Source organism: Modicisalibacter xianhensis (genome assembly GCF_900113605.1).
In the GTDB taxonomy this organism is placed as follows: domain Bacteria; phylum Pseudomonadota; class Gammaproteobacteria; order Pseudomonadales; family Halomonadaceae; genus Modicisalibacter; species Modicisalibacter xianhensis.
On sequence record NZ_FOPY01000001.1, the window covers coordinates 179,622 to 292,918 of the forward strand.

Sequence of the window (113,297 nt, forward strand, 5' to 3'; positions counted from 1 at the left end):
CCTTGCAAGCGGAGGTCTATCCCGACCTGCGCCAGCGCTATCCCGGCCTGGCAATCGGCGCCGGCGGCCGCCAGGAGGAAACCGCGGATAATCTCGCCGCATTGAAAACCGCCATGTGGCTGACCCTGGCAGCGCTGTATGCGCTGCTGGCTATCCCCTTCCGCAGCTATCTTCAACCACTGCTGGTGATGTCGGCGATCCCGTTCGGCATCATCGGGGCGGTGGTCGGCCACATGCTGATGGGCTTCGGGCTGTCGGTCATCAGCCTGCTGGGCATGCTGGCGCTGTCTGGCGTGGTCATCAACGATGCGCTGGTGCTGATCGACTATGCCAACCGTCGACGTCGCGAGGGCATGGGACCCCGGGAAGCCATCGTCGCCGCCGCGACCCGCCGCCTGCGGCCGATCATGATGACGACCCTGACCACGTTCCTGGGGCTGGCGCCGATGATCTTCGAAACCTCGCGCCAGGCGCGCTTCATCATTCCCATGGCGATCTCGCTTGGCTTCGGTATCCTGTTCGCCACGGTGATTCTGCTGATTCTGGTGCCTTGCCTGTACCTGATGCTCGAGAACCTGAGGGCTCGCCTCGGGCTGTCGTCCGCTACCGTCACGGAGGCCTCATGAGGCGCTTTCCCAAACTGGCCGTGTCGCGCCTTGGCCTCAAGCTGTTCGCGACGATCCTGATTGTCAACGTCCTGACCAGCGCGCTTATCTTCCTGTTCGTGTCGCGCAGTCTGGACCAAGGCTTCATCGACTACCTGGAGCGCGTCCAGACCCAGCGCGCCGAAACCTTGGCCACCGCGCTGGGAGAAGAATGGACGGTACGTGGCGATTGGCAGTGGCTGCAGGACAATGAACGCGCCTGGTTCCGACTGGTCCACCGGCAACTCTGGCCAGACCGCGAGCGTCCACCCCCGGGGATCCAGGGACAGCTGAGCGACCCGCGAGAATTTCAAGTCCGTGATGCCCAAGGCAACGTGGTCATTGGTCCACCGCCGCCTCGCGACGGCGACGACGAGCGACGCAAGCACAGGCGCCATGAAGCTCCCCGGGTTCTGCCGATTGTCAGCCAGGGTCAACGAGTCGGCGAGCTGGTCTATCGTCCTCCGCGCGAACTCATGGCACGCATGGACCGTATCTTCATCGACCGCCAGCAACGCAATCTATTGATTATCGTCGGCTCACTGGCGTTGGCGTCACTACTTCTGGCCGGGGTATTGAGCTGGTGGCTGGGACGCCGCACGCGAGGCATGGCGCTGGCGACACGCCGCCTGACCGAAGGCGACTACAGCGTGCGCCTTGCTGAGCGCGGACACGACGAACTGTCGCGCCTGGCCCAAGACTTCAACGTGCTGGCGGAAACACTGGAAGCCAATCGCCGGGCACGCCAGCGTTGGGTCGCCGATATTGCCCATGAGCTTCGCACGCCGCTTGCCGTGCTGCATGGCGAGATCGAGGCGATGCAGGATGGGATACGCCCGTTGGACGCCGACAGCCTGGGTTCGCTGTCTCAGGAAGTCGCTCAACTCGAGCGACTGGTTCAGGACCTGCGCCTGCTCGCGCAGAGCGATGCCGGCGCACTGGACGTGCATCTGGAAACCCTGGATATTGCCAAGGCGCTCAATGAACGACTCGAGGATGCACGCGGCTGGCTGGAAAGCGTCGGCATCACACTCGACCTGGCCATTCATGGCCCAGCCCCGATTCGTGGCGACCTGCAGCGTCTGCACCAGTTGTGGAACAATCTGCTCAGCAACACGCGCGCCTATACCGATGCACCGGGTCAGCTACGCGTCAGCCTGGACGTGTTGGACAATCAGGTGCGTATTCGCTGGGAGGATAGTGCACCGGGCGTCAGTGACGAGGAACTTCCCCGCCTGACCGAGCGTCTTTACCGGGTCGAGGCCTCACGCAATCGCCGCCTGGGGGGAAGCGGACTGGGTCTGTCCATCGCGATGGCCCTGGCCCAGGCACATGGAGGCGACATGCAGGTATCGCATTCGACGCTGGGCGGCCTATGCTGGACGCTGAGATTCCCCTTGGCGGGGGAATAGGAGAACCGAAGTGAGTGAGCATATCCTGATCGTCGAGGATGAGCCCAAGATCGCTCGACTGATCGCCGACTACCTGTCAGGCAGTGGTTATACACCACATCATCTTTCCCATGGCGACGATGTCCTGCCATGGCTGCTGGACCGGCCCGAGAGCGGCCAGCCGGTACTGGTCCTGCTGGACTTGATGCTGCCTGGGACCGATGGGTTGACCCTATGTCGGCAAATTCGTCAGCAATGGCCCGGTCTGCCAGTGATCATGTTGACCGCCCGCGTCGAGGAGGTCGATCGCTTGCTCGGCCTGGAACTGGGCGCCGACGACTACATCTGCAAGCCATTCAGCCCGCGCGAGGTGGTCGCCAGGGTCAAAGCCGTGTTGCGCCGGACCCGAGGCCCCGAGCCGGAAGATCCGCCAAGTCTTTCCCACAATCAGTTGGTCCTCGACCACGATGGCTGGCGTGCACTGGCCGACGGACGCGACATCGAACTGACTGCCGTCGAATTCCAGTTGCTCAAGGTGATGATGGCCTCACCGGGACGCATCTTTTCCCGCGACCAACTGATGGATCACATGTATCGCGACCATCGGATCGTCTCCGAGCGAACCGTGGACAGCCATATCAAGAAATTGCGGCGCAAGATTGCTGATGTCTGGCCCGACCGGGAAGTGATTCGTTCGGTCTATGGCGTGGGCTACAAGTACCAACCTGAAGAGTAGCGCCACCAGCGTGCACGGAATGTGCACGCTGATACGCAAAGTCTGTCGATTCGCTTCACCTTTCCTGCACGAGCTCCGCTGACACTGGCAGTGTCCACTTCAAGGAGACACCGTCATGAAACGATCGACTTCTTCTGCCCTGCTGCTGGCTGCCCTGCTCTCCGTCGGTGGCATCAATCTGGCCAGTGCTGCGCCTGGCGAAGCCCCGCCTGCCCCAGAGGTAGAACCCCATATGGCCCAGCCCTTCGGGCCGCATGACCGTGTGGAAGCACTGTTCGATAGCTGGAATCTGGATGACAACCAGAGAGCCGCTTTCGAACAGGCTCAGCAGGCGTATCGCGATCAGCGCCAGGCGCTGCGCGAACAGCATGAGCAACGCCTGGCCGACATTTTCGAGGAGGATCAGTTGAAGGCCCTGCGTGCCGTGCAGCGTCCCGGTCCCGGCTTCGATCACGGCCCAGGCTTTGGCCATGGCAAGCCAAAGCATCACAACCACGGTCCCGTAAAGCAACACAAGCGCATCGGCAATCTCATCGACGCGCTATATACGAGCTGGAGCCTGAGCGACGAACAGCGCGCCGAGCTGAACGACGCCCGCGAGCAATTCATGAGCGAGGCCAAGGCGCTGCGTGATCAATCCTTCGACAGCCGAGAGGCCAAGCGCGATGCCTTCCAGGCCCTGCGCAAGAAACATCATCAGGCCATGAGTGATGTCTTGAACGACGAGCAGATGGCGGTTCTCGAACAATTGAAGCCGGCCCCCCGCCACCAGAATGGGCCAGGCGACGCCTAATGACTTGCCCAGACATGCCGACACCCTTTTGCCCATCTCTGGATGGGCTTTTTTTCGTCCACAGGATAGGGGAATGCCCTTCCTTGCAGCTCGCCGGGTCCGTTGGGAAAGTCCGCCAGTTGAATCTGCACCCTGGATGGCGTATTTTTATTAAACGTTCAATCAAAAATAAATTGACGTTTCGCTCAGCCGTTACCGCCAGGCTCCACACCGAGTGCAGGATGCCGCTCGGCTCTCACTCAGCCAGTTTTTTCTCATGACCGTCCTACGATTCCCAATGGGGCGGTCGTCAGCAAAAGCTGCTAGAGGGTGAGGAGTTGACAGGACGTCACACCGTAACGCTGATGACACCGCCGTGTTCACCAACAAACGGGGACTTCTATGAACTCACAACCCAATGAGGAGGCCCATAACGATCGCCTCAATCCCACCGTGTTCTACGGATCCGTGATCGGGATTGTGGTCTTCGCCTTATGGACCATGTTCTTTACCGAGTCGGCCAGCAACGTAATCTATACCGTGCTCGGCTGGATCTCGAATACTTTCGGCTGGTACTACTTCGTGGCTGTCCTTGCCTATCTGATTTTCGTGATCGGCATCGGGCTGTCACGTTTCGGCAAGATCAAGCTGGGGCCGGAGCACTCCAAGCCTGACTTCAATATGATTTCCTGGGCCGCGATGCTGTTCTCCGCCGGTATCGGAATCGACCTGCTGTTCTTCTGTATCGCCGAGCCGGTGGCCCAGTTCCTGGCGCCACCCGACGGCGATCCGAACACGGTGGCAGCGGCCCGCCATGCCATGGAGCTGACTTTTCTGCACTGGGGCCTGTCGGGCTGGGGAATCTACACCCTGATCGGCATGTCGCTGGCTTTCTTCAGCTATCGGCACAACCTGCCGTTGACCATCCGCTCGGCGCTCTACCCGATCTTCGGCAAGCGTATCGAGGGACCCATCGGGCATACCGTGGATATCGCCGCCGTACTGGGCACCGTGTTCGGTATTGCCACCAGCTTGGGGATTGGGGTCATCCAGCTGAACTTTGGCCTCAACTACATGTTCGATGTTCCCGAGAACACCATGATCCAGGCGGTACTGGTCATCATGATCGTGTTCTTCGCCACCGTCTCGGCGGTGACCGGTGTCGAGAAAGGCATCCGTCGTCTTTCGGAATTCAACATGCTGCTGGCCCTGGTGCTGCTGCTGTTCGTGCTGTTCACCGGCAAGACGCTGTTCCTGCTCAATGCGCTGGTAATGAATATCGGCGACTATTTCTCGAACTTCATCGACCTGTCGATGAATACCTACGCCTTCGATCCGCCTACCGACTGGCTCAACGCCTGGACGATCTTCTTCTGGGCCTGGTGGGTTGCCTGGGGTCCGTTCGTCGGCCTGTTCCTGGCGCGCATCTCGCGCGGCCGCACCATCCGTGAATTCGTCGCCGGCACGCTGATGCTGCCGCTGGCCTTCATGATGGCCTGGATGTCGATCATGGGTAACAGTGCCATCGACATGGTGATGCAGGGGGCCACCGAATTCGGCAACATGGCCATGAATACGCCCGAATCCTCCATCTATCTGTTCCTGGAGAACCTGCCGTGGACCGGCGTGACCACACTGGTGGTGACCATACTGGCGATCGTGTTCTTCGTGACCTCGGGTGACTCAGGCGCGCTGGTCCTGTCGAACTTCACCTCGATCCTCAAGGACGTCAATCGCGACGCCCCGATCTGGATGCGTATCCTGTGGGCTAGCGTTATCGGCGTGCTGACCCTGGCCCTGCTGATGGCGGGAGGGCTGTCTGCCCTGCAGAGTGCCGTAGTCATTACCGGCCTGCCCTTCTCCATTGTGCTGTTCTTCGTCATGGCAGGTTTGATCAAGGCGCTGAAAGTCGAGGGCATCAAGGAAGACAGCCACCGTGCCAGCCTGGCTGCCAGCCTGTCGAGCCGCTCCACCAATGTCGAGCGTGGCCACAGAAGCTGGACCCAGCGCCTGTCGCGGGCGATGAGCTTCCCCAGTCATCGCCAGACGCGCCGGTTCATGAACGAGGTGGCCAAGCCAGCCATGGAGGAAGTTTGCCAGGCCCTCTCGCAGCAAGGCGTGGAGGCCAGTATCCATGAAGGCGAAGGCGACAACGAGCACCTGTCACTCAGCGTGCCACTCGCCGACGAGCAGGACTTTACCTACCAGCTCTGGCCGCGCCGGTTCTCGACACCCTCGTTCGCAATCCGCGCACAACAGTCGAACGCCGATTACTACCGCTTGGAGGTTTACCTGCAGGAAGGTAGCCAGGGTTACGATCTGATGGGTTATAGCAAGGAGCAGGTGATCGAGGACATCCTCGACCAGTACGAGCGTCACCTGAACTTCCTGCACATGAACCGGGAGTCGCCGGGCAATACACAGATGCCGGACGATACCTACCAACCCCCGGCCTGACGCCAATGCCCACCATATACGGTGGGCATTCACGTACACCTCTGACCGGCCGCCCAGAGCCGTCGGCTGGTCAGTCTTTAGCCTGGAACTCCGAGCGCAACAGACCGTACACGGCAGGCGAGTGAAGTCTCTGCCCGACCCGCTCTACGCTGCGCAGCGTGCCCTCAAACTGAAAACCAAGCCGCTCAGGGATGGCCCGGCTTCGCCGGTTTTCCGTAGCACACCGGATTTCCACACGTTGAAGCTGGAGTTCCTGAAACCCCAAGTGGAGCAGATCCGCTACGGCTGCCGTCATCAGGCCACGACGGGTATATGCTTCCCCCAGCCAATAACCTACCCGACCGATACCATTCGTCTTGTCGATCGTGTTGAAGCCAAGCACACCCACGATTTCACCCTGATAAAGCAGTACCTCATGCAACGCAGTGCCTTTAGCGAAGTTATCCAGCGTCAAATCGATGAATCGCCTTGTGGCATCCACCGTCGTCACCGCGCCGAGCCAAGGCAGCCATTCCTTCAGATAAGCTCGGTTCTCATCAGTCAAGGCGAACAGCGCTTCGGCATGTTGTGGCAAGGTCAGGGCAACCTGCAGATCATCACCAATGCGTCGATAGAACATGTCATTTTCCGCTAGCAATTGGCTACTGGGCCCGCTCCCGTTGGGTTTGGTATCCCCGAAGGTGAGAAAGCGAATGGTCTAGTCCACGGCAATACGCCCATACCAAAGTAAGCCTACAGCCTCGCTTCCATAAAAAGTAACGCCCCCTCCTGCTTGACAGTTTGGAAACCTTTGCGAAGATAGAGTTGCACCGCCTCGCTATCGGCAAACACTTTCAGTCGAAGCGCCACACAATTCGCCTCTCTTGCCTTGTATCGTACTTCATCCAATACCTTTGATCCGACACCTTGGCCTCGCCAAGACTCCATGACCTGCAAGTCGATCAGATAAAAAAGTTCTGCCTGGATTTTCACCCTCACCAAGCCTATGGTCTGTTTGCCATTCTTGAGGGCATAGTTAGTGGTTTCTAACCAGCTCTTCGCAAACTGGTTTGAATCCCATTTCATGTCATGGCGCATGTAGTCCGCTTGCATATTGCCAAGTATCAATCGTTCGGCAAACCGGACATCGTCCATTTTCTGAAGGGCGAGTCGCTCCATTCTCTTTCCCTGCTACTCATACACAGTACTGTGATTAGGACGCGTCCAGCCCAGCAATCAGCTTGCCCAGCAGGCGGTCCAGCGTCTCCTGCTCCTCCCGGGAGAGCCCCGCCAGCGCCTGTGTCTCGTTCTCGACATGCAAGGGGACGATCCGGTCGATGGTGTCGAGCCCTTCCTCGGTCAGCGAAACGTGCGTGCCGCGCCTGTCCTCGGGATTGGGAGCACGTTTGATCAGCCCGGCCTTTTCTAGCCGGTCGAGTCGATGGTCATTCCTCCAGAAGTGATCATGAGGGCCTCGTACATGCCGGAGGTGAATTGGCCTAAACAACTCCCCCTGCTTACCGCTTGGCATACGCGAACGAGCCAAAATGAAATATTTCAGTAGACCCAGTTAAAAAATTAAAGAAGCGTGTCATATCGGTAAGCACATGATCATGGCACTATCAAACAAAGCGCAACCAAGATAAATATCATGAACGATTACAAATATTTCTTGCTGGATATTTTCACGGATCGTGCCTTTGCCGGCAATCCGCTCGCGGTATTTCCTCAGGCCGAAGGGATGGATGCCGACACAATGCAGGCCATCGCCAACGAGCTGAACCTCTCAGAGACCGTGTTTGTCGGTCAGACTAGCGATGCCGAGCGTTATCCGATCCGGATCTTTACGCCAACCATGGAACTGCCTTTCGCTGGCCACCCAACAGTAGGCACAGCACATTTGTTGGCGAAGCTGGGCATGGCCAGGCGAGACCATCCCCTCGTACTGGAAGCCGATGTTGGACCACTGGTAGTGAACTTCGAGAAGGATCGTGCCCGCTTCACCGCCGCGCAGCCGGTCGACTTCCGAGCCAGTACCCTGAATCCGCACACCGCCGCTCGGTTATTGGGCCTGGATGATCATCAGATCATCAGCCAACCGGTACTGGCCTCCTGTGGGCTACCTTACCATCTGATCGAGCTTGATTCTCTGGAAGCGCTCGGACGAGCCCGCCCCTCACCGAGTGTCTGGGCAGACTGGGTTACACCCAGTGGCTATGAGCAGATCTACCTCCATGCGGCCGACAAGGCTGCCGGCCCCGAGCGTACGTTGCGCAGCCGAATGTTCTCGACGGAAGGTGGGATACGTGAAGATCCAGCGACCGGCAGTGCAGCTGCGGCGCTAGCAGGTCATCTCGCGACGGAAATGCCAAACCCCGGCCAGTCGCACTGGTTGATTCATCAGGGCGTCGAGATGGGCCGGCCCAGTCAAATTTTTGCCGAGGCGGAACACGACGGTCATGGCATAACGATCCGAATAGCCGGACAGGCTGTGGTCATCGGTAGCGGCATGATCAGTCTGCCCGGATAGTATCTGGGTTCTAACGGGCAATGATCGAGCCGAGCGCTTCTACAAGAAGGCTGGCTTCAGACCGGAGCCTGGCTCTTCGAAGCCGCAGGCTCGGCAGGGACAGCATGGCTATGAAACTCGTTTTACCCTTTATCTATCGTCGGGTGGGCCGTGATGCCCCGTTTCAGAACCGGACGGAGAAGAACGGTGGATTCACTTGAGGCCTCGAAGGCCGAACTGGAGCAGTTCGGTACTTCCATCGATCTGCTCTTTCTCGACTCGGAACGCTCTGAATACCCAGCCTGGTGGAACCAGATACGCCGGGTGCTTCGTCCAGGCGGGCTACTCATCGTGGATAACGTCATTTCCCATCAAGAAGAGGTGGCACCCTTCTCTGCTCTAATCGATTCGGAAAAGGGTTATACCCTCAGCCTCGTTCCGGTCGGCAAAGGCGAGCTTCTCGCCGTAAAGGCTCAAATATAGTGGTAAAGGCCCTACGCAATGGCTATGCCTGTTGCAGGCCAGACCTGCATAGGTAATTGATGTATTCATGGTTTCCCGGGGTCGCAGCAGCGTCCCGTCCTTCAAAGACTGATCCAGAATATTCTCCCACTCAAGCGCACGAAACGTTTAAAATCTGGCGAGAAGGTCAATCGGTAGATAAGTGAGTTGTCAATTCTTTGCAAAGCCGATGAGTTGCTTTTATTACTTTAGCCAGAAAACAGGCTCCGCCGTATTACAAACCCAAAACAAGGGAGTAGAGATATCGCACCACTGGGCTTCGTCCTTTTCATGCTTGGAACATCAATCGCGCTGGGGTCAGCTCTTTTGCTCACGGTGTACTCGGCCTTTCGCCATGGCCGCCTTCTCTGGCAGTGGGCAATCTGCCACGCGGGGCCAACAGTTCATCCGGCACTTTGGCGGTTCATGCATGGCGCCTTCCCGCTTGCCCTGCTGGCCTTGGGAATCGGTATCTGGCTTGGCCTAGCCGCCACGCCAGGCATGGCCAAGCTGGCACCGGGCCCCGTCGAGGATGTGAATCGCCTGGCAGAGTGGCTCACCTTGATCGGTGTGACCGGTTGTGTCATGCGAGCACTCAATTTCGCGGCTTGTCGAACGCTCGAGCATGAGGCGACGGCTCCCCAGCCGAGAAAAACCTCCACACCCAAAAAGAAAACGAACGTGAAAAAGCCGGCCCACACTGCTACCAAGGCCACAGCGCCCTCCAGGGCGAGCCGCAAGACCACGGCAAAAAGCACGCAACGACGCAGGTCGACTTCGCGTGAATCGGGACGAGCCGTAAAAGCGCGCCGAACCTCGCAAGCCTGAAACGCAGCGATATTTGCTTCGTTATGCTAGTTTGGCTGTTCGCTTTGCAGCTGTAATGCACTTTCATTGCAGCGCAAGCTCACCACCACGCTGCGGAACCATAGCAAGAACGAAAAGGAGCTTCGCTTGGATAGCTTGACCTGGCTGGCCTACGTTGGCGTTATCTTTACGCTGATCATCTTCCCGGGGCCGGTAGCCCTGCTCTGTACCAGTCACGGACTCAAGTATGGCCGTTACCGGGCAACCGCGACGGTGCTTGGCGGTGTGCTGGCATCCTTGGTGCTGATGACCGTATCCTCGCTGGGGCTCGGCGCCATTCTTGCCGCCTCGGAATCGGCATTTTATGTCCTGAAAATGCTGGGTGGCGCTTATCTTATTTATCTTGGCGTGAAAGCCTGGAAGGAAGCGTCCGTGGTTTCCCCCCTGGCCAACGAACATGCGAGCCAGGGCGACATGCCGATTGCCAAGCTCTTTCGGCGCGGTTTTACCGTCGGCATCAGCAACCCCAAGGACCTGCTGTTCTTCGCTGCGCTCTTTCCCAATTTCATTGATGTCAATGCGCCGCAGCTGGTCCAGTTCGTCATTCTGGCGCTGACCTGGTTGGTGATCGATGTCGCCCTCATGTCGACCTACGCCCGGATCGGGTCGGGCATCAGTCGTTGGTTCCGAAGCCCACAGAGAGCCAGGCTGTTTCATCGCACGACAGGCGGATTGTTCATGGCTGCCGGTGGCTCCCTGATGGCCTCGCAGCGCTAGCGCCGCAGAAGCAGGTCGGCAAGTTGTCGTTCGGCAATGACCTCGATGCCGTGCCGTCTCAGCAGCGCCGCGGTGACGCCACTGCCAGCTAGCGTCTTGCCACTGAAACAGCCATCGTAGATCTAGGTGCTGCCGCACGATGGGCTGTGTTCCTTGAGTACGACTGCGGTCGCGTTCATGGCCCGCGCCTTTTCCAAGGTGCGGTATGCGCCCTCGATAAATGACGCTGTTACGTCCACGCCGGAGACCGTCACGACCCTGGCCGCCCCATCGAGCACGTCATCACCATTGCCACCGAGGATCTCGGCAGGCTCTCGCGGCGTCGCCAGCCCACCCAGCATTTCCGGGCACACCGTGGCTGCCTGGCCCTCCTCCACCAGCGTGCGGATCGTCTCGTCAAGCTTGTGCGATGCATCATACCTGACACGCAACCCGGCAAGACAGGCGCTGACCAGTAGCATGACTCCCCCTGAATCAGTGTGGTTACAGCAGCATAGCCAGTGCGAATAACGACAGCAGCCCCAACGAAACCAGCGTCCCGCTGGCAATGGTCTGTGCTGACTGGCCAGTCCCGCGATAGTAGGTTTCAAGGACCACGGTATTCGCCGCCGGAGGCAACAGCGGCAAGATGAACAGTACCGCCGCATTGGCGGCAACCAGCTCGATCTCCAGCACCTGACAGAGCCAGACGAACAGGCCGACGATCCCGCCTCCCAATCCCGCCCTCATTAGCGAGATCGGTACGGCAGCTCGCAAACTGGCCGATGTCATCTTCGAGCAATACAACCAGATGCCGAGTGTGCACATTCCGGCAATCGTCATGAGTTGCTTGGCCAATTCATAGACCATTGCCAGCAGGCTGGACTCGGCTAGACCAAATGGCAGCACATGCAGCGACAGGCCTGCGAAGACGGCAAGCACCGGCGGCGAGAACAGGGTGTTGCGAACCATGTCTCGCCCGCTGGCCTTGTCCTGCATGGCCAGTACACAGACGATATTGCCGAAAACCGAGCCGCCGATATAGGCCGCAATGATGATCCGGCTGGCGGCGTCACCGAAGATGGCGATAGCCAGCGGCAACCCCAGCCAGCCAATATTGAGATAGCTGAACGTCAGTGAACGCAGCTTGTCACGCCAGAAGAGCTGTGCGGAGAGAAACAGCACGGCGCAGAACACGAAACAGAAGATGGCAAGCAACGCCGTTCCCGCCTGATACGTCAGCAGGTTGTAGGCAATGACAAAAGGAATGAGCCCCCGGGTGAGGATGGCCGAGAGTCCTTTCCTGGCGCTGGGCAGGTAGCGGCCGACAACTAGACCGCCCAGCATATATAGCAAGGGATAGATAACCGTCATGGCATGTTCTTCTTTAATTCTGTACCAGCTATACCACGTGGGTTACGTCTTGTGTCGGTTGTCAGCGCCAAAACCACCATCGCCCCGCATGAGCGAGGCGATGACGATCAAGCAAGGAAATGGTCGACCAGAAAACTTCAACCACCCACACCGGCGCGCAACACCACGCAGTCCATGCCTTGGCGCGCCAGTTGCTGGCAAGAACGACGTGCCTGACTCTCCCCCAGGTCGATCAGGCGGGCCCGGTACATCTGACGCTCACCGCCGGCCGGCACGACAGATACCCTAGTGTGCCTGAACTCACCCGACAGTGCCGTGGCTGCCTGATGGGCGCGGGCCTGGGCCCCATCACGGTTGCTGAAGGCACCGACCTGAACCATCCAGCCGGCGGTACCCGCTCCCTGATCCATATCGGTCAACAGCAGGCGAATAGGATCTTCCTGAGCGTCGCCTTGGGCAATGACCTCCGCTCTAGCAGGTGCTGATGTCTCCGATGCCTGGGCCGCGGCCACTGTCATGCTTGCCGTGGCTGTCTTTTGCGTCGAGGCCAAGGTCATCGACTCGGCAGTACCGAAGATGTCTGTCTTGGCTATCCAATCACCGCGGGTCAGCAAGGATGCCCTGACAAAGCCGCGGTCGAGAAGATCTGCCATATGGGCATCACGCGATTGAGCGGTAAAGCCTCCCATAACGACCGAGACGATGCGACGCCCATCCTTGATTGCCGAGGTCGCCACGTTGAAGCCTGACGCACGAATATAACCGGTCTTCAAGCCATCGGCACCGGCATAGCTGTTCAACAACCGGTTGTGTCCCTTGTAGGTCTTGCCCAGATAGACAAATTGGGTGCTTGAGAAAAAACCGTAGTATTTCGGAAAGTCATGCATCAGTCGCATGGATAGCGTGGCCATATCACGTGCCGTGGTCACCTGTGCATCATCAGGCAATCCCGAGGCATTGCGAAAGGCGGTCGAGTTCATGCCAAGCGCACGGGCCTTGGCAGTCATGCGTGTGGCAAATGCCGTCTCGGAGCCGGCAAGCCCCTCGGCAACCACCGCAGCGACATCATTCGCCGACTTGACGATCAAGGCCAGGATCGCTTCCTCGACGGCGATCGTCTGCCCGGGACGCACCCACAGCTTGGAGGGCGGCTGCGCAGCGGCATGTGCCGATACCGGCAGACGTGACTCCATCGTCAGACGCCCTTCCTCGATGGCCTCGAACAGCAGATACAGCGTCATCATCTTGGTCAACGACGCTGGATAACGTGCCGCATCGGCATGGTCGGACGACAGCACCTCGCCACTCTGGGCATCGATGACGATGGAGGCATAGCGAGGATTGGCCTGGGCTTGTGTAGCAAAAAGCGATAGACCTGCAACACACATGCAGAAGAGAAACACCACGTGGATACGCGACGTGGCGATAGATTGAGTAGGCGCCATGATCGTTCCCTGCGAATGTCTATTGTATTGGTGATGGAGCAAATTGACCCGGATAAGCCTATCCCAGACCTCCCCCGGTCAAAGGGCCGTTTAAGGCCTCTTTTAGGGTCATTATCGGTAGGCAAGGCACCTACTGTACAGGGTTATCGTCATCAACGCTCTGTTCCACGGCACCCCGCTGCTGCAACCAGCGTGCAACGACCCAGCACAGCGAAGCCCATGCCGCGCCGGCGGTCCATCCGGCAAGCACATCGGTCGGCCAGTGAACGCCCAGATAGACACGACTGATCCCCACCAGCACCGTGATCAAGATGGCCACCAACAGGAGATAGGCCTTCAGCCGCCTCTTGGGCTGCATACGGATCAAGAGCGCCGCCAGGGTCAGGTAGGTGACGGCCGCCATCATCGAGTGCCCACTGGGAAAGCTGGCGGTATAGACGATCGAACCGTGCGAGACCAGGTCGGGTCGTGGACGATCGAAGCCCATCTTCAACAGGGTACTTATCAGCCATCCTCCGCTGATCGACACCAGCATGAACAGTGCAGCATGGTAGTAACGCGAGATCAGCAGGTACCCCAGGGTAAACGTGGAAATGATGACCAGGACGGCCACGCCACCAAGCGCGGTGAAATCACGCCCCATTTCCTCGACCCACCCAGGACCAATGGGATCCGACAGGTCGGCGGCGGCACGAAACGCCAGCAGTAGCTTCTCATCCAGATTCTGCGTCTCGCCCTCCATGACGGTATCGGCCAGTTCGACGAATCCCCATACCCCGCCGGAAATGATCAGAACACAAAGCAATACCGGCAATTCATGCCGGCCCAGCCATGTCAAGAAGTCAAATGGCTTTTGTATGAATTTTCGCTGCCTTTCCCTAGCGTTACCCATGCATGATTTTCCTTACTGCCTGATGCAAGACCGATTAGATAAGAGTTACTGAAGCATAACGTGTTACGAGACTCACTGCTTTAGCGCCTCGACCATGACCGCTAAAACTTTAATAGAGTTTTTCTATGCCCAAGCCGGCCCGAAATAATTATACAAAACTTTATAATGATTTTAAATTGTACAAGTTTTGATTATTCGCCTGGCAATCCGATACATAACGACTAAACGCAAGGGACACACAATGCACTGGAAACCTGCACAGCGAATCAGCTTGAGAGCGCGCCTCATGAGTGGCTTCCTGATCATCATTGCCTTGATGATCCTGTTGACAGCTATCGGCATCGTCAAGGTCAACGACATTGATGACAGCCTGACAATCATCAATGATGTGAACAGCGTCAAGCAGCGCCATGCCATTGATTTTCGTGGCAGCGTTCATGACCGGGCCATAGCCCTGCGCGATGTGACCCTGGTTCGGGATGACACTAAGCTTGAGGCGCTTTTGGCTGACATCGACCGGCTTGCCGCCAATTACCGCTCGGCTGCTACAGACATGCAGACCATTTTTCGGGATCGTGAGGACATTACCGACCAGGAGCGTCGTGCCCTGGAAGAAATCGAGAGCATCGAAAGTCGTACCCTTCCCCTGATCGAAGAAGTGAGTGCGCGTCGTCAGGCTGGAGATTTCGAGGCCGCCCAAGGGGTGCTGCTGACCGAAGCCGCCCCTGCCTTCACGGAGTGGCTTAATGACATCAACGCTTTTATCGATCTTCAAGAGCGCATGAACGAGGCTGAAACAGCCACGGCACGCAACGTGGCAGGTAGCTTCGAAATATTCATGATTACGCTGTGCGGCACTGCAGTCATCATTGGTCTCGCCGTTGCCACTCTACTGACCCGCTGGCTACGCCGCGAGTTGGGTGCCGAGCCGCACGAGGTCAAGGCATTCGCCGAAGCGATCGGCAGCGGCAAACTGACACAACGCGCCAGGCTGCGCAATGGCGATGGCCACAGCATCATGGCAAGCCTTTCTGCTATGGCCCGGCAATTGCAAACGACCGTGTGGCAAGTACGCACCTCAGCGGAGACCGTTGCAGGAAACAGCGAGCAGATTGCCGAAGGCAATAACGAGCTGGCGTCTCGGACGGAACAGCAAGCCAGTGCCCTTACCGAAACAGCATCTTCCATGGAAGAGCTAGGCAGTACCGTCACGCAGAATGCCGACAACGCTCGTCAGGCCAATACAGAAGCGGCCAACGCCTCGCATATTGCCGTCAAGGGTGGTGAGGCCGTCAATCAGGTCGTCGACACCATGCAGGAGCTAAACAAACGATCAGCAGAGATCGCCGAGATCATCTCGATGATCGACGGGATCGCCTTCCAGACCAATATCCTGGCGCTCAATGCGTCCGTGGAGGCGGCACGTGCCGGCGAACATGGTCGAGGCTTTGCGGTGGTGGCAAGCGAGGTACGTCAGTTGGCTCAACGCAGTGCTGATGCCGCTAGCCAGATCAATACATTGATTACCGGCAACCTGAAGCGTGTCGAACAAGGGACACTTTTGGCTACCGACGCGGGTAGAACCATGGAGGAAGTCGTTGCAGCAATTCAGCGCGTTACCGACATCATGGCCGAAATCAGCACCGCAAGCGTGGAACAGAGCGAAGGAGTACAGCAAATCGGTGTCGCCGTGCTGCAGATGGATCAGGTAACCCAGCGTAACGCAGCCCTCGTCGAGGAAAATGCAACCGCTGCCAACAATCTGCGACTTGGCGCTCAGCAATTATTGAAGGTCATGGGCGCTTTCCAGCTTGACCTGACTGAGCCCACCGGCCACGGGCCTAACATTCAAGCAGATCAGCCAGGCTCGACCAGGGGTCACGCCACCCGCACTTCCACACCCCTTCTCGAATGGCGGACTGCCTGACCCTAGGCTGCCAGCATGGCATAGCGCGCAGCAGCGGTTGCTAGTGCGCTATGCCGCTTCTTGTTATTCCGCGCACACCATTACATTTATCAGGACAGCGCTTGCATGACTATGCTCTGCTAGGTTGTTAAATGCCTAAGCGAAACTTCGCGCAGGAGGTCTCATGGATGATGACGCCTTGCTCGACTGCTTGATTGTCGGTGCCGGCCCGGCCGGTTTGACGGCGGGTATCAATTTGAGCCGTTTCTACCGGACGATCCGTATCGTCGATGCGGGAAGCAGCCGCGCTTCGCTCATCCCCTGTACGCACAATTATCCCAGCTACCCGGAAGGCATCGGTGGCAACGAACTGCTCGATCAGTTGCGAAGACAGCTCCACGTCAATGGCGGCAGTGTGGAATCAGGAACGATACAACGACTGAAGCGCACCGAGGATGGCCTGTTTCTCGCACATACCGGGAATGAGGTCATCCGGGCGCGGACCGTATTGCTCGCCACGGGCGTGGTTGATATCGACCCCGAACTGGAAGGTTTTCAAGGGGTCAAGGCGCAGGGGCTGATTCGCTATTGCCCCATTTGCGACGGTTTCGAGTTCAGCAACGAATGCATCGGCATTCTGGCCCGCGACGAACATGGTGTGCATGAGTCCGTATTCATCAAGCGCTTCAGTGCCAACCTGACGATGATCGACATTGCCAATGGCGACTTTCTCGATCAGCGAGCGACGGATCAGCTGGCACGAGAAAATATTACGCTGACGCAGGGCCTCGTCCAGCGTCTCTCGACCGACGACCAGCATCGCATTCATGTGAAAATGGTCGACGGGCGCGAGTATACCTTCGACGTGTTGTATTGCGCACTCGGCACTCGGGTGCGCAGCGATCTCAGCCGCGCTCTTGGTGCTCGTCGTAATGCGGATGATTACCTGATCATCGACGAGCACATGCAAACCGGTATCGAAGGGCTTTATGCTGCTGGCGACATGACCAACCGGCTGAGCCAGATCACGGTCGCCACCGGGCAGGCCGCCATCGCCGCCACGGCGATCCATAACCGCCTTCAGCACCGATAGGCCCCAAGATACCGGACATGGACAAGGGCACACGCCATGGCGTGTGCCCTTGTGTCGTCGAGCCGGCAAATTGCCCGGCAGACTGGCCTTTCACACGTTGGGCAATCAGAAGAACCCGAGCGGATTGGTGTCGTAGCTCACCAGCAGGTTCTTGGTCTGCTGATAATGCTCCAGCGCCATCTTGTGGGTTTCACGACCGACGCCGGACTTCTTGTAGCCGCCGAAGGCAGCATGTGCCGGATACTGGTGGTAGCAGTTGGTCCACACGCGACCCGCCTGGATACCCCGTCCCATACGGAAGGCCAGATTGATGTCGCGGGTCCATACGCCAGCGCCCAGGCCGAATTCGGTGTCGTTGGCAATCGCCAGAGCTTCCGCCTCGTCCTTGAAGGTCGTCACGGCAACCACCGGCCCGAAGATCTCTTCCTGGAAAACGCGCATCTGGTTGTTGCCCTTGAGCAACGTCGGCTGGATATAGAACCCCTTGTCGTAGGCGGGATCGAAGCTCTCCTTGCCCCCCCCGGTGAGGAACTCGGCGCCTTCTTCGCGCGCCACGTCCATGTAGGACATGATCTTGTCGAACTGCTCCTGGGATGCCTGGGCGCCGACCTGTACGTCGGTATCCAGCGGGTTGCCGCGCTTGATCAGCTTGGTACGCTCAAGAACTCGCGACATGAAGGCGTCGTACATGCTCTCCTGAATCAGCGCCCGTGACGGGCAGGTGCAGACTTCACCCTGATTGAAGAAGGCCAGCACCATGCCTTCGGCGGCCTTGTCGATGAATTCCGGCTCGGCATCGAGAATGTCGGCGAAGTAGATGTTGGGTGACTTGCCACCCAGTTCGACAGTCGAGGGAATGATGTTTTCGGCCGCGCACTTGAGGATGTGCGATCCGACCGGCGTGGAGCCGGTAAAGGCGATCTTGGCGATACGCTTGCTGGTGGCCAGTGCCTGTCCGGCCTCGGCGCCATAGCCGTTGACGATGTTGAGTACGCCAGGTGGCAGCAGGTCGCCGATCAGCTCGACCACCTTGAGGATCGACGCGGGGGTCTGTTCGGCGGGCTTGAGTACGACGCAGTTGCCTGCAGCCAGTGCCGGGCCTAGCTTCCAGCATGCCATCAGAATCGGAAAGTTCCAGGGAATGATCTGGCCAACCACACCGAGCGGTTCATGGAAATGGTAGGCCACGGTATTGGCATCGATATCGGCAGCGGTCCCTTCCTGGGCACGGATACAACCGGCGAAATAACGAAAATGATCGACGGCCAGCGGAATGTCGGCATTGAGTGTTTCGCGTACCGCCTTGCCGTTGTCCCAGGTCTCGGCAACAGCGAGCATTTCCAGGTTCTGTTCGATGCGGTCGGCGATCTTGAGCAGGATATTGCTGCGCTCCTGTGCCGAGGTACGTCCCCAGGCCGGGGCGGCCTTGTGCGCGGCATCCAGGGCCAGATCGATATCCTCTGCGGTGGAACGGGGAATCTCGCAGATCACCTCGCCGTTGACCGGGCTGATGTTCTCGAAGTACTGGCCCTTGACCGGCGCGACGAATTCGCCGCCGATATAATTGCCGTAGCGTTTCTCGAAACTGACGACGGCGTCGGCACTGCCGGGGTTGGCATAGATCATGGCATGCTCCTATTGCGGATGTTGTCGTTATGAGTGACTCTGATTCAGTCTTGGCCACGCAGCCGGCGTGAGACATACTTCCGAGGCAGGAGACCGCCTCCTCCGTTGGTAGGAGGCCAAAGGAGCGCAGCCCCATGCACACCCTGCTGATCGCCGACGATCATCCAATGTTCCGCGAAGCAATGGTCGATGCCATCGCCGACGCCCTGCCCGACAGTACCATCCTGCAGACCGACACCCTGGCCGGAGCGCTGCGAAACGCTACGGCGAACGATGACCTCGACCTGCTGCTGCTCGACCTGGGCCTGCCCGACAGCGCCGGCCTTGATGGTCTGGCACGGCTGCGCAATCAGTTACCGTGGCTGCCGATTGCCATCATTTCTGCCGACCAGGCCCGCGAGACGGTGCTGGAGGCGCTCAACCTCGGCGCTGTCGGCTACATTCCCAAATCCACGCCGCGCCGGGAACTACTGGCCGCCCTGCAACAGGTGCTGGAAGGGCGGGTCTACCTGCCGGCCGATCTGTTGCGCCGCCCAGCCCCTGCCGTTACTCACGAACGACCGGAGCCGCTCGACACGGCGTCCTTGACCGCCAAGCAGCGGGAAGTCCTGACGCGTATGGTGCAAGGCAAGTCCAACAAGCTGATCGCCCGCGAACTGGCCATTGCCGAAACCACGGTCAAGACCCATGTCTCGGCCATCCTGCGCAAGCTCGGCGTCAGCAGTCGGGTCCAGGCGATTCTGGTGGCCCGCGAACAGCATCTGGCTCCCAAGCCGGACACAACGGCTCGGCTCACGTCCTCTCGAGCAGGTTGAGTAGCTGCATCTTCAGGCGCAGCGGCTTGACCGGCTTGAGTAGCCAGGCAAATCCCAGCATGCGCGCCCGGCGTTTGAGCGTGGCATCGTGATTGGCCGTGATGATCAATATCGGCAGCGCCGGCCAGCGTTCGTGCAGCCGGCTCGCTACCGCCAGGCCATCGGGCACGCCTTCTTCCAGGTGATAGTCGACGATCAGCACATCCGGCCGCGAGTCGGCGTCCCGCGCCAAAATGTCAGGCCTGGCTGCCGTGATTACCCGACAGCCCCACCCCCCCAGCAATGCCTGCATGCCTTGACGTATGGCCAGGTCGTCGTCGATCACCCAGACCGTACGCCCAGCCAGCGGTTCGCTGCCGGGAATGGTCTCGGCCTTTTCCTGGGCATGTTGCCCGGCGGGTAGATGACCGTAAGGCACCAGCACCGAGAACATCGAGCCTTTGCCGGGGCGAGATGCCAGGTGCACAGGGTAGCCAAGCATCGAGGTGATACGGTCGACGATGGCCAGGCCAAGCCCCAGGCCGCGATCGTTATCGTACCTGCGGCGGTCGGCGCGACGAAACTCCAGAAAGATCGCCTGACGCTGATCATCGGGAATCCCCGGTCCGGTATCACCAACACAGATTTCCAGGCCTTCCTCGCGGCGACGGCAACCCAGCAGGACATGGCCTCGCTCGGTGTAACGGATAGCATTGGTGAGGAAGTTGCGTACGACCCGTGCCAGCAGTTGCAGGTCGGAGTCGATGACCGCTCCGCTGCGCACATAGCGAAGTGTCAGCCCCTGCGAGGCAGCAATCTGGTGATATTCCTGGGCCAGCGTGTCGAGCAGGCTGGCAGCACTGAACGGCGCCACATCGGCCTTCAGCACGCCGGCATCCAGGCGAGAGATGTCCACCAGCGTGCCCAGCAAGGTCTCGACATCTTTGAGCGAACGGCCGATATGCTCGACCAGGCGCCGCGAATCATCGGGAACCTCATGCTCGCCCAAGGCACTGGTAAACAGGCGAGCAGCATTCAGTGGCTGCAACAGATCATGACTGACGGCGGCAAGAAACTTGGTCTTGGACAGGTTGGCCGCCTCGGCCTCCTGCTTGGCCTCTATCAGTCGCTGTTCCGCGGCGGCTCGGCTACGAATCTCCTCGCGCAACTGGGCATTGACCTGACCCAGTTCGTCGAGGGTGCGGTGCAGCGTCTCGGTACGCTCACGCACCTGCTCGGCAAGCAGCACGGCATGCTCGAAGGCGGCATAGGGAGCGCCTTCGGCCACGCCACTCGACTCGACCCGCTCGATCAGCGCCGCGCATACCTTGCGCAGGCGCTGGTTCTCGTCGAGAAGCGTTTGCTCACGCGTCGTGGCCGGCTCGTCCTGCAGCGTCGGGTCGGGCATGTCCAATAGCGACCCCGGTGAAGGTCTGGTTGATGTGCATGCCATGATGCTGCTCCCCATAGGTGTTGAAGCCGATCGTGCGCCAGCGGCGCAGCAGTTCGGAGGCTGCAGGCGCTTCGCCGAGGGTTTCGATGGCCAGGCGACGCAGGAAACAATCGCAGCCGATGATCAGCGACGGCGCCCCCAGCCGGGCTTCGAGCCCGCCCAGTACCTGCTCGAGATCGGCAAGGATCGGCGCCGGGTACATGGCGGTCAGCACGATGCCGTTCTCTACCGCGCAATAGAAGGTCAGGCTACCATCGGGGTTGATGCGCTGGATCGAGCGCACGTAGTAGCTGTCGCCGATACGCACCGCCAACGGGTGACGGGCGAAGTCGGCTTCTCCCAGCCCCGCCACCTCACGTCCGATCAGGCGGGCATATTCCTCGGCGGCCGGCGCGGCATTGAGTTCAAAGACGGTACGCTGGCGCCGGTCCGCCGACGTTACGACCAGCTTCTCGTCACGCGGACGCAAGTGGTGCGTACTGAAGACCTCGAAGGGTAACGCCGTGGTGATCATCACCACGACCGCTGCCTGGCTGTAGAAGTGTCCTTGATGATAGACGTAGGTATGCGCGAGGCGGTTATCGTCGCCAGCCGAGCCGCCGAAACTCGGTATGCTGCCAAGGGCAGCATCCAGGGTCGCCAGCACCTGCTCCTCGCTGCTCGACAGCCCATCGAGCAAGGTCAGCGCAAAGCTATGATCGGAGACGGGCAACGACGACCACCGCCGACACTCGCCGAGCAGCGTATCCACCAGCGCTTGGGCACGTAGCAGATCGAACGAATCCAGGTCGTCGACCAGGGCCGGGACCACGGTGAAGTCGCGTCGATCGAAACCAATGGCAACCACGCAACCGCGCCCGTACCCGCTCGGTGCAATTTCACCCGCTGTAGTACAGCCACTCACCGGAACTCCCGGAAAGGCCTCATCCAATGCCACTCCCAGCGTCTCCAGCGAATATTCGGCGCTGCAGAAGAACAGCACGGCTCCCAGGTGGGCGTGGCGTAGCTCGGCAGCCAGCTCTTGGGCAGCCAGTCGCGGGTTGCGGAACAGGGAACAGGCAGTACGTACCGGACTTGCCGCACCGGACCGCGAACGTGGCATGGTGACGTCTGGAGGGGTATCGAGCATGGCGGCGATCGTGTGGTTGTCGTTTTCTGGCAGTGTATGCCTGGGTCGAGCCCACCACAATGATGCCGCCTTTCAGGTCACGCCGAGGCGTTATGCCCTGCGCTGGTGCATGGTTCGGCGAGGGCGATCCGCCGGAGCATTCAGCCAGGATGACAACAGCCGCGTCGACAGGGGAATGAACAGGAATACCATGACCGGCGTCAGCATCAGCGTGCTGGCCAGCACGCGGGGCACCAGGGACAAGCCGGCCAGTGCGTCGCCAAGCAGCCACTGAAAGCCCAGCGATACCGGGAAGAAGGCCAGCCAGATCGCGATGGCCTGCTTCCAGCGCGGCGGCGTGCGTCCGGGGCCATCGTGGAACCAGCTTCCCAGGCCGATGGCCCGGTGCTCATGCGGCGCCTCGAACAGTCCATGGCCACGCTCCAGCCAGGCCCGGCGCGACGCGGAGTGCTCCCAGGCGGCAAGTGCCGCTTCATCGGCGAAACGAAAGACAATCTGGTACTCGTCATCACCGGGGGGTGGCGCCAGCACGCCGGAGCCAAGGTAACCGCCGAAGTCGGCCGCCAGTTCACGGCCTTCGTCGAGCCAGGTCATGAAATCGCGGTAACGCCCGCGAGCGACGCGGCGCGCCACCATCAGGGTGACGGGTTGGATAGACATCGTGTATCTCCTTGTTCGTTTCGACTACCCGGGTAGGGCCTGCCGAAAGGACACGGGCCCGGGTAAGGGCCCTGCCGTGAAGGATGCAAAAACTACTCCAACTCCGCCGGCAATGCCAGCCTGCGCCACGCCCGGTCCGACGAACCGACAAAGAAAAACGCCACCGGCAAGGCCGGTGGCGTTGAAGGTGCAGGCCAGAATCGATCACGCCTGACTTGCGGCACCCACCGAGACTTCTTCACTGTGTCGTTTGATGGCGGCATAGCCCAGGCCAGTAATCAGCGCGCCGACGACAATCGCCAGCAGGTAAAGCAGCGCTGGCGTGATGGCGTTGGGAATCAGTAGCACGAAGATACCGCCGTGCGGTGCCATCAGCTTGGCGCCGAACAGCATCGACAGTGCTCCGGTCACCGCCCCACCGACCATGCTGACGGGAATCACCCGCAGCGGATCCTTGGCCGCGAACGGGATGGCGCCTTCGCTGATGAAGCACAGCCCCAGCACGAACGACGCCTTGCCCGCCTCGCGCTCCGGCTCGGAAAACTTGCGACGTGCCACGAAGCTGGCGATGCCCATGCCTAGCGCTGGCACCATGCCAGCGGCCATGATGGCTGCCATGGGCGCGTAGGTTTCGGAGGCCAGCAGGCCGACGCCGAAGGTATAAGCCGCCTTGTTGACCGGCCCGCCGAGGTCGAAGCACATCATCGCGCCGAGCAGGATGCCCAGCAGCACGGCGTTGGTCGAGCCCATGTTCTCGAGGAAGGTGGTCAGTGCCGCCAGGATGCCGGCCACCGGCTCGCCGACGATGTAGATCATTACCAGCCCGGTGACCAGACTGGCGATCAGCGGAATGATCAGGATCGGCTTGAGCGACTCGACGCTGGCCGGCAGCTTGAAATACTTGGTCACCGCCCAAGCGGTATAGCCGGCCAGGAAACCCGCAAGAATGCCACCGATAAAACCCGAACCGATATCTGCGGCCAGCCAGCCCCCGATCATCCCCGGAGCGATACCCGGTCGGTCGGCAATCGAATAGGCAATGTAGCCGGCCAGCACCGGTATCATCAGCTTGAAGGCACTGCCACCGCCGATCTGCATCAAGGCAGCGGCCAGCGTGCCCTCCTCCTGGAACGCCTCGATACCGAACACGAACGACAACGCGATCAGCAGGCCACCGGCGACGACCATCGGCAGCATGAACGACACGCCGGTGAGCAAGTGCTTGTAGACACCCTTCTCCTTGACGCTCTTCTTGCGCTCGCCTCCACCGGAGGCTGTGGCGCCCTGGCTCTCGACCTCGGCCTCGGCCAGCGCCGTCTCGATGGTCGGCTTGGGCTTCTTCAGCGCACTGCCGGTGGAGGTTCGCCAGATACGCTTGCCGGCAAAGCGTGTCGGGTCAACTTCGATATCGCAGGCCAGGATGACCACGTCGGCATCGTGAATTTCTTCCTCGGTCAGCTCGTCCTGGGCACCGACGGAGCCCTGGGTCTCGACCCGGATCTTGTGGCCCAGCGAACGTCCGGCCTCTGACAGCGCTTCTGCTGCCATGAAAGTATGCGCCACGCCGGTGGGACACGCCGTGACGGCAACGATACTCTTCTGGCCACTTGAGACAGCCGCGTCGGACAGCCCACCGGTAGGCTCAGTCGCGGGGCTGAACTCGCTCGCTTCGCGGCTGGCCCGGTCGAGGAACCCGGCCGGATCCGGCAATGCCTGGGCAATCGACGCCTGGAACAGGCGCTTGCCGGCAAAGCGCTGCGGCTCGGGGACATGGTCGGCCGCCACGACGATCAGCTCGGCGGCATCGATGTCCGCCTGGCTGACCGGCCTGGGCGGCTCGAGTTCGCCGTGCATCTCCACACTGGGCTGCCAGCCTCGGCGGCGGGCGGCCTGTTCGAGACGGCGGGCGGCGAGAAAGGTCGTGGCCATGCCACTCGGGCAGGCGGTAATCAGGATCACGTTCATGGGTGCTCCCCTGCGGTGTCGTCAAGACGACGCACGCGCGTTCGTTGTTGGAGGTCATGGAAGTCGGCGGCGGTGGGGTCTCCCACGCCGACATGGCGCACGGATTCGGCTGACAGCGCCGTGGCCAGTTGCAGCGTGCGTTCGGGCGCCAAGCCCGCCAGCACGCCGTGCAGCATGCCGGCTACCAAGGTATCGCCGGCGCCGACGGTACTCGTCACCGTCATCTCGGGTGGCGTGGCAAGCCAGGCTCCACGGCGGCTGACCCACAGCACACCCTCGCCCCCGGCAGAAATCACGGCCTCGTCGATGCCCTCGGCATGCAAGCGGCGCGCGGCGCGCAGCCGAGCCGGCTCGCTGTCCAGCGCTTCGCCCGCCCACTGGGCAAGCTCCTGCTCGTTGGGCTTGACGGCCGTGGGCCGGGACGCGATGGCCCGCTGCAAGGCCGGGCCACTGGTGTCGACCCACACCGGCAAGCCATGGCCTTGCAGACACTCGATCAACCCGGCCAGGTCATCCGCGCTGACGCCCGGCGGAAGACTGCCGGCGATGACCACGGCATCGGGACGGTGCTCGGGTTCGCTGGCACGTGTCTCGAGGCTATCGAGCAGTTGCCGGATTTCCTTGGCGCCTACCTGCAGTCCGGGGCCGTTGATATCGGTAACCCGGCCATCATGTTCGGCGACCTTGGCGTTGATGCGGGTCTCGCCGGGGACGCGCAGGAAGGCATCCTCGACATTCATGTCGGCAAAGGCCCGCACGAAAGGGCCATCGTTGGCAGCCCCAAGAAAACCCGACACCGCCACCTCGTGACCCAGTGCGACCAGTACGCGCGCCACGTTGACGCCCTTGCCCGCCGCATCCAGTCGCGTCGACTCGGTGCGATTGACCGTGCCCAGCGTCAATTGCGGCAGACGGATTCCCAGATCCAGTGCCGGATTGAGACTGATGGTGAGGATGCGGGCCATTACAGTGCCTCCAGGGCTTCGCGTACGGCTTCCGCCGTGGCCTGACCCAGCGCCAATTCGGCCTGATGACGCGCCTCTACCAGGTCGATCTCGCGCAGACGCGCCTTGACCATGGGAACCTGGCGCAGCGACACCGACAGCTCGTCGACGCCCAGCCCGACCAGCACCGGCACCGCTTGGGCGTCGCTGGCCAGTTCGCCGCACACGCCGACCCACTTGCCCTTGGCATGAGCGGCATCGACGGTCATCTGGATCAGGCGCAGCACCGCCGGATGCAGGCCGTCGGATTGCGCGGAAAGCTCGGGGTGGCCGCGGTCGATGGCCAGGGTGTACTGGGTCAGATCGTTGGTGCCGATGGAGAAGAAGTCGACCTCCTCGGCCAGGCTCGGGGCGAGCAGCGCACAGGACGGGACTTCGATCATCACGCCGAGTTGCACGTCCGGCGCCTGGATTTCCTGTTGCAGGCGATCGACGATGATCTTGGCGGCGCGGAACTCGGCGACGTCCTTGACCATCGGCAGCATGATACGCAGCGGCTTGTCACCGGCCGCGGTCAGCAGCGCGCGCAGCTGGGTCTCGAGAATCTCGGGACGGGTCAGCGCCAGGCGAATGCCGCGCAGACCGAGGAACGGGTTGTCCTCCTGGGGCAGCGGCCAGTACGGCAGCGGCTTGTCACCGCCGACGTCGAGGGTGCGCGCCACCAGCGGCCGACCGTCGAGCGCGTCGATGGCCTCGCGGTACTCGGCAATCTGAGTGTCCAGATTGGGCGCGTCGGCATGCGCCATGAACACGAACTCGGTACGCAGCAGGCCGACACCCTCGGCGCCATACTCCACGGCATCGGCCGCATGCGCGGTATTGCCCAGGTTGGCGGCGACCTCGACACGGTGGCCGTCGCGCGTGCGCCCTTCGTCGAAACGTGCGGCGTAAGCGGCCTTCTGGCGCGCCTCGTGCTCCTTGAGACGCAGCTCGGCACGCTCGCGGCGCTCGCGGGACGGAGCGGGAATCACCCGACCGCGCTCGCCATCGAGGATCAGCTCGGTGCCGTTGTCCAGCGTCATGATCCGCTCGCCGGCACCCACCACCGCGGGAATGCCCAGCGCACGGGCCAGGATGGCGCTGTGCGAGGTCGCGCCGCCACGTGCGGTGAGCAGGCCGCGAACCTTGGCGGTATCCAGGCGCGCCACGTCGGACGGTCCGATATCGTCCATCACCAGGATGTAAGGAGACTCGGGCGGGGTCGGCAGTTCCACGCCGCACAGGATGCCCAGTACACGCCGGCCCACGTCGCGCAGGTCGGCGGCACGCTCGGCCAGCAACCGGTCGGCAAGCATTTCCTGGGCCCGGGCGGCGGTATCCACGCCGCGCCACCAGGCCGCTTCGGCAGACAGCCCTTCATCGATGCCCTCGTGGGCAGACTCGCGAAGCTCGGGATCGTCCAGCATCTCTTCATGCATGGAGAGGATCTCCGCCACCTCGCCCCCCTGGGCACGCCGGATCAGGGCCTCGAGCTGTTCGGCCGCTGCCTGAAGCGCATGAGAAAGCCGCGTCTTCTGAACCGGAGCATCGCCGCCGCGCGATCCGTCGAGGTCGCGGGCACGCTCGGGATACTCGAAGCGTGGCGTACGCATGACGAAGACCGAGCCGATGGCCAGGCCCGGGGCCGCCGGCACGGCAGGGTGCGCCGTATCCGCGGCGAGCGGCTCGAGCTCACGCGGCGCCGGTCGGTATTCCTCGGCCTCGCTGCGCTCATCCAGCGGTGAGACTTTCTCGCCCAGCCCACCGCGCACGGCCTCGACCAGGGCTTGCACGGCCGCTGCAGCGCCCTCGCCCTCGGCGGAGAACACCAGCGTTTGGCCGCGCCGTGCACCGAGCCCGATGACCTTGGTCAGGCTAGCGGCTGAGACTGTCTCGGCGCTGCCCTCGAGCAGGCGCACCTTGACCGGCATGCCCTGATTGCGCGCCACCTGGACCAGTTGCTTGGCCGGGCGGGCATGCAGCCCATGCGCGTTGAGCACCCGGACGCGTGCGGTTTCGGCACTGGCGCTCTCCCCGGCCAGGCGCGCCAGCACGGTGGCGGCATCGGCATCCGCCAGCGTCTCGCCATCACCGCTGTCGAGCAGTTCGGCGATACGCTCGAGCAGGCCAAGATGGGCCTCGCCCTGCGCAGCCAGGCAGAACACACCATTGACCTGCCCCTTGGGGCCGGCGAAGGCCGCTTCGGGCGTGGCCAGTGACAGTGCCGGCGTCGCCACGCCCTGGGCGCTGCTGGCCAACCACAGCCCCTGCCCCAGGGCGACCGGCTCCTGTTCGACGATGGCGGCGACGAATTCGGCATTGACGCAACCGGCCTGACGCAGGCGCGCGGCCCCGGCCAGCGCCAGCTCGAAGCGATCCTTGGCGGGGAAGTTGAGACATAGAGTGTCGATGTCGACCTTGGCGACGACCGGCGCCTTGGACAACTCGGCGATGACCTCGGCACGGGTCCCGGCGTTCGCCAGACGCTGTGCCACGCCCTCGCGGTCGAGCACGTGAGTCAGTGCGCGCAGGATATCCAGATGCTCGTCGCTCTGGGCGGCGATGGTTACCAGCACGTGAACGCGGTTACCGTCGTGCCACTCCACCCCGTCGGGAAATTGCAGCACGCGCACGCCCGTCTCGAGCACCTGGTCACGGCTGGCCGGTGTGCCATGCGGAATGGCAATGGCATTGCCCAGGTAGGTCGAGGACTGCGCCTCGCGGTCGTGCAGGCCCTGGCGGTACGCCGGGGTCGCGCGACCGGCCTCGGCCAGCGATGCTGCGGCCTGGTCCAGGGCATCTCGCCAATCGGATGCGTGGCAAGCGAGCAGGACATCGTCCTGATGAAGCGTGAGCATGGAGCCTCCTTTCAGCCTCCCGCGATGATTGAAACGGAACGCTGAATCGTGTCACCTTAGTTAGCTGCAATGCTGAAACGAGACAATCAATTAATCAAGCCTTACAGCCTAAGACCTTAGCAGGGGATGCCGCTCCCCCACGCTGCCGTAGAATTGACTCGATTCATCCAGACCGCTCTACTGCTGACAAGGACATGCCATGACGCTTGCCGAAATCGCCCGCCTCGCCGGGGTCTCGCGCACCACTGCCAGTTACGTGATCAATGGCAAGGCCGAGGAACGCCGCATCAGCCGCGAGACGGTGGAGCGTGTCATGGCAGTCGTCGAACGCCACCACTATCGTGTCGACGCCCAGGCCGCCGCATTGCGCCGTGGCCAGAGCCGTACCCTGGGGCTGATCATTCCCGACCTGGAAAATGCCAGTTATGCCCGCCTGGCCAAACGCCTGGAGCGTGGGGCGCGGGAAAAGGGCTATCAGCTACTGATCGCCGGCTCGGACGACGATCCCGATACCGAGCGCGAGTTGGCCAGGGCCTTGCGTGCGCAGCGCTGCCAGGCATTGATCGTCGCCAGCAGTCTGGCGCCCGACGACCCGTTCTATCTCGACCTGATGGAAGGCGGACTGCCTGTCATTGCCATCGACCGCAAGCTGGATCCCACGCGCTTCGTGTGCATCCTCAGCCAGAATGCGGCCGCTGCCGAGGCGTTGACCCGCTCTGTGCTGACGCCGCAGGTCCGTCAGATTGCCTGGTTCGATGCCGTCGATGAGCTGTCCATCACCCGCGAACGGCGCGAGGGTTTTCATCGGGCATTGGCAGGCACGAACACGACACCGCTCATCCTGACCGCCAGGCGCTACGACCGCAGTGAAGGCGCGGCCTTGATGCGCCAGTTGATCGAGACGCACGGCCTGCCCGATGCCTTGGTCACGGCCTCCTATACCCTGCTCGACGGTGCGTTCGATGTGCTGCTGGAAAACGGGGGCTTGCCTGCAAACCTGCGCCTGGCGACCTTTGGTGACGACCGTCTGCTCGATTTTCTGCCCCAGCCGGTCAACTCGTTGCCGCAGGATCATGCACACATTGCTGATCTGACCCTGGCTCGCGCCCTGGCAGCGGCGCAAGGCGAATATACCCCCGGCAGCGATATCGTCGAGCGTTCCTTGCGCTATCGCCACATGTCAGCGTGATGCCCCTTCGCGGCCGGGTTGGAAAAAAGCCCGCGGCCTGACCACGCTATGGCAATAGCGCATGGTTGACGGCCGGCATGCGTTGCCGTGCCTTCAAGGAGGTTCACGATGTCGGAAGTTCCCTTCGCCAACCGCAAAGTAGCCGGCCAGGCGCTTGCCGAGCGCCTGAGGGCGCGTGCCGGCAAGAACAACGTGCTGGTGCTGGCCCTGCCCCGGGGCGGCGTCCCGGTGGCGGCGGAAGTCGCTCGCGCCCTGAGTGCGCCGCTTGACGTCATGGTGGTACGCAAGCTGGGCATGCCGGGCCATGAGGAATTCGCAATGGGCGCCATCGCCAGTGGTGGCGTCACGGTACTCGATCCGTCACTGCTGCAACGCCTGCGACTCAATGAAAACACCGTACAGGCCGTCGTCGACAAGGAAACTCGTGAGCTTGCGCGTCGTGAGCGGGCCTACCGTGGCGATCGCCCTTATCCTGACTTTCAGGGCAAGGAGGTCATTCTTGTCGATGACGGCATTGCCACGGGCTCCAGCATGCGTGCGGCCATCCAGGCCGTGCGCCAGCTAGGCGCCGAGCATTGCATCCTGGCTGTTCCCGTGGCCCCGAGCGAGACACTGGAAGAGCTGGCCAGCGAAGTCGACGAAATCGTCTGCGTGGCGACGCCGGAGCCCTTCCGCGCCGTCGGTCAGTGGTACGTGGAGTTTGGCCAGACCAGCGATGACGAGGTCAGCGCCTGCCTGAGCGATCCTGCCCTGCGTTCCGGCGGAACTAGCGCTTGAGGTAGCGCTGAGGCCAAGGCAAGCACAGCCGTTTTCCAGGCGGACCGGATGATGCGTCAGGCCCCTTGGTCAACCTTTGCGAGGCGGGTTATGCTGCCTATCCTATGCAAATCGCCTCGCTCAGCGCCAACAATGGCATGGCTTCCTCCGACTCCCTGCCCGACGTTCTTGCCGGCCCGATACTGCGTCGCACCGAACCCGGCCGCCTGGTGTTCTGGCTGGCTGCCAGTCGCCCACTCTCGTTGTGTCTGGCGCTGTATCCCGAAGGCGAACCTGTGCGTCACCTTGCCCTCGACGAGCATCGCGATTGCCTGCCTCTCGGAACGCATGCCTACATTCACCTGATCGATGTCAGGCTGGAAGCGCCGCTGCCGACCGATGTGCTGATCGGCTATGACCTGTTCATTGGCGACCTGCAAGCGGGGCAAGCCGGCATAGCCAACTGGGCGGCGCATGTGCTGTACGAGGACGAGACGCATCCCTCCTTCGTGATCAAGTCACGAATCGATAGCGTGCTGCATGGTTCTTGCCGCAAGCCACATCATGCCTCGAGAGACGGACTGGCACGGGCCGACGCCTGGCTGGACGAGCGTCGTACCCAGGCCGTCACGCGCCCTGCCCTGTTGCTGATGACCGGCGACCAGATCTATGCCGACGATGTTGCCGGCCCCATGCTGACCGCCATCCATGCCTTGATCCGGCGTCTTGGCCTGGTGGGCGAGCACCTGGAAGGTGCCGTGGTGGAGGACAGCGAGGCGCTGTACGTCGCCGAGGCGACCTATTACCGGCGCGAGCAACTGCTCCCGGCGTTCGAGTCCAACGAGGCGCTGCGCGAGCGGTTCTTCGGTGGCGTTGAAAAGCCGATCTTCACCTCGGCCAATGCCGCCAACCACCTGATCACCTTTGCCGAAGTGGCAGCCATGTATCTGCTTGTCTGGTCACCGCTACCCTGGCGCCTGATCGACGGCGATGCTCCACCGCTGGATGCAGCATGTAGCGCGCGCTTTGCCGCCGAGCACGCCATTCTCGAAGACTTCATCGCCGAGCTACCCGCAGCGGCCCGCCTGATGGCTCAGGTGCCGACATTGATGATCTTCGATGACCACGATGTCACCGATGACTGGAACCTGACCGCCGCCTGGGAGGAAACCGCCTATGGTCATCCTTTCTCACGCCGGATCATCGGCAACGCCTTGCTCGCCTATTTGCTGTTCCAGGGCTGGGGCAACGATCCCGATACGCTGGCATCGCCTCTTGCCCGGCTACATGGACTGCTGGACCAGGCGGCCGCTGGCTACCTGCCTGCCACGCATCAGGACAAGCTCATCAGCGAATTGCTGCGTTTCGAAGGCTGGGGGTACGTCCTGCCAACCTCACCCCGACTGATCGTGCTGGACACCCGGACCCGGCGATGGCGCAGCGAGCGCAACCGGCATCGTCCCTCGGGGCTCATGGACTGGGAGGCACTGAGCGAACTGCAGCAGGACCTGCTCGACGAGCGCGCGGTGATCATCGTTTCGCCGGCGCCGATGTTCGGGGTCAAGTTGATCGAGGGGATCCAGCGTCTCTTCAGTTGGGCGGGAAAGCCCCTGCTGGTAGATGCCGAGAACTGGATGGCGCACCGCGGCGCTGCCAGCGTCATGCTCAACATCTTCCGGCACACCCGAACACCGCAGCACTACGTGATCCTCTCGGGCGACGTGCATTACTCCTTCGTCTACGACGTGCGAATTCGTCATCGGGAACGCGGCCCGAAGATCTGGCAGATTACCAGTAGCGGAATCAAGAACGAGTTTCCGGACACGTTGCTGGACTGGTTCGACCGGCTCAACCGCTGGCTCTACGCCCCCTGGTCGCCCCTCAACTGGTTCACGAAGCGACGGCGCATGCTGGTGCAGCCCAGGGTGCCGGACCATGCCAAGGCGGGAGAGCGACTATGGAACGGTGCCGGTATCGGTCTTGTCACGTTCGACAAGGCAGGCCGTCCGCTCGATATCCAGCAGTTGGACGCCGAGGGAGAGACCATCGGCTTTCAGCCCGACCCGACCCAACATCCGGCCACGAGGCTTTCGAAAAGAACCAGCGCGGAATCGGACACGCCACGCGGGTAATCACCCGGGTAACACCGACGAACCACTTTCCAGTTCCACCAGGCTACGCTCGATGAATTCCTTGAGGGTGGCAACATGCCGTTCGCGCTCCGATCGTGACAGGCGCGGGCCCCGCAACTCGAGTTCTTCGGCTAGATCGGCGACTGCCTTGAGCCCCAGGCCGCTTGACTCGCCCTTGAGCAGATGGGCCTGGCGCACCAGCTCATTGCTATCGAACCCGGTCAAGGCCTCGTCGAGAGCAGCCAGACGCTCGGGCATCTGGTCACGATAGAGCGTCAGCAAGTCACGCAACATGGCCAGCCCCAGGGAATACTCGAGTTCGCGCAGCAGGGCATAGTCGATCGTGCCGGTGTCGCTGGTGCGACGTATGGGCGCCCCATCCGGCATCGGCTGCCCCAGGTAGCGAGCCAATACTGCACCCAGGCTGTCCGGCATGATGGGCTTGGTCAGGTAGTCGTTCATGCCAGCGGCCTGTGCCTTGGCCTGCTCGCCGCCGAAGGCGCTGGCGGTCATGGCGATGATGGGGACCTGGGCCAGGCGTTCGTCGGAGGCGCGTATCTGCCGCGTGGCCTCGAAGCCGTCCGTGCCGGGCATCTGCATGTCCATGAAGATCATGGCGTAAGCGTGCTTGCGCGCCATATCGACTGCCTCGGCCCCATTGGCGGCGAGATCGACTCGATGCCCGAAGCGCTCGAGCATGGCAACGGCCACCTGCTGGTTGACCGGGTTGTCTTCAGCGACCAGCAAGCGTTCGCATCTGCGCGTGTCGTCATCCCCCAGTGTGAGAAAGGTGCGCGGCTGGCTAGGCACGGACTCGGGGGGAGCATTCTCCAGCGGCAATTCGAACCAGAACCGGCTGCCTTCGCCTTCATGGCTGACGAAGCCGATCTGGCCTCCCATGGCCTCGACCAGTCGCTTGCAGATCGCCAGCCCTAGCCCCGAACCGCCAAACCGCCGCGCTGTCGAGGCATCGCCCTGACGGAACGGCTCGAACAGGCCATCGCGTTGTTCGAAGGGAATGCCGCAACCGGTGTCGCTGACCTCGAAATGCACACCTCCGTTCGCAGCGCGCCGGATGTCGAGTTCGACCTTGCCTTCCATGGTGAACTTGAAGGCATTCGAAAGCAGGTTGAGCAGCACTTGGCGTAGCCGGCTCGCATCCCCGATCAGGCAGGGTGGCAGCTGCGGGTCGACATGATGGGCCAGCCTCAGCGTACCGCCTTCGAGGCGCGGTGCGAACAGCGCCAGCACGCCATCGACGGTATCGCTCAGGTGAAAGACCGAGCGCTCGATTTCCAGGCGCCCGGCCTCGATCTTGGAAAAGTCGAGGATGTCATTGATCAGGCTGAGCAGGATTTCCGCGCTCTCATGGATGGTACGCGCATAGCGGCGTGATTGCGGATCGTTCTGACGATCCATGAGCAACGCGCTCATCCCGATCACGCCATTCAATGGCGTGCGCACCTCATGACTGACCGTGGCCAGAAAGTCGGATTTTGCCCGGCTGGCCGACTCGGCCTTGCGCGCCGTGATCTCCAATTCACGGCTCAGCGTTTCCATGGCTTGCCGTGACGCCTCGTTGTCACGCGCCTCCTGAAACAGGAACCGGATGATGACCAGAGCCGTCAGGCTCTTGAAAATGATCAGTGCGAGCAACAGGCCATAAAGCTTGAGCAGCGTCTCGCGCTCACGGGTCTTGGATTCGGCAAGATACTCGTTGATGGCAATGACCAGACGCTGCGAGCTATCGCCCAGGGTGGCCAAGCTGGACTGCAGAAGGTCGATATCGGACGCATCCAGTGGTCCCGCACTGTTCAGCCGCCTGTCGATGGATTCGACCTGAGAGAATATCCGGGGCAACACATCGCTGACACTGTCAATGGTCCGGAACAGCTCGGCGATCTGCCCTGTACGCAGCAGGTTAGTACGGCTGTAGAGCAGCTCGAAGCCCAACTGGACATTGGCCAGATCCTCATCCGAGCCAGGCTCGCTACGCAGCAACAGGCTGCGCAACTCGACCGCCTCTCGATCGAGCTTGTAGGCCGCCCAGGCAGCATCGCCGCCGACACTCTGGGCCAGGCTGTTCTGGCGCCAGGCAATGAGGCTGACGACACCGATCGCCGCCGCAAAAAAGAATACGGCAGCGATGACACCCAATTTCAAGCGAAGTGGATAGTGCACACATCAGTTCTCTGTCGAGGCCACCTTCTGGTCGGGCTATTCCACACGGATACTTTTCACCTGCCAGACAGAACGAAACCGATAGGTTTCATTGAGCAGCTTGGGGTTCTGATCGAAAGGATACAGCACGAAGATCGGCCCAAAATCGCGGACGGGCATGCGCTCCCCATCCTTTTCGACAGCCAAGATAACATCATGGTTGCGCAGGTCCTCGACCGGCACATCGGCCACGAACTCGTTGAGAGCCTTGACCTTGAGCAGATTGCCCTGGGCACCCACGGCATCGAGCAGGTCTCGTCCCAGCGGGCCGGTAAAACGTGACTCCCCCTCCGTCCAGGGCGTATGCGTCTCGACATCATGCATGCCTAACGCCGCCAGCATCGTGTAATCGAAATGCGCTTCGTCAGCGACATTGGTATGTGAGATGGCCCCACTCACCTTGAGAATGACTTGCCCTTCGGGCATGGGTAGCGTATCGGCCCACAGCGTACGCAACGGCAGCAGCAGGAAGAGAAGAAACAGCGACAAACGGGAAGTGAACATGCAGACGTCTCGGAGATGATGGGCCGGTGGCCAACGTACGATACCTGCCGGCTCCCTGAACTCTCCTGGGACTTCCTGTGCAACCTGTTTCATACCGGCAGGCGCAAGGGTACCCCAACCGAGACGAAAGTTCAGTGCATCAGCATTCTACGATATAAAAACGGTCGTTCGCCCCGCGCTGCTCTTTGTGCTGGGTCGACGACGTTCCCTCGACATGAATGGACATGACCTGCCAGACCGAACGGAAACGGATCTCTTCTGTAAGCAATTCAGGCTTCTGGTCGAAGGGGTAGACGATGATGATCGGGCCGCGATCGTTCGCCGTTCTTGCTGAGCGCAAGGATCACCTCATGCCGATAGAAGTCGCTGGCAGGCACCTCGGCAATATACCCATCGAGCCCCTTTATCATGAGGCGGCTACCCTGGGCCCCCACCGCGTCGAGAAGATCTTGTGCCAACGGCCCTTCGAAACGGATCAATCCTTCCGTCCACGGCGTATGTGTCGCAATCTCATGCATGCCAAGCGACTCGAGCATGGCATAGTCGAAATGTGCTTCGTCACCGTGGTTGGTCTGCGAGATTTTTCCGGATACCTCGAGAATCACCGGCCCTTGGGGAATCGGTAACTCGGCCTCTGCCCATGCGCCCATGGAGGTCATCGGCAATAAAAACAACGAAAGCAACCCACGCAACGCCAGCATTCATATCACTCTATCGAACAGGACATACCTACCACTATAGTCGTTGCGACCCGGGCAGAAAGAGAATCCTAATCATACTGAGCGAATGAAGCGACTGAATTAGATAGCCAGTTCCGTATTCGGCGTCGCAGCGAACTCCAGTACTTCCACGGTAGCACCCAGATCGAGCCGACCTTCGTTGAGAGCGACCAGATTCTGACCGAAATAGACCTTACCCTTCGCGCCTCGCCGATAGCTCGCCAATGTGCGTAGCGGCTCGCCGCGTGCCTGGAACTGCCCCGTAGTCGGATCGACGGTAATCATGGCACAGCGGGAACACGGCGCATCGACGAGAAACTCCACCTCACCGATGCGTATGCGCTTCCAGCCATCTTCGGCGTAGGGCTGTGTTCCGGTCACGACGAGGTTGGGCCGAAACTGCGCCATGCGCTGTGGGGGATTCATCCGCCGGTTGAGGTCGTCCAGCGAGGCCTGGGAAATCAACAGCAATGGGTAGCCATCGGCAAAGCTGACATGGCGTTCGATTGCTGGACGGTAGCGGGAAGAGCGCTGCCCCAACCACAGCAACCGTACCGGCTCACCCGCAGCCCGGCTGAACCAGTCGTCCAGCGCATCGGTGGTGGTCAGGGCCTCGAAAGCGTCATCCCAGACCCGCGTGGCAAAGCGCCCGGCATCGAATTCCGTTTCGCGCACCTTGATGCTCCCTAGTTCCGGGTGGCTGACATCGAGGCCTCCCGGCACCGGAACGGCGGCCACGCGCTGCAACTGGGGATGGGTGCGCGCCGTCAGGAACGTGCCATCCGGCTTGGCAAGCATGTAACGGCGATCGCCCTCAGGCCCTTCCTCCGTTACCAGCATGCCGTCCAGCGCCTGGCCGGCGATGGACTTGACGGGGTAGCGATAGAGTCCTGACAGAACAGGCGAGGAAGGCATGGTTCGATTCCCGACGATGAGGTGTCTATGGCGCTCGCCGTTACCTGCAGCGCCACGGTAGATAATGGCTTACTGAGACGAAGCGCCGTCCCCTTCGGGCTGGATCTGTATCTCCTGGCTACGCTTCACATCCTGTTCTTCGGCGGCCTTGAACTGCTCTTCGAGTTCTTTTTCCGCCTCCTTGAAGCGCCGCTCGGTCTCTTTCAGCGCTTCGCTGACATCGTCTTCCGTCTCTTCCCAGGACTCATCGGCCAATCGCTCGCCTACACTGGGCGCCACTTCTTCATCAGTGGCCATCCCGGCGCCAGCTTCCTCGCTCTGTTGGCCAGATGCCTCTGCCTCATCCGGATTCGCGCCGGTAGTCGAAGACTCTGAAGCCGCTACCTCGCCAGCAGTTTCCGCCGTGCCGGCATTCTGGGCCGTATCATCGGTTGAGGAATCATCTGCCTGCGGCATCTCGGTATCGGACTGCGCCGGGGTGTTGCGCGCGTCGCGCTCCACGCCATTTGACGTCTCATTGGTGGCCTGGCTCGCCTCGTTGGCCGTTTGCTCGGGCGGGGTCTCCTCCCCTCCATCGCAGGCCGCCAGGCTCAAGGCCAATGTCAGGACGGCTATCGACGTCATCCAGGGCGCTCTGGCCATCGTTCTCTCTCCTTGTTGAAAGACCTGCCTCGTAGGGTGGCGCTATTCCAGCAAACCCCGTCCTCTGGCGCAAGCAAGCGCCACGGTCAGGCAGGCTGTTCCCCGATATCCTCGTTCCAGACGTCGGGATGCCGGGCAATGAAAGTCTCCATCAGTTCCCGGCACTCGGGGCTGTCCAGCACCTCAAGCGTGACGCCATGCTGGCGCAGGTTTTCCTCGTCGCCCATGAAGGTGCGGTTTTCGCCAATCACTACACGCGGTATTCCATAAAGCAGGATGGCTCCACTGCACATGGGACAAGGGGACAAGGTCGTATAGAGCACCGAGTCGCGATAGACGGAGGCCCGCTGACGCCCGGCATTCTCCAGCGCATCCATCTCGCCATGCAACACGACGCTGCCACGCTGTTGTCGCTGGTTATGCCCCCGGCCGATGATCTGCCCACGATGGACCAGTACCGACCCGATCGGGACACCGCCTTCCTCGAGCCCCTGCCGGGCCTCGTCGATTGCGGCCTGCATGAATTCGTCCATGCGCGTCTCCTTACTGTCGGGCATTCGATGAGAGCAACGGGCAATCGGATTGCACCAGCAACTTGAGCGCCCGCGGCTCCAGCTTGACCTCGAACGTCTTCAGTTGCCTGGGCTCGCCATCCAGGTTGAGTGGAAAGGCGCTATCGCCCTCGAAGGACAACTGCGACGTGCGCACCGTGCGCACGAACTCGCCATCTTCCGGAATCCTTTCCAGTTCCGTGAGAAGCTGGCGCATCTCGGCAAGCGACGAAAAATGACGTACGAGCAATACATTCAGCAGACCATCATCGAGCTTGGCGTCGGGCGCCAGCTTCTGGCCGCCGCCCGCCTGGACACCATTGCCGATGGCCAGCAGGAACAGGGGGCCCTCGAACTCGCCCTCGGGCCAGCTCAAATGCCCGCTGTAGGGCTGGTAATGCCAGAGCTTGAGCATTCCCATCAGGGAGTAAGCGCCACCACCCAGCAAGCGCTTGAGTGAAACCGGCGTTGAGGTGGTGATTTCCGCCCCGAAACCACCGGAGGCCATGTTGATGAAATAGTCGGCCCCAAGATGCGCTATATCCACGGCCCGGGAAGACACGGTCAGCGCCGTATGAAGGGCCTGGTGCGGATCCATGGGCAGGCAGACTCCATGGGCGAAGTCGTTGGCGCTTCCCAGCGGCAGGATGCCCAACGCCGGCCGATGCGCTTCGTCCAGGTGCATCAGGCCATTGACGATCTCGTTGACGCTGCCGTCTCCTCCCCCGGCAATGAGACGAGAGACCCCTTCCTGCGCCGCCTCTTCGACAAGACGCAAGGCGTCCCCCTCTTCCCAGGTGATGCGCACCTGTAAATCGCAACCCGCTTCGCGCATGGCGGACACCGCCTCGCGTATTTCGGGCTCCTGCGCGACCTTGCCGTTGAGAATCAGGCGAGCGTTCCTTGCCATCGCATCGGCCATGCATCGTTTCCTTGTCCATCCTGACGTGGTCTGGCTATACCATCGCCTGTTGCCCTGCAATTCGCAAGGTACCGATCAGTCGGTACAGGCCTGAAACCAGGTCACGTTATGGCCAGGCGAAACTCGAGAATCGTCTTCGAGGCACGCAAATGTGCCGCGAGTTTCACCAGGTTGTCCTTGTCATGAGTCTGCAGCACCATGTGATAACGGTATATCGTACCGCGTTCGGCCAACCGGTAGCTCATCGACTTGATAGCGCAGCCATGCGTGGCAATCATCGCCCTGACCTTGCTTTCATCATCGACGGATTCGATAGGGTAGCTGATGACATGGTCGGCATAGAACTCGCTGGGAAGATGGCTCTCGACCCAGCGAAAGAGCGACAGCGTGACCAGGGTAACGACCGTCACGATCACTGCCGGGTAGAGAAAACCGATCCCGAACAGGATACCCAGGGCAGAGGTGACCCAGATCGATGCCGCCGTAGTCAGGCCATGCACGGTCAACCCTTCCTTGAAGATCACGCCGGCCCCCAGAAAACCGATACCGGTCATGATGCCCTGGGCCATGCGGGTAGGGTCCGTGCGGATCGCAGAATCGGGCAGCAGCCCACCTACCCACTCTGCCTGATGAGTGGATACCAGCATCAATAATGCCGATGCGACACACACAAGAGCATGGGTACGGAACCCGGCCGGCCGGCCATGATAGCTGCGTTCCAGACCGATCAGGCTACCCGCCAGCCAGGCGGTGCCCAGGTTGATCAGAATAGTGGTGGCTTCGTCCGGCATGGCGCCCCTCCATGGACTCAACAAAACGAACAGTCATGGCCCTGCCGGCTTGCGCCTCATGGCAGACTTGACCACTTTTAGGCAATGCTTTCTCGAAACTCATGATCTGACGGGAGTTTACCATGCAACTTGACGGTAGCTGTCATTGCGGCGCGGTTCGTTTCAGCGTGGAAGCCGAGGCCCCCTACCCCTTCAACCTCTGCTATTGCAGCATTTGCCGCAAGACCGCCGGCACCGGCGGCTTCGCCATCAACCTCGGGGCCAATGCCGATACGTTGAAGGTCGAGGGGGAAGAACATATCAATACCTACCGTGCGCGCATGGAGGATGGCTCGACCAGCAGCGCCGAACGCCGCTTCTGCCGGGAGTGCGGCACTGCACTGTGGCTATGGTCTCCCGAGTGGCCGGAACTCGTTCACCCCCATGCCGGCGCCATCGATACGCCACTGCCGGTCCCGCCCGAGCATACCCACATGATGCTCGGCTCCAAACCCGATTGGGTCATGTCCCGCCCGGATTCACAGGACCGCTGCTTTCAGGAATACCCTGACGAGTCGCTGGCCCAGTGGCACGAGCGTGTGTCCAGCTCGTGACATCGACAGGCGCCGCTGGCTGGCCTGACTTAAAACAGGAACGGCCGCCCACTGGCAGCCGTTTCCATCCGCAATGGCAAGACCGGCAAGTCAGGCCTGAAGCATCTCCTTGGTCACGGCACCGGTCAGGGTTTGCCCCGCTCCGGCACGGTTGAGTGCCGAAAGCAACGCCTTGAGCGAGGCACTGACGGTATCACCATCCTCAGCCATGCCACTGATGCGAGTGCCGTCCACGTTGAGTTGAACGAAGGCAATCGCCACGGCGTCGCTCCCCTCCCCCAAGGCATGTTCGCCATAGTCGACCACATTGACGCGTTGGCCAGTGTATTGCTGCCAGGCATCCATGAACGCAGAGATCGCACCGTTGCCCTGCCCTTGCAGTGTTACGCTCTCCTGACCATGACGCAGCGTGACCGACAGGCATTCGGCATCGTCCCGATCCAGCCGGTAGCCTTTCAGTGTCACCGGCGCGGCGCACATGAAGGTCTCGAGCAGGATGTCGCGAATGGCCTGGCTGGAAAGCTCGCCCGATACCTGTTCGCTGGCCTTCTGCACATGCGGCGCCAGTTCCAGGGTCATCCAGCGCGGCAGACTGATGCCGAAATCCCGCTCGAGCAGGAATGCCATGCCGCCCTTGCCCGACTGGCTGTTGACGCGAATCACGGCCTGATAGTCGCGGCCGAGATCCTTGGGATCAATGGGCAGATAGGCTACCTGCCAGGCTTCGTCGTCTCGCTGCTTCTGCAGGCACTTGCGGATCGCATCCTGATGGCTCCCCGAGAATGCGGTATAGACCAGTTCGCCGATCCAGGGATGGCGAGGGTGGACCGGCAGGCCAGTGCACTCAGTGCAGACCTGAACGATCTCGTCGGGATTCGACAGGTCGAGTTGCGGATCGATGCCCTGGCTGTAGAGGTTCATCGCCAGGGTCACGATGTCCATGTTGCCGGTGCGCTCGCCGTTGCCCAGCAGCGTCCCTTCGACACGATCTGCCCCGGCCAGCAGGCCCAGCTCGGCGGCGGCGGCCGCACCACCCCGGTCATTGTGGGTATGCAGCGAGATGATCGCGCTGTCACGGTTCTTAAGGTGCGTGATGAAATATTCGATCTGGTCGGCAAAATGATTGACCGGCCCGACCTCGACGGTGGCCGGCAGGTTGAGAATGCAGGGCTTGTCAGGCGTCGGCTGCCAGACCGCCATGACCGCCTCGCAGATCGCCACCGAGAAATCCAGCTCGGTGCTGGTGAAGCTCTCGGGAGAATATTGAAAGGTCCACTGCGTGTCGGGATAGCGCGCTGCATATTCCTGTACCCAGCGGGCACCCTGCTCGGCAATCGCGATGATGCCTTCGCGGTCCTGCTCGAAGACCCGCTCGCGCTGCACCGTGGAAGTGGAGTTGTAGACGTGCACGATGGCACGCTTCACCCCTTCCAGTGCGGCAAACGTCCTTTCGATGAGATGTTCGCGCGCCTGCACGAGCACCTGGATATGCACATCCTCCGGGATCTGGTCTTGCTCGATCAGCCAGCGCACGAAATCGTAGTCATGCTGGCTGGCTGCGGGAAAACCGACTTCGATTTCCTTGAGCCCGACCTTGACCAGCAAGGCCCACAGCCGCTTCTTCTGCTCGACGGACATCGGCTCGAGTAGCGCCTGGTTGCCATCGCGCAGATCCACGCTGGTCCAGATCGGTGCGTGGGTCAGCGTCCGCGTAGGCCATTGACGCTGGGTCAGCGGCACCGGCTCGACCGGGACGTACTTGCGATGATCGAAGGCGCGGAAGGTTGAAGCCATGGTTGACGGTCCTTGCAATAGCCGGCGCCGGAGGATGCGCCGTAAGTGACGAATGTGTCAGGTCGCCTCGTGAGCGACGCCGGGGAACGCCTCTTGTGGAGCCGCTCCCCGGCAACGTGTCGATCGCTGGTGGCGATGATTGTTAGCTTACGCCCCACCCTCGGGTCGAGGATTGCGAATTCGCTGCTTATGGGCGCATACTTTGGCAATTACTTCCAATGACTTCCCAAAAGAAGAAGAAATATTGCGCGACATGACAACTTTGCACATCAGCCCTGCGTTGGACCGCTACGATCGTCATATCCTCGACATCCTGCAGCGCGATGGCAGAATCAGTAATCAGGAACTGGCCGAAAGGATCGGCCTCTCTCCGTCGCCGTGCCTGAGGCGCGTCCGCGCTCTGGAAGAAAGTGGCTTGATCATGGGCTACCGCGCCGTGGTCGACAGCAAGCGCCTGGGTTACAGCCTGATGGCGCTATTGCATATCTCCATGGATCGGCACACTCCGGAGCGCTTCGCCAACTTCGAGAAAAACGTCGCAGCCCTGCCACAAGTGCTGGAGTGCCTGCTGATTACCGGGCAGGAAGCCGATTATCAGCTCAAGGTGGTGGTCCGGGACATGGACGACTATCAGGACCTGCTGCTCAACCGCATCACGCGCATCGAAGGCGTCAGCGGCGCACATTCCAGCTTCGTGCTACGGCGAGTGATCGACAACCCGGCCGTGCCGGTGGGGTGAGACTGATCAGCGAGGAAGCGGCATTGCCCCGAGAGAGCAATGCCACAGGTCCAGGCACTCAGGCGTAAGTGTTGATGCGCGTACCGACAGAGCCGCTCGAGGCCAGCGAATCCTTTGGAGCGGCCGATTCCATGATTTCCGAGACCTGATTGGCCTGGGTCTCCAGTGACTCCTTGAGCAGGCTCATCTGGGCCTGCTGACCGGCATTGTACTGCTGCAGGGTCAGGGCCATGCTCACGGTTGCATTGACTGACGAATCCACTTGGCATACCTCGCTCATGTTGGAAAGCCTTGAACCTACCATTCGCCCCTCATCGCGACGAGTTTGTGGCATCAACGCGTACCGTGACGAAACAAAATCAGCTTATTCGTGAAACCATACATCACGGTCAGCACTATCATGCCGCTTGTTATGTGGCGCTGAGTCAGTCGTTCAATGCCTTGTTCAATGCCGCCTCGACGTGCAGCATCGAGGTATCGTAGAGCGCTATGCGGGTATCGGTGGGCTGAACCAGCATGCCGATCTCCGTGCAGCCAAGAATCACGCCCTGGGCCCCGCGCCGAGCAAGGTGGTCGATGATCGAGAGGAAGCGGTTTCGGGAATCGTCACTGACCGTGCCATGCACGAGTTCATCGAAGATGACATTATGTATGAACTCTTGCTCTTCCTGCTCCGGCGTCACTACCTCGATATCGAAGCGGGACTCGATGCGCTCGCGGTAGAACGCCTGCTGCATGGTGAATCGTGTGCCCAGCAGGCCGACGCGACTCACCCCGTCACGCTGCAGCGCCTGCCCTGCCGCATCGGCGATATGCAGCAAGGGAATGTCGATTGCCGCCTCCACGTCATCCGCCACGCGGTGCATGGTATTGGTGGCAATCAGCAAAAAATCGGCGCCGGCCGCCTGGACCTGGCGCGCCGCAATCGCCAGGTAACGGCCTGCGGCTTCCCAATCGCCGGCACGCTGCAGCGCCTCGATCTCGGCGAAATCGACGCTGACCAGGCAGACCGGAGCCGAATGATAGCCACCAAGCCGGTTGCGAACGCCTTCGTTCAGGCCTCGATAGTAGGTCTGCGTTGACTCCCAACTCATGCCGCCCAGGATTCCGATCGTCTTCATTCGTCCTGCCTCCCTTGTCATTCTCTGACCATCCTCGTGCATTAGCTGCCAACGAAAAACGTCAAATGCTGCGTGCCCTTTAGACGGTCGCGCTTGGATTGCCGACGCACTACTATAGCTTCCCTCAACTCTGCGATGGACACACGGCATGAAATACATCGGCGCCCATGTCAGCGCAGCGGGCGGTGCGGCACAGGCTGTGGCCAGGGCTCACGAGATTGGAGCCAACGCCTTCGCGCTGTTCACCAAGAACCAGCGCCAGTGGCACGCCAAGCCGCTGAGCGACGAGGCCATTACCTCGTTCAAGGCGGCCTGCCAGCGCTACGGGTTCGCCCCCGGGCAGATCCTTCCCCACGACAGCTACCTGATCAACCTGGGGCACCCTGACGATACGGCGCTGGAAAAATCCCGGGCCGCGTTTCTCGATGAATTCCAGCGCTGCGAACAGCTTGGCCTGACACTATTGAACTTTCATCCCGGCAGCCATCTGCGCAAGATCTCCGAGCGCGAGTGCCTTGCGCGGATTGCCGAGTCGATCAACCACGTGTTGTCCCGGACACACCGCGTCACTGACGTCATCGAGAATACTGCCGGACAGGGCACCAACCTGGGCTATCGTTTCGAGCACCTTGCCGAGATCATCGAACAGGTCGACGACAAGTCGCGTGTCGGTGTATGCATCGACACCTGCCATGCCTTTGCGGCAGGCTACGACCTACGCACACCTGAGGCGACGCTGGCCACGCTTGACGAGTTCGGTGCTGTGGTCGGTTTCGAGTACTTGCGCGGCATGCACCTTAACGATGCCAAGAGCGCCTTTGCCAGCCGAGTCGACCGTCATCACTGTCTTGGTGAAGGCAATATCGGCCTCGAGGCGTTTGCCACGCTCATGGGTGATTCACGTCTCGATGGAATTCCCCTGATCCTTGAAACCATCGAGCCGGATCGCTGGTCGGAGGAAATCAGTTGGTTGCGTGCCCAGCAGCGCCAACCGGTCAATCTCGCTCCCAGCCACTAGGGTTCATTCATGCTTGCCAACGGCTTCTTCACCTGGCTCGGCGAAAGCCTCGGCGAGGCCATTCGTTTCATCGTCGATGTACTGGGTGGCTTCTTCGCCGGCATCGGCGTTGCCGCTCACGATTTCATCGAAGGGCTGACCGGCTCATTGGGCATGGACACGTCATTGTTCGGCCTGATCGCACTGATCCTTGGCCTGGGGCTACTCTACAAGGGGATACGCGCCCTGCTGCAGCGTTCGTTTCTGACCGGTGCTCTTTGGATGCTGTTCGGCCTGCTGGTGCTGAGCTGGTTGATTGCATAGCTCGGCTCCAGGGCAACCAGACGTTACACATTGTCATGAGCCGGCCGGACTGGTTTCATGACCCTGACCACACGACATCAAGACGACAGGAGATGGATATCATGTTGAAGCGCACCAAACTGCCGCGCCGGGCCCTGGCCTGCCTTGCCGCGTTGGCGATGGCCCCTGCCGCCTTGGCGCAACAACCCACGAACGAGGCCGACGTCACCACCGAGCAGTTCCAGGAATGGGAAGTGCGCTGCCCTCAAGGTGCCGCAGCGCAAGGCGCCTGCACCATGACCCAACTGGTCAACAACCCCGACGGCAGCCGCCCCCTGATGCGGGTGGTCATGGCCTATCCGCCGGAAATCGACACCGCGGCCATGGCCTTCTTCCTGCCGCTGGGCACGCGCCTGGCTCCCGGGCTTCAGCTCAGTGTCGACGGGGGCGAGCCGGTCTCCTTCCCCTTCCAGGTATGCATGGAACAGGGCTGCCGCGCCGACCTGCCCCTGCGCCCCGAACTGATGCAGCAACTGCGCAGCGGCACCTCGGCCACGCTCAGCCTGATCGGTCCACGCGGCAACCGCATGGATCTCGACATCTCGCTGATGGGCTTTACCAACGCCAGCGAACGCATCCAGCGCTAAGCGTTCCTTCACCCCTTGACGTAAAACGGGCCGCTCGAGAGCGGCCCGTTTTACGAAGCTACGATCTCAGTGCTTTTTCAATTGGCTAGCGCCTTCTCGACCACCTCATAGACATTGGGCGATAGCTCTTCGGCACGGATACGCTCGAGCTCCGCCTTCATCAGCGCCTGACGCTGCTCGTCGAAGCGCTGCCAACGCGTCAGCGGTGTGATGATACGCGCTGCAATCTCCGGGTTGAGCCGGTTGAGCTCGATGACCACATCGGCCAGCAGCCGGTACCCCTCGCCATCCAGACGGTGGAAATTGACCCGGTTCTGACCGGCGAATGCCCCGATCAGCGCACGCACCCGATTAGGATTCTTGAGCGAGAACGCGGGATGATCCATCAGGTACTTGACGCGTTCCAGAGCATCCGACTGCGGCCGGGTGACCTGCACGCTGAACCACTGATCCATCACCAGCGGATCGTGCGCCCATTTCTCGCCGAAGGCCCGCAGTGCAGGATCGGCGATGTCGCCGCGCGAACTGTGCACCAGCAGCGTCAGTGCCGCCCGTACATCGGTCATGTTGTGCTGCGCCTCGAACTGCTGACGGGCCAGTTCGACGCCCTCCTCGTCCTCGATACTCATCAGGTAGGACAGCGCCACGTTCTTGAGGCTGCGTTGCGCGATCTGCTCGGCATCCGGCGCATAGGGCGCATCGGACCGGTTGGCCTGGTAGAGCGCCAGGAACTCGTCACGCAAGGCAACAGCTAGCGACTGCTTGACGAAGTTGCGCGCGGCGTGGATGGCATCGACATCGACCATCGGCTGCTGTTCGGCAATGTACGCTTCGGACGGCAGCGTCAGCATCTCTGCCAGCACCGCCTTGTCGTCATTCGGCTCGATCAGCAGGCTGCGGAAGGCCTCGGTGACGCGAGGATCCATGACTTTCTCGACGCCGTTGCGGTGCGCAGCGATCAGGTCGTCCAGCGCCAGCATGGCGAGACGCTGACCGGCATCCCAGCGATTGAAGTCGTCGGAGTCGTTCTGCAGCAGGAAGGCCAGGTCCTCGCGGCCATAGGGGAAGCGCAGCTTGACCGGCGCCGAGAAACCACGCAGCAGCGAAGGTACCGGGGCCTCGGCGACGTCGGTGAAGACGAAGGTCTGCTCCTCTTCGCGCAGGTGCAATACGCCATCTTTGCCCAAGTCTTCCTTTCCGTCAGGCGTGTCGAGGGTCAGGGTCAGGTCCTCACCGGACTTGGTACCCACCAGGCCAACGCGCACGGGAATGTGCAGCGGCAGCTTGTCAGGCTGGCCGGGTGTGGCCGGAGTACGCTGACGCAGCGTCAGGCGGTACTCGGCGCTGGCGTAGTCATACTCGCCGTAGGCGTCGATTTCCGGGGTGCCGGCCTGCGAATACCAGCGCATGAACTGATCGAGATCGAGGCCGGACACTTCGGCCATGCAGCCGACGAAATCCTCGATGGTCACCGCCTGGCCATCGAAGCGCTCGAAGTACAAGTCCGAGCCTTGGCGGAAAGCCTCCCAGCCAAGCAGGTTGCGCAGCATGCGCACGATCTCCGAGCCCTTCTCGTAAATGGTCAGGGTATAGAAGTTGGAAATCTCGATGTAATGGTCCGGACGCACCGGGTGGGCGGTGGGGCCGGCATCCTCGGCAAACTGTGCGGTACGCAGGAAGGACACGTCCTCGATGCGCTTGACTGGGGCCGAGTTCATGTCGGCCGAGAAATTCTGGTCACGGAAGACGGTGAAGCCCTCCTTGAGCGACAGCTGGAACCAGTCGCGGCAGGTCACGCGGTTGCCCGACCAGTTATGGAAGTACTCGTGGGCGACCACCCCCTCGACACGCTGGAAGGCGGCATCGGTCGCCGTCTGCGGATGGGTCAGCACCGCTGCCGAGTTGAAGATGTTGAGCCCCTTGTTTTCCATCGCGCCCATGTTGAAGTCATTGACAGCGACGATCATGAACAGATCGAGGTCATACTCGCGCCCGTATGTCTGCTCGTCCCAGGCCATCGACGCCTTGAGCGATCGCATGGCGTGCTCTGTCTTGTCGAGGTTCTCCGGCTCGACCCAGAGCTGCAGGGTCACGTCTCGGCCACTCATGGTGGTGAAGCGATCCTCGACCTTCTCGAGCTGACCGGCGACCAAGGCAAACAGATAGCTCGGCTTGGGATGCGGGTCCTCCCAGGTCACGAAGTGCTTGCCATCCGGCAGCTCGCCGCGTTCCACCGGGTTGCCGTTGGACAGCAGCACCGGCAACTGCTTCTGGTCACCAATGACCGTGGTGGAAAAGGTCGCCATCACGTCGGGGCGATCCAGGTAATAGGTGATGCGTCGGAACCCTTCGGCCTCGCACTGGGTGCAGAACATGCCGTTGGAAAGATACAGGCCTTCCAGCGCGGTATTGGCCTGGGGATCGATCACGACCTCGGTTTCAAGACGCAGGCGGTCCGGCGCATCGGTGATGGTCAGCGTCTCGTCATCGACCTGATATTCTCCAGGCTGCAGTTCCTGGCCATCAATGGCGATGCGCTCAAGGCTGAGTTTCTCACCGTGCAGCGTCAGGGGAAGACCGGGCTCGCTATCGGGATGGCGCTCCAGATGCAGGGCGGCATGCACATGGGTATCGGTTGGCGACAGGTCGAACTTCAGCTCGGTATGCGTGACGCGGTAGGCCGGGGGGCGGTAGTTCTTGAGATAGACCGGTTGCGGCTGGGCATCGACCGGCTTGATTTCGGCTTCTTCGGAAACGCGCGTATCGGACATGAATCGAGAACTCCTGTACAAGATGACCGACATTGTACGGTGCCCGGGGCAGGAGTCTCAAAACCGCAGGCATGCCACGGCCGAACCCATGTTCGAACCTCTAGCGCCCCAGACGTTGTGCAGACAGTCGTTCCTTGGGTATCGGACGGGATGACATCTCGCCGCACGACACCCCCCGCGCCGGCTCGGGCCTTGTGGCGATCCACAATCCCAGCGACAGCAGGCCAGCAATCAGCCCGCCCCGCAGCAGCATGGAATCGAGCACCATCGCCAGGACCGCGCATGAGGCCAGCAGCATCGTCACGGCCAGGATCTTGGCATGCCGGGGAATGGCATGCTCATGCTCCCAGGCCTCGATCGGTGGGCCAAAGCGTGGGTGTTGGCGAATCCATCGGGCGAAACGGGGGGAACCACGCGAGGCTAGCCAGACAGCTAGCAACATGAAACAGGTCGTGGGCAATAACGGCACGAACAAACCCACTAGCCCTACGGAAAAGCTGAGGCCAGCGAGACAGGCGAAGACGAGCTGTCTTGTCTTTGACATTCGTGTATCTCCTGTCGCGCTTGCGATGTCGGAACGAGGGCCGTCGAACCCATTCTTGGGACGCGCCTGGCTGGGCATGGGCCCGACGACCGCTGTCATTACACAGCATGGCTATCGGTCGACGGAAATCGTTTAACCCTATGACTAGACTAGGCAAGCTTAATCGTCACGTCATCCATGCTTATCCGAGAATACCACCGGTCATCACTGTTCATGAACGGTAAACGGTCTATTGCCCGAATGGTGGCTGGCGTTTCGCTGTGTAACCGCTAGGCTGTGGTCACGATTGGAGACCATCATGCGAAACGTACTGTTCCTGTCACACGGCTCTCCGAGCCTGGTCATCACCGAACACCCCGCCCGGGACTTCTTCGTTGCCCTGGGCAAGCGCCTGCCACGACCGCAGGGCGCGCTAGTCATCTCGGCCCACTACGAAACCTCGACACTGGCGCTGGGCGGCGCGGCGCGGCCCACCACGCTTCACGACTTCTATGGCTTCCCCGACGTCATGTACCAGCAGCGTTACCCTGCCGAGGGCCTGCCTGACATGGCCCGCCAGTTGGCGGCGGAACTCGACGCCAGCGGTTTCGGCGTCGACGTGGAGTCGCGTCGTCCGCTGGATCATGGCGTATGGTCCCCCCTGTCGCTGGTCTGGCCGCAGGCGGATATTCCCCTGCTGCCGGTCAGTGTGCCGATGGCGTTGCCGGACAATGAACGCCTGGCCCTGTCAGCCCACCTCGGCCAATTCGCCGAGCGCCATGGACTGTGGCTGATCGGCTCGGGCGCAGCTACCCACAACCTGGGCGATCGCAAGCCGGCCGATGCCGGGCCGGATCGCTGGGCCCAGGAGTTTCACGACTGGGCACGCAATGTTGCCGAGCAGGGCGATCTGGAGGCTCTCGCGGACTGGCGCCGTCAAGCGCCGCACGCCACCTACGCCCACCCCACCCCGGAGCATTTCCTGCCGCTGCTGATGACAGTCGGCGCCCTCGAAGGTCAGCCGATGAGGGCCCTGCACGAAAGCTTCATGTTCGGCAATCTGAGCATGCTGTGCCTGGCCGATCTCGATACGGCAAGCCGGGTCGCACACGACACCGGCGCTGTAGCCTGAGTCCGGCCACGCACCGGCTCAGTCGCGGAAATTGTCGAACTGCAGCGGCATATCGATGGACTCGTCGCTTTTCAGCAGGGCGATGGCCTGCTGCAGGTCGTCGCGTTTCTTGCCGGTCACACGCACCTTGTCGCCCTGAATCTGGGCCTGAACCTTGAGCTTGGCATCCTTCAGCGTCTTGACGATCTTCTTGGCCAGGGGTTGATCGATGCCTTGGCGCAGTACGACTTCCTGACGGGCACGGACACCGCCCGTGTCGGCATCCTTCTCCTCCAGGCAGCCCACATCAATGCCCCGGGCGATCATGCGGCCCTTGAGGATATCGAGCATCTGACGCAGTTGGAAATCGGCATCGGCCTCCATATGGACGCTGTCGCCTTCCTCACGGAAGCTGGCCGTCACACCGCGAAAATCGAAACGTGTTCCCAGCTCGCGATTGGCCTGGTCCACGGCATTGGTGACTTCATGCTTGTCGAGTTCGGAAACGATATCGAAGGAGGGCATGTCTTGGCTCCGCAATGGCTATCGAGACCGGGCATGCTAGCCCAGGCTAGGCACGGGCGCATCCGCTATTTGGTCAGTCGTCTCGACGACCAGCGGCTTGTCCATCTGCCAGGCGGCGCAGCCGTCGATGTAGTAATCATCCAGCCAGCGCCGCGGCAGAAAGCCCATGCGCCGATACAGCCCCATGGCGACCCGGTTGTCGGCACGCACTTCCAGGCTCAGCTTGAGCATGTCGCGCTCGATGGCCTGCTGTTCGAGCTTTTCCAGTAGCCGCCGGCCCACGCCTCCGCCACGCGCCTCGGGATGCACGCAGAACGAATAGAGCCGAGCCGTACGACTGTTGCGTCGAAACAGCAGCGTGCCGTAGCCACGCAATACCCCCTCCTCGCCCTCGGCCAGCCAGGTGACGGCATTGGCACGGCTGAGCAGGTGTGCCAGTTGGCGACGGCTGAAGCGATCTCCCTCGAAGCAGTCGAGTTCAAGCTGGCACAGGGCGGCGAGATCGCCAGGTGTCGCGGGGCGCAGGGCAAGATGAGACGTCGCTTTCATGACTCGGCTTCCTGGGTGAACGACGGCATTCTGATTCGGTAAATTGCGCGTGTCATTGGCATTGAGCATGAATTTATTTCACGCTGTCTAGTTGTTGAAGCGGGTTTGGGTCAAGGGCATCCTAGGCCCTTGTATCGTCTCCCTCCGGTCTTTTTTCATTTATGGCAGGAAGCTTGCTCATGTCGCCATTGCGCATCGTTGTCGACCGTGTTTCCGACTGGCGCCCCTATTACCCCACCGACGACCTGATCACTGCGGCCGACTACCTGGCCCAGGGTACCAATGGCGAGCAGGACGCCACCACGCATGTCATCAACCTGTGCAGCGGCCTCGACTACCTTGAAACCGGCTATTACGTGTCGCTGCTGGCACAGGCGCGTGGGCAGCGCGTGTTACCCAGCGTCGAGACCCTCAACCAGCTATCACGCAAGGCATTGGTCGACCTGCAGCTCGAATCGTTGGCACCGCTGATGGATGAACTGGCACGCCGAGGCGCCCTGGAGGGCGACGCCTTCACGCTGCGCGTGATGTTCGGCGAATGCCTGGAGGATGGGCTGGGCAAGCTGGCGCGGCGGCTTTTCGAGCGCTTGCCCTGCCCCCTGCTCGAGGCACGCTTCCAGCGTCGCCAGGGCCTGTGGCGCCTGGCACGCCTCAAGCCGCTGGCGTTGACCTCGCTGAACACCGAGGAACAGGACCTGTTCGCGGCGTCATTGAACCGGCATTCACGCAAGGTCTGGCGTACGCCCAAGGCGCGCCGCCGCTACCGTTACGACCTGGCGATGCTGGTCGACCCCAAGGAAGCCCTGCCGCCCAGCAACAAGAGCGCCATCAAGCAGTTCATTCGCGCTGGTCGGCGTCTGGGTATCGATGTCTCGTTAATCACCAAGCGCGATGAAGGCCGCCTGGCCGAATTCGATGCACTATTCATCCGCGAGACCACGAGTCTGGATCATCACACCTATCGCATGGCCAAGCGTGCCGAGCATGAAGGCCTGGTGGTCATCGACGATCCGCGCTCGATATTGTGCTGCACCAACAAGGTCTACCTGCACGAGCTGCTCAACACCAAGGGGGTGCCGGCCCCGGGTGGCCTGCTGCTCTATCGCGACGACCTCAAGCGCCTGCCCCAAAAAGCCGAAGGCCTGCAGTTCCCGATGGTACTCAAGGTGCCGGACGGCGCCTTCTCGCGTGGTGTAGTCAAGATCCAATCTGTGGATCAGCTGGTCCAGGAAGCCGAGCGCCTGTTCCAGTCCTCGGCACTGTTACTGCTGCAGGAGTGGCTGCCCACCGAGTTCGACTGGCGTATCGGCGTGCTCGATGGCGAGGTGCTGTTCGCCAGCCGCTACTACATGGCCCGAGGTCACTGGCAGATCTACGATCACTCGCGCGGCAAGACGCGCAGTGGCGGCTTCACGACCCATGATCCCAAGGACGTGCCCAGGCCGGTCGTCAAGGCAGCACTCAAGGCCACCCGCCTGATCGGCGACGGCCTGTACGGAGTGGACCTCAAGCAGATCGGCGAACGCGTAGTGGTCATCGAGGTCAACGACAACCCCAACCTGGATGCTGGCGTGGAAGATGTGGTGCTGGGGCCGCGACTCTATTCGAAGGTGATGGAAGTGTTCCTGGCACGCATGGAAGAGCATCGTCGTCACACGGGGTGAAGGCGACGCGCCACACCTGGCGCGTCGACTCACGACGAGGCGTCGTGGTTACTGGGCGTTTTCTTCGCCGGTGGCCAGCCATTCCTCGACCAGCGCACGATTCTCGTCGATCCACTGGCGCGCCCCCTCGGCCGGGTCGCCAGTCTCTTCGATCATCGCCATCAGGCTGCCTAGCGCGTCGTCGTCCATGTACCAGGCATTGAGTACCGCCGTCAGCCAGGGATCGTCCTCGGCGAAATCCTTGCGCGAGAACCAGTGAATAGCTTCCTCGTCGCCATAGACGTTCCTGGGGTCGTCGAGGTACTTGAGATCGTATTCGGCAAAGGCCCAATGCGGGCTCCAGAGCGTCACGACCATGGGTTCCTGGCGCCGATAGGCATCGTCCAGCGCTGCCATCATGGCCACCTCGGAGCTACTGAGCTGGCGCATGGGCAAGCCATAACTCTCGATGGCCTCTTCGGTGAGCGAGGAAATCGACGAGCCCGGGTCGATACCGACGATGGTGGGTTCCCCCTGATAGTCGAACGTTTCGCCCTGCTCGGCCAGGTCGGCAATGCTCTCGGCCTCCACGTAGCTCGGAACGACCAAGCCCATCCCGGCACCTTCGTACCAGACATCGTGAATGACGAGTTGGTCCTTATGCGGCTCGATATAGCTGGCATCCGTGGCAGGCAACCAGGTTTCCAGGGAAATATCCATGTCGCCGCTGGCAACGCCACTGAACGCCACGCTCTTGCCCACATTGGAAAGCTCGACCTCGTAGTTGTACGGCGCTTCTTCGAGCAGCAGCTTCCACATGTTGGCCACGGCGATGTTTTCGGCCCAGTTCAGGGTACCGATGGTCAGCGCCTTGTCGTCCTGCGCCTGCGCATTTAGGCTCGCCGCGACCAGACCGGCGGCCAGGATGGCTTGCATTGTCCTTGGCATGATGTCTCCTCGTGTTGTGGTGCTTTCAACATACCACGTACTGCAGAGGCATCACTCCACGGTGACTTCGTAACCGGTGTACTTGCGCAGGTTGATCACCCCGGTGTCGAACATCAGGTATTGGCCCTTGAGCCCCATCAGGGTCCCCCCGACAGCGGGCGTCTTGTCGAGGTTATGCGAGACGACCTTGGTCGGCGATTCAAGGACGGGGTAATCGAGCGTCACCGGCTCGACGTCGAGCACGCGCAGGCTGTCCGCCCCGAAGCGTTCGCGCAAGCCACGCAGGCCATTGTCCAGGGATGCCAGGAGGCGGTCTCGCTCGGCGCACAGGTCGACAGGCTCAACCTCACCCTTGAGCATGGCTCGCCAGTTGGTACGGTCGGCGACCTGTTCCTTGAATAGCATCTCGACAAAACCCGATTGCTGTCGGGTATCGACCTCGAGGATCGGCAGGGCCTGGATCGCCCCCTGATCCAACCAGCGTGTCGGCAACTGGGTCCGGCGCGTAATGCCGACCTTGAGGCCCGATGAGTTGGCCAGATAGACCACGTGCGGCTGAAAACAGTGGCTCTCGCCCCACTCTGGCTCGCGACAGGTCCCCTGGTCGAAGTGACAAGTCTCGGGCTTGACGATGCAGGTGTCGCACTGCGCCAGCCGCTTGAAACAGGGGTAGCAATAACCCTGGCCAAAGCTCTTGCGGGTTGCGCGACCGCAGTGGGTACAGGCAATTGCTCCGGTATGCGTCAGCCGCAGCGTCTTGCCGAGCCGGGCATTGAGGTCGAGACGGTGGTCACCGGCACGCAGCGTATAGCGCACCGGTGCATTCCTCCCTGCAGGCTCGATATGCATCTTGGTCAGGCAACCGCGCAGCGGCGTGATCAATTCACCCACTTGATACTATCCTCCCCGTCCGTCGTGTCCTGGGTGCCGCAGCTCTGGCGCTGCAGATAGCCCACACGCTGATCCTCGGGCACGTTGTGCTCGATCTCGTAGCGCATCACGGCTTCCAGACACAGTTCGGTCTGCTCGGACGTCAGTTGGCGGCCGTCGGGCCACTTGCGCAGTGCCACAGCCTGCTTGAGGCTCTGGTAGATATCCGGCGTCATCTGCTGGATCATGCGGTCGAAGGTCATCTCGCTCATCGTCTTCTCTCCGGGTAGGCTCCCGTCATAATGTCTTGGGTCACGCCTGGTCTGTCACAAGCGATGCCGGTCAGGCACGCCGGGCCCGGCCACTGGCGAGCCATCCCCATACCAGCCCCACCAGCAGGCCACCCAGGTGGGCTTCGTTGGCCACATTGCCGAAACCGATCGGCTCGGCGAAATCGGTCATGGTGAACACCATCCAGCCCAGCATGAACACCACCAGCATCTGCGGCACGAAGAAGCCACTGCGCGGAGCGCGTCGCGACATCAGCCAGACATAGCCGAGCAATGCGTAATCGACGCCGGACATGCCACCGAACAGGACCGTCCCCGTCGCGTACTGGGCCAGATTGGATATCAGGGCACTGACCATCACAATACCCAACAGGCGCCATGCCCCCTGAAGCGCCTCGATCTGGCGACCGAAGTACCACAACCACAGCATGTTGAAGATAAGGTGCATCCAGCCGAAGTGCAGGAAGGCCGGCGATACCAGCCGCCAGATCTGACCGGAGGCCAGCGTATCGCCCAAAGTACCGACGCTCAGGGTATTGCCCACCACGCCGAGCGGCGTAATGGTCATGGCGGCAATCACCAGATCGCCGAGGATGGCCATGATCGCGAACACCGCCAGGCACAGGCCAATCAGCATGACGGCCACGGGGGCCTCGGCCAGCGGGCTCTGCTGCCAGTTACGCCGGGCCCTACGCTGTCCAGTCGGACGCTGAAGCGTCTCGCCGCGCTCCCAGCGCGTGAGCAATTGAAGCAGTTCCTGATGCTGTCGCGGGTCGGCAAGCCACAGGACCTGAACATTGCCTTCCTCGGTGAAGCGATGCCCAATGCGCTCGGCCCAGAGCGCCTTGCGCAGCGCTCGCGTATCGGTATCACGCGGCAGTTCCAGCACCTTATACATGATGACTCCTCATCCCGGCGGAAAGCCGCGCCATGGAAAACGCACGCAAAGAAAAGTCCGGCGGAGGGGGCCGCCGGACAATGAGCAAGGGATCATTCAAGGGAACACCTACTCTGATAGCCAAAACCCGCTCAAGTTTCACGCCGATGGAAAAAATTGCGTAATAAATTGTAAAACTACCAGTTTCTTGCGAGAACCACCCGATACACCAGCAATGGTCTGGCGGTGCTGATTGCAGGTGATTCAATCCAGATCGATTTCCCACGGGCGCGGCCTGGCCTGCTCCTCCCTGGGAACGCGAATCCAGACGAACTTGTCGGCATCGAGTTCACGTTCTCCATCCCAGCGATAGGCCACCAAACGGCCGAACTTCACGGCACTATAGTCCAGGCAGGCAATGTTGGGCGCCGGCAGGGCCGGAATCCCCTCGCACCAGTAATGCCCCACGAACAACGGTGGCTCATCAGGACCATAGTAGGAGAGCCTCGCCAACTCCCGGTCGGATAACTGGCGATCCTCGAGATCGCCGGGCAGGTTATCCGGCTGAAAGATCACATCGCCATAAGTGCGCGGCGCGGCGGCCCAGAAATGTGCACGAAAGGTTCGCCGCGTGAACCCGTCTCCGGATTGGATCTCCACGCCTTTGGGCAGCGGGATGTGCGTGCCCCGGGTCAAGCGCTCAAGCGCCTTGAAGGCGAAACTGTCAGGACGTACCGACTCATGCAGAAAGTCCTCGTCGATTCGTGCCCCGGGATAGCGGGCCAGAAAGCGCTCGATCAGCGGCGCATCCCAGCAGGCATGCACGACCCGCAGCCCGTCGCGCTCGAGCAACAGCGGAATCTCCATGAACCAGGCAAGAGTATCTTCCCATTCCGCTGGATGGTCGCGGTACTGCTCGAAGGTTTCCTGGATGATGCGATTGTGGCGCGGCGTGTGCTCACGCAGCCATTCACAGCCCGAGCCATCGCGACAGCGGCGCGTGTACGTCAGTGCGTTGGCTTCATGATTGCCCATGACGATGAAGGCCTCGCCCGACTCCACCATGCGCCGGGCTATGGTGACCGCCAATCGGATGCGGGGCCCGCGGTCGATCAGGTCGCCAAGGAAAATGACCTTGCGGCGAGGATGCCGATAGATGCCGCCACGCTGGTGATAGCCGAGCTTTTCCAGCAAAGATGCCAAGGTCGCACCACAGCCATGCACGTCGCCGATCAGGTCGTAGCCGTCGATACCGTCGGTCATGCTCATGTCATTCCCCCAGCCGGTTACTCCAGCCCAGTTTGCTGCGGCAAATTTCGAAATAATTGTGTCCGCGCGGATGGATCAGCTTCAATCGCTGGGGTTTGCGGCGCACGTGCAGGATATCGCCCGGCTTGGAGACCACCTGGGTCTGGCCGTCACAACTGACGTGCGGGTAAGCTTCGTTGGTCTCGCCGATATGTACCATGATCTCGCTGGAGGCATCGACGACGATGGGCCGGCTCGACAGGGTATGCGGGAACATCGGCACCAGGGTGATGGCCTCGAGCTTGGGATGCACGATCGGCCCTCCACCGGACAGGGCATAGGCCGTGGAACCGGTAGGCGTGGCAATGATCAGGCCATCCGAGCGCTGGCTATAGACGAACTGGCCGTTGACGAACAGTTCGAACTCGATCATGCGCGCCGCCTTGCCAGGATGGATCACCACATCATTGAGTCCATCGGCAGTGCCCACGAGGCTGCCGTGGCGAAATACCTCGGCATCGAGCAGGAAGCGCTCCTCGACATCGTATTCCCCGGCCAGCACCTCTCCGACCCGGGCCTCGACCTCATCGGGCGAAATGTCCGTCAAAAAGCCCAGCCGCCCGCGATTGATACCCAGCACGGGTGTCCCGGTACGGCACAGTGCGCGGCCAGCACCCAGCATGCTGCCGTCGCCTCCGACCACGATGACCAGATCGCAGATATCACCGAGCAGACGCCGGCTCGCTTCCTGCTGACCGTGATCGAGCAGCACCGTCGCGGTTCGATCCTCGAGTATGACATGGTAGTCATGGGCGTTGAGAAAACGAATCAAGCGCTTGAGTGTGTCGACGACCTTGGCGCTACCGAGACGGCCGATCAATCCGATATTCTTGAAAGATGCCATGGGCGCTCCACTCCCCGTCCAAGCCGGTCATTATGCGGGCTGAGCCGGGCACGGGCAAACCGACTCTGACAGGGCCACCCAGCGACTGGCCATGACAAGCCCGCTCTTCGAGGGAATCGCATGTCCGAACATGACAATGCCGACAGCAGCCGTGAACTGGCTTGGCTGCGACATCCCCAGGTGCGTGATTTGGCCTGGTTGCTGCAGGCGCCGGATCTACTGAGCACGCCGTTTCCCGGCCGCCCCTCCCTGGTGGCGCTGGGACTTGCCGATCCTGACGAGCGTCGTGCCTGGCTGAATGATATGGAATGCCGCCCTCAGGCCCTCGAGGCCATGACCGGCCCGCGACTGACGGGACGCCTGGGACACTACCATGAGGTACTGTGGCATTTTCTGCTGGATAGCGCGCCCGGCACGCGCCTGCTGGCGCATAACCTGCCGGTCCGGGACGACAAGCGCACGTTGGGCGAGATTGACGTGCTCTACAGTGCGCGGAACGACCCGCAACCGATCCATCTCGAGTTGGCAATAAAGTATTACCTGGGCCTGCCCCAAGGGCCTGGAGCGGCCGACAGCCAGGCCCGTTGGATCGGACCAGGATGCGCCGACTCGCTAGCCATCAAGCGCCAACGCACGATCGTCAGCCAACTACCACTCAGTCACACCCATGAGGCCCGCGCCGTACTGAGGCCATACACCGACCAGACTCCTCTTCAGCACCTCGCCATGCCGGGCACCCTGTTTCATCCATGGTCAGCAGACGAGACTGCCGGCTTGCCGCTTCCCAGGGAAGCGACACCAGAGGCATTGATGGGTGATTGGCTGCCCATCGCCGACTGGCCTGCCTATTTGAACGGACGACAGCACTGGCGCGGCGCTTTCTTGAACAAGCCCTACTGGCTGGCCCCGCCACGCGAGGAAACGCTGGAGGACCTGACGACATTGACTCAGGCTCTACGAGCCCACTTCGCGCAATGGCGGGCGCCGCGCCAACTGGCATTGCGAGACCCTGCCGGCCGGTGGCGACGCGTATTCGTGGTCGACGACACCTGGCCGGCTGTGACGACTCTTCCTGTCTAGCAGTCAAGCGACCAGCGTGCTATCCCACTCACGCCATCACGGGGCGACGACGCTTGACGAACCACTCGTTGACCAGAAGCGAGGCGACGATGATCGCACCGCCAATGGCCAGGCGCGACAGGTCGGCATCGCGGTTCCAGATCAGCAGGTTGACCAGCAGCCCGGCCGGAATCAGCGCGTTGTTCATGATGGCCAATGCACCGGCATCGACGAGGGTCGCTCCCTTGTTCCACAGGAAATAGCCGATTCCCGAGGCCGCCAGGCCCAGCCAGGCCAATACGCCCCATTGGACAGCGGTGGTTGGCAGCTTCGCGGTCGAGCCGAAGATCGCGAAGGCAATGATCACCAACGCCAGCGCTCCCAGGTAGAACCAACCGAACACACTGCGCTGCGGCAGGTGACGAGGCAGCCCGTTGGCCAGGTGTCGATAGGCTACCTGCCCGACAGCGAAGCACAGGTTGGCGCCCTGCACGACAAGGAAGCCCAGCCAGAAGTCGCTGCTGATACCTTCGTAGCGGATCACCGCTGCCCCGACCACCGCCAGCGCCGCCGTAAGCAGGTAGAATGGTGAGAAGCGCTTGGCCATGGCATCGTCGATCAGCGTGACATACAGCGGCGTGAAGATGGTGAACAGCAATACCTCCGGCACCGACAGCAGCAGGAACGACTGATAGAAGAAGATGTACATCAGACCGAGCTGGATTGCCCCGATTCCCATCAGCGCCAGCTTCAGACCGTTACTGAGGGCGGAAGGTCGCAGGAACGGCAGGAACAGCAGGCTGGCCAGCGCAATGCGCACCAGCACCGCAAAATAGCTATCGACCTGGCCGGCCAGGTAAGCGCCGATAAGCGAGAAGGAAAAGGCCCACAGGGCCGTGACACCAATCAGGTAGGACATGACAGATCAACCGAGTATTGCTGGAGCGGAGGCGCGCATTTTACATCTCCGCCGCCACTTGTCATCCCTTGTCAGCGTTAGCTTTCGCTCACGCTCGGGAACACGCTCCCAGTGCCATTGGTCCGGCCATGGCCAAGGTCAGGTCGACGTGGAGCACCCCGGGGACGGCAGCCTGCGTATTCACGAGAGCGGCCACTTCCAGCTGGACGCGCCGGCTCCCTCATCAGGTAGCGTTCAGCGGGCATCGACTCCCCGCCCGATTCCCTTTCGCAACGTCTTTCGCTGGCGTTTCTTCGACGATCGTGTCTCGCTCGCCCACGAGCGGCGCGGTGCCGAGGCTGCCGTCTGGCTGTTCGACCTGGGTGTCACGCAGAACGCCAACTCGGTTGACCTGATATCCCTGCAGCCGCATCAGTGCATTGACGACCGCTACCAGGCTCGACTGACTTTTACCCATGACGGCTTCGATCTCGCCTGGACGATTACCGGCCCGCGCAAGGACGAGCATATCCATTACCGATACCGTACTTCATAATAAAACAGCGGCGCTTGAGGCGCCGCTGTCGTCATCATTGCTTGAGGAACGGGGTTAATCGTATTTCAGGATGACCCAGATCGCATGAATGATGCCCGGAATATACCCGAGGATCGTCAAGAGTATATTGAGCCAGAAGTGCATACCGAACCCCACCTGCAGGAAAACACCCACCGGCGGTAGAAGTATGGCGAGAATGATGCGAATGACGTCCATCCAAACCTCCTTGTCGTCACGCTAGAAGTAGCAATGGGACCAACGTTTCACTGCGACTCGTCACCGTCATGACGATGGGCGCGTCGGTCGATTTTCTGGGCTATCCGGCCTGAATCCTCTGCCAGCCGGTCGTGATAACGCTCCCAGTCTTCCCAATCATAGGGCGTGCCACTGCGAGGACGATGGCTTCCCGCCTCCCTCGCTCGAGACCAGGCCAGCTCCTCCAGAGTCTGGGGTCTGTCCTCTTCCTTGTCCAGTTCGATCCCTTGCTTGGCCAGGTAATCCCGCGCGTTCATTCGTCACCTCCGTTCAAGCGAAGCGGCTCACTACAAGAACCTGTATCTTGGATTCACGTCATGCCATGAGGTTCCTGCCAGTTGGCATACCGGGCTGCGCTATGCTGAATGGAAGAAACGCTCTGGCGGCAGCGGTTGCCACCCTGTCGCCGAGCATGGCGATTCTCGAGCAATGCAAGGATGCAGCACGGCAGAATTGAGCCAAGAGCAGCAACCTGGGACGGAGCCATCTTGGCAGAAGGAGCGCGACCATGAACAAGGCACCGGTAACTGTCAGCGAGATCATGTCCAAGGATTGCTACAGGATCACGGGAGACACCTCGGTGGCCTCTCTGGTGGCAGGCCTGGCCCTGCACCGATTGCCCGGCGCACCGGTAGTGGATAAACATGACCATTTGGTGGGCTTCATTTCGGAGCAGGACGTACTTGGCAAGCTTCTAGATAGCAGCTATCACGGGGGCGAGCCGGCACTGGTTCGCGAATTGATGCGCCACGAGGTGCTGACCGTTGCTCCAGACAAGAGCATCGTCGACCTGGCCCAGGAAATGCTGGGCCAGAAACCCAAGATCTATCCCGTGGTCGATCATGAGCGCCTGGTGGGCATCGTCACGCGCCATGACATCTTGGGAGTGCTCTGCTCGATGCGCGGTAGCTGAGCGACGCCTCACCTTACCGAGCACATAAAAAACCGCCGCATCGAGCGATGCGGCGGTAAAGGATCGAATGCAGTAAGCAAGAAACACATTTCAGCGACTGCTGAAAAACTGTGCTTGCAACCTTATGACCGCCCCAAATCCAAAATTCTCCCTGAATCGGAATTTTTTTGTTCAAGGGCCTGGCCATCGTCGCCATGGCTTGCCAGGAGGCCCGGCGATTCATTATGATCGCGCTACCGGGCGGGTATAGCTCAGTTGGTAGAGCATCAGCTTCCCAAGCTGAGGGTCGAGGGTTCGAATCCCTTTGCCCGCTCCATATTTCCCTCTAGTACCGCTCCCGCCCTTGTCCTGCCCCTCTTGGCGTTATCTGCGTTTTATCAGCCGATTGTCACGTTGCCAGTCGACGCTACACTTTTGCATGTTTCACTGCCTTGATGGCATTGCCACAGAGAAAGGGCTGACAAAGATCGGACGTAAAGGAGCGCATCATGGAACTGGATATCGTCGATCCCCCTATCGAACGCGCCAAGACGCTGGTGCCTGGAGACCAGGCCGAGGCCAGGAGCGGCAATCAATCCTTCGATGTAGAAATCGTCGAGAAGCGCGGCGATGGCAGCTTCGATGTCATGGTCAACGAGACGCATGCCGAGCCGGGTGAACGGGTGCAAGACATGATCGGCAAGCGCATCAGGGTCCAGTGGTTCAACTTCATTCGTATTCGCCCTCAGGGCGAAGACTGGGATGACGGATTGTCGTTCCCGGACGAGAAACCCGACCGGCTTTGAATACGTGCACAAGCGACGAGGGTGGCAAAGCCTCAGCCTCGCCACCCTCGTCGTGTCGCCTGCTAAAAAATCGGTAGCCGGTTATTCGGGCCCGGGGTCCGCATCGCTCTTCTTGTTCCAGGTTTCGCGATTGGATTGCTTCATGCTCTCGACTTCGTACTTGGCATCTTCGTAGGAATCGAAGACACCCACCGGCATTCCTGTATCGCTGTCGTAGACTTCGTAGCGGGTCTCACCATCCCCGTCGGGCTCCCGCACTTCGCGAATCTCCAATGCGCTCTCGATCATGGTCAACTCCTTGTCTGATTCCTTGCCATCGGTGGCACCCACTAACTGGGACATCAGCGGCAACAGCCCGTTCCTTCCCCTAATGGGGCAACGGTCAGCTATCCGTTATGCCTGAACAGCATAGGCTCGCACGCCAGTAGCGGAAAATCGACAGGGATAGCGCCAGATCAATGAGGCAAACGGCTGCAGATTTCCCGATTGGCACGTAGCGCCTCGGGATAGGAAGGGTAGCGGTCGATTTCCTTGGCCTCGCCACCGGTCGTCTCGACAAGCGCCCAATAGTCCGGCTGCTTGAGACGGCCGTGGCGGACATCGGCAATCGGGGTGATCTTGAAGCTGCGCTTGGCCATGAAGAATCTCCTTTTCTTTAAAGCCACTTCATCAGCATGGTCAATTCCCCGACGCAACGAAACAAGATTTAACTCATCGAAAACAATTTTATAATGAAAAAAAGCCATGGCCCTATGTCAGACGATGGGAGCGTTAACGTTGAACGAGGAAATTCGGTAGGCTATGCGCCCTGGACACTCAAGCCCCATAACCATAAGGCACACATAGCCATGCAGAAAACGCTTTACTCCCTGGCCCTGGCCAGCCTTCCCTTGATGACACTCTTGTCCGGTTCCGTGCTTGCCATCCCTGAAGGCAAGACGGAATGTATCGCGCCCGCCAAGCCCGGCGGCGGCTGGGATTTCACCTGCCGCAGTGTGGCACGCACCCTGCAGGAACTCGACCTGATTCCTGCCGGCATGCAGACCATCAACATTGCCGGCGCCAGCGGCGGCGTGGCCTTCAGCCATGTGCGTGCCAAGCGTCAGGGTGATGAGGACACGATCGTCGCCGCCTCCACCGCGACCACGACACGCCTCGCCCAGCGCCGTTATGCTCAGGGCAATGCCGATCAAGTCCGTTGGGCAGCCGCTCTGGGCGCCGATTACGGCATCATCGCGGTTGCCAAGGATTCACCCTATGCCACCCTGACCGAGCTACTCGACGCCCTTGAGCAGGACCCCGGCAGCGTCAGCTTTTCCGGCGGCGACGTGGCCGGCGGTTTCGATCATCTGAAAGTTCTCATGTCGGCACGCAAGGCAGGTGTCGAGGAACTCAGGGACATCAAATACCTGGCTTTCGACTCGGGTAGCGTCGCCATTACCCAACTGCTCGGTGGCCATATCGATGCATTCACCGGGGATCTGTCCGAAGCCTTGGGTTTCGTGGAAAGTGGTGACCTGCGCCTGCTGGCCGTATTTTCGGAAGAACGCCTGCCCGGTGAGTTTTCCGGCATCCCCACCGCGCGCGAACAGGGCATCGACGTGATCGCCCCCAACTGGCGCGGCTTCTATCTTCCGGGCGGCATCTCGGACGAAAGTTACCAGTGGTGGGTCGATAACCTCGACACGCTGTATGCCTCCGAGGAGTGGAAGCAGGTCATGCAGGATAACGGCCTGCTGCCTTTCCATAAGTCGGGCGAGGCCATGACCCAGTTCGTCAATCAACAGATCCAGGATATCCGTGAACTGTCGGATACCCTGGGCTTGGTCCAGTAATCGCATGGCGCTGGGCCTATATCTCGTCGTCGTGCTGATCTGCCTGCTGGTGGTCGGCGGCACGGTCGGGTTGCTGATGATGGTGCGTACACCCCGCTACCGCACCGAGTCCAGCCACCTCCTGCAGGTTTTCGACCGGGTCCTGGCCGGGCAAGCAACGGAGTCGGAGTGGCACGCCACCGTCGGCTATCCGATACGCCACGATGCCTACCTCGAGGGTGTGCGACGCAAGGCCCAGCAGATAATGGATGAACACGGTCGTTCCTGGCAGGTTGCCCAGGGCGGCTCGCTGTTGTCCCGCAGTGGTCGTGAGGAACTCCGGGTGCTGCGTGACGAATTGGCATCGCGCATGATCGACAAGGAGGGCAAGCGCGAATTCTAGAGACCGCCCCGCTTTCCGTGCGGGTGGCCAAGTCGTTATAGTAGCGGTATCTGTCGTCACGAGGCTGCGACATGACCAGCGCCATTCGCCTGACACCGCTCGACAATACCATCAAGCATCACGATCATGACTTTCATCAGATCGTGATCGGCCTGGATGGCCATGCCGAATTCGAGATCGAAGGGCTGGGCGGCTGTATTGCCCCGTTGACCGGCTGTATCGTGCCGGCTAACCATGTGCACTATTACGAAGGCATTGGTGCCAACCGGCAATTGATCTTCGACCTTCCCGATAATGCGCCATCCTTGTCGGGCGCCCAACGCGAGTTGGCCCGGCTATTCGATGCACCGCGCTTCTTCGCGCTCGATGAGCCACTGCGGGTCTACCTGAACTTTCTCGTGCAGGAACTTTCCCAGCCTCGGCATGCCCAGGGCGACCTGCTTGCCGCCACGTTTCTCGGCTGTCTTCATTCGCGACTACATGTGACGCCCTGCCCCTCACGGCGTCTCGATCTCGATGCCCTGGACAGCTATATCCAGAACAACCTCGCCAAGCGCTTGAGTGTTGCCGACCTGGCCAGCCAGGCTTGCCTGAGCGAAGCCCATTTCAGTGAATGCTTCCGCGAGCAGACCGGCGTCACGCCCTATCAATACCTGCTACGTCAGCGCCTAGCGACGGCCCGTTACCTGCTTACCACCTCGACAATGCCGCTCAACGAAGTGGCAGAACGCACAGGCTTCGCGAGCCAGAGCGCGTTGTCACATGCCTTCCGGCGCGCCTTCGATCATTCGCCGAGCCAACTACGGCGCAATCCTCAGTTAAGCCTGACCCAGCACATGCCGTTACTCGACGGGGCATAGATAGCAAGACCTAGACCAACGTAGTATTTTTCGTTCACTTGTCATCAAATTCCGGATTTTTGACAAATCCAACCGAGAAATTGGCAAGACGCGACGACCTCTCCCACCCTACATTCACGCCATTCCGTAAATGCCTTGCATCTTGGGAAAGCGCTGTCCAGGCATTCTGGCGCCTTCGCCGAGCCTTCCCGAGACATGACTGATGGGGTCCAAACAATGCTAAACGCCAAGACCATGCTGGATGCCAACACCTGGCAACAGGATCCGGAAGCGCTGCTCAGGCAGCTCAGCGAGCATTACATCGTCGACGAAGATGCCTATGTAGGCGAGCTCGTCAACCTGTTACAGGCCGACGAGGGCGACTTCAAGCGCATCGCCGACAAGACCGCCGAGCTGGTCCGCGAAGTGCGCGAGATGGATACCGCCGTCGATTCCATCGACGAGCTACTCCAGCAGTACAGCCTGGACACCCATGAGGGCCTGATGCTGATGTGCCTGGCGGAGGCCATGCTGCGCATCCCCGACAAGTCCACGGCAGACGCCCTGATCGAGGACAAGCTGGGGCCGGCCGACTGGAAATCCCACCTTGGCCAGAGCGAGTCCTGGTTCGTCAACGCCTCGACCTGGGGCCTTTTGATGACTGGCCGTGTGATCCAGATGGACAAGCCACGCGACGGCAAACCGGCCAATTTCATCAATCGCCTGACCAACCGCATGGGCGAGCCAGTCATCCGTAGCGCCATGTACCAGGCAATGAAGATCATGGGGCGCCAGTTCGTGCTCGGGCGCACCATCGACGAGGCACTCAAGCGCTCCAAGCCCCTGTTCGACAAGGGCTATACCTATTCCTATGACATGCTGGGCGAGGCGGCACGCACCCGCCCCGATGCCAAGCGCTACTTTGAAGACTATGCTCGTGCCATCGAGCGCGTCGGCGCCACCAGCCGCTCGCTGGGCGACAAGACACCCTCTCCCTCGATCTCGATCAAGCTCTCGGCCCTGCACCCCCGCTACGAGTTCGGTCGCCGCAGCCAGGTACTGGAAGAGCTGGTCGAGAGCGTCAAGGAACTGGCGGCGCTGGCTCGCAAGAATGATGTCGCCATTACCATCGATGCGGAAGAAGTCGACCGCCTCGAGCTGTCGCTGGAAGTCTTCCGCGCCGTCTACGAGAGCGATGTCTGCAAGGGCTGGGGACATTTCGGCCTGGTCGTGCAGGCTTACTCCAAGCGCGCCCTGCCGGCATTGCATTACCTCAACCGCCTGGCCGACATGCAGGGTGACGAGATTCCGCTGCGCCTGGTCAAGGGCGCCTACTGGGATACCGAGGTCAAGGAGTCCCAGCAGCTCGGCATCGATGGCTATCCGGTATTCACCCGCAAGGTGAACACCGACGTGGCCTACCTGGTCTGCGCCAACTTCCTGCTGTCAGAGAATACGCGCGGCCGGATCTTTCCGCAGTTCGCCACGCATAACGCCCATACCATCACGGCGATTCTGGAGCTGGCCAACGACGTGGATCGCGCATTCGAATTCCAGCGCCTGCACGGCATGGGCGAGGCACTCTACGACGCGGCCCTCAAGCGCGCGCCCCAAGGCACCTACTGCCGTATCTATGCACCGGTAGGCGCTCACAAGGACTTGCTGCCCTACCTGGTGCGTCGCCTGCTCGAGAACGGCGCGAACTCATCATTCGTTCACCAGCTCGTCGACCCACGTGTCCCCGTCGAGTCGCTGTGCGTTCACCCCGCGGAAACCTTGAGGCAGTACGCCACCTACGCCAACCCGAAGATTCCGCTGCCCAAGGATATCTACGGCCCGAACCGCAAGAACTCGAAGGGAGTGAACTTGAATATTCGCAGCCAGTACCAGCCTCTCATCGACGAGATGGCCAAATTCATGGACAAGGAGCATCACGTCAAGCCGCTGCTGGCCTTCGACGTGCCTGACGCGCCCGCCGAACGCCACGAGGTACGCTGCCCGTACGATACCCGCCAACTGGTAGGCAGCGTACAGTGGACCAGCAAGGAGCAGGCGCAGAAAGCGGTGGATGCCGCCTGGGCAGCCTTTCCACGCTGGCAGTCCACGCCGGTCGAGGAGCGTGCGCAGATTCTCGAGCGCTTCGCTGACAACATGGAGAACCATCTTGCCGAGCTGATGACCCTGTGCTCGCGGGAAGGCGGCAAACTGCTGACCGACGGCGTCGACGAGATCCGCGAGGCCGTGGATTTCTGCCGCTACTACGCCAACCGTGCCCGCAACCTGTTCGGCGAAGCCACGCAATTGCCCGGACCGACCGGCGAGTCCAACGAACTCTACATGACCGGCAAGGGCGTGTTCGCCTGCATCAGCCCATGGAACTTCCCGGTGGCGATCTTCTGCGGACAGATGGTAGCCGCGGCCGTTTCCGGCAACTGTGTGCTGGCCAAGCCCGCCGAGCAGACCTCTCTGGTCGCTCATCGCGTCGTCGAGTTGCTTTATGAAGCCGGCATGCCACGTGATGTGGTACAGCTACTGCCGGGCGACGGCCCGACAGTGGGCAGCGTACTGTCCTCGGATCGTCGCATCACCGGCGTGGCGTTCACTGGCTCCACCGACACCGCTCACATCATCAATCGCGCCCTGGCAGCCCGGGATCAGGCGGCCATCGCCACGCTGATCGCCGAGACCGGCGGCCTCAACGCGATGATCGTCGACTCCACCGCCCTGCCGGAGCAGGTAGTCGCGGACGTGGTGCGCTCCTCCTTCCAGAGCGCCGGCCAGCGCTGTTCGGCCCTGCGCATGCTCTATGTCCAGGAGGACGTCGCCGACCACATCATCGAAGTGCTCAAGGGCGCCATGGCCGAACTCAGCGTCGGTGATCCTCGCGATCTGGGCACCGACGTCGGCCCGGTCATCGACGAAGACGCCCGCAAGGGGCTGCAGGCACACATCGAGCGCATGACAGGCGAAGGCCGCCTGATCGCCGAAACCCGGCTCGATCCTGCCCATACCGGCAATGGCACTTTCGTGGCGCCGACAGCGTTCGAGGTCGAAGGCATTCAGGCACTGGAGACCGAGCAGTTCGGTCCGATCCTGCATATTGCCCGCTACAAGGCCAGCGAACTGGACCAGGTCATCGACACCATCAATGGCAAGGGTTATGGCCTGACATTCGGCGTACACAGCCGCAACGAGTCCTTCGCCAAGGCCATCAGCGAGAAAATTCGTGCGGGCAATGTGTATGTAAACCGTAATATCATCGGCGCCGTTGTCGGCGTGCAGCCTTTCGGCGGCCAGGGCTTATCGGGCACCGGCCCCAAGGCGGGTGGTCCACACTACCTGCTGAGCTTCGCTACCGAAAAGACGCGTACCGTCAACACTGCCGCCCTGGGCGGCAACGCGTCCCTGCTGGCTCTGGGTGACGAGTGAAACTTACTCACTATTAACGATAACAAACTGAAGGAAGCTTCTCATGGTTGAAAACGACGCCACCATAAGCTTTATGTTCGCACTCTCCCTAGACGCGATGCCCGCCACAGGCGTTGTGGCCAGCACGCGTACCAACAACCTGCCGGAGCTACGTCCGGCCTAATAAACTGGAGACGTTTTATGGCTATTGGTGTTTGGATCAGCCTTATTGCTTATTTTGTGCTCATGATTGCCATCGGCTTTTATGCCATGCGCAAGGCAACCTCGACGTCCGAGGATTATATGCTGGGTGGCCGGGCCTTGAGCCCTCAGGTGGCGGCTCTTTCGGCCGGTGCGTCTGACATGAGCGGCTGGTTGCTGCTGGGCTTGCCTGGGGCCATGTTCGTGTCTGGTCTGGGCTCGGCCTGGATTGGTATCGGCCTGCTCGTGGGTGCACTCTTCAACTGGATATTGGTCGCACCACGCCTTCGTGAACAGACGGTTCACTATGGTAATGCGATCACCATTCCGGCATTTCTGGCAAACCGCTTCCCGACCCAGGCTATGTCGCTGAGAACGGTATCCGCGATCGTCATAGTTATTTTCTTTGCGGTCTATACGGCTTCAGGCCTGGTTGCAGGCGGTAAGTTGTTCGAAAGCGCATTTTCCGAAGTCATCAATATTGGCGGCCTGAGCGACTATGCGGTGGGAGTCATCGTTACCTTGGTCGTAGTGCTTGCCTATACCGTGGTTGGCGGCTTTCTAGCTGTGAGCATGACGGACTTCGTGCAAGGCTGCATCATGATGCTGGCACTGGTAATCATGCCGATGGTCGTGATCTTTGGCGAAGGTGGCGGCGGTTTCTCCCAGGCGTCACAGACCCTGAATGAAGTCGATCCCACGCTGCTGTCATGGACGGAGGGACTGACCTTTATCGGTTGGCTGTCTGCGGTGGCCTGGGGGCTAGGCTATTTCGGCCAGCCTCACATCATCGTGCGCTTCATGGCCATCCGGTCACTGAAGGATGTCCCTGTTGCCCGTAACATCGGCATGAGCTGGATGCTCGTATCCTTGGTCGGTGCAGTTGCTCTAGGCCTGTTCGGCCGGGCCTATGCTGTCCGTAATGGCATGGACGTTCAGGATCCCGAGACGATCTTTATTATCCTGGCTAACCTGTTGTTCCACCCGCTGATTACCGGCTTCCTTTATGCCGCACTGCTCGCTGCGATCATGAGCACCATTTCCAGCCAGCTTTTGGTTTCGTCTTCATCACTGACAGAAGACTTCTACCGCTTGTTTCTACACAAAGAGGCTACGGAAAAGGAATCTGTCCGAGTAGGCCGGATTAGTGTCGTACTGGTTGGTCTGGTTGCAGCCATCATCGCATCCGATCCGGACTCACAGGTTCTGGGGCTGGTCAGTAACGCCTGGGCAGGTTTTGGTGCGGCATTCGGTCCAGTAATCATCCTGTCGCTAATGTGGTCACGCACGAACGGCGCTGGCGCTATCGCAGGCATGATTGTCGGTGCCGCAACCGTCATGATCTGGATTTTGCTGGGCTGGAACGGAGAGTTCATGGGAGGACCCGGTGTGTACGAAATCATTCCGGGCTTCATCGCCTCATTTATTGCAATCATGGTGGTGAGTAGCGTTACTGAAGATGCTGGTGAATATCAGCATATCTCTCGCTAATCCAGAGTGTGCCAATCTCGGAATGGCCCAAGGACGCCTGCGGGTGCACCAGGCCTGACCGACCGGCATGAAGCCACTTACCGGCAAGGCCACCTTCGGGTGGCCTTGTCGCATCCATAGAGTGGCTAGCCGCTGCGTATCAGCAGAACCAGAAACAGCAAGGCCATCAGTCCCCAGCATAACGGCGCGCCGAGCAATCGAGCTGACCAGCCCCGTCTGACCAGACCCATGCCATGAAAGAACCCCGCCCCCACGGCCCAGACCCCGAGCAACCAGACCGGAAGACGCCAGCCCAACGGAAGCGCACTGATCATTCGTGGCTCCAGCAATAGCCAGAGCGCCAGCAAGGAAGCCGCCCCCAGCGACACGAGTTGCGCTTTCAACTCCTGCCTGTAATCCGCCTTCTCCATGCTCGTCTCCCGATGTGGCTCCTCCTTAGTAAAGCGCGTGATGGCCAATTGTGCGAAGCATGAATAGTGCATGACCCACGGCAGCAAATTGAGCTTGTTAGCGTGAAAACAAAAATTTACAAGACATGTCGAACAGCGTTTCCTATACTTGCTCTCACAATAAGAAACAGCGTTTTCTTATCTAACATCGATGTCGTGATCGACTGTCCAAGCAGCCGATGCGACATCCAAGGAGGTTGCCATGATTCGGAACAAACTGCTTCTCGCCGCTATCGTTGCTGGTAGCACCGTGACCGTATCCCAGGCCGCACTTGCCTACCAGGCCGGAGACTTCCTGCTGCGTGGCGATATCGCCAAGACCAGCCCGGAAGGCGATGCCTCCGACAATATCGAATCGGAAAACGGCTTCGTCGGCAGCGTGGGTTACATGGTGCACGACAAGCTGGGCGTGACGCTGGGCAGCAGCGAGGAGTTCGAGCATGAGTTCTCCGCCGGTGCCTATGAAGGCTCCTTCGAACAGCAGCCCATCGACCTGATGGTGCAGTACTATCCGCTGGGCGGCCTGGATGCCCGGGTTCAGCCTTATGTGGGCGTCGGTGCAAACTACACGCGCTTCTCCGGTGAGAGCGATGGCCTGAACATCGATAATACTTGGGCCGCCAAGGGTGAACTGGGTGTCGACCTGTTCGTCACCAAGAACTTCGCCTTCAATGGCTTCGCCTCCTACACCGATCTCGATGCGGACTACAGCCTCGCCGGTGTCAGCGATGAAGCCGATGTCGACCCGCTTACCGTTGGCGGTGGCGTTACCTTCCGCTTCTGACCGAAGACAGGACGTTGACCCTGATCAACGCCGGGCCACTTGGCCCGGCGTTGTCGTTTGCGCAATATCTATCCCCTTGTTCTGGATCAATATCGCGGCGCGTCGGCAACACTAGACTCGAGGCTGGTCATTTGAACATCTCAGGTCGAGTCAATAAGGAAGTCCGCCATGCGCAAATCCATTCTGTCTGCCGTCATCGCCACTGGTGCCCTGCTGATCAGTGGCCAGGTCCTGGCCTATGGTGCGGGCGACATCTATACCCGTGTCGGTATCGCCAAGGTAGCGCCCAAGGATGACAATGGAACCCTGGCCGGAACCCTGGATACCGACGTCCAGGACGACAATGGCTTTGCCTTCACGCTGGGTTATCGCTTCCACGACAAGCTGGGCATCGAGCTTCTTGCCGCCGAGCCCTTCGACCACGATATCAAACTCAATGGCAGCAATATCGCCTCCACCGAACACCTTCCACCGACCTTGACCCTGCAGTATTACCCGCTGGGAGGCACTGCAGCTCGTGTACAGCCCTATGTCGGTGCCGGCATCAACTACACGCTCTTCATGGACGAGGAACTGGAGGGTGGCCCCGAGCTCAAGCTGGAGAATTCCTGGGGCGCAGCCGGGCAACTCGGTATCGACCTGTTGATCGACGAGCATTGGGCACTCAATGCCGCCGCCTGGTACCTGGATATCGACACCGATGTCGAGCTGGGCGGCAGCGACATCGGAGAAGTGGAAATTGACCCGCTCGTGGTCATGGCCGGTGTCAGTTTCCGTTTCTGACACCCTGTCTGCCGGGACTGCCTGACTGGGTCAAGCAGTCCTGGTGCTGTTGTCAGCGTGCAGAAAAACGTGACAGCCCCAGCACGGCCAGGGTGGCATCGCACAAACCGCTCACCGCGTCGGTTTCGGCCAGGCGAGCATGATAATCCCGAGACAGGAACGGTTCGCCAGCGAGCAGGTGCTCCAGGTACTCGCGGGCCGGCTTGAGTGCTGGGCGGGTCCGTTCGGGAACCGCAATATACACCCATGCCTCGATTTCCCCTTCTGGCGTATGAATGTTGCGCCGTTGACGAAAATAGTCATGCGGCACGCCTTCGAACGGGTCCATCAGCTCGATCTGCGCCGGTTCTAGCAACTCGAAAAGCACGCCTTCTACCTGCTCACCGGGACGGGAAGTGACGTTGGCATGCGCAATACCGGGAATACGTGATGCCTTGTCGAAGGTCAGCGCATACTCCTTGAGCGTACCGGACATGGCCCGGCGCGTGTCACCGATACGAGCAGCGACACGCTGCACATTCATGTTGCTACCATAAGCGAAATAATACGGCATCAGGCCTCCGTCACGATCCGATCCACCTCGGCGACGGCCTCGACGACCAACCGACGCGTACTGGGCCTAGCATTCTGCAGATAGGCCTCGGCCGCTGGAGCCACGTCGCAAGTGGCGGGCATCGGTCCCTTGGCATCGACCAGAGCCTGCAGCCGCGCAATGAACACATAGCGCAACCACTGGGGCAATTCCATGGTGTCGACACAGAATGGCTCACGGCTATCAAAGGCCTCGGCCTGGGGGTGTGGCGTATTCCACATGTCAACGCTACGCAGCGTGGCCTCAAGCCGCGACAGGGCTTGGTCGAGTTCGGCGTGTGGTGTCATGCTGAAACCTCGGAATTCACGGGACTGTCTTCCATTATCCTTACCCCGCCGGACACTGGCCAGTCGTTCATTCCCACCGCTGGCGTCACACATTGTGTTATCCCCAGCAAGGGCGAGAATGTAGGTATTTCACAGATTGGCTGAAAGAGTCTGTGGATAAGCTCGGGAAAGATGCCTCTCACCCGCACCGGATGCCTGTTGAAGAGAACTGATCAAACTTTGACCGTTCCCGAACGACAGGCTGGAAAGGTCATGGGCGACGCGCTACAGTGCGCGACCGGATCTTGAGGAAGATATGCAACCAATTCTCTCCCTTAGTGAATTCTTCGTACGCACTGGCGCCCAGGCGCAGTTTTACACCATGGGCCGCCAGGTCACCCCCTGCACTGTCGATACCTTGGCGGCATTCGAGCGTGGGGAACTTGCCTGGCCGAGGCCTTGGCTGGGGCGCGCTCAGCTGGCTTGCGTTTTCCGGTTGGGCGACGAGCCGCTGATCTGGTTCCTGTCGCTGCCGCTCGACGAGCAGGGCATGATCGACCCTGCCCCACGCGACGCCTTCCTGCAGCGCTTGCTGGAAACCCTGGGACGCACGGCGCAGCAATTGGATGCCGCCGATACCCAGCGCGTCGACAACCTCATGCAGGATAATCCGCTGGCCTTCACCCCCGACCTGACCCAGCGCGCCATGCTGCATGCACGTGCCAGTGCCGATCTGAACCTGCCTGCCAGCGAACATCTGGAACTGGCCGAATCCTATCTGAGCGGCCAGCTCGAGGCGGAGCAGTGGCAAGCGCTGGGCCTTCAGGGGCTGGCAGATTTCGCTGTCCGCCACGACCAGGATCAGGCGGAATCTCTCGCCAATCACCTGACCAGATTACCGGTGGACGTGCTGCGACCGCTATGCCACTGTCTGGAACATGTGACGCCGTCGGCTACCTTGACCGAGGGCCTCATTGCCCGCGGCGAGGCGGCAGCCTCACAGGGGGACATCGAGACGTTCTGCGCCTGCGTGCGCGCCGTCGGACAGGGTGAGCGGGAGCGTGTCGGGGCCTGGTACGATGCACTGCTGAGCGACGGTGCCGCCTGCGGCCCCGATCTGCTGGCCGCCATCGCAGCACGTGGCTGGGCCCAACTGGAAGACGCCGAGCGCCTGCCGCGCTTCATCGAGGCACTGGCAACCGACGAGCGCACCGGTTTTGCTACCGTGGTCCGCGACCTGGCGCTGATCCCCAGGCTGCGTCTACCGCTGCTGCTGAGTCTGCGCCAGGCATCACCGGATTCCGCCACCGGGCGGCGCTTGGCCGAGCTGGCCACCCCTCATTGATTCACTGAGCCGAGCCCTATTACGATGAAAGCATTGCCTTACCATGCCAAGGCGGTCATCGGCCGCCGTGAAATGGTCACCTTGCCGGAACTCGGCCTGACACTGTGCTGCAAGGCCGACACCGGCGCGCGCACGTCGGCCCTGCATGCCGAGGACATCGAGACCTATGAGGAAGACGGCCATGTCTGGGTCAGCTTCGTCACCCGTGGTGGTGGGCCGGACAGCCCCGCGCACCCCGTCCGACTGCATCTACATGATCGACGGCAGGTGACCAGCTCCAACGGCCAGGCGGAATGGCGTTTCGTGATTCGCACGCACATGCAACTTGGCGAGCTGGACTTCCCGGTGGAGCTGTCGCTCACCGACCGCAGCAACATGCGTCACCCCATGCTGCTAGGGCGCCGCGCCATGCGCCGCCTGCTGGTCGCACCCGGTACAGCCTTTCTTCACGGCGAACCCTGATCTTTCATCGACTCCCGTATCCTCGGGCCGGAGAACGCAATGCACATCGCTCTTCTGTCGCGTAATCGCAACCTGTACTCCACCCGCCGTCTGATCGAGGCGGGGGAAAGTCGGGGTCATAGCGTTCGCGTCGTGGACACCCTGCGCTGTTATATGAACATCGCCTCGCATCGCCCCTCCATCCATTACAAGGGTCAGGAGCTCGAGCATTTCGATGCCGTCATACCGCGTATCGGCGCCTCGGTCACCTTTTATGGCTGCGCCGTGCTGCGCCAGTTCGAGATGATGGGCACCTACGTGCTCAACGATTCGGTGGCCATTACGCGATCTCGGGACAAGCTGCGCTCGCTGCAACTCCTGTCACGCAAGGGACTGGGGTTGCCGATTACGGGCTTTGCCCATTCGCCAGACGACATTCCCGACCTCATTACCATGGTCAAGGGTGCACCGCTGGTCATTAAGCTGCTGGAAGGTACGCAGGGCATCGGCGTCGTCCTGGCGGAGACCAATCAGGCCGCCGAGTCGGTGATCCAGGCCTTCATGGGCATGAAGGCCAATATCATGGTCCAGGAGTATATCAAGGAAGCCAAGGGCGCCGATATTCGCTGCCTGGTGGTTGGGGACAAGGTAGTGGCCTCGATGAAGCGTCAGGCCGCCGAGGGGGAGTTTCGCTCCAACCTGCATCGTGGAGGCAGCGCCAGCGTAATCCGCATTACGCCTGAGGAGCGCTCCACGGCAATTCGCGCCGCCAAGGCCATGGGACTGAGGGTCGCCGGTGTGGATCTGTTGCGCTCCAACCATGGGCCGGTGATCATGGAAGTCAACTCGTCGCCCGGTCTGCAGGGCATCGAAACTGCCACCGGCAAGGATATCGCCGGCCTGATCATCGAACATCTCGAAAAGCAGGCCAGCATACCGCGCAAGGCACCCAACAAGGCGCCACCCAAGCCCAAGGGGTAATCTTGGCAATAGCGTTGGGGCAATACACGAACAACAATAATGGAAACGCACAATTTCTTGGCACCGGGGGTAGAAAAACACTGTTCTCCCCCGCACAATCTGCGTCACCGGAGGAGGTGACCGCTCATGTTTCTCGATAATCGCCAAGTGGCGATGGATAGCGTGCTGGAAGCGCTGGCTGACAGCCTGGATTACTTTCAGGACAATCTCGAACGCCTGCGCCCTTCGCTGCGCGATGCCCTGAAACCGCATTACGAACAGCGCGGCAACGACATGCGCGAACTCCAGGCCTTGGCCAAGCAGCACTTGAACCTGCTTCCCCGGGATGCCGACGTCGAGCGGGACGACTACCTCTGGCTATGGAGTCGCCTGAAGAGCTTCGTCGGTGACGACAGCCAGGTTCTTGTCGGCGAGCTTCTCGAACAGGAGCGTGTGCTGATGCAGGCCCTGGCGACACTGCACACCCACCCCCTGCCAGACCCCATCGAGCCGGTGATCGAGCGCTGTTGGAAAGGCTGCCGCGCCTTGATTCGCGAACTCTATCGCCTGCAGAAACCCAAGCATCGGCGCTGACGCCGATGCCTGCCCGGCTCGTCCAACCTCATGGTTGCCACTCGAGGGCATAAAGCAACACACTGACTGACTGGGCTACCGTGCCGCCGGCACAATGTGCAGCGGCTCCCGAGGGCCCAGGAAGTAGGGTTCGCGCCCCCACAGGTAGAGATCACCCAGAGTCGCCACCCGAGCCAGCCACTCGCGCACATGGAGCTGCCAGACGCCGCTCACTGCCGGCGTCGGAGCGGCACACCCCTTCGCGTCGATGCCTAGGGCATCGGCAATGAACAGCGCTCTTGGCAGGTGCCAGTCCTGGGTTATGAGCAGCGACCGCGAGACGCCGAATATCTCCCGAGCCCGCACCAGCGTGTCGAAGGTGCTGAATCCGGCGTAGTCGAGGGTCATGTCGCTGTCGCGCACATTGTTGGCGCGCAGGTCACGCCACATGGTCACAGGCTCGTTGTAGAAACGCGTACGATTGTCGCCGGAAAGCAGGAGGTGTTGGACTCGTTGGGTCCGCAACAGCTGGGAAGCGGCACTCAAGCGCGCCGAGTACAAGGGATTACGCCCGCCGCCACGCGCCCAGTAGGAGGTACCGAAGACGACCCCCACGGGTTCGGAGGCACAAAGAAGCAGGTCGTTCTCGATGCGATCCTGGGTCCTGGCCAGGACCCAGGCATTGGCCGCCACCACAACGCCAATGGCAAGCAGGACCAGCAGGGTCAGGATCACGATCAGTCTTTTTACAAATAGAGCCACGGCCGGCCGCATCGCAACATTCGCTCCTGCATGCGGCTCTTGTTGGAGGGGGAGCCGGGAATGTCTGGGTTAACGTTTCGTGCCAGCAGGCAAGCGCAGAGGGTCATGATAGTCGCCAGTCACCCTTGCGACTAGAACATGCCCAGTTCGAGACGCGCCTCCTCGGTCATCATTTCGCGACTCCACGGTGGATCGAACACGGTCTCGACATGGACTTTGGAGATCTGTGGCGCTCCCAGGATCTTGCGCCGGGCATCTTCGGCGATGACATCGCCCATACCACACCCTGGGGCCGTCAGTGTCATGCGAATGGTGACGATACGTTCACCGGAAAGCAGGCGTTCGATACGACAACCGTAGACCAGCCCCAGATCGACGATATTAACCGGGATCTCCGGATCGAAGCAGGTCCGCAACTGATCCCAGACGAACTGTTCGATGTCCTCTTCGCTCGCGCTTTCATCGAGGGTCGGCCGGGGCACCGGATCCAGCCCCAGGGCATCGAGGTCGCTGCCCTCGATCAGGAAAAGGCGGCCCTCGAATGCCACGCTGACGGTGCTGCCCTTGGCCTGCATCACCGCAACGACACTGTCTTCGGTCAATGTCACGCTCTTGCCGAAGGGGATCGAAATGGCTTCGATATCACGCTGAAGGGGCATTTCCTGCCCCTTGTAAAGCCCATCAAGTTGCTGCATTGAGTCTCGCCTTGCCATGTTTCACTCAGCGAACCATCGCCACGACGCGCTGAAGCGCCTCGACGAAAGTATCGACTTCTTCTTGCGTATTGTAGGCGGCAAACGATGCCCGGCAGGTCGCCTCGACACCGAAGTGGTGCAGCAACGGCTGCGCGCAGTGATTACCGGTCCGAATCGCCACGCCAAGCTGGTCGATCAAGAGCCCGATGTCCTGCGCATGCGCCCCTTCGACCACGAAGGAAATCACACCTGCCTTGTGCGGCGCCGTGCCCAGAATGCGTAGCCCATCGATGTCCGCCAGGCGCCCGTTGGCGTGAGACAGCAGTTGCTGCTCCCAGGCGCCTATCCGGGCGATACCGACGTCCGTGACCCACTCCAAGGCACGCCCCAGGGCAATGACATTGGCGATCGGTGGCGTGCCGGCTTCGAATTTATGGGGAATATCGGCATAGGTCGTTCCGGCATCGAACGATACCGTCTTGATCATTTCGCCGCCACCCTGCCAGGGCGGCATGGCCTCGAGCAGTGCCGCCTTGCCGTAAAGTACACCCACGCCCGTCGGTCCATAGACCTTGTGACCAGAAAAGGCGTAGAAGTCGGCGTCGATAGACTGGACATCGACCGGCTCGTGGGGAATGGCCTGCGCGCCATCGACCAGAATCAACGCCCCATGCTCATGTGCGATGGCAGCCATTTCCCTGACAGGATTGATGGTGCCGAAGGCATTGGAGATGTGGTTGACCGCCACCAGACGCGTCCGCTCATTGAACAGGTCGCGATAGGCGGCCATGTCCAGCGCGCCCCGCTCGTCGACCGGGATCATGCGGATGCGGAAACCCAGCTGTTCTGCCAGCAACTGCCAGGGCACGATATTGGAGTGATGCTCAAGCTGGGACACCAGCACTTCATCACCGGGCTTGAGGTGGGTACGCCCCCAACTGTTGGCCACCAGATTGATGGCCTCAGTCGTGCCCCGCGTGAAGACGATCTCGCGCCGCTCGGCGGCGCCCATGAAGCCACGCACGACCTCCCGAGCCTGCTCGTAGGCCGCCGTGGCCTCGTCCGCCAGAGTATGCAGCCCACGATGAATGTTGGCGTTGTAGTGCCGGTAATAATGATCCAGCGTCTCGATGACCTGCCGCGGCGTCTGGCTCGTCGCGGCATTGTCGAGATAGACGAGCGGCTTGTCGTGGACCCGGCGCGCCAGGATCGGAAAATCCTTGCGCACTGCTGCCACGTCAAGGGTCGGGTCGGCCAGCACGGTCATGCGTCATTCCTCCCCAAGCCCGGCATCATGCACCTCGTTGAGCGAGGCATCGACCAGCTCCGCCAGATTGAAACGCTCGGGCAGCTTGCCTGCCACGGTACGTTCGACCCGCTCGGCAATCGCATCCACGTCCACCTGCTCCATGACCTCGCCGGCAAAGGCGAGGGTCAGCAGGCCACGCGCCGTCTGCTCATCGATGCCGCGCGTGCGCAGGGCAAAGACCGCCTTTTCGTCGAGCTGGCCGGTCGTGGTGCCATGAGAACATTTGATATCATCGGCATAAATTTCCAGCTCGGGCTTGGCATCGATCTCGGCGCGGTCGGACAGAAGCAGGTTGGCGTTGCTTTGATACGCCTCGATCTTCTGGCTGTCGCGCTTGACGATGACCTTGCCGTTGAAAACGCCACGCGCCCGATCACCCAAAATACCCTTGTAGTTCTCGTTGGAGAACGTCATCGGTGCATTGTGGTTGACCAGCGTATGGTTATCGACGTGCTGACGCCCCTGAGCGAAGAACAGCCCCAAGTAGCTGGCTTCAGCCCCCTGGGCGTTGAGGTCCGCCACTAGATCATTGCGAACCAATGCACCGCCCAAGTTGACGTTGAAGGAAGTGAAACGGCTGTCGCGTCCCTGATCGACATGCAGGCTGGCGATATGCAGGTCTCCCAACGGGGCTTCCTGCAGCTTGTAGTGCTTCAGGATTGCGCCACGATCGAGCAGCACCTCCCCCACCACATTGGTAAAGTTGGCGGCGTCGGTTTCGCCCACGTAATGCTCGACGACCGTAGCCTGGCTACGTGCGCCGGCTTCGATGAGCACCCGCGGATGGCTCATGACTGCGGCTTCGTTGGCACGCGACAGGAATTGCAGCACGATCGGCTGCTCGACGACCGTGCCCGGTGCCAGCCTAATCACCGCCCCTTCTTCGGTGAAGGCGGTGTTCAACGCAGCGAAGGGAGAAAATTCCACGCCGCTCAAGCGGCCCAGCGCGCCCCCGACGGCTTCATGGTTATTTGCCAGGGCCTGCGATAGCGGCTCGACGGTCGCGCCACTCGGCAAGGCGGACAAGTCCGAGAGATCGGCAGAAAACAGGCCATCGACGAACGTCAGACGAATGGCCTCGATCGGCAATGTCAGGGTCGCTGCTGTTGCCTTGGAGAAGGCCGCGTCACGTGCGAGCACGAAGTCACCTTCACCGATACGGCGCACATCGGTGTACTTCCACGCCTCGTCACGGCGAGTCGGAAACCCCAGTGCCTCGAAGCGTGCCGCGGCTGCCTGCCGGCGTGCCGCAATCCAGGTAGGCTCGGGCAAGGAAGCCGCCTGACGTTCGCTGAGGCGCTCCTCGAGACGGTTCAGAAAGGTTTGGGCTGCACTCATGCCGCAGATTCCTCCGTTACCCATTCGTAGCCGCGAGATTCCAGCTCAAGCGCCAGGTCCTTGTCGCCGGACTTGACGATACGGCCATCGACCAGCACATGGACATAGTCGGGCTCGATGTAGTCGAGCAGGCGCTGGTAGTGAGTCACCATGAGAATGGCGCGCTCGGCGCTGCGCAGTGAATTCACGCCCTCGGCCACAACCTTCATGGCGTCGATATCGAGCCCGGAGTCGATCTCGTCGAGCATCGCCAGCTTGGGCTGCAACACCAGCATTTGAAGGATTTCGTTGCGCTTTTTCTCGCCGCCCGAAAAACCTTCGTTGACGGCGCGCTGCAAAAAGCTATTGTCCATCTTCATGAAAGCGAGCTTTTCCCTGACCAGCTTCATGAACTCCGGCGCCGGTATCTCGCCTTCGCCACGCGCCTCGCGCTGGGCATTGAGTGCGGCCTTGAGCAGATAGACGTTCTTCACACCAGGGATCTCGACCGGATACTGGAAGCCCAGCAGCAGGCCAGCCTGAGCGCGCTCCTCGATTTCCATCTCCAGCACGTCCTGCCCTTCGAAGGTGATCGTCCCTGAAGTCACCTCATAGCCTTCGTTGCCGGCGATGACCGCGGACAGGGTCGACTTGCCTGCCCCGTTGGGCCCCATGATCGCATGTACCTCACCGGGATTGATGGTCAGGTTGAGCCCTTTGAGGATTTCCTTGCCTTCCACCGAGACGTGCAGATCTTTGACTTCGAGCATGTGTTGCCACCTTTGAATTCTGGTTTCGCGAGGCCGACAGCGCGCCCTCTCTAGAACTAAAACTGTTCGAAAAACGAGCGAGCAAGGCCTGAACAAGGCGGAAGCTGGAGAGAGAAGCGGAGTTTACATCTCGAACCAGCTTCCAACGCCGTGCAGGCGTTACGCAGCCGTTTTTTAACCTACGGCGCCTTCAAGCGTCACATTAAGCAAGGCCTCCGCCTCCACGGCGAACTCCATCGGCAACTCCTGGAAGACGTCCTTGCAGAAACCGTTGACGATCATGTTCACCGCGTCTTCTTCGGAGATGCCGCGCTGACGGCAGTAGAACAACTGATCCTCGCCGATCTTCGACGTCGTGGCCTCGTGCTCGACGGTGGCACTGCTGTTACCGATTTCCTGATAAGGGAAGGTGTGTGCACCACAGCGGTCGCCGATCAGCAGCGAATCACACTGGGTAAAGTTGCGCGCGCCCTTGGCCCGCGGCCCGATCTTCACCAGGCCACGGTATGCCTGGTCGCTGTTGCCGGCTGCGATGCCCTTGGACACGATGGTCGACTTGGTGCCTTCACCGATATGGATCATCTTGGTGCCGGTATCCGCCTGCTGGCGACCGTTGGTCACCGCCACGGAATAGAACTCACCGACACTGTCCTTGCCGCGCAGTACGCACGATGGATACTTCCAGGTGATGGCGGAGCCGGTCTCGACCTGGGTCCAGGACACCTTGGAACGATCGCCCCGGCAATCCGCACGCTTGGTGACGAAGTTGTAGATCCCACCCCGGCCCTGTTCGTCGCCGGGATACCAGTTCTGTACGGTGGAATACTTGATATAGGCATCTTCCAGCGCTACCAACTCGACCACGGCGGCATGCAACTGGTTCTCGTCACGCATGGGTGCCGTACAGCCTTCCAGGTAGGAAACCTGTGCCTGCTTGTCGCAGATAATCAGGGTGCGCTCGAACTGGCCTGTGTTGGCAGCGTTGATGCGGAAGTAAGTCGATAACTCCATCGGACAGGTCACGCCCTCGGGAACGTAGACGAACGAACCGTCGGTGAAGACTGCCGAGTTGAGCGCGGCGAAGAAGTTGTCACCCTTGGGTACCACCGAGCCGAGGTATTGCTTGACCAACTCCGGGTAATCTCGCATCGCCTCGGAAATCGAGCAGAAGATGACCCCGGCTTCGGCCAGCTTCTCCTTGAAGGTGGTGGTCACCGAGACCGAGTCGAATACGGCATCGACGGCAACCCCGGCCAGCGCAGCGCGCTCATGCAGCGGAATGCCCAGCTTCTCATAGGTCTCGAGCAGCTTGGGGTCGACCTCATCGAGGCTCTGCGGACGGTCTTCGGGCTTTTTCGGCGCGCTATAATAGGAAATCGCCTGATAATCGATAGGCGGATAGTTGAGATGCGCCCAGGACGGCTCCTTCATCTTGAGCCATTGCCGATAGGCATCGAGGCGCCATTCGAGCATCCATTCCGGCTCACCCTTCTTTTGCGAGATGAAGGCGATCACGCTCTCGTCCAGGCCGGGTGGTACGGTGTCGCTTTCGATGTCAGTCACGAACCCTTGGGTATATTCGCGACGGACAAGCTTTTCCATTTCCTCGGTAGCCATGGTCTTTTCCTCCGGGCCTGTATGGATGACCCTTGTTCAAGCCAAATGACGGCGCTCACCCCTCGGCCGAAGCGGCCAGAGAAACGCTCTGTATAGGTAGCTGCACTGGCAACTTGATCGGTGTCGTCTGTGCCAGGTGCGCCAGGGTAACGCTATCGAGCAGCGTGCGAATCGCCAGAGAGACGCGCTGCCAGTTATCGGCGACACCACAACTGCCCGCCAGGTCGCACCCACCGCCTGCATGACTGCAATCAGTCATGGCCACAGGCCCTTCGATGGCAGCGATGATGTCACTCGCCGTGATCTGATTGGCCGGACGCGCCAGACGATAACCACCCTGAACTCCGCGCTGGGAGATCAACAAGCCGGCACGCACCAGCATTTTCAAGGTCTTGCTGACCGTGGGGTGCGGCAGATTGACCGCCTCTGCCAACTCGGTGGCGGCATATGACTGCTCTGGCTGCCTGGCAATCTGCGCCATCACCACGGCGGCGTAATCAGTTAGCTTGGACAGCTTTAGCATTCCTGCGCTCCAGCCAACGAAAGAATGAGGACCATTTTAGTCCTCATTAAAACCATTGTGAAGGCGCCATCTCGATTGAGGTTTTCTAGTTATCAAATAGGCAATAACGATTATCACTCGTGGCTAGCATTTCCTTTCTGTTACATAGCTGCAGCGCAGCAAAGCAGAATTGTATCCATAAAGAGACACTTAGACTGCTTGAAAGTCGTCTAAATAAGACATTTGACGCATGGACCCAAGGTCTCTAGGCTAAGCTACAAAGTTCTGGACAAGCACACGAACGTAAACGCTTTGAAACCAGCTGCAAAAATCTTGTAAGATTCTATATTCCTTGAGTTTTCACCTATCGAGAAAGGATCGCCTCGCCGGTAGACTCAGGTATAGATAGCGAACACTGTTAGAAAACAGTTTCACCTCCCAAATACCAAGGAGTGGTATTCATGAAAATCACCATTTTCGGTTCTGGCTATGTTGGTCTCGTCACAGGCACCTGTCTGGCGGATGTTGGCCATGACGTGATGTGCGTCGATGTCGATGAGGACAAGATCGCCCGGCTCAACAATGGTGAAGTCCCCATTTACGAGCCCGGTCTTGAGCCCATGCTCAAGCAGAACATGGAAGCCGGTCGCCTCCAGTTCACGACCGACGCTGCCAAAGCCGTCAAGTATGGCAAGCTGCAATTCATTGCTGTCGGAACTCCACCCGACGAAGATGGCAGTGCCGATCTGAAATACGTGCTCAAGGTGGCGGAAACCATCGCCACTCACATGGACGAGTACAAGATCATCGTGGACAAGTCGACCGTTCCCGTTGGTACGGCCGACAAGGTCAGCGCTACCGTCCGCGCCACCCTCAAGGAGCGAGGGGCCGATATCGATTTCGACGTTTGCTCGAACCCGGAATTCCTCAAGGAAGGCGCAGCGGTCGAGGACTTCTCCAAGGGAGCGCGCATTATCGTCGGCACTGATGCCGAGCCAGTAAAGAAAGCGATGCGCGAGTGTTATGCTCCCTATAACCGCAATCGCGAAAAGCTGATGTTCATGGACGTACGCAGCGCCGAACTGACCAAGTACGCTGCCAACGCCATGCTTGCCACCAAGATCAGCTTCATGAACGAAGTTGCCAATCTGGCGGAAAACCTGGGTGCCGATATCGAGCAGGTTCGCCACGGTATCGGTAGCGATCCTCGTATCGGCTATCACTTCATCTATCCCGGTTGCGGTTACGGCGGCTCCTGTTTCCCCAAGGACGTCCAGGCATTGGCGCGCACTGCTGGAAATGTCGGCTACGATGCTGAACTGCTGAACGCCGTCGAAGCCGTCAACAAGCGTCAGAAAGGTAAGCTGTTCCAGAAACTGTCCCAGGCCTTCGATGGCGATCTCAAGGGCAAGACCATCGCCCTGTGGGGGCTGGCATTCAAGCCGAACACGGACGACATGCGCGAGGCCCCCAGCCGTACGCTGATGGAAGCCCTGTGGGAAGCAGGTGCCAAGGTTCAGGCTTACGATCCGGAAGCCGCCACCGAGTGTCGCCGTATCTATGGCGAGCGCAACGACCTGGTCATCACCGAGAAACGTGACGATACACTCGAAGGTGCCGATGCCCTGGTCATCTGCACAGAGTGGAAGATGTTCCGCGCCATCGACTTCGATCATCTCAAACAGAAGTTGAGCACGCCTGTCATTGTCGATGGCAGGAACCTGTTCGACCCGGAAACCGTCAAATCAGCAGGTTTCCTCTACTACGCCATGGGACGTGGCGACTCGCTCAAGCGAGACGTCACACGCACGCAGAGCGAGTCATCGCTCAAGCGCACCGCTTGATTGCAAGGCTGACCTAGCTACCTCCGGGTAGGGCCTGCCATGGTGACGATACGCAAGCCGGACCGATTCGATATGGAACCTCCCAGTCGGGTAGTATGCGGCTTGCGTATTTCTTGTTGCCAGAGCGACCCTCGCTGTCAGGAGTCAGGTAACTAACTGCCTTGACATACTGTTATTTGATTAATGGCTTGGGATAAGAAGCCCTTAAATCAATTAACTGTAATGCAGATGTTTGGAACTTCATCTGCCAACACCTCAACGATGTCGATATCGGCGCGTGGAAAACCGAGTTTTCCCTCTGTCGCGATCAAGGATGGTTCGACATGCAGAACTTTCAATCCGATGCCACCCGGGCCAGCTGGGTCACGGAGTTGACGACCTTTCTGTTTGGTGCAGCGCTGTTGATCGTACTGGTCTTCGAGCTGCCCCCAGAGGTCTTCTCGCCGGAATCCAAGAGCTTCATTCTCGCCATTGGTATTATCGGTGCCTGGCGATATTCCTGGTGGTTTGTCCAGGCAATACGCTCCGTCTGGTACAACCGCAAGGTCTTTCCCGAACTGCGCGCTCAGGCCGACGCTGTTGGCGCAGTGGAAAAGCCCGATCATCTTTACGTCCTGTGCACCTCCTTTCGCATCGAGCCGGAAGTGAGCTTTGCCGTCTACGATGCCCTGATAAGGGATGCGCATGCCTACGGGGTACCTACGACTATCTTTGCCGCGATCTCCGATCGCAGCGATGTCGACGTCATCGAGCACGTCATGGCCGAGAACGGCTGGCCGACCAACATCGAGATCAGCTACATGTTCCAGAAAGGCGACGGCAAGCGTTCGGCCATGGCCGAAGTGCTGCGTGCCATTTCACGCCGCCTGCCGTCTCACCGCTCGCTGCTGGTCTCGATGGATGGCGACATCCAGATCGAGCCAGGCACCCTGGAGCATTCCCTTTCCTTCTTTCTCGCCAACGATGAGCTGGGCGCACTGACCACCAACAATCGGGCCATCGTCAATGGCGGCGATGTCACAAAAGAGTGGTACGACCTGCGCTACGCCCAGCGTCACCTGGTGATGAGCTCGATGTCGATCTCCGAGCGTCTGCTGGTCCTCACCGGCCGCTACAGCGCTTTCCGCGCCGAACTGGCGACCGACCCCGAATTCATCGAACTGGTCGAAAACGATCATGTAGAGCACTGGCGCTTCGGCAACTTCAAGTTCCTGTCCGGTGATGACAAGTCGACCTGGTACTGGTTGATGAAGAATCACTGGAAGATGCTCTACATCCCGGATGTCTATGTATCCGGCTTCGAGGAACTGCCCGATCGTGATCGCTTCTTCAAATCCACTATCGATCTGATGCGCCGCTGGTTCGGCAACATGCTACGCACCAGCGGTCGGGCCATTTCTCTTGGCCCCCGCTCCATGGGCATGTTCACATGGTGGAGTCTGGTCGATCAGCGACTATCCATGTGGACGACCCTGATCGGCCCGACCGTGGCGATTCTGCTGACGCTGTTCGTGCGCCCGTCGTTCATCTTTGCCTATGCCCTGTGGATCATCTTCACCCGCAGCATCGCATCGACCGTACTGGCCATGCAGCGTGGTCGCTTCAGCCTGCTCTGGGTGCCCCTGCTCTACTACAACCAGATCGGTGGCGCCTTGCTGAAGACTTACGTCAGCTTTCGCTTCAATCGACAGAAATGGTCCCGTCAAGGCATCTCCGCCGGGGAGCCCAGCGATCCCAAGGCCGCACGCCGCCAGCGGCGCATGGGCCACCTCATCCATGGCGTCTATGCCGGCACCATGCTGCTGATACTGGCCATCGCTGTCGGTGTCCTGGCACCACCCGACCGAACGGCTCTCGCCGTGCTCAAGGACGAAAGCGGCCTGCTGTCCAGCGGGGAAGACCTGGATGGCGACAGTTACTGGATCGCACTGACGTTGGCCGATGTGCCCATGGATGGCCACGTTCAGCTACCTGCAGGGAAGATGTTTCTGGATGCCACCCTGCCGAAAGAGTTGGCCAAGCTAGAGGCGATACGTGCCGCCAGCATGTCGGGTTATGACGGCAACCGGACCACGACGCTGCTGGTCGACCCGGCGATTGCCGAGCGACTCCGTGACTCACGCGACCGTCCACTGAGTGACATCGGCAGCATGACGTGTGGACAAGATGATAGCTGCACCCTGGTTACCCAGGAGCGCCCCATAACGCTGACCAACATGGAAGTGAGGCTTCGTTCCGCCGAGGCGTGACGACCCCGGGTCAGTCGATACGTAAATGGAGAATGACACTATGGCCGACGAGCATATCCCCAACGTTGACAATCGTAACGAGCCCACGTTGGGCAACTCACGCAATACGCGCAGTCAACCCGGCACCGGGTCGAACAGTGGCGTGGGCGGTCAACTGAATCATGAGCGTCGTGACGAGCGCCGTCACGTCCGCATCGATGCCCCTTTCCAGGTCAAGCTGGAAGATGGGCGCAGTCTGCCGGGCCACGACCTGTCGCTGGGTGGATTCTCGATTCACAGCGACAAGCCCTTCGAAGAAGGCCGTGTCGCGTCCATGTCGTTGCTGCTGATGGCGGGCGCTGCCGAATTGATCGTGCCTGTCACGGCCCGCGCACTGCGCAACCAGTCCGAGCGCAAGGGCAACAGCCACGAAATCGCCTTCGAAATCGTCAAGATCGACCAGCGCCATCGCGAGTTGCTGCGCCGGGTCATTCGCTCTCATCTCAGTGGCCGCTATGCGGCCATCGAGGACCTGGTCGAGAAGGAAGACCCCCAGACTCCGCGCAAGCGAAACACCCGCGCCGCTGCCGCCCAGACGACCAAGCCCAAGAAACCTTGGGGACGCTACTCGCTGCTGATCCTAGCCGGCCTGACTCTCGTCGCCGTCGCCGCTGCCACTGCCTATCGCAACTTCATGCTCATCGAGCCCAGCTTTGCGGCGGTGACCGCTCCGCGTGTCGACATTCGCGCCCCCGGGCCCGGCATTCTTGCCGAGCATGACCTGCAGGCCGGTGACAAGGTCACGCGCGACCAGAAGCTGACCGAAGTCAACAACAGCGACCTGCAGACCCAGCTGATCTTGGCCAAGGCATCGTATACCTACAACCAGCAGCTGATCGAGAACATGCGCGAGGCGATCGAGGCACCTGGCGACAGCAATGTCACCATGCCCGAGTCGACGAGCCCATCCGGCGGCGAGCCCTCCAGCTATGAAAGCGTGTCGCCGGAAGTCGCTCGGGCCCGTATCGAGCAGTTCGAGACAGCCCGCGACTTCGAAAGTTCGCGTATCGATGCCCTGGAAGCCCGCGTTGCCGCCAACACCATCTACAGCCCCTGCGATTGCCAGGTGGCCTGGGCACTCAGTAGTGCCGGCGGGACCTGGATCAACGAAAGCGAACGCATCATGACACTGTTGCGCACCGGCCCCAACGATGTCATGGCGGAAGCGCTGGTACACATGAGCGACATCGCCCGGATCGAACCGCACCAGAAGGCCTACATCGCCCTGCCCAACGCCTCCGAGCCCATCGAGGCCACGGTGCGTACCATCGCTCTGGACGTGGAAAGCCAACCGCGTGCCGGTTTCCCCAAATGGGTACGTCAACAGCAGAACGTCGCCAGTGTCCTGCTGGTGCCCGAGGAACCGCTTCCTGCCAGTGCCGTCGGTGTCCCCGTCGATGTGCGCTTCTCCGAAGTTCCCCTGGTCGATGCTACGGCGGAATGGGTTTGGCAGGGTGGTCGCGCCATCTACCAGCAGGCAACGGACCTGATCGAGGCCGTGTTGCCTGGCGATAGTTCCACTTCCGGCACCCAGGTCAGCGAGACCACCGAAACCGCTCAATCCTCCGGCGAGTCAGTCATACCCAGTGATGGTAATGCCCAGGCCGGAAGTGCAACGACCGTTACGGCGCGCAAGGACGAGAGCGTCGAAAACGACACCACGACACTGAGCGAGACCTGAGCGTCGTCGCCAGGACGTCCGTTAGAGACACAGCTAGGAGTTCGACATGTCGACACTGCACGCTGACTACCAACTTATCGACTCGACTCGCCAAGGATCGACGCGTCGGGTTTCCCTCAAGGTACTGGCCGCGAGTCTTCTCGCGGCATCTCCCCTGCTCTCGCAAGCAGACGAAGGCAACAAGGACGACAAGATCCAGCTTTCCACGCCTCAGGTCGCTGCCTGCTCCATGCGCTATGACCTGGTGGCCGATCTTGCGCCACCGTCTTACGCCCGTGATGGCAAGGAGGCCGTGCGCCTCGGCTACGGTACCAATGACGACTGGGGCACCGAAAAGAACGTCGAGGTGATTTCCCCCCAGGAAGCCGGACTGGGAGAAACGGCGCTGCGAGTTCATTACCCTGAAGGCACATCGGCGCCCAGCGACCAGGGAGAAGGAGGCGCCGGGTTCTACGCGACGATCGGCGAGTTGCACCGCGCCGAGCGTGCCTGCCTGCAATACAAGGTGCGCTTCGAACCAGGGTTCGATTTCGTCAAAGGCGGGAAACTGCCCGGCCTGTACGGCGGCAACGCCCCAAGCGGCGGCGACGAGGTCAACGGCGAAAAAGGCTTTTCCATGCGTTTCATGTGGCGTGAGGATGGCAAGGGCGAGCTCTACGAATATGTCGTGAAGGACGAGGAATATGGCCAGTCGGTGGGGCGTGGCCGCTGGACCTTTCCGACCGGCGAATGGGTCACCGTCGAACAGGAAATCATCCTCAATGATCCCGGTCGGGATAACGGTGTCGCCCGGGTCTGGATCGATGGCGAGCCGGTCCTCGAGCAGCACAACATCATCTACCGTCGTGATGACGACATTTATGTCGATGGCCTGATGTTCTCGACCTTCTTCGGTGGTCACGGCAAGGGGTGGCGCACCCCCAAGGATCAGGTGGCCGACTTTGCCGACTTCCGCTTCTACCGGCAGCGAGGCAATACCTGAACGAACATTAGCGCACGCCATACACCTAAAATAAAGAATTCGCCATGACATTACGTACGCAGAACACCGGCCGCGGCCTGGTGATGGGATTGTTGTTTCTCGTCGGCATCACACCGGCCTGGAGCATGACATACGAAGAGCGCCAGCAATTGGATCTTTCTGCCTATACGGTCACGGATCCCGATGCATCGTACTTCGATGTACCACAACGCATGGCGCTGTTGGAGGACACGGAAAACCCGTTACTGATGCAGCACGCTCACGAACTCTCCTATGGCGTCAGTTGCCAGCAGATGCTGGAAATTCCGCCACTCGAGAAGAAAATTCGCATACCGGGCTTTTATCCCAGCCCGGACGAGTGGCGGTTTGCCGTCAAGCCGCTCACTGAGTTCGAGGATGTGGTATCCCGCCTGGCCGGCACCTACGTGGCAACGGGGGATGACTACTATGCACAGTGTCTGGTCAAGTTCCTCGACCACTGGGCCGAGTCCGATGCCCTGATGGATTTCTTCTACACCTGGCAGCAGCCACAGGCCTGGTTCTCGACCGAGTCCATGCTCTTCTCGGCAGCTATGGCCTACTCGGTGGTTCGCCCTTCAGTCGAAGGAATGGACAGCGAAATCCAGCGCATCGACGACTGGCTCAGTCGCCTTGCCTACCAGCACTCGGCCATCCCCGGTCACAACAGCAGCTGTTGCAACAACCACTTTTACCGGCGTGCCCTGTACGCCACGATGGTGGGCGTACTCACCGATGACGATGAACTGTTCCGCTTCGGTGTCAGTGCAATCTATTCGGCACTCAGCGACATGACACCGGAAGGTGCCTTTCCCCTGGAAATGCAGCGCGGACGTCGGGCCAGCCATTACCAGAACTACGCCCTGCTCTACCTGATCCCCAACCTGCAGATCATTGCACGCCAGGGCTATGACGTGTTCGACCTGGAGATCAATGGTCACACCATCCACGATGCGGTCGATTTTGCCCTGGATACGTTCGAGGACCCATCAGCCCTCGGCGACATGGCACCGCACGAGCAGTACAAGGGATTCTTCCAGGACGACCAGTACTTCGCCTGGATGGAAATGTACCAGTCGCGCTTCCACGATCCGAGGATCGCCGAGTTCATCACGCCTTACCGGCCAATCTACAACCGGGGTACTGGGGGCTACGTGACGCTTCATTTCATGGATCCGCAGGCCCAGTGGCACGAAACACTGCAGGACCGCAGGGAAGAACAAAAAGAACGTATCTGGAAGAAAACGGCACATTGACCAGCCGCCAGGACGTAACCAGGGAACTGTCGCCACATGATTTCAATCCACATCTGACTACGGTAGATAGTGATGTCTTTGCCAAATGGACTTAGCAATACACTCAAAGGCATGAGCCGACTGCTCGTGGCATGCCTCGCCCTGGCGGCAACCGAGGCCATGGCCATGTCACTGGAAGAACGCCGGGCGCTCGATCTCTCCGAGTATACGGTGACGGATCCCGACGCTTCCTACTTCGACGTGCACGAGCGCATGGCGTTGCTCAACCAGACGGATAATGCCCTTCTCTTGCAACAGTCAGCGCAATTGGAGAGCGGTCCGAGTTGCCGGGAATTGCTCGCCATTCCCCCTCTGGACGATCAGATCCGCGTACCAGGCTTCTATCCGAACCCCAAGGAGTGGCGAGTCGTTTCACGCCCCATGTTCCAGTTCGAGGATACCGTCGCCAAGCTTGCAGGCTCCTACGTTGCCAGTGAGGACATCTATTATGCCGAATGCCTGGTCAAGTTCCTCGATCATTGGGCCACGTCCGACGCCTTGATGGACTTCTATTTCGAGACCTCCCAGCCTCAGGCCTGGTTCGCGACGGAATCGATGATCTTCGCTGCCGCCATGGCCTACTCCATTGTACGACCGGACATCGAAGGCATGGACGAAGAAATCGCGCATGTCGATGATTGGCTGAATCGCCTGGCCCACCAGCACGCCGATATTCCCGGCTTGCCGGAGAACACGTGCTGCAACAACCACTTCTATCGGCGGGCGCTATACGCAACCTCGGTCGGCATCCTGACCCAGGACAACGAACTCTTTCGCTTCGGCGTGAGCGCCATCTACTCGGCGCTCAGCGACCTGACACCGGAAGGCGCGTTTCGGCTGGAGATGAAACGCGGACGCCGGGCCAGCCACTACCAGAACTACGCCCTGCTCTACCTGATTCCCAACATGCAACTCATTGCCCGTCAGGGCTATGACATCTACGACCTGGAGATCGATGGCCACACCATCCACGATGCAGTCAGCTTCGCGCTGGATATCTTCGAGGACCCCACCCAACTCGGCGACATGGCTCCACAAGAGCAGTACCGGGGGTTTTTCCAGGATGACCAGTATTTTTCCTGGATGGAAATCTACCAGTCACGCTTCGACGAGCCACGTATCGCCAAGTTCCTGAAACCGCTCCGTCCCGTGTTCAACCGTGGCGCTGGTGGCTATGTCACGCTGTATTACATGGACCCCGACGATCAGCAACACCAAGTCATAAAAGAGACTGAAGAGCGCATGGCCGAACTGCAGGACATGTCCGAGTGACAGGCCGGCACAGACTGGCCCGATTGACCCGCATAGGAGGGCGTACTTAATGACTGTCAGTGCTACGTCGAGCCAGTCCCTGCGGCGTGCACGAGCCTGTCAAGGCCTGCTCGCTGCCACCTCGCTGATGTTACTGGGTGGCTGTGCCATGGAGCGCGGCCATTCCTTGGCGCTGGATAGCGCCATCGATCCCGCCTATCAGGACTGGTTCGATGGGGGAGCCCCCGCAGACATGGACTCCATGGACTGGGGGCGTATCGACTTTGCCCGCCAGGCCGCAGAGTCAGGCAATGCCCAACGCGCCAAGGGGTTGCTTGCCTCGCTGATGAATGAAGGTTTTCCGCCGGCCTACTACGAAATGGGCAAGCTGTACGAAGAGGGGCTGGGCATGGCCCCGGACCCGGCCGAGGCAGCCAGATACTATGGGCAGGCGCTACGCCGCCCCTCCCCCATTCTCGGTAATGCCTCCCTGCGTCTTGGTCGCCTCTATCGTGACGGACGCGGCGTCGACCGGAACGAGTCGCTCGCCTACCAGCTCTTTCGTCAGGCGGTTGCCGAGGATACCGGCCCTAATGCCCAGGTCGCGCTCGCCGAGATGCTCGTCGAGGGGCGCGGTACGTCACGCAGTACCCAGCGCGCCTCGGTGCTATATTCCCAGGCAGCGGCTCAGGGCGACGGGCAGGCCCTGCAGGCCTTGGCCGAGGCGCATGCCCCAGGTGGCTGGTTGGCACGCGATGTGTCTCTCGCCAATGACTACGCCGAGCGCTACGCCAGAACACTCGAGAGGCAGGCTCACCAGGGCGATGCGGATGCCATGGCAGCCTTGGCCAGGCTGTATGAGCGGGACGGCTTGCTGGGACCGCAACCAGATCAACACCGACATTGGCTGATGAGAGCGGCACAGGCCGGCCATGTCGGCTCGATGGGCACAGCTGGAGACATCCTGCTCGAGGAAGGCCAAACGGACCAAGGGTTGGCCATGTTGCGTCAGGCCGCCCAGGCAGGCGATATCTATGCCATGCGGGACCTGGGCGAAGCACAACTGCAACGTGACCCCGAACAGGCCAGGTACTGGTTGTCGAACGCAGCCGATCGGGGCTCCGTGAACGCGGCAGCGACGCTGGGCCGGGCCTATCGACACGGCACCGGGCTCGGGATCGACAAGGCTAGCGCTGCCCGCTGGCTGGCTCGGGCCACGCAGGGTGGGCACGCCGGCGCGGCCGCCGAGCTGGGCCGCATGTATCTGGCCGGCGAGGGTGTCGAAAGGAGCCCGTCCCAGGGCGCCGAATATCTCCAGATAGCAGCCGAGCGAGGGCATGAAGGCGCCCGTGCCGACCTTGGCGAACTGCTGCTGACCGGCACGGGACTTCCTGCCGACCCCGACAGGGCCATCCCGCTGCTCAAGGCTGCCGCGCAGTCAGGACACACCGGTGCGGCTCGCCTGCTGGGCAAAGCCTATCTCGAAGGCACCGGTGTCGCCCAGGACCCTCAGCAGGCCAGGCAGTGGCTGTCCCAGGCCGCCGACGGCGGACACATCCCCTCCCGCTATCGACTAGGCTATGCCTATCTGTTCGGGGAGAACGGCTTCACGCAGGACGTGCAGCGTGGCGAGCGTCTTCTTCTTGACGCCGCCAAGCAGGGCCACGCCGGTGCCCAGGTCGCCTTGGGCCGGGAATACCTCAAGGGCGAACTCCTCACCAAGGATCGCCAGCAAGGCGCCGAACTACTCTATCAGGCAGCCCAGCAGGGCCATCCCTCGGCTCGCTTGGCACTGGCCAAGGCCTATCTCTGGGCCAATGGCCTCGAAGATGCCAACCAGCAGCAGGCATTGCTATGGCTGGATACCGTGCTCGACAGCGGTAGCCAGTTTGCACTGGACACCATGCGCCAATTATTGACCAAGGCGAATGACGAGGCAGTGGCAAACGCCATGCTTTGAGTGGACGGGCAAGGAAAGCCAGTCCTCGTATCGCTTTGCACCAGGAGAAGACAGTGATGACAGATCCGACGCTACGGAACGTGACTCGTTCGGCAGGATCCGCAAGATGGCTTGCTACCGCAACTGCCGCACTTTGGCTGGGCGGTTGCGCAACAGGCGGTGGCGGCATGCAGACCAGCGGGCTGCCCGAGCCCGCCGTCGATTCACAGTACAGTGACTGGTTCGACGGCGGTGCACCAGCCGATATGGATTCCATGGACTGGGGGCGTGTCGACATGGCCAGCCAGGCCGTGGAGAGCGGCAACACCAGCGATGGTATCGCTCAGTTGCGGGCCTTGGCACGACAGGGTTATCCACCAGCCTATTACGAGTTGGGCAAGGTCTACGCCCAAGGGCTGGGCGTGGCTCGCGACCCTGCCAAAGCCGCTGAGTACTATGGCGAAGCCATTCGGACCCCTACCTCAATTCAAGGCTATGCCTCGTTGAACCTGGCCCGGCTCTACCTGGCTGGTGACGGTGTCCAGCGCAACGAGACACTTGCCTATCGCCTGGTCAAGCAAGCCGTGGAGGCCGGTACCGGCGGAAGCGCCGAGGACATGATGGGCGATATGCTGGCCCAGGGCCAGGGAGTGCCTGCCGATCCCCGCATGGCGATCAAGTTCTACGAGAGTGCCGCCAAGCAGAATCATGAAGGGGCGCTGCGCGCCCTGGCCGAAGCCTACAGTGAAAATGGCTGGTATCAGCAGAATCTGAGTCAGTCACGTGCCTATGCCCGCCGCTACGCCGATATTCTCGAGAAAAAGGCTAACGCCGGCGATGTCGGCGCCATGGTCAACCTGGCCTCGCTATATTCGCAGAATGGCCTGCTGGAGCCTGATCCCGACAAGCGGCGTCAATGGCTGATGCGGGCCGCCGATTCCGGCAACCCCGAAGCCTTGGCGGAGACCGGCGAAATGCTGCTGGCCTCGGGAGACACCCAGCGCGGCATGGATCTGCTGCGACAGGCCGCGGAGGCAGGCGACGTCGAAGCCATGGAACATCTCGGCAATGCCCTGCTTGGCGAGAACGGGGTCACTCCCAACCCGACGCAGGCTGAGCATTGGCTAAGCATGGCTGCGGACCAAGGGTCCACCTATGCCCAAGTTGTGCTGGGTCGTGCCTATCTCGAAGGCAATGTGCTACCGGCGCAACCCAACCGGGGAATCGACCTGCTCGAACAGGCCGCCCGGGAAAACGATCCTCTGGCATTGGCTGTCCTGGGGGGAGTTTACCTCGACCCCGAAAATGGTCCGACCCAGCCCCAGCGTGCCATCGAGTACTTGCAGCGGGGTCATGAAGCAGGCAGCAGCTATGCCACGGCCCAGCTCGGCGAAGCGTACCTGGAAGGCAACGGAGTTGCGCCGGACGGCGTGCGCGCCGTGCAACTGCTCAAGGAAGCCGCTGCCGAGGGGCAGGTTTTCGCATCTCGCCTGCTCGGCGAAGCGTACCTGGAAGGCGAGGTACTCAACAGCGACCCCGTCAAGGCGGAACAACTCCTGAAGCAGGCCGCCGAGGCCGGTGATACCACTGCCATGACCAAGCTGGGCGTGGCCTACCTCGACGGCCCGCTACAGGAGACCGAGCCCGGCCAGGCCGTGCGCCTGCTCGAAACCGCCGCCGAAGGCGGCGATGCCTATGCGATGGTCGAGCTGGGCCGTGCCTACCGCGAAGGCAATCTGGTCAATCAGGACCTGGCGCAATCCGAGTACTGGCTCAAGCGAGCGCAACAGGCCGGACACGACTCCGCCACCGACGCGCTCTCTCGCACCTACCGTGCCCGCGGCGAGCGCGGCGACATCGATGCACTCAAGCGTGCCGCGGAACTTGGCGACCCCTCGGCAATGGCCGACCTGGGACGCGCCTACCTCAACGGCTCCGGCGTGAGCCCGAACTACCGAGAGGCACGTCTCTGGCTCGAACGCGCCTATGACGAAGGACATGCGGGCGCCGCGGCCAGCTTGGGCAACATGTATCTTGAAGGCAAGGGCGTCAAGCAGAACGCCACGCATGGGATCAATTACCTGAAGAGCGCCGTGGCCCGAGGCAATGCCGGTGCGCGTCGCGATCTCGGGCGCATCCTTCTCGAAGGGAGGCTAGTGCCTGCGGAGCCCCAGCGCGGCCTAGAGCTGCTGCGTCAAGCGGCAACCAGTGGTGACGATGCAGCAAGCCTGACACTCGGCGAAGCCTATCTGGAAGGCCATAACGTCGAGCAGGATATCGACACGGCCGTACGCTACCTGACCCAGGCAGCCGAGCGGGGCAACCCCCATGCGGCACAGGCGCTGGGCGAGGCCTACCTGAAAGGCGATGTCGTCGAGCAGGATGCCGAACTTGCCAAGAAGTGGCTGACTCGCTCTGCCAATGCCGGCGTCGCCTGGTCCCAGTCTATCCTCGGACGCGCACTGCTCTACGGTACGGCCGGTATCGAGAAGGATGTCGAACGCGGTCGACAGTTGATGACCCAAGCGGCCGAATCCGGACACCCCGGTGCCCAGGCCTCGCTGGGCCGTGAGTACCTGGCTGGTGAGGTGCTCGACGTGGACACCAACCGTGGTGCGGAGTGGCTGTACAAGGCAGCCAGCCAGGGCCATTCGACTGCCCGCCTGGCACTGGCCAAGGCTTACCTTTGGGCCAACGGCCTGGAAGGCGCCAACCAGCAGCAGGCCCTTCTCTGGCTGGACAAGGTGATCGATGGTGATAGCCAGATTGCGCTGCAGACCATGCGCGACCTGCTGGAAGACGAAAAAGCTGTCGAGGCCATCCAGCGTGCCGCCGCCGACGAGAGCGAAGTGACGGAAAGCTGACCAGGGTCAGCGTCATTCATTCCACGCAAAAAATAGCCGGCGCCAAAAGCGCCGGCTATTCATTCCAAGCTTCCCTTCAAAGAGAAGTTAGTTATTCAGTAAACGGATTGCGCAGCACGATTGTCTCGTTGCGATCCGGACCGGTGGAAATGATGTCGATCGACGTCCCAGTCTGCTCTTCGAGGAAGCTGATATACGCGCGGGCGTTCTTGGGCAGACCCTCGACGCGCTTGATTCCCAGCGTCGACTCGCTCCATCCCGGCAAATCCTCGTAGATCGGCTCGACGGCCTCGTATCCCTCGGAGTCGACGGGTGTATCCAGCCGTTCACCGTCCTTGCTGCGATAGCCGACACAGACCCGAATGTTCTCCAGGCCATCGAGCACATCGAGCTTGGTCAGGCAGATGCCCGAGACCGAATTGATCTGCACGGCATGGCGCAGGGCCACGGCATCGAACCAGCCACAACGACGGGGGCGTCCGGTAGTGGCACCGAACTCGTGGCCGCGCTCAGCCAGATGACGACCGAATTCATCGAACAGCTCGGTGGGGAACGGTCCAGAGCCGACGCGCGTGGTGTAGGCCTTGGTGATACCGAGCACGTAATCCAGGTACAGCGGTCCCACACCGGAGCCGGTTGCCGTTCCACCTGCCGTAGTGTTGGAACTGGTCACGTAGGGGTAGGTACCGTGATCGATATCCAGCAACGAGCCTTGGGCACCCTCGAACAGGATGTTCTCGCCGCGCTTGCGAATATCGTGAACCAAGGTAACGGCATCGCAGACCATCGGGCGCAGTTCTTCGGCCATTTCCATGGCCTCGTCGAACACCTTCTGGAAGTCGACCGGCTCCTCGCGGTGATATTCCTTCAGTACGAAGTTGTGATACTGCAGCACCTCGCCCAGCTTGGACGCGAAACGCTCGCGATGCAGCAGGTCGCCCAGGCGAAGGCCGCGACGTGCCACCTTATCCTCATAGGCCGGCCCGATGCCGCGTCCGGTGGTGCCGATCTTGGCCACACCCCGTTCCTTTTCGCGCGCCTGATCGAGACGCACATGGTAAGAGAGTATCAGCGGACAGGCCGGCGACAGGCGCAGGCGCTCGCGTACCGGGACGCCCTTGGCCTCGAGCTCGCGAATCTCCTTGATCAAGGCTTCTGGAGACAACACCACGCCGTTGCCGATGATGCAGGTCTTGTCTTCGCGCAGGATACCCGAGGGAATCAGGTGCAGTACCGTTTTCTCGCCGTCGATGACCAGCGTGTGACCGGCGTTGTGCCCGCCCTGAAACCGTACGACTGCCGATGCCGACTCTGTAAGCAGGTCGACGACCTTCCCCTTGCCTTCGTCACCCCACTGGGTGCCCAGTACGACTACGTTCTTGCCCATTACTCTCGTCTCTTGAACTAGAAAACCGCCAATCGGGCCTTGCGGGCGATGCGTCAGTCAACGCCCACCATGTCATGTCAGTGGTGAAACCTGCCAGTCGTCGCCCAGGCGCACGAGCTGGCGATTGCAGCGGTGCTCGGCGGGACCGGTCTGCTGGTCGGGCAGCGCCTGTACCACCCGCTCCCCGGCATTGCGAAGGTGCGCGATGGCCGCGTTGAGCTGCTGCGCCTCGGTTTCCGAGGTTGCCATTGTCGGCGCCCAGATACCATCGGCCTGCGGCGCCTGCTCGACCAGGGTGGCCAGCAGCTTGAGATCCATCGAGAAGCCGGTCGCCGGTCGGGCACGGCCGAAGGCGCGGCCAGTATCGTCATAGCGCCCCCCCTTGGCCAGCGCCTGGCCATACCCCGGCACGTACGCCGCGAACATCATGCCCGTGTGGTACTGGTAGCCCCGCAGGTCGGCGAGGTCGATGTACAGCGTGACGTCGGGATAGTCCCGCTTGACGCCTTGGCACAGGGACTGCAGCTGGTCAAGCGCCTCGACCACTTCTGCCGGAGCATCGACCAATGCACCACGCGCCGCCTCGATAGTTTCCTCGCCACCATGCAGATTCACCAAGGCGGAAAACATCTCGGCCAGCCCCGCGTCGGCGACATGCATTGCCACCAACGTCCTGACCTCGCTGGGTGACTTGCGCTCGATGGCCTCGAACAACGCGCGCCGGGCATCCTCCTGCAGATTAGCAAGCTGGACGAGGGCACGATAGATTCCGATGTGGCCGAGTGCCAGGTGGATCTCCGAGGCGCCGGCCGTGGTCAAGCTGGACAGGGCCAGACGCAGGATTTCCAGATCGGCCTCGAGGCCGGCATGGCCGAATAGCTCGACACCGACCTGGACAGGGCTGCGCCCACCCTGATGCTGGTCGGCCTTGGCCCGCAAGACGTGGCTGCAGTAACAAAGCCGCGCTGGCCCCTGACGCTTCAGGGAATGCGCGTCCATGCGGGCCACTTGCGGCGTCACGTCGGCACTGGCGCCCATCAGGCGTCCGGTCAGTTGGTCGGTGAGCTTGAAGGTCTGGAGATCGAGGTCGGTTCCTGTCCCGGTCAGCAAGGAATCCAGAAACTCCACCGGCGGCGGCATTACCAGGTCGTAACCCCAGCGATAATAGAGATCGAGCAGCGCCCGACGCAGCGTCTCCATTCGGGTCGCCTGCGGAGGAAGCACCTCGTCCATGCCGTCGGGAAGCAGCCAGCGGTCAGCGATGGTCATTTACCCTGTCCTGCCAGAAATGAATGGCGCACAAAAAAACCGGGCCACGCCCGGTTGAAGGATTCTACCACGTTTGCTCTCCGGGTGTACCCCGGAGAGCCTTTCGTCATTGGCCTGAGTTCTGGCCCTGTTCCGGGCGAGCGCTTTCGAGATAGCGGAAGAAGTCGCTGTCCGGCGCCAGGACAAGCATGTCATCTTTTCCATCGAAGCTGTCGCGGTAGGCGTTCAGGCTGCGGTAGAAGCGGAAGAACTCGGCATCCTGTTCATAGGACTGGGAGTAGAGCGCCGCCGCTTCGGCATCGCCCTGACCGCGCAGGGTCTCGGCACGCGCCTGGGCTTCGGCAATCAACACCTGACGACGCCGATCGGCGTTGGCACGAATCTTCTCGGCCTGCTCCTGGCCTTGAGCGCGATACTCGCGGGCCTCGCGCTGGCGCTCGGTACGCATTCGGTCGTAAACCGCCTGGGTCACCTGGTCCGGCAGATCGATGCGCTTGATGCGAATATCAATGATGGCAACACCCAACTCCTCGCGCAGCAGCTCGTTGAGTTGCTCGGTGGGTTCCGCCATCAGCGCGTCACGCTTCTCGGCGATGATTTCCTGTAGTTCGAGGCGACCGAACTGGTTACGCAGGCTCTCATCCACACGAGGCATAATCAGCCGCTCGGCGGTCTGCTCGTTACCCGTGGTTGCCTCGTAGTAACGGGTCGGGTTGACGACCTTCCACATCACGAACGAATCGACAATCACCGCTTTCTGTTCTTCGGTCAGGTAGCGGCTGGTGTCGGTGTCCAGTGTGAGCACACGTGTGTCGAAGGTCCGCACGGTCTGGATGAACGGAATCTTGAAGTGCAGGCCAGGCTGGATGTTCTCCTCGATGATTTCACCGAAGCGCAGCTTCACGGCACGCTCCGTCTCGTCGACGATGTACAGGCTGCTGCTGCCGACCCAGGCGACTACCGCAAGGCCGGCGACGATGACCAGTGAACGATTGTTGATCATTGACGGCCCTCCCTGCGGATACCACTGCTGCTCTGCTGCTGGCTATTGCTGCTGTTACTCAAGCGTTCGAGGATGCGCGGATCCATGCCCGCCTGGCTCTGGGACTGACCGTCGTTGCCGTCATCCGCTTCCGGGCTGCCCTGGCGCAATCCCATCTGCTCCAGTGGCAACACCATCAGCGGGCTATTTGCACCGGTATCGATCAGCACCTTGCTGGTATTGCCATACACGTCGGACAGCGCCTCGATATACATACGATCACGCATGATCTGCGGCGAGTTCTTATACTCGGACAGCAGGGAGTTGAAGCGGTTGGTATTACCCTGTGCCTCGGCAACCACCGATTCACGATAGCCCTGTGACTGTTCGATCATGCGCTGGGCTTCACCTTGAGCGACCGGGATGATGGCATTGGCGTAACCAATGGCTTCGTTGATGGAACGCTGACGATCCTCACGAGCCTTGATGACATCGTCGAACGCTTCCTGAACCGCATCCGGTGCCGAGGTAGACTCGACGTTCACGGCCTGGATCGTCACACCGGCCCCATAGGTATTTAGGTAGGACTGCAGGCGTGTCGACACGGTATCGGCCAGCAATTCACGACCCGATGTCAGGATCTGCTGCATCTCGGTCCCTCCGACCACATGACGCAGCGCCGAGTCCAAGGCATTCTCGATGCTGAGTTCCGGGTTACGCACGTTGAGGACATACTCGCCCGGATCGGTCACCCGGTACTGCACCGACATGTCGACCTCGACGATGTTCTCGTCCTGGGTCAGCATCGACTTGGACTGCTCAATGGAGCGTACGCGCGTGACATTGACCATGCGCACGTCATCGATAAACGGCGGATTCCAGTGCAGACCGGGGCTCACCACGTTCTGCAGCTTGCCAAAGCGCAACACGACGCCACGCTCGGACTGGTCGACCAGGTAGAAACCGGACGCCGCCCAGATTGCCAGAGCGATGATGACCAGCAACGCAGGCAACGTGAAGGTATTGCGCTTGCCGCTACCGCCCCCGGTGCCGCCACTGCCGCCACGCTTGCCGCGACCGCCACCGAGCATATTGTTGAGCTTGTCCTGAAATTTCTTCAGAGCTTCATCGAGATCGGGCGGGCCCTGGTTGTTACCACCGCCACCGCCATTGCCGCCGCCACCGCGACGGCCACCACCACTCCAAGGGTCGTGCTGGTTGCCACCACCACCAGGCTCGTTCCAAGCCATACGTCGTCTCCACTCAGCATTGATTGCGACATGCGTTGATCAGGTGTGCACGGCCCATCGACATCACCGGCATCGATCGGTCACCGCCGGGCCTCGTCGGCCCACACCGGCGACGTATCCATGTCTTCCGGTGATAGATAGTCTTCGGCCTTCTCGCCCAGCCGAGCGAGAAGTTGCATGAAATCTCGCCTCGGCAGGCGTACGCTCAGCAGCGTGTGGCCCTCGTCGTCGAAGGTCTCTTCGCGCACGGCGCCCAACTCATGCAGGCCGGCACGTAGTCTACCCTGCTTTGGAGCCAGCGTCAGACGGGCCTCGATCACGTTCTCGGCAAGACGCTCGGAGAGCGCCTCGGCCAGCAGGTCGAGCCCTAGCCCCTGCTGGGCCGAGAGCCAGACGACCTCGGGAACCCCGCTGCCGTCACGCTCGATGCGTGGCGCGCTGTCGAGCAGGTCGATCTTGTTCATGACCCGCAGACAGGGCACCTCATCGGCACCGATCTCCCCGAGCACGCCCTCGACCTCGCCGATATTCAGCTCACGGTCGGGATCGGCGGCATCGATGACATGGACCAGCAGCGAGGCCTCGGCCGCCTCCTGCAGGGTGGCCTGGAAAGCCTCCACCAGCTTGTGCGGTAGGTGACGAATGAAGCCCACCGTATCGGCCAGCACCACGGGGCCGACATCGGCGATTTCAAGGCGCCGCAACGTGGGGTCGAGTGTCGCGAACAGCTGGTTCGCGGCATATACCTCAGACGACGTCAGGGCGTTGAACAAGGTCGATTTACCGGCGTTGGTATAGCCGACCAGCGAAACACTGGGAATCTCGGCGCGCGATCTTGCCCGGCGATTCTGCTCGCGCTGGCTGCGCACCTTGTCGAGACGCTTGTGAATCGCCTTGATGCGTGCCCGCAGCAGTCGGCGGTCGGTCTCGAGCTGGGTTTCCCCGGGCCCACGCAGACCGATGCCGCCCTTCTGGCGCTCGAGGTGGGTCCAGCCACGTACTAGACGAGTGGACATGTACTCGAGCTGGGCCAATTCGACCTGCAGCTTACCCTCATGGGTACGCGCACGCTGCGCGAAGATATCCAGAATCAGCCCGGTACGGTCCAGGACACGGCACTTGAGCGATCGCTCCAGATTACGTTCCTGCGACGGGCTGAGCGCATGATTGAAAATGACCAGCTCGGCATGATGGACGGCCAGCAGCTCGCGCAGCTCCTCCACCTTGCCGCTACCTATGAAGGTACGCGGGTCGGGCTTGCGCCGGCTTCCCTGCAAGAGGGTCGCCGGCTCAGCCCCTGCGGAGCGCACCAGCTCCAGGAATTCACCCGGATCTTCGCGCTCCTGTTCGTCCTGAAAGTCGACATGGACGAGTACCGCCGTTTCTCCGGCGTCGGGACGTTCAAAAAACAATCAAGGCCTCTTATCAGCTTTCCTGTGAAGCTGCATTGGGGTCCTGTGCCGGCAACCGCACGTTACGTGACGGTACCACAGTCGAAATGGCATGCTTGTACACCATTTGGCTGACGGTGTTGCGCAACAGGATCACGAACTGGTCGAAGGATTCGATCTGTCCCTGCAGCTTGATCCCGTTGACCAGGAAGATGGAAACCGGGATGCGCTCCTTGCGCAGGATGTTCAGATACGGGTCTTGAAGGGACTGCCCTTTGGACATTTTGCTCTCCCTAACTGTCTCTTTGATGTTGATGTATTTTTATCGATTCGCCTGAGGCATGTGCCCTTAGGGTCACGTATGCGCAGCGTATCAGCGTACCGCCACACGAAGCCCTTATCTTACGCTAAGAGCGTCAGGGGCGCACGAGATTCAGGACCTTCTCGAGCGGAGCGCGACCCAGTGAATCAACCCAGTGAAGCGCTGGCCAGCTACGTAACCAAGTCATCTGACGCTTGGCCAGTTGTCTAGTGGCGACGATTCCCTTGAACTTCAAGGCTTGTTCATCAAAAGCGCCATCGAGATACTGCCACACCTGGCGGTAACCCACGCTTTTCATCGATGGCAGTTCCGGGTGCAGGTCGCCCCGCTGCCGGAGTCCGGCGACTTCATCGATAAATCCCGCTTCGATCATGCGTGTGAAACGTTGCGCGATGCGCTCGTGCAGCACATGGCGCTCGGCCGGCGCCAGCCCTATGGACATCGTACGCCAAGGGAAGGTTCCCCTGGCCTGCTCGCGCCACAGTTCACTCATTGGGCGCCCGGTGAGGCGCTGAACCTCCAGGGCACGCATCAACCGCTGCGGGTCATTGGGGTGAATGCGCAAGGCAGACTCGGGATCGACCCGCTGCAACTCGTCGTGCAGCGCCTGCAACCCTTCACTTCCTGCCCAGGCCTCGAGTTCGGCACGGACGATGGCATCGGACTCGGGCAGGTTGGCGATACCGCCCACCAGGCTTTTATAGTAAAGCATGGTGCCGCCGACCAGCAGCGGGGTATTGCCACGGGCAGTGATCCGGCGCATTTCTTCGCGCGCGTCGTCGCGGAACTGGGCCGCCGAATAGGGCTCGACCGGGTCACGGATATCGATCAGGCGATGCGGCGCTTGCGCCAGTTCACTCGGCGACGGCTTGGCCGTACCGATGTCCATGCCTCGATAGACCATGGCCGAGTCGACACTGATCAGCTCGGCACCAAGCCGCTCGTGCAGCGCCATGGCCAGGTCGGTCTTGCCTGAGGCGGTCGGCCCCATGAGAAAGATGGCGAGAGGCCGGTCGTCGGTCTGCATTGTCACTCTGTCGTTCATTGGCCACGCAGGAACAGCTTGTCGAGTTCCTGCATCGACATCTCGGTCCAGGTGGGGCGCCCGTGGTTGCACTGGCCGCTACGCTCGGTACGTTCCATGTCGCGCAACAAGGCATTCATCTCCGCCAGTGTCAGGCGCCGGTTGGCACGTACGCTGCCATGGCAGGCCATGGTGGCCAGCAATTCGTTGATGTGTGCTTCGATGCGATCGGAATGGCCATAGCGTTCCAGGTCAGCCAGCATGTCACGAATCAGCGACTCGGCATCGGCCTGGACCAGCAATAACGGGACCTGGCGCACCAACAGCGTCTCGGGCCCGGCAACATCCAGTTCCACACCCAGACGGGAAAATGCATCGCGGCAACGCTCGGCAGTTTCCACCTCGCCGGGGCTGGCCGCCAGCGACACCGGTACCAGCAACGGTTGGGCCTCCAAATGCCCTTGTCCCGAAGCAATGCCATGCACCTGCTGCTTCATGCCCTCGTAGACGATGCGCTCGTGGGCGGCGTGCATATCGACCACCACCAAGCCTCGCGCCGTCTGGGAAAGAATATAGACGCCATGCAACTGGGCGATGGCATACCCCAGCGGAGGTGCCTGGGTCGGGTCCTCCCCAGGCATGACCTGTGCACTGTGTGCACTGGCAGAGGGCAGCGTGGCAACAGGGGGCTCGTCGACGCGGCGCTCCTGCCAGGCGACAGCGGCTTCCGCTCCACCGGGCGATGGAGGCTGCGGTGTCAGCAGGGCCTCCTCATGGTCGGGATGAAGCGCCCGGTAGCCGGCCATGAATTCACGTACCCGATCGGCACCCGGGCGCGACTCGCCTCCCTTTCCAGAACCATCACGGCCAGGATAGAGCGCCATGGGTTGCTGCTGCCAACGGGACGGGTCGGATGCCTGCTGTTCCGTCGCGACGGTACCCGGCGTGGCAGGCGCATCATCTCCCGACTCGCTGGCTTCACTACCGCGTTGCATCTCGGCCCCGGCACGCGAAGTCTCGTTGGGACGGACCTCCGCCAATGCCCGATGCAGGCTCGAGAACAGGAAGTCGTGGACCAGCCGGCCATCGCGAAAGCGCACTTCATGCTTGGTGGGATGCACGTTGACATCGACCACGGTGGGGTCAAGTTCCAGATACAGCACAAAAGCCGGATGCCGGCCATGAAAGAGCACGTCGCGATAGGCCTGGCGTATGGCATGGGCAACCAGGCGATCCCGCACTACGCGCCCGTTGACAAAGAAATATTGCTGATCGGCCTGGGCACGCGAATGGGTCGGCAGGCCGACCCAGCCCCACAGGCGCAACCCCGACGCCTCGATGTCCAGATGCAGGGCATTGTCGAGAAACTTGCTGCCCAGCAAGGCGCTGATACGTCGCTCTCCCGCTGGGGCATCCATGGCCGGGCGCAACTGGTGCACGGTCTTCTGGTTATGTCTTAGCGTCCAGCCGATGTCATAGCGCGACAGGGCGAGACGCCGGAACGCCTCCTCGACGTGGCCGAACTCGGTCTTCTCGGTACGCAGGAACTTGCGCCGCGCCGGGGTATTGAAGAACAGGTCGCGCACCGCCACCGAGGTGCCGCGCGGATGCGGGGCCGGCGTGACGCGCGGCTCCATCTGGCGACCCTCGGCCACCACGCGCCAGCCGGCGGTGGGATCGTCGTCGATATTCGAGATCAGCTCCAGACGCGATACCGAACTGATCGACGCCAGTGCCTCGCCCCGGAAGCCCAGGCTGGCCACTCCCTCCAGGTCCTCCAGCGACTCGATCTTGCTGGTGGCATGGCGCGACAGGGCCAGGGGCAGGTCCTCCTCGGCGATGCCGCTGCCATCGTCACGAATCTTGATCAGCCGCGCCCCGCCGGCCTCCAACTCGACCTCGATCCGCCGGCTGCCGGCATCGATGGCGTTCTCGATCAGTTCCTTGACGACCGACGATGGCCGTTCGACCACCTCGCCGGCAGCGATCTGGTTGGCCAGGCGCGGATTGAGTACATGTATGCGTCGCGTCTGCGTCATATCTACCATCGTCGTTACCCTTGGGCGGGCTTAACCCCGGGGAATACGCAATACTTGACCGACCCGAATCACATCACCGTTGAGCGCATTGGCCTGCTTGAGCGTCTGCAGCGGCACTTCGTGACGCGAAGCGATCTCCGACAAGGTATCGCCGGGTTGAATGCGGTACTCGTTGGCCTGGCTGCCGCGCTGCTGATCGCGCTGCCAGGCCAGCAGGCTGGCCGGTGGCGGATTGCGTTGGAAGTGGGCGTTGATTCCGGTAAAGATCGCCTTGGCCAGCGAATGCTGATAGCTCGAGTCGCGTAGCCGCTTCTCCTCCTGCGGGTTGGAAATGAACCCCGTCTCGACCAGCAACGAAGGAATGTCCGGTGACTTGAGTACCACGAATCCTGCCTGCTCGACCCGCGACTTGTGCAGATGATTGATCTGCCCGAGCTGATCTAGCACCTGGCCGCCCACGGCCAGCGAATCGTTGAGTGTAGCGGTCATGGTCAGGTCGAGCAGTACACCGCGCAGCACCTCATCCTTGTCCGCCAGGTTGAGACTGCCATCCACACCGCCGATCAGGTCCGAACGATTCTCGCTGGCGGCCAGCCATTTGGCAGTTTCGGACGTGGCGCCGCTCTGTGACAGCGCGAATACCGAACTCCCCTTGGGACGCGGACTCTTGAAGGCATCGGCATGGATCGAGACGAAGAAATCGGCCTTCTGGTCACGCGCCAGCAGGGTGCGCTGACGTAGACCGACGTAGTAGTCGCCGTCGCGGATCATGACCGCCTTGTAACCGGGCGTCCCCTGAATGAGCGATTCCAGCCGCCGGGCGATCTGCAGCACCACATCCTTTTCGCGGATGCCGCTTGGGCCGATGGCCCCCGGGTCTTCGCCACCATGGCCGGCGTCGACGGCGATGATGATGTCCCGCTTGGGATGCGGCTGAGCCTTTTCACGAGCAAGCGTCGCTTGCGCCTGGGCGGTATTGCCGCTCACCTGCGCCTCGGCCAGTGCCCGATCGACCGCCTTTTCTCGCTCGCGGATCTTGGCCTCGATGGGGTCGATGGGATTTTCGACCGCGCTCGCCCCAGGGTACTCGAGATCCACGACCAGGCGGTGGCCATACTGGTCGTTGGGTGCCAGCGTGAAGTGCTTGGGTTCCACATTCCGGCTGAGATCGAGTACGACACGTAGATCGTCGCCATGTCGTACCCCCGTACGTATCTTGCTGACGGCGCTCCCCCCCAGATCCAGCGTCTCCGGGTCCAGGCGCATTCGACTATCAGGCAGGTCGATGACCAGACGATCGGGATTATCCAGGGAGAAGACCTTGGCGTCGGCAGGCGAGGAAAGGTCGAAAACCAGGCGAGCATGGTCAGGGGCCGCCCAGATGCGCAGGTTCTGTACGTCAGTGGCCAGCCCCACGACAGGCAACAGCATCGCTGTCACCCCGAGAAACAGAGTGGCCAGCCGCCGCGGCGACAGTCCAAAGGCATGACGCAGACGACACGCCGGCCGATTCACACACATCATAATGTTGTCAGTCGTCCTTTTCGGCAAGGATGCTATTCAGACGGGAAAGGACACTTTCGCCATGGGGCGTGCCTGCTGCCAGGCTGGCCTCCCGCCCCATACCCACGACGGATAAGGTCACGGTCAGGTCGGCCCGGGGAAGCCATCCCTCGCCGCGACTCGGCCACTCGACCAGACACAGGCTATCCTCGGAAAACAGGTCGCGTGCCCCGATGAACTCGAGCTCCTCCGGGTCTCCCAGGCGATAAAGATCGAAATGGTGCACCTGCGTCTCACCAAGCGCATAGGGCTCCACCAAGGTATAGGTCGGACTCTTGACGGCCCCGTGGTAGCCGTAGGCACGTAGAATGCCGCGCGACAGCGTGGTCTTGCCGGCGCCCAACTCCCCCTGGAGAAAGACGCGTCCGCGCCCTTCCAGGGCATGGCCCAGTGCCTCGCCCAAGGCGACCTGCGAGGCTTCATCACGCAAGGATAACTGCATGCTTTCGTTCAAGAAGAGTGACCGTTATCGGGATTCATCAAGGTTCGCGCATAGGATGCCAGATCGCCCGCCAGCAGGCCACGCTCCCCTTCCTCGTGTGCCGCCTTGTCAGCGGCCAGGGCATGCAGTGTGACACCGGCCCGAGCGGCTTGTTCGATGGTCAAACCCTGAGCAATGAGCGCTCCCAACATGCCCGACAGTACATCCCCGGTTCCGCCGCTGGCCATTCCGGGATTGCCATAGGGACAGATGGCGGTGCCGGTGGGCCCCGCCACGAGCGTGCCCGCCCCCTTGAGCACGACTGTCCCGTGCAGGCGTTGCTGCAATTCGCGAGCCGCAGTCAGCCGGTCGACCTCCACCTCGCCGCCATCGCTCCCCAGCAATCGCCCCGCTTCGCCGGGATGGGGCGTGAGAAGCCAGTCGTCGCGCTGCAAGTCGGGCCAGTACAGGGCCAGCAGGTTCAGGCCATCGGCATCGATGACCAGTGGCTTGCCGGAATCCAGCGCTGCCTGTAGCAACCCTTGGCCCCAGGCGTCCTTGCCAAGTCCCGGTCCGACCACGATGACATCGGCCATGTCGATCAACGATTGGGCGTCAGAAACGCCCCTGACGCCACGCGCCATGATCTCTGGAGTACGAATCAGGCTGGCACCGACATGCTCCGGCGCCGTGGCCAGGCTGACCTTGCCGGCACCCAGCCGTGCCCCCGCCTGGCTGGCCAACAGGGCTGCACCACCAAAACCCGGCGCACCGCCAATCACCAGAAGATGCCCGTAGTTCCCCTTGTGGCTGCTGCGTCGACGCGCAGGCAATGCCTCATGAACCAGTTCGGCATCGAGCAAGTCCGCCTGCGGCTCGATGTCGGCCTGAGCCAACGGGTCGATGTCCAACGGGCAATAAACGACACGTCCAACATGATCGGTCGCCTTGCCGGTGTGCAACCCGACCTTGTCGGCGATGAACGTCACCGTCATGTCGGCCTCGACGGCCGTGCCCAGCACCCCGCCGGTGTCGGCCGACAAACCCGAGGGCACATCCACGGCCAGCACCGGCAAGCCACTGTCATTGATGGCGGCAATGGCCGAGGCAAACGGCTCGCGTACCTCACCGCCGAGCCCGGTGCCCAGCAGCGCATCGACGATCACCTCGCCGGCCAGGGACATACCGGCCTGCCAAGGCTGAGCCTTCAGGGACTCCGCCTGCGCCATGGCATGGGCACGGGCCGCATCCCCCTTGAGCTCCTCCGGTGAACGCACGGCAATCAGCGTGACCTCGAGCCCGTCACGCGCTGCCAGCCCGGCCATCACATAACCGTCGCCGGCATTGTTGCCTGCACCGCACACGACACATAGGTGCCGGGCCTGGGGCCACTGCCGGCGCAACTGCTGGTAGGCGGCCTTCGCCGCCCGCTGCATCAGGCCAAAGCCGTCGCCTCCTTCCTGCGAGGCGATGATGCGCTGATCGATTTCCCGGACCTGAGCGGCGTGATACAGGGGGTGACGATAACGTCGCGGCATGCTCTCCTCCGGTGTGACGTGGGCTGTGATGTAGTGTAATGTGGCGCCTCCGCGCCAGTCGCTTTCCTGCACCGTTTCCTTCGTTTTTCCACGCTCATGATGACACGTCAATCCGTCCACGACGGCGACGCTCTCGACCTCACCGGCCTGGCCGAGCGCATCCGGCAATGGGGACGCGAGCTGGGTTTCCAGCAGATCGGCATCACTGATACCGACCTGGCCACGCACGAGCGCTATCTGGAACGCTGGCTGGCCGCAGGCCACCATGGCGAGATGGCCTTCATGGCCAAGCATGGCAGCAAGCGCACGCGACCGGAGGAACTCGTGCCGGGCACCTTACGTGTGATCAGTGCGCGCATGGACTATCTGCCTCCAGAAATCGAGACCACCAAGGTTCTCGGCCAGGCGGACAAGGCCTACGTGTCACGCTACGCGCTGGGACGCGACTACCACAAGCTGATCCGCAAGCGCCTGGCCACCCTGGCCAAGCACATCGAGAATGAAGTCGGCTCCTTCGGCTATCGCGCTTTCGTCGACTCCGCACCGGTCATGGAGCGGGCCCTGGCCCAGAAGGCCGGCCTGGGCTGGTTCGGCAAGAATTCGATGCTGCTTCACCCCCAGGCAGGCTCGCTGTTCTTTCTTGGCGAACTCTATACTGACCTGCCACTACCCGTCGATGCGCCCTTCGACAGCGAGCACTGCGGCAAGTGCAACCAGTGCCGCACCGCCTGCCCGACGGGGGCAATCATCGACGACAAGGTTGTCGATTCACGGCGCTGCATTTCCTACCTGACCATCGAACTGCACGGCAGCATTCCCGAAGCGTATCGCGAGGCGATGGGCAACCGAATCTACGGTTGCGACGACTGCCAGCTCGTCTGCCCCTTCACGCGGTTTACCCGGGCCAGTCACGAGGAAGACTTCGCGCCTCGCCACGATCTCGACCGCGCTGCCCTGGTACGCCTGTTCGCCTGGAGCGAAGAAGAGTTCCTGTTGCGCACCGAAGGCAGCGCCATTCGACGCATTGGCTATGAACGCTGGCTGCGCAACCTCGCCGTCGGGCTAGGCAACGCCCCATGGAGCGAGACGGTGGAGGCCGCGCTGCGAGCGCGCCTGGCCTATCCCTCCGATTTGGTGCGCGAACACGTCCGCTGGGCCCTCGACAGGCAAAGCGACAAGCGCGGGCGGTTGATCGCTACCATCGACTAGCTCGAGGCCTTGCTGTCATCGAGTCGCAGGAAAGTGCGGCGATAATGCGCCAATTCACTCACGGACTCATGGATATCGTCCAGGGCGCGGTGGGTGTTGCGCTTGTCGAAGCCCTTGAGCGCGCCGGGATTCCAGCGCTTGGCCAGTTCCTTGACGGTCGACACGTCGAGGTTGCGGTAATGGAAGAAGTCGTGCAGTGCCGGCATTTCGCGCTCGAGGAAGCGCCGGTCCTGATGCACGCTGTTGCCGCACACCGGCGAACTCCCCGGCACCACGTAGCGGTTGAGAAACCCCAGCGTCTGGCGCTCGGCCTCGGCGGTGTCGACCGTGCTCGACTTGACCCGGTCGATCAGTCCGGACTCACCGTGGGTCCGGGTATTCCATTCGTCCATGCCGGCCAGCAGGCTGTCGGGTTGCTTGACCGCCAGT

General features: G+C 61.1%; 107 protein-coding genes and 1 tRNA gene (2 of these 108 cut by a window edge). 46 read left to right on the forward strand and 62 right to left on the reverse strand.

Annotated features, from left to right (window positions below):
• The 5 genes from BM194_RS00800 to betT form a co-directional block, all read left to right on the forward strand.
• Nucleotides 1-626 carry the final stretch of an efflux RND transporter permease subunit gene (locus tag BM194_RS00800; RefSeq protein ID WP_092842741.1) on the forward strand. It extends 2,473 nt beyond the left edge of the window, so only the last 626 of its 3,099 coding nucleotides appear in the window; the start codon falls outside the window, past its left edge; it ends in the stop codon at nucleotides 624-626.
• Nucleotides 623-2,056 carry an ATP-binding protein gene (locus BM194_RS00805; protein ID WP_092842742.1) on the forward strand — a complete coding sequence of 478 codons (1,434 nt, stop codon included), beginning with the start codon at nucleotides 623-625 and terminating at the stop codon, nucleotides 2,054-2,056. The genes BM194_RS00800 and BM194_RS00805 overlap by 4 nt, the downstream gene beginning before the upstream one ends.
• A gap of 10 nt (nucleotides 2,057-2,066) precedes the next feature.
• Entirely contained in the window at nucleotides 2,067-2,771 is a 705-nt protein-coding gene (locus BM194_RS00810) for a response regulator (RefSeq protein ID WP_092842743.1), read from the forward strand.
• A gap of 115 nt (nucleotides 2,772-2,886) precedes the next feature.
• Nucleotides 2,887-3,564 carry a hypothetical protein gene (locus tag BM194_RS00815; protein ID WP_092842744.1) on the forward strand — a complete coding sequence of 226 codons (678 nt, stop codon included), beginning with the start codon at nucleotides 2,887-2,889 and terminating at the stop codon, nucleotides 3,562-3,564.
• Nucleotides 3,565-3,945: 381 nt separating this feature from the next.
• The gene (gene betT / locus BM194_RS00820; protein ID WP_092842745.1) at nucleotides 3,946-6,000 is read left to right on the forward strand and encodes a choline BCCT transporter BetT; all 2,055 of its coding nucleotides are present in this window, start codon (nucleotides 3,946-3,948) and stop codon (nucleotides 5,998-6,000) included.
• Nucleotides 6,001-6,070: 70 nt separating this feature from the next.
• Here betT and BM194_RS00825 read toward each other — a convergent pair whose 3' ends face one another.
• The 3 genes from BM194_RS00825 to BM194_RS00835 form a co-directional block, all read right to left on the reverse strand.
• Nucleotides 6,071-6,619 (reverse strand): GNAT family N-acetyltransferase, encoded by a 549-nt coding sequence (locus tag BM194_RS00825; protein WP_092842746.1) that lies wholly within the window; start codon nucleotides 6,617-6,619, stop codon nucleotides 6,071-6,073.
• Between the two features lie 113 nt (nucleotides 6,620-6,732).
• Nucleotides 6,733-7,158, reverse strand: coding sequence for a GNAT family N-acetyltransferase (locus tag BM194_RS00830; protein ID WP_092842747.1), 426 nt, complete (start codon nucleotides 7,156-7,158; stop codon nucleotides 6,733-6,735).
• A 34-nt stretch (nucleotides 7,159-7,192) separates the two neighbouring features.
• Entirely contained in the window at nucleotides 7,193-7,486 is a 294-nt protein-coding gene (locus tag BM194_RS00835; RefSeq protein ID WP_244890830.1) for a MarR family winged helix-turn-helix transcriptional regulator, read from the reverse strand.
• A 144-nt stretch (nucleotides 7,487-7,630) separates the two neighbouring features.
• On the opposite strand from BM194_RS00835, the gene BM194_RS00840 reads away from it, so the two are divergent.
• The 3 genes from BM194_RS00840 (at nucleotide 7,631) to BM194_RS00855 (ending at nucleotide 10,573) form a co-directional block, all read left to right on the forward strand.
• The gene (locus BM194_RS00840) at nucleotides 7,631-8,509 is read left to right on the forward strand and encodes a PhzF family phenazine biosynthesis protein (RefSeq protein WP_092842748.1); all 879 of its coding nucleotides are present in this window, start codon (nucleotides 7,631-7,633) and stop codon (nucleotides 8,507-8,509) included.
• Nucleotides 8,510-8,695: 186 nt separating this feature from the next.
• Entirely contained in the window at nucleotides 8,696-8,971 is a 276-nt protein-coding gene (locus tag BM194_RS00845; protein ID WP_244890831.1) for an O-methyltransferase, read from the forward strand.
• A 972-nt stretch (nucleotides 8,972-9,943) separates the two neighbouring features.
• The gene (locus BM194_RS00855) at nucleotides 9,944-10,573 is read left to right on the forward strand and encodes a LysE family translocator (protein WP_092843025.1); all 630 of its coding nucleotides are present in this window, start codon (nucleotides 9,944-9,946) and stop codon (nucleotides 10,571-10,573) included.
• 122 nt (nucleotides 10,574-10,695) lie between these two features.
• On the opposite strand, the gene BM194_RS00860 is transcribed toward BM194_RS00855, so the two are convergent.
• The 4 genes from BM194_RS00860 to BM194_RS00875 form a co-directional block, all read right to left on the reverse strand.
• On the reverse strand, nucleotides 10,696-11,034 hold the full coding sequence (locus tag BM194_RS00860; protein ID WP_244890832.1) for a 2-thiouracil desulfurase family protein: 339 nt from the start codon (nucleotides 11,032-11,034) through the stop codon (nucleotides 10,696-10,698).
• A 22-nt stretch (nucleotides 11,035-11,056) separates the two neighbouring features.
• A complete protein-coding gene (locus BM194_RS00865) occupies nucleotides 11,057-11,926 on the reverse strand; it encodes an AEC family transporter (protein ID WP_092842750.1) in 870 nt (289 codons plus the stop codon).
• Between the two features lie 137 nt (nucleotides 11,927-12,063).
• A complete protein-coding gene (locus BM194_RS00870) occupies nucleotides 12,064-13,371 on the reverse strand; it encodes a D-alanyl-D-alanine carboxypeptidase (RefSeq protein WP_092842751.1) in 1,308 nt (435 codons plus the stop codon).
• 130 nt (nucleotides 13,372-13,501) lie between these two features.
• Entirely contained in the window at nucleotides 13,502-14,176 is a 675-nt protein-coding gene (locus tag BM194_RS00875; protein WP_244890833.1) for a phosphatase PAP2 family protein, read from the reverse strand.
• A gap of 274 nt (nucleotides 14,177-14,450) precedes the next feature.
• On the opposite strand from BM194_RS00875, the gene BM194_RS00880 reads away from it, so the two are divergent.
• Nucleotides 14,451-16,190, forward strand: coding sequence for a methyl-accepting chemotaxis protein (locus BM194_RS00880; protein WP_340148061.1), 1,740 nt, complete (start codon nucleotides 14,451-14,453; stop codon nucleotides 16,188-16,190).
• A gap of 163 nt (nucleotides 16,191-16,353) precedes the next feature.
• On the forward strand, nucleotides 16,354-17,262 hold the full coding sequence (locus BM194_RS00885) for an NAD(P)/FAD-dependent oxidoreductase (protein ID WP_092842754.1): 909 nt from the start codon (nucleotides 16,354-16,356) through the stop codon (nucleotides 17,260-17,262).
• Between the two features lie 105 nt (nucleotides 17,263-17,367).
• On the opposite strand, the gene exaC is transcribed toward BM194_RS00885, so the two are convergent.
• Nucleotides 17,368-18,888 (reverse strand): acetaldehyde dehydrogenase ExaC, encoded by a 1,521-nt coding sequence (gene exaC / locus BM194_RS00890; protein WP_092842755.1) that lies wholly within the window; start codon nucleotides 18,886-18,888, stop codon nucleotides 17,368-17,370.
• A gap of 134 nt (nucleotides 18,889-19,022) precedes the next feature.
• Here exaC and BM194_RS00895 point away from each other — a divergent pair, with 134 nt between their 5' ends.
• The gene (locus BM194_RS00895; protein ID WP_092842756.1) at nucleotides 19,023-19,703 is read left to right on the forward strand and encodes a LuxR C-terminal-related transcriptional regulator; all 681 of its coding nucleotides are present in this window, start codon (nucleotides 19,023-19,025) and stop codon (nucleotides 19,701-19,703) included.
• On the opposite strand, the gene BM194_RS00900 is transcribed toward BM194_RS00895, so the two are convergent.
• The 6 genes from BM194_RS00900 to ptsP form a co-directional block, all read right to left on the reverse strand.
• Nucleotides 19,681-21,135 (reverse strand): ATP-binding response regulator, encoded by a 1,455-nt coding sequence (locus tag BM194_RS00900; protein WP_092842757.1) that lies wholly within the window; start codon nucleotides 21,133-21,135, stop codon nucleotides 19,681-19,683. The two genes, BM194_RS00895 and BM194_RS00900, sit on opposite strands and share 23 nt — an antisense overlap.
• Complete coding sequence (gene nosP, locus BM194_RS00905) at nucleotides 21,047-22,264, reverse strand: nitric oxide-sensing protein NosP (RefSeq protein ID WP_244890834.1); 1,218 nt, start codon at nucleotides 22,262-22,264, stop codon at nucleotides 21,047-21,049. The genes BM194_RS00900 and nosP overlap by 89 nt, the downstream gene beginning before the upstream one ends.
• A gap of 90 nt (nucleotides 22,265-22,354) precedes the next feature.
• Nucleotides 22,355-22,924: an antibiotic biosynthesis monooxygenase gene (locus tag BM194_RS00910; protein ID WP_177223301.1), complete on the reverse strand. Its 570-nt coding sequence runs from the start codon at nucleotides 22,922-22,924 to the stop codon at nucleotides 22,355-22,357.
• Nucleotides 22,925-23,128: 204 nt separating this feature from the next.
• On the reverse strand, nucleotides 23,129-24,889 hold the full coding sequence (locus BM194_RS00915; RefSeq protein WP_092842758.1) for a PTS fructose-like transporter subunit IIB: 1,761 nt from the start codon (nucleotides 24,887-24,889) through the stop codon (nucleotides 23,129-23,131).
• Complete coding sequence (gene pfkB / locus BM194_RS00920; protein WP_092842759.1) at nucleotides 24,886-25,854, reverse strand: 1-phosphofructokinase; 969 nt, start codon at nucleotides 25,852-25,854, stop codon at nucleotides 24,886-24,888. Before pfkB ends, BM194_RS00915 begins: the two co-directional genes overlap by 4 nt.
• Entirely contained in the window at nucleotides 25,854-28,730 is a 2,877-nt protein-coding gene (gene ptsP, locus BM194_RS00925) for a phosphoenolpyruvate--protein phosphotransferase (protein WP_092842760.1), read from the reverse strand. The genes pfkB and ptsP overlap by 1 nt, the downstream gene beginning before the upstream one ends.
• A gap of 199 nt (nucleotides 28,731-28,929) precedes the next feature.
• Between ptsP and cra the strand changes: the two genes are divergently transcribed.
• The 3 genes from cra (at nucleotide 28,930) to BM194_RS00940 (ending at nucleotide 32,807) form a co-directional block, all read left to right on the forward strand.
• A complete protein-coding gene (cra, locus tag BM194_RS00930) occupies nucleotides 28,930-29,919 on the forward strand; it encodes a catabolite repressor/activator (RefSeq protein ID WP_092842761.1) in 990 nt (329 codons plus the stop codon).
• A 108-nt stretch (nucleotides 29,920-30,027) separates the two neighbouring features.
• A complete protein-coding gene (locus BM194_RS00935; RefSeq protein WP_092842762.1) occupies nucleotides 30,028-30,696 on the forward strand; it encodes a phosphoribosyltransferase in 669 nt (222 codons plus the stop codon).
• 104 nt (nucleotides 30,697-30,800) lie between these two features.
• On the forward strand, nucleotides 30,801-32,807 hold the full coding sequence (locus BM194_RS00940; RefSeq protein WP_143097554.1) for an alkaline phosphatase D family protein: 2,007 nt from the start codon (nucleotides 30,801-30,803) through the stop codon (nucleotides 32,805-32,807).
• On the opposite strand, the gene BM194_RS00945 is transcribed toward BM194_RS00940, so the two are convergent.
• From BM194_RS00945 to BM194_RS00980, 8 genes are all read right to left on the reverse strand, one after another.
• The gene (locus BM194_RS00945) at nucleotides 32,808-34,988 is read right to left on the reverse strand and encodes an ATP-binding protein (RefSeq protein WP_092842763.1); all 2,181 of its coding nucleotides are present in this window, start codon (nucleotides 34,986-34,988) and stop codon (nucleotides 32,808-32,810) included.
• A gap of 36 nt (nucleotides 34,989-35,024) precedes the next feature.
• Nucleotides 35,025-35,531, reverse strand: a complete 507-nt coding sequence (locus tag BM194_RS00950; protein WP_092842764.1) for a putative pterin-binding protein — start codon at nucleotides 35,529-35,531, stop codon at nucleotides 35,025-35,027.
• Nucleotides 35,532-35,800: 269 nt separating this feature from the next.
• Complete coding sequence (locus BM194_RS00955) at nucleotides 35,801-36,181, reverse strand: putative pterin-binding protein (protein WP_244890835.1); 381 nt, start codon at nucleotides 36,179-36,181, stop codon at nucleotides 35,801-35,803.
• Nucleotides 36,182-36,331: 150 nt separating this feature from the next.
• A complete protein-coding gene (locus BM194_RS00960; protein ID WP_092842765.1) occupies nucleotides 36,332-37,165 on the reverse strand; it encodes an MOSC domain-containing protein in 834 nt (277 codons plus the stop codon).
• Between the two features lie 69 nt (nucleotides 37,166-37,234).
• The gene (locus tag BM194_RS00965; RefSeq protein WP_092842766.1) at nucleotides 37,235-37,807 is read right to left on the reverse strand and encodes a hypothetical protein; all 573 of its coding nucleotides are present in this window, start codon (nucleotides 37,805-37,807) and stop codon (nucleotides 37,235-37,237) included.
• Between the two features lie 86 nt (nucleotides 37,808-37,893).
• Nucleotides 37,894-38,340: a nucleoside deaminase gene (locus BM194_RS00970; RefSeq protein WP_092842767.1), complete on the reverse strand. Its 447-nt coding sequence runs from the start codon at nucleotides 38,338-38,340 to the stop codon at nucleotides 37,894-37,896.
• 10 nt (nucleotides 38,341-38,350) lie between these two features.
• On the reverse strand, nucleotides 38,351-39,280 hold the full coding sequence (gene yegS / locus BM194_RS00975) for a lipid kinase YegS (RefSeq protein WP_092842768.1): 930 nt from the start codon (nucleotides 39,278-39,280) through the stop codon (nucleotides 38,351-38,353).
• A gap of 101 nt (nucleotides 39,281-39,381) precedes the next feature.
• Nucleotides 39,382-40,071: an MgtC/SapB family protein gene (locus tag BM194_RS00980; RefSeq protein WP_092842769.1), complete on the reverse strand. Its 690-nt coding sequence runs from the start codon at nucleotides 40,069-40,071 to the stop codon at nucleotides 39,382-39,384.
• Nucleotides 40,072-40,193: 122 nt separating this feature from the next.
• On the opposite strand from BM194_RS00980, the gene BM194_RS00985 reads away from it, so the two are divergent.
• On the forward strand, nucleotides 40,194-40,664 hold the full coding sequence (locus BM194_RS00985) for a GFA family protein (protein ID WP_092842770.1): 471 nt from the start codon (nucleotides 40,194-40,196) through the stop codon (nucleotides 40,662-40,664).
• A gap of 90 nt (nucleotides 40,665-40,754) precedes the next feature.
• Here BM194_RS00985 and BM194_RS00990 read toward each other — a convergent pair whose 3' ends face one another.
• Nucleotides 40,755-42,458, reverse strand: coding sequence for a 2-isopropylmalate synthase (locus BM194_RS00990; protein WP_092842771.1), 1,704 nt, complete (start codon nucleotides 42,456-42,458; stop codon nucleotides 40,755-40,757).
• A 253-nt stretch (nucleotides 42,459-42,711) separates the two neighbouring features.
• Between BM194_RS00990 and BM194_RS00995 the strand changes: the two genes are divergently transcribed.
• On the forward strand, nucleotides 42,712-43,197 hold the full coding sequence (locus tag BM194_RS00995) for an Lrp/AsnC family transcriptional regulator (RefSeq protein WP_092843031.1): 486 nt from the start codon (nucleotides 42,712-42,714) through the stop codon (nucleotides 43,195-43,197).
• Nucleotides 43,198-43,255: 58 nt separating this feature from the next.
• Here BM194_RS00995 and BM194_RS01000 read toward each other — a convergent pair whose 3' ends face one another.
• Together BM194_RS01000 and BM194_RS01005 are read right to left on the reverse strand one after the other, a co-directional pair.
• On the reverse strand, nucleotides 43,256-43,477 hold the full coding sequence (locus BM194_RS01000) for a putative motility protein (RefSeq protein ID WP_092842772.1): 222 nt from the start codon (nucleotides 43,475-43,477) through the stop codon (nucleotides 43,256-43,258).
• A 145-nt stretch (nucleotides 43,478-43,622) separates the two neighbouring features.
• Nucleotides 43,623-44,318, reverse strand: a complete 696-nt coding sequence (locus tag BM194_RS01005) for an aspartate/glutamate racemase family protein (protein ID WP_092842773.1) — start codon at nucleotides 44,316-44,318, stop codon at nucleotides 43,623-43,625.
• 148 nt (nucleotides 44,319-44,466) lie between these two features.
• Here BM194_RS01005 and nfo point away from each other — a divergent pair, with 148 nt between their 5' ends.
• The 3 genes from nfo (at nucleotide 44,467) to BM194_RS01020 (ending at nucleotide 46,265) form a co-directional block, all read left to right on the forward strand.
• Entirely contained in the window at nucleotides 44,467-45,336 is an 870-nt protein-coding gene (nfo, locus tag BM194_RS01010; protein WP_092842774.1) for a deoxyribonuclease IV, read from the forward strand.
• A gap of 9 nt (nucleotides 45,337-45,345) precedes the next feature.
• The gene (locus BM194_RS01015) at nucleotides 45,346-45,639 is read left to right on the forward strand and encodes a hypothetical protein (protein WP_092842775.1); all 294 of its coding nucleotides are present in this window, start codon (nucleotides 45,346-45,348) and stop codon (nucleotides 45,637-45,639) included.
• Nucleotides 45,640-45,740: 101 nt separating this feature from the next.
• Nucleotides 45,741-46,265, forward strand: a complete 525-nt coding sequence (locus BM194_RS01020) for an invasion associated locus B family protein (protein ID WP_092843033.1) — start codon at nucleotides 45,741-45,743, stop codon at nucleotides 46,263-46,265.
• A gap of 77 nt (nucleotides 46,266-46,342) precedes the next feature.
• Here the strand turns inward: BM194_RS01020 and pepN are convergent, their stop codons facing one another.
• Nucleotides 46,343-49,036 (reverse strand): aminopeptidase N, encoded by a 2,694-nt coding sequence (pepN, locus tag BM194_RS01025; RefSeq protein WP_092842776.1) that lies wholly within the window; start codon nucleotides 49,034-49,036, stop codon nucleotides 46,343-46,345.
• 100 nt (nucleotides 49,037-49,136) lie between these two features.
• Complete coding sequence (locus BM194_RS01030) at nucleotides 49,137-49,580, reverse strand: YbaN family protein (RefSeq protein ID WP_092842777.1); 444 nt, start codon at nucleotides 49,578-49,580, stop codon at nucleotides 49,137-49,139.
• Nucleotides 49,581-49,878: 298 nt separating this feature from the next.
• Here BM194_RS01030 and BM194_RS01035 point away from each other — a divergent pair, with 298 nt between their 5' ends.
• The gene (locus tag BM194_RS01035) at nucleotides 49,879-50,691 is read left to right on the forward strand and encodes a DODA-type extradiol aromatic ring-opening family dioxygenase (protein WP_092842778.1); all 813 of its coding nucleotides are present in this window, start codon (nucleotides 49,879-49,881) and stop codon (nucleotides 50,689-50,691) included.
• 18 nt (nucleotides 50,692-50,709) lie between these two features.
• Here BM194_RS01035 and BM194_RS01040 read toward each other — a convergent pair whose 3' ends face one another.
• On the reverse strand, nucleotides 50,710-51,195 hold the full coding sequence (locus tag BM194_RS01040) for a YajQ family cyclic di-GMP-binding protein (RefSeq protein WP_092842779.1): 486 nt from the start codon (nucleotides 51,193-51,195) through the stop codon (nucleotides 50,710-50,712).
• Between the two features lie 36 nt (nucleotides 51,196-51,231).
• The gene (locus BM194_RS01045; protein WP_092842780.1) at nucleotides 51,232-51,744 is read right to left on the reverse strand and encodes a GNAT family N-acetyltransferase; all 513 of its coding nucleotides are present in this window, start codon (nucleotides 51,742-51,744) and stop codon (nucleotides 51,232-51,234) included.
• A gap of 179 nt (nucleotides 51,745-51,923) precedes the next feature.
• Between BM194_RS01045 and BM194_RS01050 the strand changes: the two genes are divergently transcribed.
• A complete protein-coding gene (locus BM194_RS01050; RefSeq protein WP_092842781.1) occupies nucleotides 51,924-53,408 on the forward strand; it encodes a RimK family protein in 1,485 nt (494 codons plus the stop codon).
• Between the two features lie 48 nt (nucleotides 53,409-53,456).
• Here the strand turns inward: BM194_RS01050 and BM194_RS01055 are convergent, their stop codons facing one another.
• The 6 genes from BM194_RS01055 to BM194_RS01080 form a co-directional block, all read right to left on the reverse strand.
• Entirely contained in the window at nucleotides 53,457-54,335 is an 879-nt protein-coding gene (locus tag BM194_RS01055) for a glycine betaine ABC transporter substrate-binding protein (protein ID WP_092842782.1), read from the reverse strand.
• A 51-nt stretch (nucleotides 54,336-54,386) separates the two neighbouring features.
• Nucleotides 54,387-55,184: a DUF2797 domain-containing protein gene (locus BM194_RS01060; protein WP_092843035.1), complete on the reverse strand. Its 798-nt coding sequence runs from the start codon at nucleotides 55,182-55,184 to the stop codon at nucleotides 54,387-54,389.
• A gap of 29 nt (nucleotides 55,185-55,213) precedes the next feature.
• Nucleotides 55,214-55,477, reverse strand: a complete 264-nt coding sequence (locus BM194_RS01065) for a YeaC family protein (RefSeq protein WP_092842783.1) — start codon at nucleotides 55,475-55,477, stop codon at nucleotides 55,214-55,216.
• 70 nt (nucleotides 55,478-55,547) lie between these two features.
• The gene (locus tag BM194_RS01070) at nucleotides 55,548-56,393 is read right to left on the reverse strand and encodes a rhomboid family intramembrane serine protease (RefSeq protein WP_092842784.1); all 846 of its coding nucleotides are present in this window, start codon (nucleotides 56,391-56,393) and stop codon (nucleotides 55,548-55,550) included.
• 243 nt (nucleotides 56,394-56,636) lie between these two features.
• Nucleotides 56,637-57,641, reverse strand: coding sequence for a metallophosphoesterase (locus tag BM194_RS01075; protein WP_177223302.1), 1,005 nt, complete (start codon nucleotides 57,639-57,641; stop codon nucleotides 56,637-56,639).
• Between the two features lies 1 nt (nucleotide 57,642).
• Nucleotides 57,643-58,524 (reverse strand): NAD(+) kinase, encoded by an 882-nt coding sequence (locus BM194_RS01080; protein WP_092842785.1) that lies wholly within the window; start codon nucleotides 58,522-58,524, stop codon nucleotides 57,643-57,645.
• Between the two features lie 120 nt (nucleotides 58,525-58,644).
• Between BM194_RS01080 and BM194_RS01085 the strand changes: the two genes are divergently transcribed.
• Entirely contained in the window at nucleotides 58,645-59,604 is a 960-nt protein-coding gene (locus BM194_RS01085) for a DUF1853 family protein (RefSeq protein ID WP_092842786.1), read from the forward strand.
• Between the two features lie 28 nt (nucleotides 59,605-59,632).
• On the opposite strand, the gene BM194_RS01090 is transcribed toward BM194_RS01085, so the two are convergent.
• Nucleotides 59,633-60,502 (reverse strand): carboxylate/amino acid/amine transporter, encoded by an 870-nt coding sequence (locus BM194_RS01090; protein ID WP_092842787.1) that lies wholly within the window; start codon nucleotides 60,500-60,502, stop codon nucleotides 59,633-59,635.
• Between BM194_RS01090 and BM194_RS01095 the strand changes: the two genes are divergently transcribed.
• Nucleotides 60,501-61,037, forward strand: a complete 537-nt coding sequence (locus BM194_RS01095) for a DUF6314 family protein (RefSeq protein ID WP_280522531.1) — start codon at nucleotides 60,501-60,503, stop codon at nucleotides 61,035-61,037. The genes BM194_RS01090 and BM194_RS01095 overlap by 2 nt on opposite strands.
• Before the next feature lie 54 nt (nucleotides 61,038-61,091).
• Here the strand turns inward: BM194_RS01095 and BM194_RS01100 are convergent, their stop codons facing one another.
• Nucleotides 61,092-61,253 carry a YqaE/Pmp3 family membrane protein gene (locus tag BM194_RS01100; protein ID WP_092842789.1) on the reverse strand — a complete coding sequence of 54 codons (162 nt, stop codon included), beginning with the start codon at nucleotides 61,251-61,253 and terminating at the stop codon, nucleotides 61,092-61,094.
• A 47-nt stretch (nucleotides 61,254-61,300) separates the two neighbouring features.
• The gene (locus BM194_RS01105; protein ID WP_092842790.1) at nucleotides 61,301-61,549 is read right to left on the reverse strand and encodes a hypothetical protein; all 249 of its coding nucleotides are present in this window, start codon (nucleotides 61,547-61,549) and stop codon (nucleotides 61,301-61,303) included.
• 251 nt (nucleotides 61,550-61,800) lie between these two features.
• On the opposite strand from BM194_RS01105, the gene BM194_RS01110 reads away from it, so the two are divergent.
• The 3 genes from BM194_RS01110 (at nucleotide 61,801) to BM194_RS01120 (ending at nucleotide 62,990) form a co-directional block, all read left to right on the forward strand.
• Complete coding sequence (locus BM194_RS01110) at nucleotides 61,801-62,205, forward strand: CBS domain-containing protein (RefSeq protein ID WP_092842791.1); 405 nt, start codon at nucleotides 61,801-61,803, stop codon at nucleotides 62,203-62,205.
• 240 nt (nucleotides 62,206-62,445) lie between these two features.
• Nucleotides 62,446-62,521: transfer RNA gene (locus tag BM194_RS01115), tRNA-Gly, on the forward strand.
• Between the two features lie 172 nt (nucleotides 62,522-62,693).
• The gene (locus BM194_RS01120; RefSeq protein WP_092842792.1) at nucleotides 62,694-62,990 is read left to right on the forward strand and encodes a hypothetical protein; all 297 of its coding nucleotides are present in this window, start codon (nucleotides 62,694-62,696) and stop codon (nucleotides 62,988-62,990) included.
• Between the two features lie 81 nt (nucleotides 62,991-63,071).
• Here BM194_RS01120 and BM194_RS01125 read toward each other — a convergent pair whose 3' ends face one another.
• Nucleotides 63,072-63,341 carry a hypothetical protein gene (locus tag BM194_RS01125; RefSeq protein WP_092842793.1) on the reverse strand — a complete coding sequence of 90 codons (270 nt, stop codon included), beginning with the start codon at nucleotides 63,339-63,341 and terminating at the stop codon, nucleotides 63,072-63,074.
• Between the two features lie 104 nt (nucleotides 63,342-63,445).
• Nucleotides 63,446-63,628, reverse strand: coding sequence for a hypothetical protein (locus tag BM194_RS01130; protein WP_092842794.1), 183 nt, complete (start codon nucleotides 63,626-63,628; stop codon nucleotides 63,446-63,448).
• Nucleotides 63,629-63,838: 210 nt separating this feature from the next.
• On the opposite strand from BM194_RS01130, the gene BM194_RS01135 reads away from it, so the two are divergent.
• The 5 genes from BM194_RS01135 to putP all read left to right on the forward strand — a co-directional run bounded on the left by BM194_RS01135 (nucleotide 63,839) and on the right by putP (nucleotide 71,146).
• On the forward strand, nucleotides 63,839-64,825 hold the full coding sequence (locus BM194_RS01135; RefSeq protein ID WP_092842795.1) for a Bug family tripartite tricarboxylate transporter substrate binding protein: 987 nt from the start codon (nucleotides 63,839-63,841) through the stop codon (nucleotides 64,823-64,825).
• A gap of 4 nt (nucleotides 64,826-64,829) precedes the next feature.
• Entirely contained in the window at nucleotides 64,830-65,207 is a 378-nt protein-coding gene (locus tag BM194_RS01140) for a hypothetical protein (protein WP_092842796.1), read from the forward strand.
• Between the two features lie 71 nt (nucleotides 65,208-65,278).
• Nucleotides 65,279-66,067 carry an AraC family transcriptional regulator gene (locus tag BM194_RS01145; RefSeq protein ID WP_092842797.1) on the forward strand — a complete coding sequence of 263 codons (789 nt, stop codon included), beginning with the start codon at nucleotides 65,279-65,281 and terminating at the stop codon, nucleotides 66,065-66,067.
• A gap of 216 nt (nucleotides 66,068-66,283) precedes the next feature.
• Entirely contained in the window at nucleotides 66,284-69,475 is a 3,192-nt protein-coding gene (gene putA / locus BM194_RS01150) for a bifunctional proline dehydrogenase/L-glutamate gamma-semialdehyde dehydrogenase PutA (RefSeq protein ID WP_092842798.1), read from the forward strand.
• A gap of 180 nt (nucleotides 69,476-69,655) precedes the next feature.
• Nucleotides 69,656-71,146 (forward strand): sodium/proline symporter PutP, encoded by a 1,491-nt coding sequence (putP, locus tag BM194_RS01155; RefSeq protein WP_092842799.1) that lies wholly within the window; start codon nucleotides 69,656-69,658, stop codon nucleotides 71,144-71,146.
• Between the two features lie 125 nt (nucleotides 71,147-71,271).
• On the opposite strand, the gene BM194_RS01160 is transcribed toward putP, so the two are convergent.
• Nucleotides 71,272-71,556, reverse strand: coding sequence for a hypothetical protein (locus BM194_RS01160; RefSeq protein ID WP_092842800.1), 285 nt, complete (start codon nucleotides 71,554-71,556; stop codon nucleotides 71,272-71,274).
• Between the two features lie 241 nt (nucleotides 71,557-71,797).
• Between BM194_RS01160 and BM194_RS01165 the strand changes: the two genes are divergently transcribed.
• The gene (locus BM194_RS01165) at nucleotides 71,798-72,379 is read left to right on the forward strand and encodes an OmpW/AlkL family protein (protein WP_092842801.1); all 582 of its coding nucleotides are present in this window, start codon (nucleotides 71,798-71,800) and stop codon (nucleotides 72,377-72,379) included.
• A gap of 168 nt (nucleotides 72,380-72,547) precedes the next feature.
• The gene (locus BM194_RS01170) at nucleotides 72,548-73,162 is read left to right on the forward strand and encodes an OmpW/AlkL family protein (protein ID WP_177223303.1); all 615 of its coding nucleotides are present in this window, start codon (nucleotides 72,548-72,550) and stop codon (nucleotides 73,160-73,162) included.
• A gap of 52 nt (nucleotides 73,163-73,214) precedes the next feature.
• Here BM194_RS01170 and BM194_RS01175 read toward each other — a convergent pair whose 3' ends face one another.
• Entirely contained in the window at nucleotides 73,215-73,715 is a 501-nt protein-coding gene (locus BM194_RS01175; protein WP_092842803.1) for a gamma-glutamylcyclotransferase family protein, read from the reverse strand.
• Entirely contained in the window at nucleotides 73,715-74,041 is a 327-nt protein-coding gene (locus BM194_RS01180; RefSeq protein WP_092842804.1) for a YqcC family protein, read from the reverse strand. Before BM194_RS01180 ends, BM194_RS01175 begins: the two co-directional genes overlap by 1 nt.
• Before the next feature lie 295 nt (nucleotides 74,042-74,336).
• On the opposite strand from BM194_RS01180, the gene BM194_RS01185 reads away from it, so the two are divergent.
• From BM194_RS01185 to BM194_RS01200, 4 genes are all read left to right on the forward strand, one after another.
• The gene (locus tag BM194_RS01185) at nucleotides 74,337-75,365 is read left to right on the forward strand and encodes a DUF3549 family protein (RefSeq protein ID WP_092842805.1); all 1,029 of its coding nucleotides are present in this window, start codon (nucleotides 74,337-74,339) and stop codon (nucleotides 75,363-75,365) included.
• A gap of 24 nt (nucleotides 75,366-75,389) precedes the next feature.
• Nucleotides 75,390-75,827, forward strand: a complete 438-nt coding sequence (locus BM194_RS01190; protein WP_092842806.1) for an ATP-dependent zinc protease family protein — start codon at nucleotides 75,390-75,392, stop codon at nucleotides 75,825-75,827.
• 39 nt (nucleotides 75,828-75,866) lie between these two features.
• Entirely contained in the window at nucleotides 75,867-76,787 is a 921-nt protein-coding gene (rimK, locus tag BM194_RS01195; protein ID WP_092842807.1) for a 30S ribosomal protein S6--L-glutamate ligase, read from the forward strand.
• Between the two features lie 126 nt (nucleotides 76,788-76,913).
• Entirely contained in the window at nucleotides 76,914-77,360 is a 447-nt protein-coding gene (locus tag BM194_RS01200) for a hypothetical protein (protein ID WP_092842808.1), read from the forward strand.
• A 75-nt stretch (nucleotides 77,361-77,435) separates the two neighbouring features.
• On the opposite strand, the gene BM194_RS01205 is transcribed toward BM194_RS01200, so the two are convergent.
• The 7 genes from BM194_RS01205 to BM194_RS01235 all read right to left on the reverse strand — a co-directional run bounded on the left by BM194_RS01205 (nucleotide 77,436) and on the right by BM194_RS01235 (nucleotide 84,332).
• Nucleotides 77,436-78,101 (reverse strand): SanA/YdcF family protein, encoded by a 666-nt coding sequence (locus BM194_RS01205; protein ID WP_244890836.1) that lies wholly within the window; start codon nucleotides 78,099-78,101, stop codon nucleotides 77,436-77,438.
• Nucleotides 78,102-78,232: 131 nt separating this feature from the next.
• Nucleotides 78,233-78,796: a putative Fe-S cluster assembly protein SufT gene (sufT, locus tag BM194_RS01210; RefSeq protein WP_092842810.1), complete on the reverse strand. Its 564-nt coding sequence runs from the start codon at nucleotides 78,794-78,796 to the stop codon at nucleotides 78,233-78,235.
• Nucleotides 78,797-78,821: 25 nt separating this feature from the next.
• Nucleotides 78,822-80,063 (reverse strand): cysteine desulfurase, encoded by a 1,242-nt coding sequence (locus BM194_RS01215; RefSeq protein WP_092842811.1) that lies wholly within the window; start codon nucleotides 80,061-80,063, stop codon nucleotides 78,822-78,824.
• A gap of 3 nt (nucleotides 80,064-80,066) precedes the next feature.
• Nucleotides 80,067-81,443 carry a Fe-S cluster assembly protein SufD gene (gene sufD / locus BM194_RS01220; RefSeq protein WP_092842812.1) on the reverse strand — a complete coding sequence of 459 codons (1,377 nt, stop codon included), beginning with the start codon at nucleotides 81,441-81,443 and terminating at the stop codon, nucleotides 80,067-80,069.
• The gene (gene sufC / locus BM194_RS01225) at nucleotides 81,440-82,192 is read right to left on the reverse strand and encodes a Fe-S cluster assembly ATPase SufC (protein ID WP_092842813.1); all 753 of its coding nucleotides are present in this window, start codon (nucleotides 82,190-82,192) and stop codon (nucleotides 81,440-81,442) included. The genes sufD and sufC overlap by 4 nt, the downstream gene beginning before the upstream one ends.
• Before the next feature lie 174 nt (nucleotides 82,193-82,366).
• Complete coding sequence (sufB, locus tag BM194_RS01230; protein WP_092842814.1) at nucleotides 82,367-83,809, reverse strand: Fe-S cluster assembly protein SufB; 1,443 nt, start codon at nucleotides 83,807-83,809, stop codon at nucleotides 82,367-82,369.
• Between the two features lie 55 nt (nucleotides 83,810-83,864).
• A complete protein-coding gene (locus BM194_RS01235) occupies nucleotides 83,865-84,332 on the reverse strand; it encodes an SUF system Fe-S cluster assembly regulator (RefSeq protein ID WP_092842815.1) in 468 nt (155 codons plus the stop codon).
• Nucleotides 84,333-84,772: 440 nt separating this feature from the next.
• On the opposite strand from BM194_RS01235, the gene BM194_RS01240 reads away from it, so the two are divergent.
• From BM194_RS01240 to BM194_RS01275, 8 genes are all read left to right on the forward strand, one after another.
• Nucleotides 84,773-86,155: a UDP-glucose dehydrogenase family protein gene (locus tag BM194_RS01240; protein ID WP_092842816.1), complete on the forward strand. Its 1,383-nt coding sequence runs from the start codon at nucleotides 84,773-84,775 to the stop codon at nucleotides 86,153-86,155.
• A gap of 323 nt (nucleotides 86,156-86,478) precedes the next feature.
• On the forward strand, nucleotides 86,479-88,404 hold the full coding sequence (locus tag BM194_RS01245; RefSeq protein WP_092842817.1) for a glycosyltransferase: 1,926 nt from the start codon (nucleotides 86,479-86,481) through the stop codon (nucleotides 88,402-88,404).
• Nucleotides 88,405-88,429: 25 nt separating this feature from the next.
• Nucleotides 88,430-90,124, forward strand: a complete 1,695-nt coding sequence (locus BM194_RS01250) for an alginate biosynthesis protein Alg44 (protein WP_244890837.1) — start codon at nucleotides 88,430-88,432, stop codon at nucleotides 90,122-90,124.
• A 46-nt stretch (nucleotides 90,125-90,170) separates the two neighbouring features.
• On the forward strand, nucleotides 90,171-91,106 hold the full coding sequence (locus tag BM194_RS01255; protein WP_092842819.1) for a polysaccharide lyase: 936 nt from the start codon (nucleotides 90,171-90,173) through the stop codon (nucleotides 91,104-91,106).
• A 44-nt stretch (nucleotides 91,107-91,150) separates the two neighbouring features.
• Nucleotides 91,151-92,380, forward strand: a complete 1,230-nt coding sequence (locus BM194_RS01260; protein WP_092842820.1) for an alginate lyase family protein — start codon at nucleotides 91,151-91,153, stop codon at nucleotides 92,378-92,380.
• Between the two features lie 111 nt (nucleotides 92,381-92,491).
• Nucleotides 92,492-93,691, forward strand: a complete 1,200-nt coding sequence (locus BM194_RS01265; RefSeq protein ID WP_092842821.1) for an alginate lyase family protein — start codon at nucleotides 92,492-92,494, stop codon at nucleotides 93,689-93,691.
• Nucleotides 93,692-93,740: 49 nt separating this feature from the next.
• Entirely contained in the window at nucleotides 93,741-95,630 is a 1,890-nt protein-coding gene (locus BM194_RS01270) for a tetratricopeptide repeat protein (RefSeq protein WP_092842822.1), read from the forward strand.
• Nucleotides 95,631-95,797: 167 nt separating this feature from the next.
• Nucleotides 95,798-98,473: a tetratricopeptide repeat protein gene (locus tag BM194_RS01275; RefSeq protein WP_244890838.1), complete on the forward strand. Its 2,676-nt coding sequence runs from the start codon at nucleotides 95,798-95,800 to the stop codon at nucleotides 98,471-98,473.
• A gap of 91 nt (nucleotides 98,474-98,564) precedes the next feature.
• Here BM194_RS01275 and BM194_RS01280 read toward each other — a convergent pair whose 3' ends face one another.
• The 11 genes from BM194_RS01280 to BM194_RS01330 all read right to left on the reverse strand — a co-directional run bounded on the left by BM194_RS01280 (nucleotide 98,565) and on the right by BM194_RS01330 (nucleotide 111,659).
• Nucleotides 98,565-99,860: an adenylosuccinate synthase gene (locus tag BM194_RS01280; protein WP_092842824.1), complete on the reverse strand. Its 1,296-nt coding sequence runs from the start codon at nucleotides 99,858-99,860 to the stop codon at nucleotides 98,565-98,567.
• 72 nt (nucleotides 99,861-99,932) lie between these two features.
• Nucleotides 99,933-101,129: an ATP phosphoribosyltransferase regulatory subunit gene (locus BM194_RS01285; RefSeq protein ID WP_092842825.1), complete on the reverse strand. Its 1,197-nt coding sequence runs from the start codon at nucleotides 101,127-101,129 to the stop codon at nucleotides 99,933-99,935.
• 106 nt (nucleotides 101,130-101,235) lie between these two features.
• Entirely contained in the window at nucleotides 101,236-102,132 is an 897-nt protein-coding gene (hflC, locus tag BM194_RS01290) for a protease modulator HflC (protein WP_092842826.1), read from the reverse strand.
• Nucleotides 102,129-103,361: an FtsH protease activity modulator HflK gene (gene hflK, locus BM194_RS01295; RefSeq protein WP_092842827.1), complete on the reverse strand. Its 1,233-nt coding sequence runs from the start codon at nucleotides 103,359-103,361 to the stop codon at nucleotides 102,129-102,131. The genes hflC and hflK overlap by 4 nt, the downstream gene beginning before the upstream one ends.
• A gap of 80 nt (nucleotides 103,362-103,441) precedes the next feature.
• Nucleotides 103,442-104,773 carry a ribosome rescue GTPase HflX gene (gene hflX, locus BM194_RS01300; RefSeq protein ID WP_092842828.1) on the reverse strand — a complete coding sequence of 444 codons (1,332 nt, stop codon included), beginning with the start codon at nucleotides 104,771-104,773 and terminating at the stop codon, nucleotides 103,442-103,444.
• Between the two features lie 13 nt (nucleotides 104,774-104,786).
• Complete coding sequence (hfq, locus tag BM194_RS01305) at nucleotides 104,787-105,035, reverse strand: RNA chaperone Hfq (RefSeq protein WP_019017249.1); 249 nt, start codon at nucleotides 105,033-105,035, stop codon at nucleotides 104,787-104,789.
• 133 nt (nucleotides 105,036-105,168) lie between these two features.
• Nucleotides 105,169-106,101, reverse strand: a complete 933-nt coding sequence (miaA, locus tag BM194_RS01310; protein WP_244890839.1) for a tRNA (adenosine(37)-N6)-dimethylallyltransferase MiaA — start codon at nucleotides 106,099-106,101, stop codon at nucleotides 105,169-105,171.
• Between the two features lie 14 nt (nucleotides 106,102-106,115).
• Nucleotides 106,116-108,137 carry a DNA mismatch repair endonuclease MutL gene (mutL, locus tag BM194_RS01315; RefSeq protein ID WP_092842830.1) on the reverse strand — a complete coding sequence of 674 codons (2,022 nt, stop codon included), beginning with the start codon at nucleotides 108,135-108,137 and terminating at the stop codon, nucleotides 106,116-106,118.
• Nucleotides 108,138-108,167: 30 nt separating this feature from the next.
• On the reverse strand, nucleotides 108,168-109,568 hold the full coding sequence (locus BM194_RS01320) for an N-acetylmuramoyl-L-alanine amidase (RefSeq protein ID WP_177223313.1): 1,401 nt from the start codon (nucleotides 109,566-109,568) through the stop codon (nucleotides 108,168-108,170).
• A gap of 100 nt (nucleotides 109,569-109,668) precedes the next feature.
• Nucleotides 109,669-110,142 carry a tRNA (adenosine(37)-N6)-threonylcarbamoyltransferase complex ATPase subunit type 1 TsaE gene (gene tsaE / locus BM194_RS01325; protein WP_092842831.1) on the reverse strand — a complete coding sequence of 158 codons (474 nt, stop codon included), beginning with the start codon at nucleotides 110,140-110,142 and terminating at the stop codon, nucleotides 109,669-109,671.
• A gap of 8 nt (nucleotides 110,143-110,150) precedes the next feature.
• Nucleotides 110,151-111,659, reverse strand: a complete 1,509-nt coding sequence (locus BM194_RS01330; protein WP_092842832.1) for an NAD(P)H-hydrate dehydratase — start codon at nucleotides 111,657-111,659, stop codon at nucleotides 110,151-110,153.
• A 96-nt stretch (nucleotides 111,660-111,755) separates the two neighbouring features.
• Here BM194_RS01330 and queG point away from each other — a divergent pair, with 96 nt between their 5' ends.
• Nucleotides 111,756-112,868: a tRNA epoxyqueuosine(34) reductase QueG gene (gene queG, locus BM194_RS01335; RefSeq protein WP_422730616.1), complete on the forward strand. Its 1,113-nt coding sequence runs from the start codon at nucleotides 111,756-111,758 to the stop codon at nucleotides 112,866-112,868.
• On the opposite strand, the gene orn is transcribed toward queG, so the two are convergent.
• A protein-coding gene (gene orn, locus BM194_RS01340; protein WP_092842834.1) for an oligoribonuclease crosses the window boundary here: on the reverse strand, nucleotides 112,865-113,297 show its 3' portion. 149 nt of this gene lie beyond the right edge of the window; the window shows 433 of its 582 coding nt (coding positions 150-582); its start codon lies beyond the right edge, outside the window — the gene reads right to left on this strand; its stop codon occupies nucleotides 112,865-112,867. The genes queG and orn overlap by 4 nt on opposite strands.

What these genes read in the sequence shown, in the direction of transcription:
- BM194_RS00805 (WP_092842742.1), top strand. Translation starts at nt 623, where the DNA reads ATGAGGCGCTTTCCCAAACTGGCCGTGTCGCGCCTTGGCCTCAAGCTG.
- BM194_RS00815 (WP_092842744.1), top strand. Translation starts at nt 2,887, where the DNA reads ATGAAACGATCGACTTCTTCTGCCCTGCTGCTGGCTGCCCTGCTCTCC.
- betT (WP_092842745.1), top strand. Translation starts at nt 3,946, where the DNA reads ATGAACTCACAACCCAATGAGGAGGCCCATAACGATCGCCTCAATCCC.
- BM194_RS00825 (WP_092842746.1), bottom strand. Translation starts at nt 6,619, where the DNA reads ATGTTCTATCGACGCATTGGTGATGATCTGCAGGTTGCCCTGACCTTG.
- BM194_RS00830 (WP_092842747.1), bottom strand. Translation starts at nt 7,158, where the DNA reads ATGGAGCGACTCGCCCTTCAGAAAATGGACGATGTCCGGTTTGCCGAA.
- BM194_RS00840 (WP_092842748.1), top strand. Translation starts at nt 7,631, where the DNA reads ATGAACGATTACAAATATTTCTTGCTGGATATTTTCACGGATCGTGCC.
- BM194_RS00860 (WP_244890832.1), bottom strand. Translation starts at nt 11,034, where the DNA reads ATGCTACTGGTCAGCGCCTGTCTTGCCGGGTTGCGTGTCAGGTATGAT.
- BM194_RS00865 (WP_092842750.1), bottom strand. Translation starts at nt 11,926, where the DNA reads ATGACGGTTATCTATCCCTTGCTATATATGCTGGGCGGTCTAGTTGTC.
- BM194_RS00870 (WP_092842751.1), bottom strand. Translation starts at nt 13,371, where the DNA reads ATGGCGCCTACTCAATCTATCGCCACGTCGCGTATCCACGTGGTGTTT.
- BM194_RS00885 (WP_092842754.1), top strand. Translation starts at nt 16,354, where the DNA reads ATGGATGATGACGCCTTGCTCGACTGCTTGATTGTCGGTGCCGGCCCG.
- exaC (WP_092842755.1), bottom strand. Translation starts at nt 18,888, where the DNA reads ATGATCTATGCCAACCCCGGCAGTGCCGACGCCGTCGTCAGTTTCGAG.
- BM194_RS00895 (WP_092842756.1), top strand. Translation starts at nt 19,023, where the DNA reads ATGCACACCCTGCTGATCGCCGACGATCATCCAATGTTCCGCGAAGCA.
- BM194_RS00900 (WP_092842757.1), bottom strand. Translation starts at nt 21,135, where the DNA reads ATGGCATGCACATCAACCAGACCTTCACCGGGGTCGCTATTGGACATG.
- nosP (WP_244890834.1), bottom strand. Translation starts at nt 22,264, where the DNA reads ATGCTCGATACCCCTCCAGACGTCACCATGCCACGTTCGCGGTCCGGT.
- BM194_RS00910 (WP_177223301.1), bottom strand. Translation starts at nt 22,924, where the DNA reads ATGTCTATCCAACCCGTCACCCTGATGGTGGCGCGCCGCGTCGCTCGC.
- BM194_RS00915 (WP_092842758.1), bottom strand. Translation starts at nt 24,889, where the DNA reads ATGAACGTGATCCTGATTACCGCCTGCCCGAGTGGCATGGCCACGACC.
- pfkB (WP_092842759.1), bottom strand. Translation starts at nt 25,854, where the DNA reads ATGGCCCGCATCCTCACCATCAGTCTCAATCCGGCACTGGATCTGGGA.
- ptsP (WP_092842760.1), bottom strand. Translation starts at nt 28,730, where the DNA reads ATGCTCACGCTTCATCAGGACGATGTCCTGCTCGCTTGCCACGCATCC.
- cra (WP_092842761.1), top strand. Translation starts at nt 28,930, where the DNA reads ATGACGCTTGCCGAAATCGCCCGCCTCGCCGGGGTCTCGCGCACCACT.
- BM194_RS00935 (WP_092842762.1), top strand. Translation starts at nt 30,028, where the DNA reads ATGTCGGAAGTTCCCTTCGCCAACCGCAAAGTAGCCGGCCAGGCGCTT.
- BM194_RS00940 (WP_143097554.1), top strand. Translation starts at nt 30,801, where the DNA reads ATGCAAATCGCCTCGCTCAGCGCCAACAATGGCATGGCTTCCTCCGAC.
- BM194_RS00950 (WP_092842764.1), bottom strand. Translation starts at nt 35,531, where the DNA reads ATGTTCACTTCCCGTTTGTCGCTGTTTCTTCTCTTCCTGCTGCTGCCG.
- BM194_RS00955 (WP_244890835.1), bottom strand. Translation starts at nt 36,181, where the DNA reads ATGGGCGCATGGGCAGAGGCCGAGTTACCGATTCCCCAAGGGCCGGTG.
- BM194_RS00960 (WP_092842765.1), bottom strand. Translation starts at nt 37,165, where the DNA reads ATGCCTTCCTCGCCTGTTCTGTCAGGACTCTATCGCTACCCCGTCAAG.
- BM194_RS00965 (WP_092842766.1), bottom strand. Translation starts at nt 37,807, where the DNA reads ATGGCCAGAGCGCCCTGGATGACGTCGATAGCCGTCCTGACATTGGCC.
- BM194_RS00970 (WP_092842767.1), bottom strand. Translation starts at nt 38,340, where the DNA reads ATGGACGAATTCATGCAGGCCGCAATCGACGAGGCCCGGCAGGGGCTC.
- yegS (WP_092842768.1), bottom strand. Translation starts at nt 39,280, where the DNA reads ATGGCCGATGCGATGGCAAGGAACGCTCGCCTGATTCTCAACGGCAAG.
- BM194_RS00980 (WP_092842769.1), bottom strand. Translation starts at nt 40,071, where the DNA reads ATGCCGGACGAAGCCACCACTATTCTGATCAACCTGGGCACCGCCTGG.
- BM194_RS00985 (WP_092842770.1), top strand. Translation starts at nt 40,194, where the DNA reads ATGCAACTTGACGGTAGCTGTCATTGCGGCGCGGTTCGTTTCAGCGTG.
- BM194_RS00990 (WP_092842771.1), bottom strand. Translation starts at nt 42,458, where the DNA reads ATGGCTTCAACCTTCCGCGCCTTCGATCATCGCAAGTACGTCCCGGTC.
- BM194_RS00995 (WP_092843031.1), top strand. Translation starts at nt 42,712, where the DNA reads ATGACAACTTTGCACATCAGCCCTGCGTTGGACCGCTACGATCGTCAT.
- BM194_RS01000 (WP_092842772.1), bottom strand. Translation starts at nt 43,477, where the DNA reads ATGAGCGAGGTATGCCAAGTGGATTCGTCAGTCAATGCAACCGTGAGC.
- BM194_RS01005 (WP_092842773.1), bottom strand. Translation starts at nt 44,318, where the DNA reads ATGAAGACGATCGGAATCCTGGGCGGCATGAGTTGGGAGTCAACGCAG.
- nfo (WP_092842774.1), top strand. Translation starts at nt 44,467, where the DNA reads ATGAAATACATCGGCGCCCATGTCAGCGCAGCGGGCGGTGCGGCACAG.
- BM194_RS01015 (WP_092842775.1), top strand. Translation starts at nt 45,346, where the DNA reads ATGCTTGCCAACGGCTTCTTCACCTGGCTCGGCGAAAGCCTCGGCGAG.
- BM194_RS01020 (WP_092843033.1), top strand. Translation starts at nt 45,741, where the DNA reads ATGTTGAAGCGCACCAAACTGCCGCGCCGGGCCCTGGCCTGCCTTGCC.
- pepN (WP_092842776.1), bottom strand. Translation starts at nt 49,036, where the DNA reads ATGTCCGATACGCGCGTTTCCGAAGAAGCCGAAATCAAGCCGGTCGAT.
- BM194_RS01030 (WP_092842777.1), bottom strand. Translation starts at nt 49,580, where the DNA reads ATGTCAAAGACAAGACAGCTCGTCTTCGCCTGTCTCGCTGGCCTCAGC.
- BM194_RS01035 (WP_092842778.1), top strand. Translation starts at nt 49,879, where the DNA reads ATGCGAAACGTACTGTTCCTGTCACACGGCTCTCCGAGCCTGGTCATC.
- BM194_RS01040 (WP_092842779.1), bottom strand. Translation starts at nt 51,195, where the DNA reads ATGCCCTCCTTCGATATCGTTTCCGAACTCGACAAGCATGAAGTCACC.
- BM194_RS01045 (WP_092842780.1), bottom strand. Translation starts at nt 51,744, where the DNA reads ATGAAAGCGACGTCTCATCTTGCCCTGCGCCCCGCGACACCTGGCGAT.
- BM194_RS01050 (WP_092842781.1), top strand. Translation starts at nt 51,924, where the DNA reads ATGTCGCCATTGCGCATCGTTGTCGACCGTGTTTCCGACTGGCGCCCC.
- BM194_RS01055 (WP_092842782.1), bottom strand. Translation starts at nt 54,335, where the DNA reads ATGCCAAGGACAATGCAAGCCATCCTGGCCGCCGGTCTGGTCGCGGCG.
- BM194_RS01060 (WP_092843035.1), bottom strand. Translation starts at nt 55,184, where the DNA reads ATGCATATCGAGCCTGCAGGGAGGAATGCACCGGTGCGCTATACGCTG.
- BM194_RS01065 (WP_092842783.1), bottom strand. Translation starts at nt 55,477, where the DNA reads ATGAGCGAGATGACCTTCGACCGCATGATCCAGCAGATGACGCCGGAT.
- BM194_RS01070 (WP_092842784.1), bottom strand. Translation starts at nt 56,393, where the DNA reads ATGTATAAGGTGCTGGAACTGCCGCGTGATACCGATACGCGAGCGCTG.
- BM194_RS01075 (WP_177223302.1), bottom strand. Translation starts at nt 57,641, where the DNA reads ATGAGCATGACCGACGGTATCGACGGCTACGACCTGATCGGCGACGTG.
- BM194_RS01080 (WP_092842785.1), bottom strand. Translation starts at nt 58,524, where the DNA reads ATGGCATCTTTCAAGAATATCGGATTGATCGGCCGTCTCGGTAGCGCC.
- BM194_RS01085 (WP_092842786.1), top strand. Translation starts at nt 58,645, where the DNA reads ATGTCCGAACATGACAATGCCGACAGCAGCCGTGAACTGGCTTGGCTG.
- BM194_RS01095 (WP_280522531.1), top strand. Translation starts at nt 60,501, where the DNA reads ATGACAGATCAACCGAGTATTGCTGGAGCGGAGGCGCGCATTTTACAT.
- BM194_RS01090 (WP_092842787.1), bottom strand. Translation starts at nt 60,502, where the DNA reads ATGTCCTACCTGATTGGTGTCACGGCCCTGTGGGCCTTTTCCTTCTCG.
- BM194_RS01100 (WP_092842789.1), bottom strand. Translation starts at nt 61,253, where the DNA reads ATGGACGTCATTCGCATCATTCTCGCCATACTTCTACCGCCGGTGGGT.
- BM194_RS01105 (WP_092842790.1), bottom strand. Translation starts at nt 61,549, where the DNA reads ATGAACGCGCGGGATTACCTGGCCAAGCAAGGGATCGAACTGGACAAG.
- BM194_RS01110 (WP_092842791.1), top strand. Translation starts at nt 61,801, where the DNA reads ATGAACAAGGCACCGGTAACTGTCAGCGAGATCATGTCCAAGGATTGC.
- BM194_RS01120 (WP_092842792.1), top strand. Translation starts at nt 62,694, where the DNA reads ATGGAACTGGATATCGTCGATCCCCCTATCGAACGCGCCAAGACGCTG.
- BM194_RS01130 (WP_092842794.1), bottom strand. Translation starts at nt 63,628, where the DNA reads ATGGCCAAGCGCAGCTTCAAGATCACCCCGATTGCCGATGTCCGCCAC.
- BM194_RS01135 (WP_092842795.1), top strand. Translation starts at nt 63,839, where the DNA reads ATGCAGAAAACGCTTTACTCCCTGGCCCTGGCCAGCCTTCCCTTGATG.
- BM194_RS01140 (WP_092842796.1), top strand. Translation starts at nt 64,830, where the DNA reads ATGGCGCTGGGCCTATATCTCGTCGTCGTGCTGATCTGCCTGCTGGTG.
- BM194_RS01145 (WP_092842797.1), top strand. Translation starts at nt 65,279, where the DNA reads ATGACCAGCGCCATTCGCCTGACACCGCTCGACAATACCATCAAGCAT.
- putA (WP_092842798.1), top strand. Translation starts at nt 66,284, where the DNA reads ATGCTAAACGCCAAGACCATGCTGGATGCCAACACCTGGCAACAGGAT.
- putP (WP_092842799.1), top strand. Translation starts at nt 69,656, where the DNA reads ATGGCTATTGGTGTTTGGATCAGCCTTATTGCTTATTTTGTGCTCATG.
- BM194_RS01160 (WP_092842800.1), bottom strand. Translation starts at nt 71,556, where the DNA reads ATGGAGAAGGCGGATTACAGGCAGGAGTTGAAAGCGCAACTCGTGTCG.
- BM194_RS01165 (WP_092842801.1), top strand. Translation starts at nt 71,798, where the DNA reads ATGATTCGGAACAAACTGCTTCTCGCCGCTATCGTTGCTGGTAGCACC.
- BM194_RS01170 (WP_177223303.1), top strand. Translation starts at nt 72,548, where the DNA reads ATGCGCAAATCCATTCTGTCTGCCGTCATCGCCACTGGTGCCCTGCTG.
- BM194_RS01175 (WP_092842803.1), bottom strand. Translation starts at nt 73,715, where the DNA reads ATGCCGTATTATTTCGCTTATGGTAGCAACATGAATGTGCAGCGTGTC.
- BM194_RS01180 (WP_092842804.1), bottom strand. Translation starts at nt 74,041, where the DNA reads ATGACACCACACGCCGAACTCGACCAAGCCCTGTCGCGGCTTGAGGCC.
- BM194_RS01185 (WP_092842805.1), top strand. Translation starts at nt 74,337, where the DNA reads ATGCAACCAATTCTCTCCCTTAGTGAATTCTTCGTACGCACTGGCGCC.
- BM194_RS01190 (WP_092842806.1), top strand. Translation starts at nt 75,390, where the DNA reads ATGAAAGCATTGCCTTACCATGCCAAGGCGGTCATCGGCCGCCGTGAA.
- rimK (WP_092842807.1), top strand. Translation starts at nt 75,867, where the DNA reads ATGCACATCGCTCTTCTGTCGCGTAATCGCAACCTGTACTCCACCCGC.
- BM194_RS01200 (WP_092842808.1), top strand. Translation starts at nt 76,914, where the DNA reads ATGTTTCTCGATAATCGCCAAGTGGCGATGGATAGCGTGCTGGAAGCG.
- sufT (WP_092842810.1), bottom strand. Translation starts at nt 78,796, where the DNA reads ATGCAGCAACTTGATGGGCTTTACAAGGGGCAGGAAATGCCCCTTCAG.
- BM194_RS01215 (WP_092842811.1), bottom strand. Translation starts at nt 80,063, where the DNA reads ATGACCGTGCTGGCCGACCCGACCCTTGACGTGGCAGCAGTGCGCAAG.
- sufD (WP_092842812.1), bottom strand. Translation starts at nt 81,443, where the DNA reads ATGAGTGCAGCCCAAACCTTTCTGAACCGTCTCGAGGAGCGCCTCAGC.
- sufC (WP_092842813.1), bottom strand. Translation starts at nt 82,192, where the DNA reads ATGCTCGAAGTCAAAGATCTGCACGTCTCGGTGGAAGGCAAGGAAATC.
- sufB (WP_092842814.1), bottom strand. Translation starts at nt 83,809, where the DNA reads ATGGCTACCGAGGAAATGGAAAAGCTTGTCCGTCGCGAATATACCCAA.
- BM194_RS01235 (WP_092842815.1), bottom strand. Translation starts at nt 84,332, where the DNA reads ATGCTAAAGCTGTCCAAGCTAACTGATTACGCCGCCGTGGTGATGGCG.
- BM194_RS01240 (WP_092842816.1), top strand. Translation starts at nt 84,773, where the DNA reads ATGAAAATCACCATTTTCGGTTCTGGCTATGTTGGTCTCGTCACAGGC.
- BM194_RS01245 (WP_092842817.1), top strand. Translation starts at nt 86,479, where the DNA reads ATGCAGAACTTTCAATCCGATGCCACCCGGGCCAGCTGGGTCACGGAG.
- BM194_RS01250 (WP_244890837.1), top strand. Translation starts at nt 88,430, where the DNA reads ATGGAGAATGACACTATGGCCGACGAGCATATCCCCAACGTTGACAAT.
- BM194_RS01255 (WP_092842819.1), top strand. Translation starts at nt 90,171, where the DNA reads ATGTCGACACTGCACGCTGACTACCAACTTATCGACTCGACTCGCCAA.
- BM194_RS01260 (WP_092842820.1), top strand. Translation starts at nt 91,151, where the DNA reads ATGACATTACGTACGCAGAACACCGGCCGCGGCCTGGTGATGGGATTG.
- BM194_RS01265 (WP_092842821.1), top strand. Translation starts at nt 92,492, where the DNA reads ATGAGCCGACTGCTCGTGGCATGCCTCGCCCTGGCGGCAACCGAGGCC.
- BM194_RS01270 (WP_092842822.1), top strand. Translation starts at nt 93,741, where the DNA reads ATGACTGTCAGTGCTACGTCGAGCCAGTCCCTGCGGCGTGCACGAGCC.
- BM194_RS01275 (WP_244890838.1), top strand. Translation starts at nt 95,798, where the DNA reads ATGCAGACCAGCGGGCTGCCCGAGCCCGCCGTCGATTCACAGTACAGT.
- BM194_RS01280 (WP_092842824.1), bottom strand. Translation starts at nt 99,860, where the DNA reads ATGGGCAAGAACGTAGTCGTACTGGGCACCCAGTGGGGTGACGAAGGC.
- BM194_RS01285 (WP_092842825.1), bottom strand. Translation starts at nt 101,129, where the DNA reads ATGACCATCGCTGACCGCTGGCTGCTTCCCGACGGCATGGACGAGGTG.
- hflC (WP_092842826.1), bottom strand. Translation starts at nt 102,132, where the DNA reads ATGATCAACAATCGTTCACTGGTCATCGTCGCCGGCCTTGCGGTAGTC.
- hflK (WP_092842827.1), bottom strand. Translation starts at nt 103,361, where the DNA reads ATGGCTTGGAACGAGCCTGGTGGTGGTGGCAACCAGCACGACCCTTGG.
- hfq (WP_019017249.1), bottom strand. Translation starts at nt 105,035, where the DNA reads ATGTCCAAAGGGCAGTCCCTTCAAGACCCGTATCTGAACATCCTGCGC.
- miaA (WP_244890839.1), bottom strand. Translation starts at nt 106,101, where the DNA reads ATGCAGACCGACGACCGGCCTCTCGCCATCTTTCTCATGGGGCCGACC.
- mutL (WP_092842830.1), bottom strand. Translation starts at nt 108,137, where the DNA reads ATGACGCAGACGCGACGCATACATGTACTCAATCCGCGCCTGGCCAAC.
- BM194_RS01320 (WP_177223313.1), bottom strand. Translation starts at nt 109,568, where the DNA reads ATGCTGTTGCCTGTCGTGGGGCTGGCCACTGACGTACAGAACCTGCGC.
- tsaE (WP_092842831.1), bottom strand. Translation starts at nt 110,142, where the DNA reads ATGCAGTTATCCTTGCGTGATGAAGCCTCGCAGGTCGCCTTGGGCGAG.
- BM194_RS01330 (WP_092842832.1), bottom strand. Translation starts at nt 111,659, where the DNA reads ATGCCGCGACGTTATCGTCACCCCCTGTATCACGCCGCTCAGGTCCGG.
- queG (WP_422730616.1), top strand. Translation starts at nt 111,756, where the DNA reads ATGATGACACGTCAATCCGTCCACGACGGCGACGCTCTCGACCTCACC.